Origin of the sequence: Dactylosporangium cerinum (assembly GCF_042653625.1) — a bacterium.
Lineage (GTDB): Bacteria > Actinomycetota > Actinomycetes > Mycobacteriales > Micromonosporaceae > Dactylosporangium > Dactylosporangium cerinum.
Window position 1 is genome coordinate 1 of record NZ_JBHSIU010000021.1, and the last position, 98,101, is coordinate 98,101.

The following is a 98,101-nucleotide window of genomic DNA, read 5'->3' on the forward strand; positions in this document are numbered from 1 at the left end:
GACGCCGCCGGACAAATTTTCGCGATAGGCCCTCACTTCGGTGAGGGCCTATCGTCGTTTCGACTGCAAAAAAAGAGGGCCTCGAAAGGCCCGGAACAAAGCGGATCAGCGGTGCTCGACTGCGTCGCGCAGTTGGAGCATGGCGTTTGCGGCGTCGTTGACCGGCCGGCCGGGGAACAGGGCGACCGCCACCGAGCCGTTGTCGGCCCAGCCGCACACCGCGATCTCGCCCTCCTTGTCGACGGTCACGCCGCAGCGCATGATCCCGCCGAGGTCGCCCGCATCGACGTCGCGGAGGTCGCGGACCGCGCCGCTGTCGTCGGCGACCACCTTGAACGCGGCGGTCAGCGACTTCTCCGGCTTCCAGACGCGGGCGGTGCCGGCGACGAGGATGACGGTCTGCGCCTGGTCCTTGTAGATGGCGCCGACGCTCTTGTCGAGGTTCACCTCGGCGGCGATGGCGTCGCGGACGTATTCGGCGGTGTTCTTCGCGTCGTCCGAGGAGTCCATCGTGAACGCGCCGACCTGGGCCGGCGTGGAGACCGTGGTGCCCCGCTGCGACGTGACCCGGACGACCGTCGGGCCGTAGACGACCGCGGACCCGAGCAGGGCAACGCCGGCGAGGGCGCCGCAGACGATGGCGACCTTCTTCACGTTGATGGCGGAGCCGGGCCTGTCGTCAGGAGCGGGGTCATCGTCGAAGCCGTCGTCGGACATACCCGGAAGATCGACCATCGGCGCAGCGTAGCAAGGCCCGCCACGCGAAGTGGGGCCGGACCACGGCGGCCCGGCCCCACTCGTACACCTGCGAAAACGACGAATCAGCGGCTTTCGACGGCGGGTCGGATCTGCAGGAAGAGGTCCGCTGCCTCTTTGAGCTCGCGGCCGATGAAGATGGCGATGCCGACGCTGCCGTGGTCCGCCCAGGCGCAGAGGGTCATCGGCAGGTCGTCCTCGGTGCCGCTGCCACATTTCACCGTGCCGCCCAGGTCGCCGGCCGGGTAGCTGGTCTGGCCGCCGACGCCGCTGCCGGAGGTGGAGTTGAAGCCCTTGAACGCGTCCTCGATCTCGCTGTCGGGGAAGAACACCGTCGAGGTCGCGGCGACGAGCACGACCAGCTTCTGCGGGTCGCCGTCGCTGTAGATGCCCGCCGCGACCTGGTCGACGTCGCCGACGTCGTTGCGCAGGTCGGTCTCCATCTGGTCGACGATCTTCTGCATCTCGTCGGAGGTCTCCTTGTTGAGACCGCCGGGCAGCGTGGGTGGCGCGGTGACCGTGGTGCCGTTCGCGGAGATGACCGGATACAGGAACGCGCCGCAGCCGACCGCGCAGACCAGGAACAGGACGCCCAGGATGGCGAGGGTGATCTTCAGGCCCTTGCCCCGGCGCGGCGGTGGTGGCGGCGGGGTGAACGGCTGCTGGTAACCAGGCTGCTGATAGGGCTGCTGTTGGAACGGTGGCGCCGACGCCTGGTACGGGTCCTGGTAGGCCGGCTGCTGATACGGCGGCGGTGGCTGCTGTTGGTAGGACTGCGGAGGGCCGTATGGCCCGGGCTGCTGCTGGTAGGACCCGTCGCTCGGAGTCTGTTGCGTGCCGAACTCCGGCGCCAGGTCATACGACTGCGGCTGGAACGGCTGCGAACGGGGCTCGTCGTCGGACGGGCGAGGCGGGTAAGTCACCGTCGATCAGTCTCCTGAGTGAGGGGGCACTGGCGAGCGTAGACCCCGCATGCGAAGTTCTAGACTCGCTATGTGACGGAGACTCAACGGACGCCCGGCCCCGGTGACACGACGGCCGAGCCGACCGCCCCCACTGCCTCGGTGCTCTCGGCCCAGTATGCGCCTGGCGAGGTAGAACAGCGGCGGTATGAGCAATGGGTCGCCGACGGGCTGTTCACGGCGGACGCGGCCAGTGACAAGCCCGCGTTCGCCATCGTGCTGCCTCCGCCGAACGTGACGGGATCGCTGCACATCGGCCACGCCCTCGACCACACGGTCCAGGACGCCCTCATCCGCCGCAAGCGGATGGAGGGCTTCGAGGCGCTGTGGCTGCCCGGCATGGACCACGCCGGCATCGCCACCCAGAACGTCGTGGAGCGGCAGCTCGCCGCGTCCGGGCAGTCCCGGCACGACCTGGGCCGCGAGGCGTTCGTGGAGAAGGTCTGGCAGTGGAAGGCCGAGTCCGGCGGCAAGATTCTCGGGCAGATGACCCGGCTCGGTGACTCCGTGGACTGGAGCCGCGAGCGGTTCACCATGGACGAGGGCCTGTCCCGCGCCGTCCTCACCATCTTCAAGCGGCTCTTCGACGACGGCCTCATCTACCGGGCCGAACGCATCATCAACTGGTGCCCGCGGTGCCTGACCGCGCTGTCCGACATCGAGGTCGAGCACTCCGACGACGACGGGGAGCTCGTCTCCATCCGCTACGGTGACGGCGCCGACGCGATCGTGGTCGCCACCACCCGGGCCGAGACGATGCTCGGTGACACCGCGGTGGCGGTGCACCCGGACGACGAGCGCTACAAGCACCTGGTCGGCACCGAGGTGGAGCTGCCGCTCACCGGGCGGCGCATCCCGATCGTCGCCGACGCGCACGTCGACCCGGCGTTCGGCACCGGCGCGGTCAAGGTGACCCCGGCGCACGACCCCAACGACTTCGAGATCGGCCAGCGGCACGACCTGCCCAGCCTCACGATCATGGACGAGCACGGCGTCATCACCGTGCACGGGCCGTTCGTCGGGCTGGACCGGTTCGAGGCGCGCCCGGCCGTCGTCGCCGCGCTGCGCGCCGAGGGGCGCATCGTGGCCGAGAAGCGGCCGTATGTGCACGCCGTCGGGCACTGCCAGCGCTGCGGCACCACCGTCGAGCCGCGGCTGTCGCTGCAGTGGTTCGTGCGGACCGAGCCCCTCGCCCGGGCCGCCGGCGACGCCGTGCGGGACGGCCGGGTCCGGGTCGAGCCGCCCGAGCTGACCAAGCGCTACTTCGGCTGGGTCGACAACATGCACGACTGGTGCATCTCCCGGCAGCTGTGGTGGGGGCATCGGATCCCGGTCTGGTACGGGCCACAGGGCGAGGTCGTCTGCGTCGGCCCCGACGAGCAGCCCCCGGCCGGCGACGGCTGGACCCAGGACCAGGACGTCCTGGACACCTGGTTCTCCTCGGCGCTGTGGCCGTTCTCCACGCTCGGCTGGCCCGACGAGACCCCCGACCTGGCGAAGTTCTACCCGACGAGCGTTCTCGTCACCGGCTACGACATCCTGTTCTTCTGGGTCGCCCGGATGATGATGTTCGGCCTGTATGCGATGGACGGCCGGCAGCCGTTCGACGTCGTCATGCTCCACGGCATGGTCCGCGACCAGCACGGCAAGAAGATGTCGAAGTCGTTCGGCAACGTCGTGGACCCGCTGGACTGGATCGAGCGGTTCGGCGCCGACGCGACCCGCTTCACCCTCGCCCGCGGCGCCAACCCCGGCGCGGACGTCCCCGTCAGCGAGGAGTGGGTGCAGGGCGCCCGCAACTTCTGCAACAAGCTGTGGAATGCGACCAGGTTCGGCCTGTCCAACGGTGCGACCGTCGAGGGCGAGCTGCCGACCGGTGACCTGTCGACCGTCGACCGGTGGATCCTGTCGCGGTTGCAGCACGTCATCGCCGAGGTCGACGAGCAGTTCGAGGCGTACGAGCTGGCGAAGGTCTGCGACACGCTGTACCACTTCGCGTGGGACGACGTGTGTGACTGGTACCTGGAGCTGTCGAAGGGGGCCATGACCCCGGCGCGGCAGCGCGTGCTCGGCCACGTGCTGGACCAGCTGCTGCGGCTGCTGCACCCGATCACGCCGTTCGTGACCGAGGAGCTGTGGACGACGCTGACCGGCGCGCCGACCCTGGTGCGGGCGTCCTGGCCGGTCGCTGACCAGGCGTTGGTCAACGACGCGGCCGAGCGTGAGGTCGCCGACCTGCAGCGGGTCGTCACCGAGGTCCGCCGGTTCCGCGCCGACCAGGGCGTCAAGCCGGCCCAGAAGGTGGTCGCCCGCCTGGAGGGCCTCGACGCCGCCGGGCTGTCCGCCCACGAGGGTCTCATCCGGTCCCTGGCGCGCCTGGAGGCGCCGGGCGCGGAGTTCGCCGCGACGGCGAAGCTCAGCGTGGGCGTCGGCGTCACCGTCGAGCTCGACACCCGCGGCACGATCGACGTCGCCGCCGAGCGGGCCCGGCTCGGCAAGGACAAGGCCGCCGCGGAGAAGGAAGCCGCGCAGTGCCGGGCGAAGCTCGACAACCCGGCGTTCACCGACAAGGCACCCGAGCCGGTCGTGGAGAAGATCCGGCAGCGGCTCGCCGCGGCCGAGGCCGACCTGGCCCGCATCACCGGGCAGCTGGACGCGCTGTGAGCGGGCCCGGCCGTTTCACCGAGGTCGAGCAGGAGCTCAACGGGCGCGGCTTCACCCGGATGGTGTTCGACCTGGGGCGGATCGAAGGGCTGCTCGACCTCATGGGCAGCCCGCAGCGGGCGTACCCGGCGATCCACATCACCGGCACCAACGGCAAGACCTCGACGGCCCGGATGATCGACTCGCTGCTGCGCGCCCACGGGCTGCGGACCGGGCGGTACACCAGCCCGCACCTGCAGACCATCCGTGAGCGGATCAGCATCGAGGACGAGCCGATCAGCGAGGACCGGTTCGTCGAGATCTACGACGAGGTCCAGCCGCTCGCCGAGTACCTCGACGCGCGCAGCGACGCGCCGCTGACGTACTTCGACATGACGACCGCGATGGCGTTCGCCGCGTTCGCCGACGCGCCCGTCGACGTCGCCGTGATCGAGGTCGGCCTGGGCGGTGCCGACGACTCGACCAACGTGCTGCAGGCGCAGACGACCGTGATCACCCCGATCGGTCTCGACCACACCGAGTGGCTCGGCGACACCATCGAGGACATCGCCCTGGCCAAGGCCGGGATCGTCCACAAGGGATCCACGCTGATCTGCGCCGCGCAGCCGGAGGAGGCGATGCGCCCGATCCTGGAGCGCTGCGCCGAGGTCGGCGCGACCGTCGCCCGCGAAGGCCGGGAGTTCGGCGTCGTGCAGCGCGACCTCGCCGTCGGCGGGCAGGTCCTGACCCTGCGCGGGCTCTCCGGCACCTACGAGGGCATCTTCCTGCCGCTGCACGGCGAGCACCAGGCGCAGAACGCGGCGATCGCGCTCGCCGCCGTCGAGACGTTCCTCGGCGCCGGCAACGAACGCGCCCTGAACGCGGAGTCCGTCCGCGACGGGTTCGGCGGCGCGACCTCACCCGGACGCCTCGAACGGGTCCGCAACTCCCCGCCGATCCTCGTCGACGCCGCCCACAACGCGGCCGGCATGCAGGCGACCGTCCGCGCGCTCAACGAGGAGTTCGCGTTCAACGGCCTCGTCGCCGTCGTCGCGGCCCTCGCCGACAAGGACGTCGAGGGGATGCTGGAGCTGCTCGAGCCGATCACCGAGAGCATCGTCTGCACCCGCAACAGCTCGCCGCGGGCCATGTCGGCCACGCAGCTCGGCGCCATCGCCGAGGAGCTGTACGGCCCCGAACGGGTCCACGTCGTGCCGGACTTCCTCGACGCGATCGACACCGCCGTCGCCCTCGCCGAGTCCGACAACGCCGTCCCCGGCACCATCGGCATCCTCATCACCGGCTCGGTCGTCACCGTCGCCGACGCCCGCGGGCTGCTGAAGCGATGAGCGGTCCGGAGCGCAGCGGAGGAGCCGTTCATCATGAGCGCAGGGTTGGCTCGCGGCGGCGCCGGAGCGCAGCGGAGGTGACGCAATGAGCGGTCCGGAGCGCAGCGGAGGAGCCGTTCATCATGAGCGCAGGGTTGGCTCACGGCGGCGCCGGAGCGCAGCGGAGGTGACGCAATGAGCGGTCCGGAGCGCAGCGGAGGAGCCGTTCATCATGAGCGCAGGGTTGGCTCACGGCGGCGCCGGAGCGCAGCGGAGGTGACGCCGTGAGCACCGCCGGACTGAAGAACCCGGGGGGCGCGGTCCGCGGCGTCGGCGCGTCCGCGCTCGTCGTGTTCGGGCTGGTCCTGCTGCTGGCGCTGCTGCCCCTGGCGAAGCTCGGCCAGTCGACGGCGGCGATCTGGCTCTGCGCCGGGCTCGCCGGGTACAGCTTCGTCCTGTGCGGGCTGCTGAAGCACGACTGGGCCTGGTTCGCGGGGCTGGTCGTGCCGGTCGGCCTGCTCGCCGGGGGCGTCCTGCACTGGTCGCTGCTGGCCCTCGGCATCGTCTTCGGCCTCACCTGGGGATACGTGCTGTACGTCCGGCGGGCCGTCTACGCGAACAAACCCTGAGCCATGCGGGCGAGCCGGCTGCTGTCCACGCTCCTGCTGCTGCAGACCCGGGGCCGGCTCACCGCGCAGCAGATCGCCGGCGAGCTCGAAGTGTCGGTGCGCACGGTGTACCGCGACATCGAGGCGCTGTCGGCGTCAGGTGTCCCGGTGTACGCCGACCGCGGGCCCACCGGTGGCTACCAGCTCGTCGACGGCTACCGGACCACCCTGACCGGGCTCACCACCGACGAGGCCGCCGCCCTGTTCCTCGCCGGTAGCGGCGCCACCGCCGGGCACCTCGGTCTCGGGCCCACCCTCGACGCGGCGCAGCTCAAGCTCCTCGCCGCGATGCCGCTCGAGCAGCGCACGATGGCGGCCCGGATCCAGGAGCGCGTGCACGTCGACGCCCCCGGCTGGTTCCGTGACCCGGAGGCGCCGCCGCACCTCGACACGGTCGCCGGTGCCGTCTGGGACCAGCGGCCGCTGCGGGTGACGTACCGCAAGTGGGACGGCACCCAGGTCGAGCGGACCCTGGAGGCGTTCGGGCTGGTCCTGAAGGGCACCGCCTGGTACGTCGTCGCCCGCGGGCGGGAACGCGTCAACGCCTACCGGATCTCGCGCATCGACACCGCCGCCGTCCTCGACGGGCGATTCGACCGCCCCGCCGACTTCGACCTGCGCGGGTACTGGACCGAGTGGTCCGAGCGGCTCCAGCGCACCCTGTACCGCGGCGGCGACGCCACCGTCCTCGTCGGGCCTCGCGCGGCGAGCATGTGGTGGATGCTCGGCCCGGTCGCCGAACGGGCGCTGCGGGACACCGCCGGCCCGCCCGACGCCGACGGCTGGGTCCGGATCGTCATGCCGATCGAGTCGTTCGAACACGCCCGCGTCGACCTGGGCCGCTTCGGCCCGGACGTCGAGGTCGTGGCCCCGGCGGCGCTGCGCGACCTGATGCGCCGCACCGCCGAGGACACGCTGCGCCGGTATGCCTAGCGGCGCAGCTCCCACTTGGTCAGCGCGATCGCGTGGCCGTCGGGGTCGCGGAACGTCGCCGAGCACAGCTCCAGCTGCTCGCCCTGCGGGACGACCCGCGGCCGGTGGACGAAGTCGACGCCCTGCTCGCGGAGCCGCTCGTAGGCCTCGTAGACGTCGGGGACCTCGAGGTTGAGGTGGACGACGCGGCGGTCGACCGGCGGCATGTCCGCGACCCGGCGCAGCACGACCCTGGCGTCGCCGGTCGCGAGGACCGCCGCGGCCGGGCCGCTGTCGAGCTCGGTGAGGCCGAGCGTGTCGCGGTAGAACCGCCGGGAACGATCCAGGTCCGACACGATCAGCGTGATGCTCACACCGTTGACCCCGTCCAGCGGGGTCGTCGGCGGGCGCTGCTGGGTGGCCAGGAACTGGCCCACCGCGCCCTCCGACGGCGGCTGCTCCTCCAGCTGGTCCTCGGGGGAGTCGCTGACGTAGTGCTCCGTGGCGTACGGGTCAGGGGCGACCGGCTCGTCGTCGTCATCGGTGGTCGCGTGCTTCGGCCAGACCGGGGGAGCGCCGAACATGCCGGCGCCGAGCGGCGCCGCGTCGCGGGAGTGGCCGTTGCCCGACCACGCCGACGTCGTGCGCTCCGGCCGGCCGCCGGCGTCCACCGCGCCCCACGGCCGGGTGGTGCCCGAGCCGTTGCTGCCGGCGTCCACCACCGCCGGCTCGGCGGCCGCATCGGTGTCCGGCTCGGCAACGGCGGCGGACGCCTCGTTGGCGGACCGTAGCGGGGTCGGCGGGACCACCGCCGGTGCCGGGGGCTCCTCGGCGGGCGCCGGCAGCTCGGCGTCGACGACCGGGATCGGCTCGATCCGCGGGATCCTGGTCGGCAGCTGCTCCGTCTCGCGGTCGGGCCACCAGGTGATCCCGGACGCGAGCGCGGCGGTGCCGGAAGGGCGGTCGCCGGGCACCTCCGCGCCGCCCTCGACCGCCGTCTCCGTCTCGGGCCGCACCTCGACCACCGCGTCGTCGTCGGGGTCGGCCGAGGTGGCAGCGGGCTTGGTCATCGTCACGGCGGCGGGCGGCCCGGTGACCGGCTCCGCGGCGGCGAGGTCCGACTCCGGCAGGTCCGGCGGCGGGGTGAGCGCCGAACCGGCCTCCGGGATCGTGTACGTCGCCGGCGCCTCCTCCGCCACGACCGCCGGGGTCTCCTCCGGCGCCGGGGCGGCCGGCTGCGCGCCGCGGCCGGGGCCGCGGTCGTGGGTGCCGGGGCGGGGCCGAGGGCTCGGGCGGCGGCGGGCGCCGCCACGCACCGGGTTGGACGGGAGCCGGACCACCATCGGCGGCGTGTCCTCGGTGGCGACGCCGGTGTGCAGAGACCGGGCCGGGTCCTGCGCGGCGGCCTCGGCCGGCTCCTCGAGCCCGCCCGTGGCCGCCGGCGGGTCACCCGGCTCGGCGAACGCGACGGCGGCCGCCGTCGCACCGGTGCCGGAAGCGCCGAGGCCCGGCGTCGGACCGGGGGAGGTCGGTCGCTGGGCGGGCCTCGTCTGCCCGGTCCGGTCGGCGCGGCCGGACAGCCGGACCGGCTCGATGACCGGCGCCGCGATCGGAGGCAGGTCGGTGAGCGTCGGCCGGTCGTCGGGCGGCAGGTCGTCGCCCGGCCGCTCGAACGGCGGGCCGCCGGCGCGGTTGCGGGCGCGCCGGCGCTCGTAGTCGTCGGTCGGGGAGTCGGTGATGTCGAGCTCGTCGCCGTCCAGGGAGTAGCGGGGCGCGTTGCCACCGCCGGGCCGGCGCTCCGACGCCTGGGCGTCCTGGTGCGACTGGACCTTGTCCCAGACGACGGCGAGCTTGCGCGGGTTGCCCTTGAGGACCTGGACGGGCAGGGTGGCGCCGGCGTCCGGCCACTTGTCGAGCGGGATCGCCGGATCGACGGTGGAGACCGTGACGCCGTTGATGCCGGTCGCCTTGACGACGAGCTTGAGCCGCCCGCGGGCGGTCCGGCCGTCGGTCGTCGGGCGGGGCGAGATATCGGCGACTCTCGCTGTGCCATAGACGTATTGCCGCACCTTGTTGCGCGAGTTCAGGACAAGGATCAGCACCGGACCGGCCGCGGCCACGATGATGCCCAACGCGACCACCAAGGCGTTGGTCATACCCAGTCCGCAGAATGCCAGAAAACCGCCGACCACGATGAGCAGGGCGATCACGAGTTTTCTGCTGCCGGTGTCCTGTGCACGATTGCTGGACGGCAAGTCGACCTCCCCAGACGACTGACATCAGGCTATGCCTGATCATCGCCGGAACGGAAGTCTTCGGCACCCTGGCGGGTCGGCGACGGTGACGCTCGGTAGGCTCGGAGGCGGTACCGAACCCATCTTGGAGGCACGTCGTGGCCGAGCGTTCGCTCGTTTTGATCAAGCCTGATGCCGTGCGTCGTGGACTCGTCGGCGAGATCATCGGCCGGTTGGAGCGCAAGGGCCTCGCCATCGACGCGATGCGGCTGCGCACCATGGACCGGGCCCTCGCCGACCAGCACTACGCCGAGCACGTCGAGCGGGACTTCTACCCGCCGCTGCGCGACTTCATGACCAGCGGCAACCTGGTCGCGCTGGTCGTTTCGGGCGACGAGGCGATCGCCGTCATCCGCACCCTGATCGGCTCGACCGACGGCCGCAAGGCCGCGCCCGGCAGCATTCGCGGCGATTTCTCGCTGTCCAACCGGGAGAATCTCGTGCACGCGTCCGACTCCGTGGACAGTGCGAAGCGTGAGATTGCGCTGTGGTTCCCGGAGCTCGCGGAATAGAAATCACCCCGCCGGGGTGAGACCTGCATGGGCGAGGGGGACGGGTGCTGGGACACCCGTCCCCCTCACTGTGTTGGGGAAGAAAGCTGAATTTGGACGGACCCGCGGCCGGTGCCGATACCGGCCGCGGGGCCTTACCCGCCCCACCCCTGGGTCGGGAGAACCAGTACCTACGGCAGGGTCGCCAGGTGCGGCTTGACGGTCTTGGCGAAGTTGTTGCCGTTGGTGACGTCCCAGTTGATCGACCAGGTCATCGCCCCGCGGATGCCGGGGTAGGTGTGCGGCGGCTTGAACGTGCCGCAGCTGGTGCCGGTCGCCAGGCAGGACAGCGCCTGGTTGACCAGGGCCGGGGCGACCACGCCGCCGCCGGCCGCGCCGGGACCGGCGGGCAGGCCGAGGGCGACCTGGTCGGGCCGCAGCCCGTTCTCCAGCTGGATGCAGGCCAGGGCGGTCATGAAGTTGACGGTGCCCTGCGAGTACGCGGCCATCTGGTCGCAGCCGAGCATGCTGCCCGAGTTGTAGAACTGGGTGTAGACGACGGTCAGGATGTCCTTGATGGACAGTGCCAGGGCGAAGTAGCTGCCGCCGGTGGACTGCATGTCGATCGTCTGCGGCGCCATCGTGATGATGAGGTTCGCGCCGGCCTTGGCCCGCAGTGAGCGCAGCGCCTGCGCCATGTAGGTCGGGTTGAGGCCGTTCTCCAGGTCGATGTCGATGCCGTCGAAGCCGTACTGCTGCATCAGCGACCAGGCGCTGTTGGCGAAGTTCGTGGCGGCGGTCGAGTCGCCGACGCTGACCCGGCCGGCCTCGCCGCCGACGGACAGGATGACCTTCTTGCCGCGGGCGTGCAGGGTGGCGATGTCGGACTTGAACTCCGCGTCGGTGTAGCCGCCCAGCGCCGAGGCGAGCTGCGGGTCGACCGCGAACGTGAGCTGGCCCGGCTGCGAGCCGGTCTCGGCGAACGCGACGTCGATCAGGTCGTACTCGCTGGGCGTGTCCCGCAGCTTCAGCTTCGCCGCGCTGTTGACGAAGTCCTGCCAGTAGCCGGTCAGGAAGTGCTTCGGCAGCGGGCTCGGCGGCGTCGACGTGGACGGCGACGGTGAGGTCGACGGCGACTTCGACGGGGAGGCGGAGGGGGACGCGGACGGCGACGTCGAGCGCGACGGGGATGCCGAAGGCGTGGTCGGTTCGAGCGTGGTCGGTGGGGTACCACCGGGCCCGCTCAGCGAGAAGTCGTCCGCGGTGTACGCGGGCTGGCCGTACCAGCCGTGGACGTAGACGACCGCGGAGGTCTGCGCCGCGCCGGTGGTGAACGTGACCGACAGCTGCTGGTAGCCGCTGGTGCCGGGGGTCCAGGTGCTGGCGTCGACGCCGCCGGTGGCGCCGATGAAGACGTAGGAGCCGTTGACGTAGCCGGAGAACGTGTACTTCGTGTTCGGCTGGACCGACACCGTCTGCTGGCACCGGGCGGTGGCGCCGCCGGGCGTACCGGTGAGCTTCCAGTTGCCGGACCGGGCCGCGCCGGACGTGACGGCGGCGGACGGCTCGCAGCTCCAGCTGTTGGCGTTGCCGGTCTCGAAGCCGGGGTTGGTGAGCAGCTCCGCGGCCGAGGCGGGCAGCGCGATGACGACCCCGGCGAGGGTCAGCGCGGCCGCTCCGGTGCTCGCGAGCAAGGCGATCTTGCGTGGTCGCATCGTGGCTCCAGATGGGGGTGACGTCGATGGGCGTCGACGTTTGGTGTCACAGAACTCCAGCGCGGAATTAATGTCAAGGTTTCTTTACTATTCTTTATGGCAGCCGCGGAAACCTGGGTGACGGGAGCGGTATCCTGGACGCACAGGCGTCGACCCGGCCATCACCGGCGAGCCTCCGGAAGAAAAGACCAGCGGTCTGAGTAGAACCGGACGGGCACCGGCCCGTGACAGCCGGCCAACGAGCGGCCACCGAGAGGTGGCAAGCGGGGTGGTACCGCGGACCTGCGAGGGTTCGTCCCCGCGTGGAGTCGAGGAAACTGACACACGCGAGGAGCGCGACCACCGATGGCCTACCCGATGCACAACGCCGCGCAGGGCGTGCCGGCCAGCCCGAACCTGCCCGAGGTCGAGCGGGGTGTCCTGGACCACTGGGCCACCGACAAGACCTTCGAGGCCTCCGTCGACCAGCGCGACGCCGGCGCCGACGGCACGGGCGAGTTCGTGTTCTACGACGGCCCGCCGTTCGCCAACGGCCTGCCGCACTACGGCCACCTGCTGACCGGGTACGTGAAGGACGTCGTGCCCCGGTACAAGACGATGCGCGGCTTCCGGGTCGAGCGGCGGTTCGGGTGGGACTGTCACGGCCTGCCCGCCGAGGTGGAGGCGGAGAAGCAGCTCGGCATCACGACCAAGGCCGAGATCCTGCAGCTGGGCGTCGACAAGTTCAACGCGGCGACCAGGGAGTCGGTGCTGCGCTACACCAACGAGTGGGAGCGCTACGTCACCCGCCAGGCGCGCTGGGTCGACTTCGACAACGACTACAAGACGCTCGACCTGGACTACATGGAAAGCGTCATGTGGGCCTTCAAGACGCTGCACGAGAAGGGCCTCGTCTACGAGGGGTTCCGGGTCCTCGCGTACTGCTGGCGCTGCGAGACGCCGCTGTCCAACACCGAGCTGCGGATGGACGACGACGTCTACCGGGACCGGCAGGACCCGGCGCTGACCGTGGCGTTCCAGCTGGAGACCGGGGAGAAGATCCTGGCGTGGACGACCACGCCGTGGACGCTGCCGTCGAACCTGGCCCTGGCGGTCGGGCCGGACATCGAATACTCGGTGTTCGAAGCGGACGGCCAGCGGTTCATCCTGGCCTCGTCACGCGTCCCCGCCTACGAGAAGGAACTGGCGGGGGCGACGTTCCAGACAACGATCACCGGCGCCGAGCTCGTCGGTCGCCGGTACACGCCGCTGTTCGACTTCCTGGCCGAGACGCCGAACGCGTTCCAGGTCATCGGGGCGGACTTCGTCACCACCGAGGACGGCACCGGTGTCGTGCACATGGCGCCCGCCTTCGGCGAGGACGACCAGACCGCCTGCGCCTCCGTCGGCATCCCCACCGTCGTCACCGTCGACGAGCACACCCGGTTCACCTCGGTCGTCCCCACGTATCAGGGGCTGCAGGTCTTCGAGGCCAACAAGCCGGTCATCCGCGACCTGAAGGCCGCGGGCGTCGTCGTGCGCCACGACTCCTACACGCACTCCTACCCGCACTGTTGGCGCTGCGACACGCCGCTGGTCTACAAGGCGGTGTCCTCGTGGTTCGTGGCGGTGTCCACGTTCCGCGACCGGATGGTGCAGCTCAACCAGCAGATCACCTGGACGCCGGAGCACATCAAGGACGGTTCGTTCGGCAAGTGGCTGGCCAACGCCCGCGACTGGTCGATCAGCCGGAACCGGTTCTGGGGCTCGCCGATCCCGGTGTGGAAGTCCGACGACCCGCAGTATCCGCGCGTCGACGTGTACGGCTCGCTCGACGAACTCGAGCGCGACTTCGGGGTGCGCCCCGGCGACCTGCACCGCCCGGAGATCGACAGCCTGACCCGGCCCAACCCGGACGACCCGAGCGGGGAGTCGGTGATGCGCCGCGTCCCGGAGGTCCTGGACTGCTGGTTCGAGTCGGGATCGATGCCGTTCGCCCAGGTGCACTACCCGTTCGAGAACCGGGACTGGTTCGAGCACCACTACCCGGGCGACTTCATCGTCGAGTACATCGGCCAGACCCGCGGCTGGTTCTACACCATGCACGTCCTGGCCACGGCGTTGTTCGACCGGCCGGCGTTCACCAACTGCGTCAGCCACGGCATCCTGCTCGGCGAGGACGGCCGCAAGATGTCCAAGAGCCTGCGCAACTATCCCGACGTGTACCGGGTGTTCGACGAGTACGGCTCCGACGCGATGCGCTGGTTCCTGGTGTCCTCCCCGGTGCTGCGCGGCGGTGACATGCCGGTCACCGAGGTCGGCATCCGCGACGCGGTCCGGCAGGTGCTGCTGCCCCTGTGGAACGTGTGGTACTTCTTCTCGCTCTACGCCAACGCGGACGGGTACACCGCCCGGCACCGGGTCGACAGCGCGCACCTGCTCGACCGGTATGTCCTCGCGAAGACCGGCGAGCTGGTCGCGGGGGTGCAGCAGCAGCTGGACGCCTACGACCTGTCCGGCGCCTGCGCGACCGTCCGGTCCTTCCTCGACGCGCTGACCAACTGGTACGTGCGGCGCTCCCGCGACCGGTTCTGGTCCGGCGACCGTGACGCGTTCGACACGCTGTTCACCGTGCTGTCGACGCTCACGCAGGTCGTCGCGCCGCTGTTGCCGCTGACCGCGGAGGAGATCTACCGCGGCCTGACCGGCGAGCGGTCGGTGCACCTCACGGACTGGCCGTCGGCGGCGCAGTTCCCGTCCGACCACGCCCTGGTCGCGGACATGGACGCGGTCCGGGACGTGTGCTCGGCGGCGCTGTCGCTGCGCAAGGCCCGCGGCCTGCGCGTCCGGCTGCCGCTGTCGACGCTGACGGTGGCGACCCCGCGGGCGGAGGCGCTGCGTCCGTTCGCCGCGCTCGTCGCCGACGAGGTCAACGTCAAGGAGGTGGTGTTCACCGGCGACGTCGCCGCGCACTGCACGCCGGTGCTGACGCTGGTCCCGCGCGCCCTCGGCCCCCGCCTCGGCAAGGACGTGCAGCGGGTGATCAAGGCGGTCAAGGCCGGCGACTGGCGTTCCTCCGACGGCGAGGTGGTGGCCGGCGGGGTGGCGCTGCAGGACGGCGAGTACGACCTGAAGCTGGTCGCGGCGGACCCGACCCAGTCGGCGCCGCTGCCGGGCGGCGAGGGCGTGGTGGTGCTGGACAGCACGGTCACCCCCGAGCTGGCGGCGGAGGGGCTGGCCCGCGACCTGGTCCGGGTCGTGCAGCAGGCCCGCCGCGAGGCGGACCTGAACGTGTCGGACCGGATCGACCTGAGTGTGCAGGCGCCCGCCGAGGTGCTCGGCGCCGTCGAGCCGCACCGGGAGTTCATCGCCGGCGAGACCCTCGCGGACCGGCTGGCGACGGTCCCGGCGAGCGAGGCCAGCGGCCAGGGCTTCGCCGGTGAGGTCGGCGACGGCGTGCCGGTCCGGGTGATCGTGACGAAGATCTAGGACCTGTTTCATAACGGGGGTCGGAGCGAGGCCTGCCGCAGCCCGGCCATCCCTTATGAAACAGGTCCTAGAAGTTCAGGCGCGCCGGTCGCGTTCGCCCTGGGGCATCACGACCACCATCGTGAGGACCGCCTCCACGTCCGCCGCATTGCGGTAGGTGTGGGGGCGGTCAGCCCGGAAGTCGATCGTCTCGCCGGCGTGGACCGCGTGCTCGGCGCCGTCCACCGTTACCACGATCGATCCCTGCTGCAGGTGGATGAGCTCCCGCGTACCGCCGGCATGATCAGCGGAATCGTGGGACTCGCCGGGTGGCATGCGCCACTGCCAGACCTCGACGAACGCCGGGTCGTTGACGCCGCGCAGCAGCCGGCCGGTCCCGCCCGCGCCGCCGCGCCACAGCACCGGCGGCTCGTCGGCGCCGACGATCTTCACGACCGGCTCCGGCGCGGACTCCAGGAGCCGGCCGATGTTCACCCCGAACGACTCCGCGATCCGGCAGAGCGTCCCGACGCTCGGGTTGGTCTTCGCGCCCTCGATCTGCACGAGCATGCCCTTGCTGACCCCGGACCGGCTGGCCAACTCGTCGAGGGACCACCGCCGGCCCTGCCGCAGCGCCTTCACGTGCCTGGCGATCGCCGCCTGGGCGACCTGGGCCACATCGTCGGTCAAAATATTTTCCTTCACAGTCAATATCGTGATACGACATGGGGCATGTTCGCCATCGCCGATGAAGTGCTCGACCTGTGCCGGTCCGTGGGCCATGAGGCTACCGTCCTGGCCGTCCTCGCCGACGGGTTGCGCAACGGTCCGAGCGATGGCGCCGTGCTGCACCAGGCGATCCGCGACGCCGGCGAGCTCGGCCTCCCCCTGGAGGCGTGGCGCGACGTGTACCGGGCGTTCGGGGCGAAGCCGCAGCGCACCCCGTGCTCCGCGGAGGCGCTGCGCAAGCGGGCCGCCCGCGGCGACGTGCCCGTGGTCGACCGGCTCGTTGACGCGTACAACGCCGTGAGCATCCGCTTCGCCGTGCCGATCGGCGGTGAGGACCGCTTGCTGCTCACCGGCACCGAGCGCCTGGTCCGGGCCGTCGGCGACGAGCCCTTCGACACGGTGAAGGAGGGCGCCCCGGTCGTGGAGACCCCGGAGCCGGGCGAGGTGATCTGGCGCGACGACCTGGGCGTGACCTGCCGCCGCTGGAACTGGCGCCAGGGCCGCCGCACCGCCATCACCGCCGCGACGACGTCGGCGGTGTTCCTGCTCGAAGGCCTGGACACCGACCTGACCCCGGCCGCCACGATGCTCGCCGAGCTGCTCGACGCCGACACCGTGACGATCGAGCGGCTGGCATGATCGGGCTGCTGCTCGCCGCGCTGTCCGGGCTGGTCTGGGGCGTGGGCGACTTCGCCGGGGGCAAGGCGAGCCAGCGGGTCGACGCGGTCACCGTCGTGGTGCTCTCCAAGGCCGCCAGCATCCCGCTGCTGCTGGTGTATCTCGTGCTCATGCCCGCCTCGCCGTATCCCGGCGTGGTCGGGTGGGGCGCCGCGGCCGGGGTGTTCGGGGTCCTCGGCATGATGGTCTTCTACAAGGCGATGGCCGGCGGAGCGATGACGATCGTGGCCCCCGTCAGCGCCGTCACCACCGCGCTGCTGCCGCTCGCCGCCGGCCTGCTGCAGGGCGAGCGCCCGGGCGTGCTCGCGCTGACCGGCGCCGGCTGCGCGATCGCGGCCATCGGCCTGGTGAGCCTCGCGCCCAGCGACGACAGCGTCAGGGTCTCCGGTGGGCTCATCGGCCTCGCCCTCGCCGCGGGCATCGCGTTCGGCCTGTTCTTCATCTGCCTGTCGGCCGCCGGTGACGCGGCCGATGCCGCCGGCGGGGACGCCGGCATGTGGCCGATCCTCGGCGCGCAGCTGGCCGCCGTCGGGCTCGGCGCGCCGCTGCTGCTGCGCCGCCGGGGCGCGCCGCGACCGTCCGGGGCGCCGCTGCGCTGGCTGCTCGGCGCCGGGATGCTCGACATGACCGCCAACGCGCTCTACATCCTCGCGGTCCAGCGCGGCGATCTGAGCATCATCGCGCCGGTCGCCTCGCTGTACCCGGTGACCACGGTGCTGCTGGCGATGTTCGTCGACCGGGAGCGGCTGCGCCCCGTGCAACTGGCCGGCCTGGGGCTGGCCGCGACCGCCCTCGTGCTCGTTGCCTCCTGAACGATCGGTAGGGGCAGCGGGTGGTGTTGCCCACGGTGTGAGCTCTCCGGCTGACCGGACGACCCTTGCCGTCTACAGTGGGCGGCATCGTCTGTTGAGCCTGGTGGAGGGCATTTGTCCGCGCTGTATGCGGTCGGCAAGTTCGCGATCTCGCCCCTGTCCCGCCTGCTCTGGCGGCCCAAGGTCAGCGGACTGGACAACGTGCCGACCAGCGGCCCGGCGATTCTCGCCAGCAACCACCAGTCCGTCATCGACTCGGTGCTGATGGGTGCGCTCATGCCGCGCAACGTCTACTTCCTCGCCAAGGACGAATACTTCGTCGGCCCCGGCGTCAAGGGCGCGGTCATGCGCAACGTCATGTACGGGCTGAACCAGATCCCCGTCGACCGCTCCGGTGGCCGGGCCAGCCTGATGGCGCTCGACGCCGCGCTGCCGGTCCTGCGCGACGGCCACGTCCTGGGCATCTTCCCCGAGGGCACCCGCTCACCCGACGGCCGGCTCTACCGGGGCCGTCCCGGTGTGGCGAAGCTCGCCCTCGACGCGCCCGCCCCGATCATCCCGATCGGCATCCTCAACACCGAGAAGATCCAGCCGATCGGCGCCTCCGTGCCCCGGCTGGGCCCGACCGTCGAGGTCCGCGTCGGTGAGCCCCTGGACCTGAGCCAGTGGCAGGGCGGCGAGATCGACAGCCGCGGCCTGCGCGAGCTGACGCTCAAGCTGATGAACGCGATCCAGCAGCTCACCGGGCAGGAGTACGTCACCCGGTACGCGCCGAAACGCCCCGACCAGCTCGCCGCCACCAACGGCAGCGAGCCCGGAAAGGACTGACCGCAGTTCAGTCGCGGCGGACGATGGAGCCGCGGATGTTGTGGGTCAGGGTGCCGGCCTGCTCCAGGGACCTGCCGGGGAAGACGGCCAGGGCGATGACGCCGTGGTCGGCCCAGCCGCAGACGGTGGCCGAGCGGTTGTCATAGCGGGCCGCGGCGCAGCGCTGCTCGCCGCCGAACGGGCCGGGGTCGATGTCGCGCACGTCGCCGACCTGCATCGCGGCGGGGAGTTTGCGGATGCTCGCCTCCAGGTCCCGGGCCGGGTCGGTGATGAACCTGGTCGCGCCGGCGACGAGGACCCGCAGCTGCTTGTTGGAGGCGTCGGTGTAGGTCACCGTGAAGCCCGACTCGTCGAGATGGTCCGAGGTCAGCGCCTTCTGGACGTCGGTGGCCGCCTTCTTGGCGTTGGTGTCGTTGGTGCGGGTGAGCCCTGGAACGGTCGCCTCCACCTGGACCGACGCCGGGTACTGCACCCAGTAGGGGCGGGCCCACGCGTAGGAGCCGCCGCAGCAGCCGGCACACAGGGTGAACAGCAGCAGCAACACCCATGGCCAGCGCCGCTTGCGCCGCCGGTACTGCGGTGGCGGCGGGGCGTAGCCGGGCGGCGGTGGGCGGTATCCGTGCGGCGGCGGGCCGTACTGGGGGACCGGCACGTAGCGGATCTCCGGCGGTGGCGGCGGCAGCGGGACCGTCCGGGGCGCCGCGGGCAGGTCGAGGGTGTCCTCCCATTGCCGGCGCCGGCGTGACCCGCCCGGCGGCACCGACGCCGAACCCACCCACGTCGGCGTGGCGGGCTGTCGTTCGGTCGGCGATTCATCCGGAAGTGTCACACCCCGAAGGCTAGCCACCCCGTGCACGAACCGCCGTTCACCGGCGGCAGGTTTGATGGATACCCGGCGCGGATACCGTTGCGGTGTGCTCGGGCTACCGGAACGTGTGACCGCCTGCCTGTTCGACCTCGACGGGGTGCTCACCCCGACCGCCGTCATCCACAACAAGGCCTGGACCGCGACGTTCGACGACTTCCTCGAACGGCGCGAGGGGCAGCGGCCGTTCGACCCGGTCGCCGACTACAACGACTACGTCGACGGCAAGCCGCGCGAGGCGGGGGTCCGTGACTTCCTCGCCTCCCGCGGCATCACCCTGCCGGAGGGGACCCCGGACGATCCGCCGGACGCGCAGACCGTCAACGGCCTCGGCAACCGCAAGAACCAGCTGCTGCTGACCCTCATCAAGGAAGGGCTGGAGCCGTACGAGGGCAGCGTGCGCTACCTGAAGGCGGCGACCGCGGCCGGGCTGCGCCGGGCGGTGGTCAGCTCCAGCGCCAACACCCTGCAGGTCATCACGTCGACCGGGATCGACCGCTACCTCGAGGCGCGCGTCGACGGCGGCACCATCCGGGACCGCGGGCTGCGCGGCAAGCCGGCCCCCGACACGTTTCTGGCGGCGGCGCAGGAGCTCGGCGTCGCGCCGGAGCAGGCGGCGGTGTTCGAGGACGCCCTGGCCGGGGTCGCGGCCGGGAAGGCCGGTGGATTCGGCTTCGTCGTCGGGGTCGACCGGATCGGCGGCGAGCACGCCCAGGATCTCCGCGACGCCGGCGCCGACGTGGTCGTGACCGATCTCGACGCACTGCTGGAGGCCCGGGAACTGCCGGTGGAAGGGAGCAACCGGGAGCTGCCGGAAGGGCGTGACATGAACATGCGACCGGAGGGAAGCAACTGAATGGCGATGTTTCCGGTCGAGCCGTGGGTGATCCGCGAGACCCGGCTCGACCTCGACGACCTGGGGCAGACGGAGTCGCTGTTCGCCCTGTCCAACGGGCACCTGGGGCTGCGCGGCAACCTCGACGAGGGCGAACCGTACGGCCTGCCGGGCACCTACCTCAACTCGTTCTACGAGGAGCGCCCGCTGCCCTACGCGGAGGCCGGCTACGGCTTCCCGGAGGAGGGCCAGTCGATCCTCAACGTCACCAACGGCAAGGTGTTCCGCCTGCTGGTCGACGACGAGCCGTTCGACGTGCGGTACGGCAACCTGATCAGTCACGAGCGCGTCCTGGACCTGCGGGCCGGCACCCTCACCCGGGACGTCGAGTGGGTCTCGCCGGCGGAGCAGCGGATCAAGGTCCGCACGACCCGTCTGGTGTCGCTCGAGCAGCGGTCGATCGCGGCGTTCCTCTACGAGGTCGAGCCGGTCGAAGGCCCGGCCCGGGTGATCGTGCAGTCGGAGCTGGTCGCCAACGAGGACACGCCGGATCCGAGCAAGGACCCCCGGGTCGCCGCCGTGCTCGGCCACGCCCTCCAACCCGAGGAGCACTCGGGCCACGGGCTCAACGCCCAGCTGCTGCACCGCACGCAGGCCAGCTGGCTGCGGCTCGGCGCGGAGATGGACCACGAGGTCGAGGCGCCGGTGCCGGTGCGCTCGCACACCGAGGCGACGGAGGACTGGGCCAGGACCACGTTCGCCTGTGAACTGCAGCCCGGCCAGCGGCTGCGGATCGTCAAGTATCTCGCCTACGGCTGGTCGAGCCAGCGCTCCCGCCAGGCGATCCGGGACCAGGTGCACGGCGCGATCGCCGGGGCCCGGCTGGGCGGCTGGGACGGGCTCATCGCCGCGCAGCGGCGCTTCCTCGACGGCTTCTGGGCGCAGGCGGACGTCGAGGTCGACGGCGACGCGGAGATCCAGCAGGCGGTGCGCTTCGCGCTGTTCCACCTGATGCAGGCCGGCGCGCGGGCCGAGGCCCGGCCGATCGCGGCGAAGGGCCTGACCGGCCGCGGCTACGACGGGCACGTCTTCTGGGACACCGAGAGTTTCGTGCTGCCGGTGCTGACCTACACCCACCCGCAGGCGGCCCGCGACGGGCTGCGGTGGCGCCACGACACGCTGCAGCTGGCCCGGGACCGCGCCGCGCAGCTGAACCTCGCCGGGGCGGCGTTCCCGTGGCGGACGATCCGCGGGCAGGAGTGCTCCGCGTACTGGCCGGCCGGCACCGCCGGGTTCCACGTCAACGCCGACATCGCCGCGGCCGTCGAACGGTACGTGCGGGCCACCGGCGACACCGCGTTCGAGCTGGAGTTCGGCCTGGAGCTGCTGGTCGAGACGGCCCGGCTGTGGCGGTCCCTGGGCCACCACGACCGGCACGGCGTCTTCCACATCGACGGCGTGACCGGGCCGGACGAGTACAGCGCGATCGCCGACGACAACATCTACACGAACCTCATGGCCCAGCAGAACCTGCTCGCCGCGGCGGGCGCCGCCGAACGGCACCCGGACGCGGCGCACGAGCTCGGCGTCGACGACGAGGAGATCGCGTCGTGGCGGGACGCGGCCGCCCGGGTCGACCTGCCCTACAACGCCGAACTGCGGGTGCACGAGCAGTCCGCCGGCTTCACCCGGCACCAGGACTGGGATTTCGCCCGGACACCGGAGGAGCAGTACCCCCTGCTGCTGCACTACCCGTACTTCGACCTGTACCGCAAGCAGGTCGTGAAGCAGGCCGACCTGGTCCTCGCCATGCACTGGCGGGGGGACGCCTTCACCGCGGAGGAGAAGGCCCGTAACTTCGCCTACTACGAAGAGCGCACGGTCCGTGACTCCTCGCTGTCGGCGTGCACGCAGGCGGTCATGGCGGCCGAGGTCGGGCACACCGAGCTGGCGTACGACTACCTCGGCGAGGCGGCGTTCGTCGACCTGTACAACCTTCAGCACAATGCCAGTGACGGGTTGCACATGGCCTCCCTCGCCGGGACCTGGCTGGCGCTGGTCGCGGGCCTGGGCGGCATGCGTGACCACGGTGGGCGGCTGGCGTTCATGCCGCGGCTGCCGGACCGGCTGGACCGGCTGTCGTTCGCGATCACCTGCCACGGCAGCATCCTGCGGGTGGACGTGAACCACCAGGAGGCGACGTACACGCTGGACTCCTCGGAAATGGTGCTGCACCACCACGGCGAGCGGTTCACCGTCAGCAAGGACAAGCCCGTCACGAAGCGCATCCCACCGCCGCGACCGACGACTCCGGCGCCGCACCAGCCCGCCGGGCGGGAGCCGCGGCGGCGCCACCGGGAGCCGTGACGGGCGAGCGCGTACCCTGGTAGCTCGTGAGCGTCACAAGCGTCTTCCCGCAACTCGAGCGTCTGCTGCCCCGGATCAGCAAGCCGATCCAATACGTGGGCGGTGAGCTCGGTGCGGTCGTCAAGGACTGGGACTCCGTCACCGTGCGGTGGGCCCTGTCCTACCCCGACGCCTACGAGGTCGGGCTGCCCAACCAGGGCGTCCAGATCCTCTACGAGGTGCTCAACGAGCAGCCCGACGTGCTCGCCGAGCGCACCTACGCGGTGTGGCCCGACCTGGAGGCGCTGATGCGCGCCGAGGGTGTGTCGCAGTTCACCGTGGAGGCGCACCGCCCGGTGAGCGCCTTCGACCTGTTCGGCATCTCCTTCGCCACCGAGCTCGGCTACACCAACATGCTCACGATGCTCGACCTGGCCGGCATCCCGCTGGAGTCCCGCGACCGGGACGACCGGCACCCGATCGTCGTGGCCGGCGGGCACGCCGCGTTCAACCCCGAGCCGATCGCCGACTTCATCGACGCCGCCGTCCTCGGCGACGGCGAGGAGGCGGTGCTCGAGATCACCGCGATCGTGCGCGAGTGGAAGGCCGAGGGTTCACCCGGCGGCCGCGACGAGCTGCTGCTGCGCCTGGCGCGGACCGAGTCGGTCTACGTGCCGCGCTTCTACGACGTCGACTATCTGCCCGACGGGCGCATCCAGCGGGTCGTGCCGAACCGTGCGGACGTGCCGTTCCGGGTGCACAAGCGCACCACGATGGACCTGGACGCGTGGCCGTATCCGAAGCGCCCGCTGGTGCCCCTCGCCGAGACGGTGCACGAGCGCTACGCCGTGGAGATCTTCCGTGGCTGCACGCGCGGCTGCCGCTTCTGCCAGGCCGGGATGATCACCCGCCCGGTGCGGGAGCGCTCGATCACCACGGTCGGGCAGATGGTCAAGGAAGGGCTCGAGTTCTCCGGCTTCCACGAGGTCGGCCTGCTCTCGCTGTCCTCCGCGGACCACTCCGAGATCGGGGACATGTGCTCCGGGCTCGCCCAGCAGTACGAGGGGACCAACGTCTCCCTGTCGCTGCCGTCGACCCGGGTCGACGCGTTCAACGTGACGCTCGCCCAGGAGCTGTCCCGCAACGGGCGGCGCACGGGCCTGACGTTCGCGCCGGAGGGCGGCTCGGAGCGGATCCGCAAGGTGATCAACAAGATGGTCACCGAGGAGGACCTGATCCGCACGGTCGTCACGGCGTACAGCAACGGCTGGCGGGCGGTGAAGCTGTACTTCATGTGCGGGCTGCCGACCGAGACCGACGATGACGTGCTGCAGATCGCCAAGCTGGCGCACGAGGTCATCCGGGCCGGCCGCGAGGCCACCGGCTCGCGCGACATCCGCTGCACGGTGTCGATCGGCGGGTTCGTCCCGAAGCCGCACACGCCGTTCCAGTGGGCGAAGATGGAGACCCCGGAGGTCATCGACCACCGCCTCCGGGCGCTGAAGAACGCGATCAACAGCGACCGTAACCTCGGCAAGGCGATCGGCTACCGCTATCACGACGGCCAGCCCTCGCTGATCGAGGGCCTGCTCAGCCGGGGTGACCGGCGGGTCGGCGCGGTCATCCGGCGGGTCTGGGAGCAGGGCGGCCGCTTCGACGGCTGGTCCGAGCACTTCTCCTACCAGCGCTGGGTCGACGCCGCCGCGGCGGTGCTGCCGGGCTACGGCGTGGACCTGGACTGGTTCACCGTCCGCGAGCGCGACCAGAACGAGGTCCTGCCGTGGGACCACCTCGACTCCGGCCTGGACAAGGACTGGCTCTGGCAGGACTGGCAGGACTCGGTCACCGGGTTCGAGCAGGACGACTGCCGGTGGACGCCGTGCTTCGACTGCGGCGTGTGCCCGAGCCAGGACACCGAGATCCAGATCGGGCCGACGGGCAAGAAGCTGCTCCCGCTGACCCCGGTCGGCACAGGACTGCGGGTGCCCGGCCATGGCTAAGCGACAGCCCGAGGGTGGGCAGGACCCCGTCGTGCAGCGGATCCGGCTGCGGTATGCCAAGCGGGGCCCGATGCGCTTCACCTCGCACCGCGACTTCGCCCGGGCGTTCGAGCGGGCGCTGCTGCGCGCCAACGTGCCGATCGCCTACTCGCAGGGCTTCACCCCGCACCCCAAGGTCTCCTACGCCTCGGCGGCGCCGACCGGTGTCGCCAGCGAGGCGGAGTACCTGGAGATCGGCCTGCGGGCCGTCGTGGACCCGGACGACCTGCGGGCCGCCCTCGACGCGGCGCTGTCACCCGGCCTCGACGTGATCGAGGCCGTCCAGTCGCCGCTCAACGGCGGCGGCAGCCTGGCCGACCGGATCGACGCGTCGGCCTGGCACATCGAGCTGCCCGGCATCACCCCGGAATCGGCGGAGGCGGCCGTCCGGGCCTTCCTGGACGCCGGCGAGGTGCTGGTGGAGCGGCTCACCAAGCAGGGCAAGCGGGTCTTCGACACCCGTGCCGCCGTCGTCAGGCTGGAGCTGCTGGAGGCCTCTTCGGGCCCCGGTGACGTACCTTCCGGGGTCACCGAGGCACCGTGTGCGATACTCGACCTTGTCGTGCGGCAGGGAACCCCGACCGTTCGACCCGATGATGTGCTGTCCGGTCTGCGTGTAGTAGCCGACCTGGAGCCTCCGGTCCCGCCTCGTGCGACCCGACTGGCTCAGGGAGTGCTGACCGCGCAGGGGGAGTTCGTCGATCCGCTCGCTGCGGATCGGCCGGCGGCTGTCGTCGGGGCTTCGTCACTGGTGTAGTCGGCGAGGTTGGCAGACTTTCGGCGGATCGTCCGTGCGAGCGGATACCTCCGCCGGCACAACATATAGGTGCCCCCGTGTGGCTGCGTTTGTACGCGCCCGGGAGCGCCAGAACTGGAGAACGTCCGCATGTTCGACAACGAGTCGGCAAGCGGCGAGGCTACCGGCGATGAGCCGGTGGCAGACGCCGCAACCACCGAAGAGACCACTCCCGTCCGCCGTACGCGGCGCCGGGCCACCAAGGCGACCGCCGCGCCGGTAGAGCCGGAGCCGGCGGCCGCGGACGACGCGGCGCCCGCCGCGGCCGAGGCGGATGCCGAGCCGGCACCCGTTCGCCGGACCCGCCGCAGGGCGGTGAAGGCGACAGCAAGCGACGAAACGGGCGAATTGGGAGAGTCCGGGCAGCAGGCGCTGCCACTGGACACCGAGGAGCCCGCTGTCGCGCCGGTCAAGGCCACCAGGACCCGCCGCCGGGCCGTGAAGGCCGCGCCGGTGGAGGAGCCCGAGCCGCTGCCGGTCGCAGCCGCCGAACCCGAACCCGAACCTGAGCCCGACGCCGTCGTCGACGAAGAGGTCGAGGCCGTCGAAGAGGTCGTCGAGGTCGTCGAGGAGCCCCCGGCCCGCCGGGGTCGCCGGGCCGCGCCGATCCAGGTCCTGTTCATGCCGCCGAGCGAGGAGATCGAGCCGGTCCGCCCGGCGACCGTGGTCTCCGGTGCCGCGTCGGGCATCGACCCGTTCGCCGCACCCGCGCCGGCCGTCGACGCCGCGGATGACTACGACGACCTGGGTGAGGACGTCGCCGAGGAGCCCGTCGGCCGCAGCCGCCGGCGCCGGGGCCGGCGCTCCGCCGAGGAGGCCCCCGCCGTCTCGGCGCACGCCGAGGCGCCGGTGGAGACCGATGAGGTCGACGCCGAGGCCGAGGAGGACGAGGACGACGACGAGTTCGAGCCCGGCACCCGCCGCCGCCGGCGGCGCGGCCGCCGAGGCCGGGGCCGTGGCCGGGGCACGCTTGGCGAGGACGTCGACGACATCGACGGCGAGGGTGACGGCGAGTCCGAGGCCGAGGGCGAGGAGGCCGCGGCCGACGAGGACGCCGAGGCCGGCGACGACGGCGACGAGGACGGCGAGGGCCTGACCCGCCGCCGGCGCCGCCGCCGGCGCAAGGGCTCGGCCGACACCGAGCCCGCCGACGACCCGCACGTGGTCGTGAAGATCCGTGAGCCCCGCCCGGCCGCCCGTGAGCGCGACCGCGACGAGGTCCAGGGCATCTCCGGCTCGACCCGCCTGGAGGCCAAGCGCCAGCGCCGCCGGGACGGTCGCGAGCAGCGCCGCACCCGCCCGCCGATCCTGTCGGAGTCGGAGTTCCTGGCCCGCCGCGAGGCGGTCGACCGCACGATGGTGATCCGCCAGAAGAACGACCGCACCCAGATCGCGGTCCTGGAGGACAAGGTGCTCGTCGAGCACTACGTCACCCGGGCCTCGTCCAGCTCGATGGTGGGCAACGTCTACCTCGGCCGGGTGCAGAACGTGCTGCCCAGCATGGAGGCGGCGTTCGTCGACATCGGCCGGGGCCGCAACGCGGTGCTCTATGCCGGCGAGGTCAACTGGGACGCGACCGGCCTGGAGGGCCGCACCCGCTCCATCGAGCAGGCCCTCAAGTCGGGCGACTCGGTGCTGGTGCAGGTGACCAAGGACCCGATCGGCACCAAGGGCGCCCGGCTGACCAGCCACATCGCGCTGTCCGGCCGGCACCTCGTCTACGTGCCGCACGGCAACGCGTCCGGCATCAGCCGCAAGCTCTCCGACATCGAGCGCAAGCGCCTCCGCGACGTGCTGAAGAACCTGGTGCCCGACGGCGCCGGGGTCATCGTGCGCACCGCGGCCGAGGGCGCCAGCGAGGACGACCTGGCCCGCGACGTGAAGCGGCTGCAGGCGCAGTGGGAGGCGATCCAGGAGAAGTCCGGCAGCAGCAGCGCGCCGGCCCTGCTCTACGAGGAGCCCGAGCTGGTCGTGCGGGTCGTCCGGGACCTGTTCAACGAGGACTTCCACGAGCTGGTCATCCAGGGCAACGACGCCTACGAGTCGGTCGAGCCCTACCTGTCGCACGTGTCGCCGGACCTGGTCGACCGGGTGCGCCGCTACACCGGCGTCAACGACGTCTTCGCCGACCTGCGCATCGACGAGCAGCTGATCAAGGCCCTCGACCGGCGGGTGTTCCTGCCCTCCGGCGGCAGCCTCGTCATCGACCGCACCGAGGCGATGACCGTCATCGACGTCAACACCGGCAAGTACACCGGTGCCGGCGGCAACCTCGAGGAGACGGTCACCCGCAACAACCTCGAGGCGGCCGAGGAGATCGTCCACCAGCTGCGGCTGCGTGACCTGGGCGGCATCATCGTCATCGACTTCATCGACATGGTCCTGGAGTCCAACCGTGACCTGGTGCTGCGCCGGCTGACCGAATGCCTGGGCCGGGACCGGACCAAGCACCAGGTCACCGAGATCACCTCGCTGGGCCTGGTCCAGATGACCCGCAAGCGGGTCGGTCAGGGCCTTCTGGAGGCGTTCAGCGAGACCTGTGAGGTGTGCAAGGGCCGCGGCCTGATCATCCACACCGAGCCGATCCCGGAGAAGCGCGGTGGCGGCGGGGGCGGCAGCAACGCCGGCAGCAACGGGCACAGCGCGCCCGCGAAGGCCGCGGCGACCGTCACCAGCGGCGTGGACGAGTCCGACGTGCAGCCCGCGCGCAGCAGCCGGCGGCGGGGCCGCCGGGGTGGCGCGGCAGTCGTCGAGGAGGAGACCACCTCCGAGGTCGAGACCGACACCGTGGACGTGCCGCACACCGTGGAGGACGTCGAGGAGGAGTCGGAGTTCACCCCGATCGCCTCCGAGGACGACCCCGACAACGTCGATGAGGACGAGGACGAGTCGGCCGGCAACGGCGCCCGCCGCCGGACCCGCCGGGGTGGTCTGCGCAGGCGGACCCGCCCCTGATTTGGGGGGTGCGCCACCGATGGCGTACCCTCTTAAAGGCGCACCTTCGTGCGTCGGGTCTTTGTGTGCTCTTCACAGCAGCGACGCAGATGACCAACCGCCAGTAGCTACGACAGGAGTCCGCGTCCGATGTACGCGATCGTCAAGACCGGCGGCAAGCAGTACAAGGTCGCCGAGGGCGATGTGATCGAGGTCGAGAAGCTCGCGGGCCAGCCTGGCGACTCCCTGTCGCTTGTCGCTCTGCTGCTTGTCGACGGCGAAGATCTCATCACCGACGCGGCGAAGCTTGCCAGTGCCGCGGTGACCGCTGAGGTTGTCGCGCACACCAAGGGTCCGAAGATCCGGATCCACAAGTTCAAGAACAAGACCGGCTACCACAAGCGCCAGGGTCATCGCCAGCCGCTGACCCAGGTGAAGGTCACCGGCATCTCCACCGGGAAGTAGGGGCAGCGCGATGGCACATAAAAAAGGTGCGTCCAGCTCGCGGAACGGGCGCGACTCCGCTGCCCAGCGGCTCGGCGTGAAGCGGTTCGGCGGCCAGCTGGTCAACGCCGGCGAGATCATCATCCGGCAGCGCGGCACCAAGTTCCACCCGGGTGACCTGGTGGGTCGCGGTGGCGACGACACGCTGTTCGCGCTCGCCGCGGGCCACGTGCTCTTCGGCACCAAGCGTGGCCGCAAGACGGTCAGCATCACCCCAGCCGCAGGCTGAAGTTTCTTTCCGGACGGCGGGCCGGGGGCATATACGCTCCCTGCCCGCCGTTCGTGTGTTTGTGGGTTCGTGTTCGTAGTGAGGGGATCGGGTCGTGACCACGTTCGTTGACCGGGCCGTGCTGCACGTGAGGGCCGGCGACGGTGGCCATGGCTGCGTGTCCATCCACCGTGAGAAGTTCAAGCCGTTCGGCGGGCCCGACGGCGGTGACGGCGGCCACGGCGGCAGCGTCAAGCTCGTCGTCGACCCGGGCGTGCACACGCTGCTGGACTTCCACTTCCACCCGCACCAGAAGGGTGGCAACGGCGCCGGCGGCGCGGGCAACGACCGCGACGGCGCCAACGGCAGCACGCTGACCCTGCGGGTGCCGGACGGCACCGTGGTGCACAGCATGGACGGGGAGGTCATCGCCGACCTGATCGGCGAGGGCACGGAGTTCGAACTGGCCCGCGGCGGCCGGGGCGGGCGCGGCAACGCGGCCCTCGCCAACACCCGCCGCAAGGCGCCCGGCTTCGCGGAGCTCGGCGAGCCCGGCGAAGAGATCGACGTCGTCCTGGAGCTCAAGAGCGTCGCCGACGTGGGCCTGGTCGGCTTCCCGTCGGCCGGCAAGTCGTCGCTGATCTCGGTCATCTCGGCGGCCCGGCCGAAGATCGCCGACTACCCGTTCACCACCCTGGTGCCCAACCTCGGCGTCGTGCAGGCCGGCGACAACACCTTCACCGTCGCCGACGTGCCCGGACTCATCCCGGGCGCGGCCACCGGCAAGGGCCTGGGCATGCAGTTCCTGCGCCACATCGAGCGCACCGCGGTGCTGGTCCACGTGGTCGACACCGCCGCGCTGGAGACCGAGCGCGACCCCGTGTCCGACATCGACGCGATCGAGGCCGAGCTGTCCGCGTACGGCGGCCTCGAGGACCGGCCGCGCATCGTCGCGCTCAACAAGATCGACGTGCCCGACGGCCGTGACCTCGCCGACATCATGCGTGCCGAGCTGGAGGAGCGCGGCTATGCGGTCTACGCGGTGAGCGCGGCCACCCACGAGGGGCTGCGCGAGCTGATCTTCGCCATGTCCGAGCTGGTGCTGCAGCAGCGCAAGCTGGCGCCGCCGCCGGAGCGCACCCGCATCGTCATCCGCCCGGTCGCCGTCGACGACAGCGGCTTCAGGATCGAGCAGGACGCCGAAGGCGTCTTCGTGGTCAGTGGCGGCGCGCCCGAGCGGTGGGTGCGGCAGACCAACTTCGACAACGACGAGGCCGTCGGCTATCTTGCCGACCGGCTCGCCCGGCTCGGCGTCGAGGAAGCGCTCAAGAAGGCCGGCGCGGTGTCCGGATCGCCGGTTCGTATTGGCGCCCGTGAATTCGATTGGCAGCCCAACACCTACACCGCGGACGACTACGTGCCCGGTAACCGGGGCACTGACCACCGCATCGAGGAGCCCAACAAGCGCGTCCGGGCCTCGGAGCGCAAGGCCATGCGCGGGGCCCGCCGCCAGCCGTACGAGACGCTGGAACTTTCACCCGCGGACGACGACGACGCGGAGGACTTTTAACCCGGCGCGCAACGAAATTCGCTGGTCAGGTGAAACATCCGGGAAATCCGGGTTGCGTACCGTCGATCCATGTTGATCGAGCAACGTCCATCGGACGACTCGGAAGTGATCGCGCTTGTGGTCGATCAGCAGGTCGAACTGCGGGCGCGGGACGGTGGCCGCGACGGCCATGTCTACGCGGTCGACCCGGCGGCGAGGTATCTCGTCGCGGTCATGGGTGGTGACGCGGTCGCCTGCGGTGCCCTGCTGGCCATCGACATGGACGCCGCCGAGGTCACCCGGCTCTATGTACGCCCGGCGTACCGCGGCCGGGGTCTGGCCCGGCGGATGCTCGCCGCGCTGGAGGACTTCGCCGCCTCGCGGGGGCACCGCGTGCTGCGGCTGGAGACCGACGTGACCTCATCCGACGCCATCGCCCTGTTCCTCGCCTCGGGCTACCGGCCGATCCCGCGGTTCGGGCCGTACGTGCGATACGAGGGCAGCCGCTGCTTCGAGAAGCGGTTCGACGACGCCGACCGCGAGGTGCGGGTGACGCGCCGCGCCGCCGGCGACCCCACCGTGGTGGAGCTGCTCGCCGCCGCCGCCGACGAGATGGCCCATCGCTACAGCGGACCCGACGCGCGCCGCTTCCCGATCAACCCGGCGGCCCGCTTCGTGATCGCCACGGTCGACGGGGTCGGCGCCGGCTGCGGCGCGATCCAGCCGATCGACGACCAGACCGTGGAGCTCAAGCGGATGTATGTGCGCCCCGCGCACCGCGGCACCGGCATCGCCAGGCGGGTCCTCGCCGCCCTCGAAGACCTCGCGGTCGGTTCGCACTACCCGCTGATCCGGCTGGAGACGGGTTCCCGACAGCCGGAAGCGATCCGTTTGTACGAATCGGCCGGTTACCGACCGATACCACCCTATGGGCCGTACGTACACAGTCCGCTCAGCCTGTGCTACGAAAAACTCGTTATTGCCACGGAGGCCATCGCGTCCGAGCTCGCGTGAGGCTAATGTTCGGTCGGTGGGCATCCTCGAACGGCTGACCCGACCGGCACGTTCTCCTCGTGAGCGTTTCGCCGACCAGGTGCTGACAGAGTTGCGCAGACTCGGGGTCCGGGACGCCGAGTTCCGGCCGACCCAGTTCGCGATCGTGTGTGAGTGCGGCCAGGACGCGTACAGCTGGCTGTTCCTGGCCAAGGCATTCAGCCAGTACCAACGCCGGCCCGGCGACCGCAAGCGGTTCGTGCGCGACTTCGTCGCCAGCAGCCTGGCGCCGCCGGCCCAGCCGGAGACGTTCGCCGAGGCGCTGCCCAAGCTCCGCCTCGCGCTGCGGCACGCCGCCCGCGGCACCCGCACTCTGCGCCGCCCGGCGCTGCCGCACCTCGACGAGGTGGTGCTGGTCGAGGACGTCCCGGTCGACCTGGACAGCCCGGGCCGCTGGGGCGTCAGCGTCGAGGAGATCTTCACGGCCGCGCACGACCACACCCTCGCCCGCGCCGAGCTGCCGGCCAGCGCCGCGCTCTTCGGCCCGTCGGTGCTGCACGTGCCCGACTACTCCGGCGAGCACCTGGTCTCGTGGGTGCTGCTGGAGGGCTGGCTCGCCGAGCTCGACGAGCAGGTCGGCGGGCGGGCCGTCGCGTTCCTGCCGAGCACCCTCATGCTGCTGGTCTGCGCCGACGAGCCGCGCCTGGTGGAGCAGCTGTTCGACCTGGCCGCCGACGAGTACGCGCGCACCCCCAGGCCGTTGTCGCCGATGGCGTACACCACCGACGACGACGGGCACGTCGTGCCCTTCGACCCGGAGCCGGGTCACCCAGCGTTCCACGCCGCGGCCAAGGCCCGCCGCCGGCTCGCCACCGACGTGGCCGAGCACCAGCGGCGGACCCTCGCCGATCCCCGGCTCGTGGACTGCACCCTGACCGCCCGGCCGGACGGCTCCACGTTCACCGCCGCCATCTGGGCCGTCGGCTCGCCGGCGCTGCTGCCGGTCGTCGACTTCGTCGGGGTGTCGCTGCCAGGGGAGCGGGTCTTCTACGTGCCGTGGGCCCTGATGGTCGAGGCCGACCTGCTGATCGAGGAGATCGACTTCCGGCCGGCCCGCTTCAGTGCGGTCGACCGGCCGTCGCCGGCGTCGCTGGGCTACCTGCGGGAGCGCGCCGTTCACCTGTGAGGCCGCCGCTTTGCTGGCCGCTCTCTTGGGCGCTCCTGTGGGTGCTCTTCTGGGCGCCCAGGCCCAGTGCTGCCCTGGCCCGGCGCACGGTCTGGTCCGCGTGCTGGGCGGCCCGCTCGGCGCCGGCTGCCAGCACCGACTCGATGTCCTCGTCGGTCAGTGCCTGATAGCGGCGCCGGATCGGCTCGAGCGTGTCGATCACGGCGTCCGCTACCGCCTGCTTGAGCTGCCCGTATCGGGTGAACTCGCCGGCGACGGTGCGCGGGTCCCGGTCCGTCAGCGCGCCCAGGATGTCGAGGAGGTTCGCCACCCCAGGGCGTCGGTCGGGGTCGTGCACCACGTCCGTGCCGGCGTCGGTCACCGCCCGCATCACCTTGCGCCGCAGGACGTCCGGCGGGTCGAGCAGGAACAGCACACCGGCGGTCGACGCGTTGGTCTTGCCCATCTTGCGGGTCGGCTCGGCCAGGTCCGCGATCCGCGCGGCGACGGCCGGGTGGACCGCGCGGGGCACGGTGAACGTCGGGCCGTAGCGCTCGTTGAACCGCTCCGCGAGGTCGCGGGTCAGCTCGACGTGCTGGCGCTGGTCATGGCCCACCGGCACCTCCTCGATGTCGTGCAGCAGGATGTCGGCGGCCATCAGCACCGGATAGGTCAGCAGGGACAGCCGCGAACCACCACCGCCGCCCTTCTCCTTGAACTGGATCATGCGGTGCGCCTCGCCGTAGCTCGCCACGCATTCGAGCAGGTAGTGCAGTTCCAGGTGGGCGGCGACGTCCGACTGCCGGTACAGCACGGTCGTCCCGGGGTCGACGCCGGCGGCCAGCAGGAGGCCGGCCACCTCGCGGGAGCGCGCCTGGACGAGGGCCGGGTCGTGCTGCACGGTCAGGGCGTGCAGGTCGGCGATGAACGCGACGGTGGGCTGCTCGAACTGGCCGCGGACGACGGGTCTGATCGCGCCGACATAGTTGCCGAGCTGGAGCGGGCCGGTGGGCTTGAAACCGGAGATGCGACGGGACATTTCGGATTCCTCCGTGCTTTTTGCCCGCCCGGGTTCCGCAAAAAGGCCGCCCGGAGCGGGCGGCCTGAAAGGGGATGTGTCTGCGTGTAGGAAGTGGCCGCCCCTAGAGGGCGCGCCAGCTCAGCAGTCGTTGCAGCACGTATTCACCTTAGCAGGGTTCTTAGGCGCTCTTCAGGGTCGTAATGTCCTCAATGTCGGGTCGGTGAGTGGCCCCCTCTCTGGCCCCTCCCAAACGGCGGATCCAGGTGTTGGCTGGACCTGGAGATCCGATCGGGGAGGGCATGGCATGGACGAGATGGTGGGGGCCGGCGTCGACGTGGAGGGGGACCGGCACTGGCTACGCCTGAGCTGCCCGGGCTGCCGGGGCTGGCTGGGCGTGCCGGGCGAGGTGCCGCCCGGGCCGGCGGCGCAGCTGGTCGCGCGGCGGATCGACGCGTTCGTGCAGCGGCACGTGGGCTGCGGGCGGTGACGATGCTGCGCCAATTCCGCCTGATCGTCGCCGGTCCGCTGGACGACGAGCGGGCCGACCTGTTGTTCGACCGGGCCGACGATCTGAGCGTGGAGCTGGTGCCCGCCGAGGGGGTGGCCTGGGTGGCGTTCGACCGGGTCGCGCCGACGCTGGTCGACGCGGTGGTGTCCGGGGTGCGTGACCTGGACGCGGCGGGCGTCGGCATCGACCGGGCCGTCGACGACGACCCCCTGGTCACCCTTGAGGTGATCGCGGCGCGGATCGGGCGGCCGGTGGAGGTCGTGCGCGGATGGGCCGGGCTTCCCGCGCCGGTCAGGGACCATCCACGGCGGCCGGTCTACCACTGGCCGGACGTGTCGGCGTGGCTCGACCGGCACCGTTCACCCGTGCCGCCGGCCGGCGGTGGCGCCGCCGCCCTGGAGGCGGTCACGCTCGCGCTGCGGTTGCGCGCATTGGCACCCCGGCTCGAGCGGATGCCGCCGATCCGGTCGTTGCTGTATCCGTGAGTTGTCGGGCTTGCGGTGTGGTCGCCGCCCTCGGGTGGCGGCCACACCCCGCTCACACGTCGAATTCGCCGTCCTTGGCGCCGGCGACGAAGGCGTCCCACTCGTCCTGGGTGAAGACGAGCACCGGACTGTGCGGGTCGGCGCCGTTGCGCAGCCCGATCAGGTCGTCGACGAACGCCACCTCGACCCGGCTGCCGTGGCTCTCACCGGGCGCTGATCGCCATACGGCGCGGGAGCTGTCAAAGGCACCCTTTGGGTGCGCAAACGTCATGAACCCTGAGGCTACACGTAGGGCCTCAGGGGGTGGCAGCGGAGGCACCCGTCCGAGGGACGTTCTGATCATTACGATGCCAGGATGCGCGTCGGCATCATGGGCGGGACGTTCGACCCGATCCACCACGGTCACCTGGTCGCCGCGAGCGAGGTGGCCGACCGGTTCGGGCTCGACCAGGTGGTGTTCGTGCCCACCGGCGACCCGTGGCAGAAGACCGGGTCGGCGGTCAGCTCACCGGAGGACCGCTACCTGATGACGGTCATCGCGACCGCGTCGAACCCACGGTTCATGGTCAGCCGCGTCGACGTCGACCGCGACGGCCCGACCTACACGGTCGACACGCTGCGTGACCTGCGCGACATGTACGGGGCGTCGGCGGAGCTGTTCTTCATCACCGGCGCCGACGCGCTCAACAAGATCCTGTCCTGGAAGGACGCCCAGGACCTCTTCGACCTCGCGCATTTCGTCGGCGTCACCCGGCCGGGATTCGAGCTCGACGCCTCCCACCTGCCCGAGGACTCCGTCAGCCTGGTGCAGGTGCCGGCCATGGCGATCTCCTCCACCGACTGCCGGCGGCGGGTCGAGGACGGCAAGCCGGTCTGGTACCTCGTCCCCGACGGAGTGGTGCAATACATCGCTAAGCGGGGTTTGTACCGAAAAGTCGACAACATCTGAGAGGCAGACTGTCGTACGGGCGTGAGAGGCTAGAACCAGCCCGGCACAGCAGGCCGGGGCAGACCGACGAAGGGAGCCCGGTGCCCGCGACTGAGCGTGCCATCGAGCTGGCGCTCACCGCTGCGCAGGCGGCCGCCGACAAGAAGGCTGAAGACATCGTCATCCTGGACGTCGCCGACCAACTGGTCATCACCGACGCGTTCCTGGTCTCCTCGGCGCCCAACGAGCGGCAGGTCCTGTCGATTGTCGACGCCATCGAGGAGCGGCTGTCGCAGCTGCCCGAGAAGGCCAAGCCGGTGCGCCGCGAGGGCGAGCGGGGTGGACGCTGGGTCCTCCTGGACTACGTCGACATCGTCGTGCACGTCTTCCACACCGAGGAGCGCGAGTTCTACTCGCTCGACCGGCTCTGGAAGGACTGCCCGGTCATCGAGTTCGTCGACCGCGACCTGCCCGCGCCCGCGTGACGGGTCCGGAGCGCAGCGGAGGGCCGGGCGCGGGTCGGCGCCGCGTCTTCGCGGAGGCGGCGGCGTGACGCGCCTGTTGCTCTGGCGGCACGGGCAGACGGCCTGGAATGCCGGTGGGCGGGTGCAGGGACAGATCGACACGCCGCTGTCGGAGACCGGGCTGGCGCAGGCCGCCGCCGCGGCGCCGCGGCTGGCCGCCCTGGAGCCGGACGTCCTCGTCGCCAGTGACCTGCGCCGCGCCAGCGCCACGATGGCCGCGCTCGCCGCGCTGGTCGACGTCCCGGTCACCTATGACCCGCGGCTGCGGGAGCGCAGCTTCGGCGAGTGGGAGGGTCTGACGCACCCCGAGATCCTCGCCACCTGGCCCGAGGCGTTCGAGCGCTGGCGGCACGGCGAGCCGGTCGACGACGCCGACGTCGAGGCGGTCGACGCGCTGAGCAAGCGCATGACCGACGCGCTGGAGGAGATCGTGTCCACGGCACCGCCCGGCGCGACGATCGTCGTCGCGACCCACGGCGCCGCCGCCCGGCACGCCACCTGCGCACTGCTCGGCTGGCCGCAGTCGCTCGCCTCGACCCTCGGCGCGCTGCTCAACTGCCACTCCACCGACCTGCGGTTCGATGAGACCCGCGGCTGGCAGCTGGCCGGGCACAACCTGCCATGAGCATCGGGAACCGGGCGTTTGGCGGTACCGTCGAAAAGGTCATGGCACTTCGCTCCTTCCTGGTCCTGGCCGTCGTCGCCTCGGCGCTCGGCGGCTGTGCGGCGGCCTCCGACGAGTCGGCGGGCGCTCCTTCGGTCGCGCCGTCGTCGTCGCCGTCGTTGCAGGCGACGCTCGCTCCTTCCCGGCCGGCGGCGGCGCCGAGCGGCCCGGGCATCTCCGGCACGAGCATCTCCGGCGAGATCGTCGAAGGGGTCGAGGCCGGCTGCCTGCTGCTGCAGACCCCCGGCACGCTGTATCTGCTCATCGGCGGTGACCGGGCCGCACTGCAGGTCGGCAAGCGGGTCACCGTCGTCGGCACCCCGCAGCCCGGCCTGATGAGCACCTGTCAGCAGGGCACCCCGTTCCAGGTGGTATCGGTCCGGAGCGGCTGATCGGCTACGGTGCCGTCATGACCGGCCCACACCCCGCCGTCGCCGTAGTCACCGACTCGACCGCCTGCCTGCCGGCCGACCTGGCCAACGACCCGGTCCGGCGGCTCACCGTCGTGCCGCTCGCCGTCGTCGTCAACGGGGTCCCCGGCCTCGAGACCATCGACGTCGACTCCGCCACCGTCGCGGAGGCCCTCAACGCCCGCCGCGTCGCCGTCACCACCTCCAGGCCGTCCCCTGAGGCCTTCACCGAGGTGTACCGGCGGCTGCTCGCCGCGGGCGCGTCCGCCGTCCTGTCGGTGCACCTGTCGGCGAAGCTGTCCGGCACGTACGACGCGGCCACCCTCGCCGCCGCGGAGTTCGACGGTGCCGTCTCCGTCGTCGACACCCAGTCCACCGGCATGGGGCTCGGTTTTCCCGCGCTCGCCGGCGCGGCCGCCGCCGCCTCCGGTGCCGCGCTCCCGCAGGTGCGGCAGGCGGCGCTGGACGCCGTCGACCGGACCTCGACGCTCTTCTACGTCGACACCCTCGAGTTCCTGCGCCGCGGCGGGCGGATCGGCGCGGCCGCGGCGCTGCTCGGCACCGCCCTGTCGGTGAAGCCGATCCTGCACACCACCGACCAGGGTGTCGTCGTGCGGGAGAAGGTCCGCACCGCGAGCCGGGCCCTTGCCCGTCTGGTCGACATGGCCGACGAGGCGGCGGGCTCGTCGGTGGTGGACGTCGCCGTGCACCACCTGGCGGCGCCGGAGCGCGCGGACGCGCTGCTCACGACGTTGAAGGAGCGGCTCGGGGAGCGGCTGCGGGGGGCGTATCAGACGGAGGTCGGCGCGGTCGTCGGCGCCCACGTCGGGCCGGGGATGGTGGCCGTGGTGGTGCACCGGACGTAGGGGTTTTCCACAAGCGCCCCGTTGTCCACAGGTTGGCGTCTGTGGGTGGGTGGGTGCCTCCAGCCCGGTCCTAGCGTGACCCGGCATGAGGCGCAGCGCTGCAGACAGTGAGACCGAGCCGGCGGGGCGGCTGGCCAGGGTGGTCGGCCTGCCCCCTTCCCCTGACTCGTATCCGTGGGACGAGTCGTTTCGTTCCGATTCCACTGGTGGCGCCGATTCCTCTCATGAGGGTCGTGAGCGGCCGTGGCTGGCGGCGGTCGATCCCGGGCGGCGGGGTGTCAGGGTCCTGGCGGTCGTCGCCGCGCTCGTGGTCTGCGTCGCGGCGTTCCTCGCGTGGCGGGCCAGGCCGCAGGTCAGCTCGGCGCCGCCCACCACCGCGGTCTCCGCCGCCGCCGTCTCTGCCGCGGCGCCGAGCAGCGCCGCCGCCAGGCTCGTCGTCTCGGTCAACGGCAAGGTCCACCGGCCGGGCCTGGTCGAGCTGCCGGCCGGCGCCCGGGTCGCCGACGCGATCACGGCGGCCGGCGGTGCGCTGCCCGGCGCCGACCTGACCGGCCTCAACCTGGCCCGCAAGGTCGTCGACGGCGAGATGATCTCGGTCGGTGTCTCGGCGCCGCCGGGTGGCGCACCGGCCGTCCCCGGCGGTGGCGTCGGCGGCGGACCGGTCAACCTCAACACCGCCACGGTCACGGAGCTCCAGACGCTGCCGGGCATCGGCGAGGTCCTCGCGCAGCGCATCGTCGAATACCGCGACCGGCACGGCGGCTTCCGCGCCGTCACCGACCTGCGCCAGGTCGAAGGCATCGGTGACGCCAAGTTTCAGCAGCTCAAGGACAAGGTGACGGTGTGAGCACCGACCTGCGCCTGGCCGGGGCCGCGACCGGCTGCTGGCTGACCGCGCTGGCGTGCCTGTTCTGCCCCGCCGGGGCCGGCTGGGCGGTCGGCCTCGGCGCGCTCGTCCTCGCCGCGGGCTGGGCCCGGCTTCCCCTGCGGGCCCTGCGACCGACCCGGTGGGTGGTCGTCGCGGCGCTGATCGGCGTCGCCTGCGGCGCGGTCGCGACGGCCGCCCGGGTCGGTGAGCGGGACAGCGAACCCCTCGCCGGTCTGGCCGCCGCGCACAAGACGGTGCGCCTCGGCCTGCAGATCGCCGACGACCCGCGGCTGGGCCGCCCGACGGCCGGGCGGTCCCCGACGATCATCGTGCCGGCCCGGCTGACCTGGCTGCACACACCCGACGGCACCCGGGTCGAGCTGGGCGCACGGGTGCTGATCCTCGCGAGTGACCGCGGATGGCTGGGCCTGCTGCCCGGGCAGCGGGTCGAGACGACCGGCCGGCTGTCCCCGCCCGACGGCGGCGACCTGCGCGCCGCGATCGTCTCCGTCACCGACGCACCCGCCCGGGTGAGCGCGGCGCCGCTGGTGCAGCGGGCGGCCGGGACGCTGCGGGCCGGCCTCCAGCGCGCCTGCCGGCCGCTGCCCGCCGAGGCGGGCGGGCTGCTGCCGGGCCTCGTCGTCGGCGACACCAGCCGGCTCGACCAGCAGCTCGCCGACGACTTCCGCGCCACCGGCCTCACGCACCTCACCGCCGTTTCCGGCGCGAACCTGGCGATCGTGATCGGGCTGGTCCTGGTGCTCGCCCGCTGGTGCCGGGCCACGCCGAAGGTCGCCGCGCTCATCTGCGTGCTGGCGCTCATCGGGTTCGTGATCCTGGTCCGCCCTTCGCCGAGCGTGCTGCGGGCCGCCGCCATGGGTGGGCTCGCCCTCGTCGCGCTCGCCCTCGGCCGCCCCCGGGCCGTGCTGCCCTCGCTCGCCACCGGGGTGCTCGTCCTCGTCGTCACCGACCCTGAGCTGGCGGTCGACGCCGGGTTCGCGCTCTCCGTGCTCGCCACCGGCGGCCTGGTCCTGTTGGCGCCGCGCTGGTCCGAGGCGCTGCAGGCGCGGGGCTGGCCGGCGTTCGCGGCGGAGGCCGTCTGCGTGCCCGCCGCGGCGCAGGCCGCCTGCGCGCCGGTGATCGCCGCCATCTCCGGTGGCGTCAGCCTCACCACCGTGCCCGCCAACCTGCTCGCCGGCCCGGCCGTCGCCCCCGCCACCGTCCTGGGCATCCTCGCCGCGGTGCTGTCGCCGCTGCTGCCCGGCGTCGCCGAGTTCACCGCCTGGGTGGCGGCGTGGCCGGCCCGATGGCTGGTCACGATCGCCCACCACGGCGCCGCCGTCCCCGACGGCGTCCTGCCGTGGCCGGGCGGCACGTTCGGCGGGCTGCTCCTCGGCGGGCTCCTCGCGGTGCTGGTCGTCGCGTTCCGGCGGCCGGTCGTGCGCCGGTTCGTCCTCGTCGGCGCCGTCGCCGGCGTGCTCGGCGCCGTCCCCGTCCGGCTGTTCACCGGCGGCTGGCCGCCACCTGGGTGGATCGTGGTGGCCTGCGACGTCGGGCAGGGCGACGCGCTCGTCGTGGCCGCCGGCGGGCACGACGCCGTGGTCGTCGACACCGGGCCGCAGGCCGACCCCGTCGACCGCTGCCTGCGGGACCTCGGCGTGCGGCGGGTGCCGCTGCTGATCATCAGCCACTTCCACGTCGATCACATCGGTGGCCTCGACGGCGTCCTGCGCCGTCGGCGCGTCGACCGGCTGCTCGCACCGCCGTTCGCCGAGCCGGCCGGCGGCCGCAGGGCCGTCCTCGACCGGGGGATCGCCACCCTCGACGCGCCGGCCGGGACGGCGCTGACCGTCGGCGCGGTCGGGTTGACCGTCCTCGGCCCGGCCAGGGCGGTGACCGGCACCCGGTCCGACGTCAACAACAACTCGCTGGTCGTCGCGGTCACCGTCGCCGGGGTCCGGCTACTGCTCACCGGCGACGCCGAGACCGAGGAGCAGGAGAGCCTGCTCACCGCGCCCCTGCGCGCCGACGTGCTCAAGGTCGCCCACCACGGCTCCGCCTACCAGGATCCGGCGTTCCTGGACGCGGTCGCGCCGAGGATCGCCCTGGTCAGCGTCGGTGCTGGCAACGACTACGGTCATCCCAGCCCGGTCGTGCTGGCCCGCCTCGCCCGCGGCGGCGCACGGGTCGTGCGCACCGACGAGCAGGGCGACGTCGCCGTCGTCCGGGACACCGCCGGGCGCCTCGCGGTGGTGGCCGCACGATGAGTTCCTGGCAGAGTTTTGTCAGAGGGTCGTGACACGATGGCTCGTGTGTCTGGTTCTGGTCTGCCCCGCCTCCGTCTGGTGATCGGTGACGAGGAGCTGCTCGTCTCCCGCGCCGTCACCGACACCATCGCCGCCGCCCGCGCCGACGACCCCGACACCGAGGTGCACCGCCGCCCCGGTGGTGAGCTGCTCGCCGGTGAGCTCGCGGAGCTGCTGAGCCCTTCGCTGTTCGGCGGCCGGCGGGTGCTGGTCGTCGACAGCGGCCAGGACGCGAAGAAGGACATCAGCGCCGCGCTGCTCGCCTATGCCGCCGACCCCGAGGACGACGTCGTGCTCGTCGTCACCCACGCCGGCGGCGCCAAGGGCAAGGCCCTCGCCGACGGGCTCAAGGCCGCCGGCGCCGACGTCGTGCCCGCCGCGAAGATCAGCAAGCACCGCGAGCGGGTCGACTTCGTGCGCAACGAGATCCGCCGCCAGGGCGGCAAGATCGGCGAGGACGCCGCCGAGGCCCTGCTCGGCGCGGTCGGCAACGACCTGCGTGAGCTGGTCGCCGCCTGCTCGCAGCTCGTCGCCGACACGGGCGGCCGGATCGACGTGGGCACCGTCGCGCAGTATTACCGCGGCCGGGCCGAGGTCTCCGGGTTCACCGTCGCCGACGCCGTCATGGTCGGCGACACGGCCGCCGCGCTGGAGGCCCTGCGGTGGGCGATGCACGTCGGAGTGGACCCCGTGCCGATCGCCGACGCCATCGCCGACGGCGTCCGGACCGTTGCCCGGGTGGCCGCCGCGGGCAAGGGCAGCGCATATCAACTCGCCGGAAATTTGGGAATGCCTCCGTGGAAGGTCGAACGCGCGCAGCGCCAAGCCCGTGGCTGGACGGCCGAGGCGCTCGTTGATGCCATGCGAGTGGCGGCAGAGTGCAATGCCGCCGTCAAGGGTGGCTCGGACGACCGCGGCTATGCGCTCGAGCGGGCTGTGTTCGCAGTGGTCGCGGCGCGCGCTGGAGGAATAGGACGATGACGACGAGCAACGGGTTCGCCCCACAGGCGCCGCTGTATGTGCGTGCGCTGCGGCTTCGCCACCTGCACATCGGCGGATTCGTCAGTTTCATGCTGTTTGAGTGCATGATCGCGGCCGGCGTGCTGCTTGCACTCGCCGAGTTGGTCAGCTGGTGGGCGGTTCCCGTCCTCCCAGCGGTCGTCGCGGTCATGGTCAAGGTCAACGACATGGCCATCGGCGGTTCGAAGCGGGTCCGCGCCCATGCGCGTTCCGCCGTCCGTGGTTCATCCGAACGGGCGTCATCCACCCGGGTGGATTCCCCCGACCATGACAACGACCCGGCCTCCGCCACCCGGCGGACCACGACCGCACTGGACCGGGCGGAGATGGCCCGAGGCTCGGGCACCTCCACCGGGACCGGCGCCGCGGCCCGTGCCGCCGGTGGCCGCGACTCGGCCGGGACCGGGATCTCGGTCGCCGGCTCGGGCCGCGCGGGCGTGGGCAGCGTCGCCAGGTCGGGCTTCGCGGGCGCCGCCGGGTCCGGCGGGCCCTCAGGCTCGTCCAGCGGCGACGGCTCCTTCGGCGGCGCCGGCTCGTCGGGTGATGGTCGTTCGTCCGGGGGCGCGGGCTCGTCCGGCGGCTCTGGTGACTCGGCTGCTGCGGGCGGCGCCGGTGGCGGCGTCGGGGTGCGGCAGGGCGCCGGCAGTGGCACCGGGGCGGGGGCCACGCGCACGGCGACGCGGCAGGCGGCCAGCGAGCCGCCCGCGCAGCGCAAGAAGGTCGGCGTCATCCGGATCTCGGTCCCGGCCCGCGACGGCGGCCCCCGTGGCACCCGTCCGGCGGAGGCACCCCCGAGCAACGATTACGGGATCTCGCCAGCCGGCGACGTCCCACCCGCCCAGCCCACCGCGGACTCCGTGAGCCGCCGCGCCGTCCGCGAGGGCGACACCGGCTCCGGCCGCGCCGTCCGCGACGGCGACACCGGCGCGCACGCGGCGTTCCCCGACGCCGAGACCGCTCCCGGCCGCGCCTTCCGTGAGGGTGACACGGGCTCTGGCCGGGCGTTCCGTGACGGCGACACGGGCTCGGGTCGGGCGTTCCGTGATGGTGACTCAGGTCAGCAGCCTGTGTTCCGTGACGGGGACACCGGGGTGCACCCGGCGTTCCGTGCGGGCGAGGTCGGCACGCAGCCGGCGTTCCACGACGGCGGCGACGCCCACCGGTCGGACGGCTACGACGGGGACACCGGCGTCCACCCTGGATACGGTGACACGGACACCACCCGCGGGACCCACTTCCGCGACCACGGGACCGGCACCGACGGCCGGCACGGCCGGACCGGCGAGCACGAGGGCTGGGACCAGGCGGCCGGCGGCGGCACCTGGCCGACCCGTTCGGGCTGGGACGAGTCGAGCCGGTCCGCGCAGGCGGGGCAGCACTGGGATCACTCCGGCGAGATCAGCGAGGACCGCGATCAGTCGACGCAGGCCGGCCAGCGCCGCGACCTGGACCAGGCCACGCAGGCGTGGGACCGCGACGGCCAGGCCGCAGGCGGCTGGGACCGTGACGCCCGACCCGTGCAGGGGTGGAACCAGGACGGTCCGCCGGTGCACGGCTGGGACGAACATGGTCAGCCGGTGCACGGCTGGGACGAAGATGGTCAGCCGGTGCACGGTTGGGACCAGGACGGTCAGCCCGTGCACGGTTGGGGTCAGGACGGTCGGGCGGCTCAGCGCTGGGATCAGGACGTTCCGGGCCGGCAGGATGGCTTCGCCGGTCAGGGGGCTCAGGGTGGCGGCGATGGTCAGGCCTGGCGCCAGGAGAACGACGGGCAGAGCTGGGATCGTGCCATGCCGGCGGGCTGGGAGCAGGGCGCCGGACAGGAGCCGGGTGCCGGGTACGCGCCGGGTGCCGGCAGGGGTGACAACGTGCCGGACGGGCACGGTCGCAACCCCGAGGAGGCCACCGACGGTCGTGGGCGGGGCATCCGCCAGAACGACGGATCGTGGAGCGGTCATCCGGCGCGGGTCGAGCACGGGTCGGCCGGTGAGGGCCGGCAGGCGTGGGGCGAGGACACCGCAGCCGGCTGGGGCAACGAGGCCGCTTGGGCCGGTCCGGGCAGCACCGGCGACGGCCAGGCCAACTGGGGCGACGAGACCGTCTGGGGTGACCGCGCCGCATGGACCGGTCGCGGGAGCGGTCGGGCCGACGCGACGTCCACCGGCCAGCCGGGCGGCTACCCCGCTTCGGACGGGCCGGCCGGCCAGCGTGGCTCCGCCGGCGATGAGCGGGGCGTCCAGCGCGGCTACGTCGGCGAGGGGCAGACCGGCCAGCGTGGCTACCCCGGCGATGAGCGGGGCGTCCAGCGCGGCTACGTCGGCGAGGGACAGGTCGGCCAGCGTGGCTACGCCGGCGAGGGGCAAGGCGTTCAGCGTGGGTACGCCGGTGATGAGCAGGCCGGGTACGGCACGGGGCACGGGCAGGCGCCGCACGGCGAGCCGGTCGACCCGTGGGCGGACTGGGACGACGAGACCGGTTGGGCGGACCAGGCGCAGTGGGGCGCGACGCCGAATCGGGGCGGCCAGACCGGCTGGGCTGCCGGGCAGGCGGCATGGAGCGGGTACGACGCCGCCGACGAACCCGACTCCAACGAGCCGACCCGGCCGGTCGACAACGGTCGCGCGGGCAACCGGGACGCCAGCGGCGGCCGGCACGCGCAGCGCCAGCCGGGTGGGCGGCGCAGGGCCGACGACACCGGGCACTTCTCGTCGGGGCAGTTCCAGTCGGGCCGGCACGCCGAGCGGCCGTGGCGCACCGACGAGGACCTGACCCGGCAGCGGACTGGCGGGTTCAACCAGGGCCGGTTCGCCTGACGGGAGCGGCGTGACGACCTCGGTGCCGGCCGCCGAGGTTCCGGCAAGCGTCTGATTCCGCAGCGCCGATCCCGGGCGCATGCCTCGCGCCGCTGCTTGATCGAAGGGCGGATCCGGTCACCCGCGCGACCGGACCTGTCCTTCGATCAACAATCTGGCGGGCGTGGCGAGGGGCTCTTGGGGGACGTCGTCACCGGTTTCGACCCGGCCGCAGTCGCTGGACAACGTCACCGGTCTGGTCACGGCCGGATCGTCTCCGGGGTCAGGGTCCGATGCCGTGGGTGACGTTCCGGACTGTCGTCAAGACGTCGACACCTGGGGCGCGGATCGAAATCTTGGGGCCGCGCCGCCGGTCGGGATGCCGCTGCGGCTCCGTTTCGCCGTCTTTGCCGGATCTGTTCCTGCGTGAACGCGGTCTTGTCGTTGCTCGAAGGCACGTCCTGGTTGTGTGGTGGCCGGTGGGCGACTTCGATCACCAGGAAGATCCACTCCGGGAGCGGGGCAAGCACACAAAGAGGACTGTCCGGACATGGGTGAACGCCGGATCGGACGATCCCAGCACGTTTACGGCGCGACGAGCTGGCCCGGAACCGTGCGAAGAACGGCAGCGGCTGCTTCGCCGGCGACCCCGACCCCGACCCCGACCCCGACCCCGGCATTGTGGTGCGCGGGGTGCCCGACCATCTCATCGACCTGACGGCTGACGGGCACAAGCAGGCGGAGCAGGCCGCCACGCGATCTGGAGGCGGTTCGGGGTCCTTCGGTGACCGCAGGCCGCCCGCAGCATCGACCGGAACAGCCACCCGGAACCGCCGCCTACACCGCCGTCCGGAACAGGCGCCCAGAACAGGCGTCCGACCGCCCGAACGGCCGCCCGGAAACCGTCGCCGAGGGCGATGGCGGAGGGTGGCCGGAGCCGTGCGTGGGGCGTCATCTGGCCCGGGCGGGCGAAGCGGGTCAGGTGTCGGCAAACCTGGAAGCACAGCGAAAGCGCCGCCCTTCAGGGCGGCGCTTTCCGCGGAGTGCAGTGCTGGTGGACCGCTCAGGCGGCCAGCGAGCCCAGCTTCTTGGTGATCGCCGACTTGCGGTTGGCGGCCTGGTTCTTGTGGATGACGCCCTTGCTGGCAGCCTGGTCCAGCTTGCGCGTGGCGGCACGGAGCAGCGTCGCGGCCGCCTCGTTGTCGCCCGCGGCGGTCGCCTCGTGGAACTTGCGGATCGCCGTCTTCAGCGAAGACTTGACCGACTTGTTGCGCAGGCGGCGCTTCTCGTTCTGCCGGTTGCGCTTGATCTGGGACTTGATGTTCGCCACGCGACAGACCTCGTCTTGTTAGCTCGGGTTGGAAACGTTGAGGCGCAAGCAACATGGACGCGTCACCGTGCGCGATGAATCAGGTTACCAGGTCCCCACCCGGCCAGCCAAAACGGCCAGCCGCGTCAGAGGGCGCTGCCCTTCTGGTATTCCTCCCAGGACAGCTCCCAGTCGGTCCAGCCGTCGCCGTACTTCACGCGCTCCTCGGTGCCCTTCACGATGACGGGGTCGCCGATGTGGGTCACGCCGTAGAGCCACTTCGCCAGGTCCAGGGAGATGTTGACGCAGCCGTGGGAGACGTTGCGTTTGCCCTGGTCCTTGACCGACCAGGGGGCGGCGTGGATGTACTGGCCGCTCCAGGTGATCCGCTGCGGGTACTCGACCTTGGTGCGGTAGCCGTCGGGGGAGTCGACCGGGACGCCGTAGGTGGAGGAGTCGAACCACTCCCACTCGTTCTTCACCATGACGATGAAGTTGCCGCTGTCGGAGGGGTTGCTGGGCTTGCCCAGGGAGACGGGCATCGTCTTCAGGACGGCGCCGTCCTCGGTGACGGTCATCTGCTTGGTGGCGTTGTCGACCTCCATGATGAGCCTCTTGCCCACGGTGGCGTCGACGGTGATGTCCTTCTCACCGTATGACTTCCCGCCGAAGGAGACTCCGCCGACCGCGGCGCGCAGGGAGAGCTTGGTGCCGGCCTGCCAGTACTCCTTGGGGCGGTAGTGGATCTCCTTGGAGGTGTACCAGTTCCAGCTGCCCACCTGCGGCGGGTCGGAGGTCATGAAGAGGCGCTTCTCGATGCCGGCGCGCTTGTCCTTCGGGATCTCGGTGCCGAAGGACAGGATCATCATCATGCCGACGCCGACGACCTGGCCGTCGCCGATCTGGCTGCTGGTGCGGATGAGGCTGGACGGCTTCGCCATGGTGGTGAACTTCACGGTGGACTTGGCCTTGCCCGACGTGACCGTCGCCGTGTACTCGGTGGCGTACTTCAGCTGCTTGGCGGGCATCCACTCGACGCCACCAGGAGCGGGCGAGGCAGACGACGACGGCGGCACCACGGCGCCCTCGACGGGGGCACCGGACGCGTCCTGGAGCGAAACGGAGGCGTCGGACGATGCCGCGAAGGTGATGGACGTGGCCGTCGACACGTCAGCGGCACCGTCCGCGGGCGTGGTCACCTTGACGGTGTCCGTGGCGGCGCTGGAGCCACCCCCGGGGTCCTTCCAGGACGGGGCGGCGTCGCCACAGCCGGCGAGCACCAGGGCGCTCGCCACGAACAGCAGGGTCAATCGTCGTAGTTGCATCAGCAACCATTGTGCCTCGGTCCCCACGGACGGCAACCGCACGAGGGTCTACACGGACGGCAACCGCACGAGGTCTACAGGGACGGCAGCCGCACGAGGAAGGTCGTGCCGGGTTTCTCGCCGTGGTCGTTGACCGTGATCGTGCCGCCGTGGCGTTCGATGACGGTGCGGCTGATGGCCAGGCCGAGGCCGGTGCCGGGCAGGCCGAGGCTGCGGATGTTGGAGCCGCGGAAGAAGCGTTCGAACAGCCGGGAGCGTTCCTCCTCGGGGATGCCGACGCCGGTGTCGGTGACGCGCAGGTCGACCCCGGCCGCGTCGCGGAGCAGTTCGATCTCGACCCGGCCGCCGGCGGGGGTGAACTTCACCGCGTTGGTGACGAGGTGGTCGACGACCTTGCGCAGACGTGGCTGGTCGCCGGCGACGGGAGCCGGCCCGTCCGGCAGCGTGACCCGGAAGTCGATGTCCTTCTCCTCAGCGGCGCGGGTGCCCGCAAGCGCGGAGGCGTCGACCACGGCGGCGAAGTCGAGGGGCCGTTCGACGAGGGAGACGTAGCCGCTCTCCAGGCCGGCGAGGTCCAGCAGGTCGTCGATGATCGCCCGGAGGTTCTCGGCGTTGCGGGCGATGACGGCCAGGAACTGGGACCGGGTCGTCTCGTCGTCGTTGTCGTGCAGGAGCAGTTCGGTGTACGACGAGATCGACGTCAGCGGCGTGCGCAGCTCGTGGCCGACGAGTGAGATGAACTCGTCCTTCGTGCGGGCCAGCTGCCGGGCCAGGTCCTCGGCGCGGCGGCGCTCCAGGAACTGCCCGACGTGCGCGGCGATCCCGGACAGCAGCGCGATGAGGGACTGCTCGGGCTCCTCCGCGGCGTCGCCGAAGAAGCTCAGCGTGCCGGTGACCCCGCCGCCGTCGCGGATCGGCACGGCGAGACCGACCCGCAGGCCGTGCCGGGCCAGCGACGGCACGTTGAGCCGGCTCGCGACCGCGGAGATGTCGGGGATCCAGGTGGGCTGGCCGGTTTCCCAGGCGACGCCGGACACGCCGACGCCGGGGGCGAGCGGGCCGGGTTCGGGGATGACGTAGCCGGGTTCGGTCCACATCGCCGCGTTGCGCAGGACGTTGCCGACCTTGTCGACCAGCCACAGTTCGCTGTGCGGCCACTGCAGCGTGCGGGCGACCGCGCCGAGCAGCTCCGGGCCGCCCTCCTCGATGGTGGGCGCGTTCTCCAGGATGCGGGCGACCGCGAGCTCGCACTCGATGAGCCGCTCCGCCCGGCGCCGGTCGGTGACCTCGTGCAGGGCGGCGACGGCGCCGAGCCGGTTGCCGTCGGTGTCACGGATCGGCTGTGCGTTGGCGGTGAAGCTGCGGCGGGGGCGCTCGGGCCGGTGGATGACGACCTCGGCCTCGCGGACGTGCTGGCCGTGGAACGCCCGGACGAGGGGCAGCTCCTCGGAGGAGGTGCCCTGCGCGCGGAGGTGTTCGACCCAGGCCTCGGCGGTCGTGTGGTCGGCGTCGCCGGCGATCTCCCGCATGGCACGGTTGAACAGGATCAGCTTGCCCCGCTCGTCGCAGGCGACCACGCCGGCGTCGAGGTTGTCGAGCAGGGCGCTGAGGAAGTGGCGCTCCCGGGCCAGCTGCCGTTCGGCGGCGACGCGTTCGCTGATGTCGTAGACGAAGGCGTGCGCGTGCCGGCCGGTCGGGCCCTCCACGACGTTGAGGGTGAGCTCGACCGGGAACTCGTCGCCGGCCCGGTTGATGGCGTAGAGCTGGAGCCGTTGTCCGATGAGCTTCGGCACGCCGCCGCGCGCCATCCGCGTCAGCCCGGCCCGGTGCGCGGCCCGGAAGCGTTCCGGGATGATCAGCTCGTCGACCTGCTTGCCGAGCGCGTCCTGCGCGGACCAGCCGAAGGTGCGTTCGGCGGCCCGGTTCCAGCGGGTGATCTCCCCGGTGAGCTCGATGCCGACGAAGGCCTCGAGCGCGGTCTCCAGCACCGCGTCGGTCTCGGCCGCGGCGATCGCGATGTCCTGACGGCTGGTCTCCGCGCCCAGCATGACCTCCAGCATCGCGGCGCACTCCGCCACCGCCGCGACGTCGTCGTCGGTCCAGTGCCGGGGCACGGAGTCGGTGACGCAGACCGCGCCCAGGGTGTAGCCGTGCAGGTCGTGGATGGGCTGGCCGAGGTACGCCGTGACCCCCTGGTCCTGCACCGCGCCGAGGTCCCGCAGCATCGGGTGGTCCCGGGCGTCGCTGACGACGAGCGGCGCGTTCTCGGTCACCACGTACTGGCAGAAGGAGCTGGTCGCCGGCAGGGCGTCGACGCGGTCGAGCTCCGGCGGCAGGCCGTGCCGGCCGACGATGTGCATCCGCTCGTCGTCGACGAGGGTCAGCAGGCCGACCGGCGCGACGACGGACCGGGCCGCGAGCCGCACCAGGCCGTCGACGGGCGCCGACGACGACGCGAGCAGTGTCCGGGCGCGCTGGAGTGCGGCGAGCCGTTCCGGCTGCGCGAGCACGCCAAGATCGAGTTGCGGCATGTCACACCCCCAACCCGCAAGCACGTCGCGTTGATCGTACCTGCGCAAAGGGGTTAAATCAGACTAAAGCCGTAGCTGCGTGGCGCGTGCGAGCGTCGAGGAGGGGTCCTCGCCGTCGGTCAGGTCGATGTCGTCGGTGAGCCGGCCGTCGGTCAGCCGGATCAGCCGGTCGCACCTGGCCGCGATGTGCTGCTCGTGGGTGGCGAGCAGCACCGTCATCCCGTGCTCCTCGCGCAGGTCGAGCAGCAGGTCCAGGATCTGCGTGCCGTTGGCGGAGTCGAGGTTGCCGGTCGGCTCGTCGGCGAGCAGCAGCTTCGGCGACCCGATCAGCGCCCGGGCGATCGCGACCCGCTGCTGCTGGCCGCCGGACAGTTGCGCCGGCAGCGCCCGCTCCCGGCCGCCGAGGCCGACCGCCTCCAGGAGCCCGCGGGCGCGCTCGGCCTTGTCGAAGCCGACCCGGAACGGCAGCACCGGCGCGATCACGTTGTCCAGTGCGGTCAGGGCGGGCAGCAGGTGGTACCGCTGGAACACGAAGCCGACCGTGCGCCGGTATTCGCTGAGCCGGCGCCGCCGCAGGGCGGTGACCTCGACGCCGTCGACCACGATCGTGCCGGCGTCGGCGGACTCGATCGCGCCGATCAGGTGCAGCAGCGTCGACTTGCCCGAGCCGCTCGGGCCGGTGACCGCGGTGAAGCTGCCCGCGCCGACCTGCAGGGTCAGCTCGTCGGCGGCGACGATGTCCTGTTCACCGGTGTGGAAGCGTTTGGTGAGGCCCGCAACGGACAGCGCGGCCCCCGTGGACGTGGCGGTCATGCCGTCACCTCCGCTGCGCTCCGGCGCCGGCCTGACCCAACACTGAGCCGCCGATGACCGGCTCCTCTGCTGCGCTCCGGACCGTTCATGTCCCTACTCTGTCGCAATGCATTGCGACAATGCAAGAGGCGGGTAGTCTCTGGACATGCCGATCCATCACGCGGTGCTGTCGCTGCTGTCGCATGGACCCAGTTACGGGTACGAGCTGAAGGGCGCCTTCGAGACCGCGGTCGGCCCGCAGTGGGGCCCGCTGAACATCGGCCACCTGTATCAGATCCTGGACCGGCTCTCCCGCGACGGCATGGTCAGCTCCGAGCGGCACGCCCAGGCGGTGAAGCCCGACCGGGTGGTCTACGAGATCACCGACGCCGGCCGCGGCGAGCTGCGGCGCTGGCTGGCCGAGGCGAGCCCGCGCAGCGGCGGTTTCCGCGACGACTTCTTCCTCAAGGTGACGGCCGCGGCCCGCTCCGGCGACCCGGAGGTGGTGCGGACCGTGCTCGGCCAGCAGCGCACGTACCTGATGCGCGAGCTGCGCAACCTCGATGGCCTGCGACGCAAGGCGGCCGACCCGGTCGTCGGGCTGCTGCTGTCGGCGGCGACCAGGCACGTCGAGGCCGATCTGGCGTTCGTCGACGACGCGGAGCAGGCGCTGCTGCGCGACCCGGCGACGATCGCCGGCCTGGCCGGCGTCCAGCACTCCGCTCCGCAGCCGGAAGGCCTGCAACGACCGGCCTGAACACGCCTCAGGTGCGCGGGTGCAGGGCTCCCCGCCGCAGGCCCGGGATCTCGAACGGCTCGCCGAGCAGCTCCGCCGCGCCCAGCCGGGCGAGGGCCGGCGCGGTCTGGATGCCGAAGCCGCCCTGCCCCGCGAACCAGTAGAAGCCGTCCTGCGCCGGGTCGGGTCCGACGACCGGGTTGCGGTCCGGCGCGAACGTGCGCAGCCCCGCCCAGCTGGTGCGGACCCGGCGCAGTTCGAGGGTCGTCGCGGCGGCGACCCGCTCCACCGCCAGGGCCACGTCCTCGGGTGCGGCCACCGCGTCGACCGGCGGCGACGGCGTCTCGTCGCAGGGCGACACCAGCAGACCGCCGCTCTCCGGCCGGAAGTAGAACTCGTCGCCCACGTCGAGCACGAGGGGCCAGTTCGGCGCCACACCGTCGATGGACACGATCGCCACGGTCCGGCGCATCGGCGTGAGCCGCGCCGCCGGAACCCCGAGCCGCCCGGCCACGGCGTCCGCCCACGCGCCGGCCGCGTTGACGACCCGGCCCGCCTCGAGCTCGCCGCGGTCCGTGGTGAGCCGCCAGCCGCTGCCGGTCCACTCGCCCGCCTCCAGGCCGATCGCGGTGCGCAGCACCACCCCCGCCGTGGCGGCGCGCTTGCGGTACAGCTGATGCAGCGCGTCCACGTCGATGTCCTGTGCGGTCCGCTCGATCGCCGCCCGCGCGATCGCCGACGGGCGCAACGCCGGGCACAGCGTCTGCGCGCCCTCGACGTCCGTGCCCCGCAGCGACGGGTTGGCGGTGAGGAGCGCGTTCATCGCCGGCAGCTGGTCCTCGCGGGCCACCCAGACGAGCGGCCGGGCCCGCAGCAGGGGCGTGCCCGACTCGGCGCCGAGCGCGTCGAGGATCGTCCGCGACGCGCGGGTCAGCGCGCGCACCTCGGGCGAGCCGTAGCTCTCCAGGAACGCGGCCACGGACCGTCCGGTCGTGTGATACCCGAACTGGTTCTCGCGTTCGAGCACCACGATCCGCAACGGCTCACGGTGGCCGCCAGCGGCCTCCGCCCGTTCGACCAGCCGGCCATCAAGCTCGGCGAGCTCGGCGGCGAGGGACAGGCCGGCCATGCCCCCACCGATCATCGCCACGTCTGCGCGTTCGATCCTGTGATTGTCGCAGGCGATGTTGCGAAGTCGCAGAATGTTCCCTCTCCAGCCGGGTACCCACGGCGCGTGAAATTCGCCGAGCTCGCCACCCGCTGGCAGGACCGTCCCGTGCTCGTCGTCGGAGACGCCGTGCTCGACTGCTGGTTGAGCGGCACCCCGACCCGGATGAGCCGGGAGGCCCCCGTCCCCGTCATCACGCTCGACGCGACCCGCGAGGTCGGCGGTGGCGCCGCCGCCCTCGCCGCCGCCTTCACCGCGCTGGGCGCCCGGACCACCGTCGTCGGCGCGACCGGTGACGACGACGCGGGTGCCACGCTGCGGTCCAAGGTCTGGGACGACGGCGCCACGGACCGCATGGTCGTCGCGGTCGGCCGGCGCACGCTCACGAAGCGCCGAGTCGTCGCCGCCGGCCAGGTCGTGGCGCGGTTCGACGACGGCGACACCGCACCCCTCGGCGGGGCGGCCGCCGACACGCTGCTGCAGCGGCTGGCCGAGTCCCTCGCCGAGTCCCCGGCCGCGGTCGTCGTGTGCGACCTGGGCGCCGGCACGCTCGGGCGGGCCGTGCGCTCGCTGCTCGCCGCCCGCCGGCTCGACGTGCCGCTGCTGACCGTCGACGCCCTGGACGTCGCCCCGTGGGCGCACCTGGGCCCTGACCTGATCACCGTCACCCTCGACACGGTGAGCGGCGTGGTCGAAGGCACCAACGCCGCAGCCGTCGCCGCGGCCCGCGGCATGCTGCTGCGCTCGACCGCGGCTGCGGTCGTGTCCGTCACGCTCGACGCGGAGGGGACGGTCGTGCTCAGCCAGGACGCCGACACCGTCCACACGTCCGCCGCGCCGGGGCCGCGCAACCAGCCCGCCTACGTCGCCGGCTTCGTCCTCGCCCAGCTCGCCGGCGCCACCGTCGCCGAGGCCGCGGCCACGGCGCAACGCTGCGCCGCCGCCCGCCCCCGCGACCTCGCCCCGGCCGTCACGAAAATTGGTGGCCTGGAGGCGACCCCGGCCTGATCCTGGTATGCATGCCTCCCGTCGATCCCACCGCCGTGCTGCCGGTCGCGGCCGCCGTGGACGACGCGGACAGCGTCATCGACGTCCTCGACCTCCTGGCCCTCTCGGCGTTCGTCGCCGGCAGTCAGCCGTTCGCCCGCACCCGGCACCTGTCGAACCTGCGCCGCGAGGCGACCCTGCTCCCCGAGGGCGCCACCGTCCTGCGTGAGGCGCGCGACGACGACGACGTCTGCACCCTCGCCGCCGGCGACGGCTGGACCCTGCGTGCCACCCGCTGGAAGCAGGGCCGCCGGGCCAACGTCACGGTCACCGCCGTCTCCGCGGACCTCGCCGACAGCGTCCTCGCCGGCGCCGTCGACGGGGCCACCGAGCCGCCGCCGCCCGCCGACGAGTCGGTGTCGATCGGCTTCTGGCACAGCGGCAAGCACGGCCCGCAGCGCACCCCGCGCCGGATCACCGCCGAACCGTGGGCGGACATCCGCACCAACTACGCCACGAAGACCGCCGAGGCGCTGGACCGTCTGATGGCCACGACCGCCGAGCAGGTCAGCGGCCGGATGATCCTGCTGCACGGGCCGCCCGGGACCGGCAAGACCACCCTGCTGCGCACGCTGGCCAAGCAGTGGCGCGACTGGTGCCAGGTCGACTGCGTGCTCGACCCCGAGCGGCTCTTCGCCGACCCCGCGTACCTCATGGACACCGCCCTCGGCGAGGACGACGGTGGCACGCCGAAGTGGCGGCTGCTGCTGCTCGAGGACTGCGACGAGCTGATCCGCGGCGAGGCCAAGCAGGCCACCGGGCAGGCCCTGTCCCGCCTGCTCAACCTCACCGACGGCCTGCTCGGCCAGGGCCGCGACGTGCTGGTCGCGATCACCACCAACGAGGACGTCGCGCTCCTGCACCCCGCCGTGGTGCGCCCGGGCCGCTGCCTGGCCCAGCTGCACGTGGCGCCGCTGCCGTTCGCCGAGGCCGCGACGTGGCTCGGCACCCCGGCCGGGATCGGCCCGGACGGCGCCACCCTCGCCGAGCTGTACGCCCTGCGCGACGGCGCCCCACGCCTGACCGTCACCGACGACCCGCCCCGCGTCGGTCTCTACCTCTGAGCTGTCCCGGTCCCGACCCGGCGGCGGTCAGCCCAGGGTGACCTCGGCCTCCGGGGTGTGGCCGGTGCAGCGGATCACGACGCGGACCTCCCGGCCGTCGGTCTTGAAAGTCACCCGGTACTCCTTGCCCGGGCCCTGCTGGGCGTTCTCGACGCGGAAGCCGAGCGCGGGGCTCAGCGCGTCGGCCCAGGTGAGGCCCGCGTCACAGCGGGCGACGATGTTGCCGCCGGGGGTGCGCAGGACCTTCGGCGAGGGCGACGGTGACGGTGACGCGGCGGGGGCGGCCGAGGGCGTGACCGGGGTCGTCGCGGTCAGCAGCGCCGATCGGACCGCCTCGACCCGGCCGACGCCGAACGCGCTGATCGCCGCCGTGCACATGGTCCAGGCCCCGATCGCGAAAACCCACCGTCCACCTCGCATGCCGGGCGCCCTGCCCGGAGCGTGGGAAAGCACACCGGGCCGCGGGGGAGGGCGCGGACGAGATCGCGGGCGAGCCGGGTTTGGGACGGCGACGACCTTGTTGGTGACTTCCTCGCCCGTCTGTCCGTATCATGCCCGAGACGCGCCACCCCCCTTGTCGACGCGACCCACGAGGATCACATGAAGTCCCGCACGTGGAGAATCCGCACGTGGTCGATCCGCGCCAAGATCGTCACCCTGCTGCTGCCGCCGTTGTTGTCGCTCGTCGTGCTGTGGGTCTTCGCGACCAGCCTGACGTCGGGTGCGGTGGTCGAGCTGTTCGACGCCCAGACCTACTACACGCTCGCGGCTGAGCCGGCCGAGTCGGTGATCGTCGAGCTGCAGCGCGAGCGGAAGCTGTCCCAGGTGTACCTCGGCGCCGGCCGGGCCGAGGGGAAGCCGGAGGCGGCGCTGCTGGCCGAGCAGCGGCGCAAGTCCGACGCGGCGATCGGCAACTTCCGTACCCTCGCCTCGAAGGACGACCTCAAGGAGGCGATGCCGGCCGGGGCCACCGGCCGGCTCGGCGAGATCATGGTGGCGCTCGACGGAATCGTGTCGGGGCGCTCGGGGATCTCGCTCGGGCAGGTCGACCGGTCCGGCGCGATGGAGATCTACAACGGCCCGATCGACACGATCTACCGCTGGTACAACGCGCTGCCCGGCGTCGGTGACGCGCAGCTGGGCAAGGACGCCCGGACGAACATCGCGATGAGCCGGGCCCGGGAGCTGCTCGCGCGGGAGGACGCGCTGGTCAACGGCGCCGCCGCGGCGGGCAAGTTCATCCGCACCGAGAGCGCCGACCTGGTCGCGATGATCGGCGCGAAGCGCAACGCCTACGCGGAGCAGTCGGCGGAGCTGCCTGCGGCAGAGCTGCAGACGTACCGGAACATCCAGGCGGGCGAAGCGCACAAGAAGCTCACCGATTTCGAGAACAAGATCATCGCTGAGGCCAAGCCGAACGCCGCGATCCCGGTCGACATCACCGTGTGGCGGGACGCGTACGACAAGCTCGCCGAGCAGCTGCGCCAGCTGGACCTGCAGTACGGCGACACGATCCTCGTGCGGGCCGAGCCGGTCGCCGTCGACATCGTGGTGCGGCTGGTGCTCGCCGCGGTGCTGGGGCTGCTCGCGATCGCGATCTCGGTCGTGCTGTCGATCCGGATCGGCCGGTCGCTGATCAACCGGCTGACGGGCCTGCGGCAGGACGCGCAGTCCCTCGCCGACCAGCGGCTGCCGGAGCTCGTCGGCCGGCTGCGGCGCGGCGAGGAGCTCGACCTGGCCGAGGCGGCGCCACCACTGGAGTACGGCACCGACGAGATCGGCAAGGTGGGCAACGCGTTCAGCGCCGTGCAGCGCACCGCGATCGAGTCCGCGGCGCACGAGGCGCAGCTGCGGCGCGGGCTCAACGAGGTCTTCCTCAACATCGCCCGGCGCAGCCAGACGCTGCTGCACCGCCAGCTGGCGCTGCTGGACCGGATGGAGCGGCGCACCGGCGACCCCGAGGAGCTGGAGGACCTGTTCCGGGTCGACCACCTCGCGACCCGCATGCGCCGCCACGCCGAGGACCTGGTCATCCTGGCCGGCGCGACGCCCGGCCGGGGCTGGCGCAACCCGGTGCCGATGGTCGACGTGGTCCGCGGCGCGGTGTCCGAGGTCGAGGACTACGCCCGGGTGGGCTTCCTGACGCTGCCGGAGGCGGCGCTGGTCGGCCGGGCCGTCGCCGACGTCATCCACCTGCTCGCCGAGGTGATCGAGAACGCCACGTCCTACTCGCCGCCGCACACCCGGGTGCAGATCAGCGGGCAGCTGGTGCCGAACGGGTTCGCGGTCGAGATCGAGGACCGCGGCCTGGGCATGGCGCCGGAGGCGATCGAGGAGGCCAACCAGCGCCTGCTGCACCCGCCGGACTTCGACCCCGCCAACAGCGCCCGGCTGGGCCTGTTCGTGGTCGCGCTGCTCGCCGCCCGCCACGGGGTGCGGGTCACGCTGCGGTCCTCGCCGTACGGCGGCGTGACCGCGGTCGTGCTGATCCCGCCGCACCTGATCAGCGGCGCGCCCCCGGAGCTGACCGCCTCGACCGCCGCCGAGCTGGCCGCGGAGCCGGCCGGGCCGGTCACCGAACTGATCACCGAGCCGGCGCCGGACCTGACGACCGTCCCGGCGTCGGCGAAGGTCCCCACCGCGGGGTTCTCCGCGTGGGCCCCCGAGCCGCCCGCCGGGCAGCCCGGATCCCACGCCGACGGGCTGCCGGTGCGGCCGGCGGAGCTGGCCCGGCCGTCGTTGGTCGAGCTCGTCCCGCAGGCCGCCCGCCGCACGCACGACGTCGACGCCGAGGTGCTGCCGGAGCGCCCGGAGGTGCCACGGGCGGAAGCTCCACCCGTGCCGATGCGGCAGCCGGAAACGGACCAGGTCATCGACCTGACCGACGACGGGCTGCCGAAGCGGCGCAGGCAGGCCAGCCTCGCTCCCCAGCTGCGGGAGCGACCCGACGACGAGCACACGGTGGACGGGATCCCGGCGTCGCAGTTCGCGGCCGCTGCGGCCAGCCGGTCACCGGAGCAGACCCGCGCGATGATGACGTCGCTGCAGGCAGGGTTCACCCGGGGGCGCCGGGAGGCGGCGCTCACCGACGATCAGCCCACATCGGAAAGGGACGCATAGGTGGCACAATCGACGAGTCGCACCGGCAAGCTCGACTGGCTCCTCGACGATCTCGTCGAACGGGTCGAGTCGGCGCAGCACGCCGTGGTGCTCTCCGCCGACGGGCTGCTCATGGGGGCGTCCCAGGGGCTCGGGCGCGACGACGCGGAGCATCTGTCGGCGGTGGCGTCCGGGTTTCAGAGCCTGGCCCGCAGCGCCGGCCGGCAATTCAACGGCGGTGGCGTCCGCCAGACGATCGTGGAGATGGACGACGCGTTCCTGTTCGTCACCGCCGCTGGACAGGGCGCCTGCCTGGCCGTGCTGAGCGCCGCGGACTCCGACATCGGCGTGATCGCCTACGAGATGGCGATGCTGGTGACCCGGGTCGGGCAGTACCTCACCGCACCGTCACGAACGGGCGCCCCGTCCGATGCCGCCGGGTGATCACGACTGGCTCGACTCCGACGCCGGGCCGGTGGTGCGCCCCTACGCGGTGACCGGTGGACGGGCCAGACCCGTCGTCGGTGGGTTCGACCTGGTGGCGTTTGTCGTGAACGCGGCCGACGGGAAGGGCCCCCGGCACCTGCAGCCGGAGCACTATGCGATCCTGGCCCGCACCCGCGAGCCGGTCACGGTCGCGGAGCTAGCCTCACACCTCGATCTCGCGCTCGGCGTGGTGCGCGTCCTGCTGGGCGACCTGCTCCAGCAGGGACTGATCGAGATGCACGAACCGGTGTACGACCAATCCGTCGGGCCGCAGCGGCCCGACGATCGCATCCTCAAGGCGGTTGTCAATGGTCTCCGATCGCTCTGACGGGCACATCCCGCTGGCGGTGAAGATCCTCATCGCCGGAGGATTCGGCGTCGGCAAGACCACGCTGGTCAGCGCGGTCAGTGAGATCCGTCCCCTGCAGACGGAGGAGGTGCTCACCAACGCTGGTGTCGGCATCGACGACGTCAACGGGGTCGAGGGCAAGACCACCACGACGGTGGCGATGGACTTCGGCCGGATCAGCATCAACGACGACATCGTGCTGTACCTCTTCGGCACACCCGGACAGGACCGGTTCTGGTTCCTGTGGGACGAGCTCGCGCTGGGTGCGCTGGGCGCGGTCGTGCTCGCCGACACCCGGCGGCTCACCGACTGCTTCCCGTCGGTGGACTACTTCGAGCAGCGCAACACGCCGTTCCTGGTCGCGGTCAACTGCTTCGACGGGGTGCAGAAGTACAGCGCCGAGGCGGTCCGCAAGGCCCTGGACCTCGACCCGGACGTGCCGGTGGTGCTCTGCGACGCCCGGGACCGGCGCTCGATCAAGGACGTGCTCATCGCCCTCGTCGAGCACGTGATGACGATCAAGCAGCCACCGGCACTCGAGCCAGCGCGGCGGCCTGGGTTCTGATCTCCGGCACGGCCGTCGTCTCCCACCAGGCACCCCGCCGGGTCGGCCCGATCGCGACGATGCGGTCGGACGCCCCGCCGTCCCGGTCGACCAGGCGGCCGTGCCCGTCGACGTCGAGGCCGGTCCCGGTCGGGTCGCGGCGGGCCAGGCCGTCGTCGAGCAGTGCCCGGCCGAGGGTGCTGGTGGCCGCGCCGCCGGGGCCGGTGCAGTTGACGATCGCGCCGACCGGCCAGCTCTCGTAGCTGCTCTTGTCGTCCTTGCCTTTGAACCGCAGCGTGACCACGAAGCCCCGCTCGCCGCGGCGGATCGAGTGGATCGCCGCCGCGTGCGTGCAGAGCGCGCCGCTGTCGCGCAGCGCGGCGATTCTCGCGGAGACCGTCGGCGCCATCCGGTGCCGGTGGACCTCCCAGTAGGCCGCGACGTGCTGCAGGAACCGGCGCCGCGCGTCGACGGACAGCTGCCACCACAGCTGGTCGAGCTGGGGCCGCAGGGTGTCGACGGCGCAGCGCCAGTCGGGCTCGGTCGCCGCGTAGCGCCGGACCGCCCGCAGCAGGCCGCCCGCGTCGGTGCCGTCGTGGGCGAAGCTCCCGGTCGCCTTCGGCTGGATCTCCAGATGCGACTGGGGGAGCAGCCCGCGCCGGGACACCGCATGCAGCGGCGCCCGCCGGCCCCGGTTGCTCAGCGACATCGCCACGTCCAGCGCGGTGAGCCCGGTGCCGATCAACAGGACCGGCACGTCCCCCGGCACCCGGTCCAGCGCGCCCGGCGTCCACGGGTTTCCCACATAGTAGGGGTGGGTCCGCACGGCCGAGGTGATCGACAGGGGGCCGGCCGGGGCGCCGTGGCCGAGGGCGAGCACGACCCGGTCGCCGGAGACGGTCTGGCCACCGCGGAGGATCACGTTTCGCCGCTCCGGCCGCTCCTCCAGGCGGATGGCGACACCACGGACATGCTCGAACTCGACCTGTGACAGCCGGTCGTGCAGGTAGTCGCCGAACACGGCGCGCGGCGCGAAGTCGGCCGGCCCGATGGGGAGTCCCTGGTCCCGGCACCAGTCGACGAAGTCGGTGGGCGCGTCGGCGAGGGCGCTCATCGCCACGGCCCGCGAGTTGAGCAGGTGCGTCGGGTCGGTGGTCCGGTATGCCGCGCCCCGGCCGAGCGCGTCCGGCGCGGCCGGGTCGACGAGCACGATCCGCTCGCCGGCCTTGCTGAGGTGGATCGCCGTCAAGGCGCCGCTACAGCCTCCACCTACTACCACTGTGGTATTCATGCCCGCACCTAATTTCTATCTAACCGGTAGGTTTTAATGGTACTAGGTACGGCCGGTCGGGTGTAGAACCCAGATCCTCCGGGCATGTCGGGTTTGAACCCCTGGAGGTGCACCGATGTCGATCTTTCGGACCAAATCGATCGAACAGTCCCTGCGGGACACGGACGAACCGGGCAGAGGGCTGCGCAAGAACCTGTCGGCGTTCCACCTGACGGTCTTCGGCGTGGGTGTGATCATCGGCACGGGCATCTTCGTGCTGACCGGCCAGCAGGCCGCCCGCAACGCGGGACCGGCGATCGTGCTGTCCTTCGCCCTGGCCGGCGTCGTGTGCGCCCTCGCCGCCCTCTGCTATGCCGAGTTCGCGTCCAGCGTGCCGGTCGCGGGATCCGCGTACACCTTCTCCTACGCCACCCTCGGGCAGTTCGTCGCCTGGGTCATCGGCTGGGACCTGTGCCTGGAGCTCGCCCTCGGCGCCGCCGTGGTGTCCCGCGGCTGGTCGGCCTACCTGCAGGAACTGCTCAACCTGCCCACCTGGCTGGCCGGCGACAAGGCGATCCCCGACTTCGGGGCCGCGTTCATCGTCGCCGCCCTGACCGTCGTGGCCGTGATGGGCGCGAAACTGTCCGGACGGGTCACCGGCGTGCTGGTCATCGTCAAGGTCGCCGTCGTCATGTTCGTCATCGGCCTCGGCCTGTTCTTCATCAAGGCCGCCAACTACACGCCGTTCATCCCCGCGGCCACCCCGTCGTCGAAGGCCAGCGGCGGTGACGCGCCACTGCTGCAGGTCCTCGCCGGGATCACGCCGCAACACTTCGGCTGGTTCGGCATCGTCGCGGCCGCCTCCATCGTGTTCTTCGCCTACATCGGCTTCGACGTCGTCGCCACCACCGCCGAGGAGACCCGCAACCCGCAGCGGGACGTCCCGTGGGGCATCATCGGCTCGCTCGTCATCTGCGGTGTGCTGTACATGGCGACCGCCTTCGTGGTCACCGGCATGGTCCCCTTCGACCAGCTCGACACCGCCGCACCCCTCGCCAAGGCCTTCGACCTCGTCGGGCAGGGCTGGGCGGCCGACCTCATCTCCCTCGGCGCCGTGTGCGGCATCACGTCCGTGATCCTCGTGCTGCTGCTCGGGCAGGCCCGGGTCACGTTCGCGATGGCCCGCGACGGCCTGCTGCCGCCGGTGCTGGCGCGCGTCCACCCGCGGTACGGCACACCGTGGGTCATGTCGACGATCACCGGCGTCGTGGTCGCGGTCCTCGCCGCGTTCGTGCCGCTGTCGGAGCTGTCCGAACTGACCAGCATCGGCACGCTGTTCGCGTTCGTGGTCGTGTCGCTCGGCGTGGTCGTCCTGCGCCGCACCCGGCCCGACCTGCCCCGGGCCTTCCGGGTGCCGTGGGTGCCGTGGCTGCCGGCGCTGAGCGTCCTGGCCAGCCTGTACCTGATGCTCAACCTGCCGGTCATCACCTGGGCGCGGTTCCTGATCTGGATGGCCGTGGGTCTCGTGCTGTTCTTCGTGTACGGGATGCGGCGCGCCGACGCGGCCATCTCCTCCGGCGCCGTCACCGGGGACGGCGGGCGATCGGACAGCCGGTCAGGGCCGGCAGACCGGACCTAGTGGGCAGGTCGCCTTGCCTGCCGCTCCGGTCGGGCAGGGCTTCCGGAGTGGGCGCTTTCTCATACCCCGGGGCACGTGTCCCGGGTGGCGCCGGGTTCGCCGGTGCTGGAAAGGTGACAGGCATGACTGACTTCGGCCTGCAGTCCGACGGGTTCGACTTCGATCCGGATGTGTTCGACCCGGACGACTTCGCCGATCCGCATGCCGTGTTCGGCACCGAAGAGGGCCACGGTGTGTCGGCCGGGCTGAGCCCCGCCGCTGCCGCTGAGACCGCTGATCCTTCCACCGGCGCCGCCACCGACGGGCAGCCGCCGTCGACCGACGGGCTGCAGACCGTCGGCTACGACAGCGACGGCGACGGCACCGTCGACGTCCTGCTCGCCGACGAGAACCAGGACGGCGTCACCGACATCGCGATGTGGGACACCAACCACGACGGCCTCATCGACCAGGTCGCCTACGACCAGGACCACGACGGCAAGATCGACCTGATCTACCACGACGACAACTTCGACGGCACCACCGACCGCGTCGAGACCGCCGACGGCACCCAGGAGATCCCGGGCTACACCAGCAACTAGGACCGGGGTACCGGCCGCCAGCAGCTGGGACCGGAGGTGCCGGCGTCGAAACGGCGCGGGTTCTGCTGGCGTACCGATTCAGGGATTTTTGTCCTGTTTGTCGGAAGCAGTCGATCTGCAGCAGGCTCCCTGACGGGTTGTCATGGAATCAGGGTGCCGCGGACCTTGCGCATCTGCTTCGCGTACTGGCGGCGGCCGATCGTGTGCCACAGCAGCCGGGCCGGCACGGGCAGATTGGCCAGGAACCGGGCGGACTCCTGCGGGGTGGCCTCCTCCAGCAGCGCGCCGAGCATGAAGAGCAGCTTGTCCTTCGGCGTGTGCGAGCGGGCCACCTCGCCGAGTTCGTCCCACTCCGCGACGGTGATGTGCTCCGAGATCAGCGGCAGCACCGAGCGTTCCTCCTCGTCGAGATGCACGAGCAGGTCGCGGCGGTGCTGGTCCATCGCCTCGGCGAGGCTGTCCCGGGCGGCGGCCGAGGCGTCCCGCTCCCAGGTGGCGAGGCGGCCCATCATCACGTGCAGGCCCTCGGCGACGACCTCGTGCTGCTGCTCCATCCGCAGGACCAGGTCGGCGTCGAGGTCGACCCGGGCGAGGAGTTTCGGCCACAGCAGGGCATCCTCGGACGTGTGGTGTGAGTGCAGGCCCTTGTCGTACTCGCGGACCATCTCGGCCAGCGCGCGGGCGCGGTCGACGTCGCCGGGGCGCACGCCGCGGACCAGCTCGGCCATCAGCCGTGACTCGCGCCGGAACACGCGGTGCACGACGACCATCTCCTGGACCCACGGGCGTTCGACGGTGGTGGTCATATCGGTCTCCTCATACAGTTCGGTCTGGTCCCATCAAGGTGCGAGGACTGTCTTGTAGCGGTCTTGGAGACCGCTTGTGGGCGGCTACGATGGCGCGCGTCATGCTGATGCGGGTGCTCGGACCGTTCACGGTCGACGTCGATGGCGGTGCGGCCGACCTGGGCGGCCCCCGCCAGCGAGCCGTGCTCGCGTTGCTGCTGTCCGCCGGCGGCGAGGTCGTCTCCGTCGACCGGATGATCGACGACCTGTGGCGCGGCGAGGCGCCGCCGCGGGCGATCGCGTCCCTGCAGGCGTACGTGTCCAACCTGCGCCGCACCCTCGAACCCGGCCGGGAACGCCGCGCGCCGGCCCGCCTCCTGGTCAGCGCCCCACCCGGCTACGCGATCCGGCTCGCACCCGACGCCGTCGACGCGTGGCGCTTCGAGTCGCTGCTCGCCGACGCCCGCGCGGTCCACACGGCCGAGCCGGGACGGGCGCGCCTGCTGTTGCGCGCCGCCCTGGAGCTGTGGCACGGCGGCGCGTACGCCGAGTTCGCCGGGGAGTCCTGGGCGCAGCCGGAGGCCGCCCGGCTCGAAGAGCTCCGCCTGGTCGCCCGGGAGCTGCTGCTGGACGTCGCGCTGCGCACCGGCGGCGCCGCGGAGGCGGTCCCGGAGGCCGAACTGCTGACCCGGCACGCCCCGCTGCGGGAGGAGGGGTGGCGGCTGCTCGCCCTCGCCCTGTGGAGCACCGGCCGGCAGGCCGACGCGCTCGCCGCACTGCGCCGGGCCCGCGGCATCCTCGCCGACGAGCTGGGCCTGGACCCGGGACCGGTGCTGGTCGAGCTGGAGGCCGCGATCTTCGGGCAGCGGGTCGAGATCCTCGATCGCCTGCGCCGGCCCGCCGGAGGCGAACTCGTCAACACCTTGCGCCAGCCAGCGGATCTCAACGACCCGCGTCAGCCGGTGGGCCACGACAGCCTGCGTCAGCCAGCGGATCTCGACGACCCGCGCCGGTCGGTGGGCTTCGACAGCCTGCGTCAGCCAGCGGATCTCGACGACCCGCGTCAGCCGGTGGGCCACGATTCGCGCCGACCAGTGGGTCACGACTCGCGTCGGCTGGTGGGTCACGACGGCCAGCGTCAGCGGGCGGGCTTCGACGACGGGCGTCAGCCGGCTGAGCTCGATGGTCGGCGCCAGCCGGCCGGGGGCGAGGTTTTCCCCGACGATCTGCGACGACCGGCCGGCGTCCACGGACACGCGGGCGGGCCACTCGACGACCGGGGCGGGCCAGACGCCGGGCGCGGCGCCGAACTCCTCGACGACCGGCGCCGACCAGACGATCAGGACCGGCCAGGCAACCAGGACCGGCCAGGCAACCAGGACCGGCCAGGCAACCAGGACCGGCCAGGCAACCAGGACCGGCCAGGCAACCAGGACCGGCCAGGCAACCAGGACCGGCCAGGCAACCAGGACCGGCCCGACGACCGAGGCAGGCCGGTCGACGGGCACGCCGGCGCGCTCCTCGACAACCCAGGCGACAGCCCAGGCCAGGACGAGCGCGCGGGCGAGCCCCTCGACAACCCGGGCCAGCCGGTCGGCAAACGAAGGGCCGAACCGAGTGAACGGCCGACGAATCCGTCGGCAGCGGACAGTCCTACCACGACGCTAGCATCGCCAACGAAATTGATCTCCGACGCCGTCGCTCTCCGTAGTGTACGCAGCCCGACCAGGTCGGCAGCACACCCGGAACGGCCGGACGAGCTGTTCGTCGGGCGTCGGCAGGAGCTTGCCGCGCTCAGCGCCGTCGCCGCCGAGGCCGTCGCCTCCGGGCCGCGGATCGTGCTGCTCAGCGGCGAGGCGGGCGTCGGCAAGACCAGTGTGCTTGCCCGCTTCCGGCAGGAGCTGCTCGACGGCGGCTGGCTCGTCGCCGTCGGCCGGTGCCCCGAGGTCGACGGTGCCCCGCCGGCGTGGGCATGGGTCGAGGCGCTGCGCCAGCTCGCCGGCGTGGTGGCCCCCGGCGACCTCGCGCCCGCCCTCGCGCCGCTGCTCGAGGACACCGAGGCGGCCGGCGACGGCACCGACGTCGCCGCCGGGCGGTTCCGGCTGCATCGGGCCGTGCGGGGCTGGCTGCGCCGGGCCGCCGGCACCCGGCCCGTCGCGATCGTCCTCGACGACCTGCACGCCGCCGACGCCGAGACGCTGCTGCTGCTCGCCAGCGCCGCGGAGCTTGCCGACGCGCCGGTGCTGCTCGTCGCCGCGTACCGGCCCGCGGACAACCCGGAGCGGCTCGCCGAGACCCTGGCCGCGCTCGCCCGCCGGTCGCCGGTGAGGGTCCACCTCGAGGGGCTCGCCAACGAGGATGTGCAGCGGCTCGTCGGCGCGTTCGCCCGGGCCGACGTCGACGCCGCCACGGTCGCGGCGCTCGCCGAGCGCACCGGCGGCAACCCGTTCTACCTGCGCGAGTCCGCGCAGCTCCTGGCGTCGGAGGGGGCGCTGGTGGCGACGTCGGAAGTGCCGGAAGGGGTCCGTGACGTGCTCCGCCGCCGGTTGTCCCGGCTGCCCCAGCCGGCCGTCGCGGTGCTGCGGCTCGCCGCGGTGGTGGGCCGGGAGGCCGACGTGGAGACCCTCGTCGAGGCCGCCGACACCGACGAGGGAGCCGTCCTCGACGCGCTGGAGGCGGGGCTGATCGCGGGGCTGCTGACGGAGCCGGCGCCCGGGCGGGTCAGGTTCGTGCACGGCCTGGTGCGCGACACGATGTACACGGACCTGTCGCAGCTGCGCCGCACCCGGATGCACGCCAGGGTCGCCGCGTGCACGCGCCGCCTGCGCCCCGACGACCTCCCGGCCCTCGCGCACCACTACGCGCGGGCCGCGTCGTCGGACACGGCCGCGCTCGCCGTCGACTACGCGGTGCGGGCGGCCGAGCTGGCGGAGCGGCGATACGCGTACGACGCCGCGATCGAGCTGCTCACCGGTGCCGTGCAGACGGCGGAGACGGTGTCCGGGGACCGGGACCAGCTGCGCGTCGAGCTGCTCGGCCGGCTGCTGCGGGCGCAGGCGAGGGCGGGTGCGACGGCGACGGCGCGGGTCACCCGCGACCGGGCCCTGGACGTCGCCGTCGCCGCCGGGCGGGAGGAGCTGCTCGTCGCCGCGTTCACCGCCTGGAACGTGCCGACCCCGTGGCAGATCCGCACGTACGGGGTGATCGACCACCGGGTCGTCGACCTGCTCACAAGACTTCTGCGCATGCCGCACCTCGACGCCGGGACCAGGGTGCGGCTGCTCGACGCGCTCACCAACGAGCTCGACGGCGAGGACGACCCGCGCGGCCCGGCGGCGGGCATCGAGGCCTACGAGCTGTCCCGGACCGTGCCGGACCCGGCCGTGCGGGCGCTCGGACTGGTCGCCAGGGCCAGGACGATGCGCTTCGACCTGGAGGCCGACGCGCGCGCCGCGGTCGCTGTGCAACTGCGCGATCTCGCCCGTACGCACGGCATGGTCGCCTACGAGTGGGTCGCCGAGCAGATGCTCACCAACTGCGCCGCCGTGCGCAACGACGCCACCGAGGTCCGGACCCGCACCGCGCGGCAGGGGTTGCTGGCCACCGCGTACCAGTTGCCCGAGCCCCAGGCGATCAACCTCTGCGGCCGCGCGACCCTCGCGCACGTCGCCGGCGAGTACGCCGAGGCGCAGCGGCTCTACGACGAGGCCCTCGTCGTCATGCGCCGCCAGGGTTCGCTGCACGCGGACGGGTTCCACTTCCTGGCCAGCGCGAGCCTGCTGATCAGCCAGGACCGTTTCGGCGAGCTCCTGCCGCAGACCCGGGCCATCCAGGCGGCCCTCGGCCCGCTCGCCGACGACGCCCTCGCCCTCGCCCTGGTGTCGGCGCGGCGGCCCGACGAGGCGCGGACGGTCCCGGTCGGCGTCCACCCGCTGCTCCCCGACTACCTGCAGTCGGCGTTCCTGGCCGTGCGGGGACTCGCCGTGGTGGCCGTCGGCCGGGCCGACCTCGCGCCGGCCGTCATCGACGCGCTGCTGCCGGTCCGTGGCCAGATCGCCGGGATGAGCAGCACCTCGATCGCGATGCAGCCGGTCGCGTACATCCTGGGCCGCCTCTACGCGCTGCTGGGCGACCGGGACCGGGCGGTGGAGCACTTCGAGCTCGCCCGCACGGTGGCCGCCGCCTGGGGCGCCGCTCACTGGGTGGCAGACGCCGAAGCCGCGGCCGTCGAAGCCGCAGCCGGGCGCTGACCCACCCGCCGGCACCACACCAGGAGCGCGACCGCGACCGCGGCGAACCCCGCGTTGCCCCACCACCGCACCGGATCGCCGGGCTCCATCAGCCCGGTCAGCACGAACCCGAGCCACGCGTACGTCATCAGCACCCCACCGCACAAGGCGACCTGCTGCCGTTGCGTCCACTGTGGACGGCGGGCGAGCGCGGCCACGGCGGCCGCCGCGAGCGGCAGCAGCGCCACCCCGAACCAGAACCCGGCCCAGCTCCCCGGCCGTGCCACGAACACACTGGACACCACGAACCCGCCGGCCGCGACCAGCCACGGCCGCGGCACCCACCCGGCCGCCGACCGCGCGGCACCGGGGCGGCGGGTCAGGAACGCGGCCGCCACCAGCAGCGCCGCGACCACCGCCGCGCCGGTCAGCTGCGCCGGGGTGGCCAGGAAACCCTCGCTGTCCTGCAACTCCCGGAAGACGATCCAGAGCCCCCAGGTGTACGCCAGTGCCGTCACCGCCAGACCGATGGGCCCGAGCCAGGCAGTGGTACGCCGCGCCGGCGTCAGGTGTTCGACCAGCGCGATCGGCACGCCGATGCTCCACACGGCGTGCCCGGCCACGAACGACAGCGAGTTCTCCGCGCTGATCCCCAGCGCCGGGATCGGGGTCACCGCCTGGAAGTCGTGGCCCTCGAACGCCGGGTTGAACAGCGACTGGTCCGCCAGGCCCGCCTCGATCACCCCGTACGCGGCGCCGAGCAGCAGGATCGCGGGCCAGCCGAAGCCGGTGCGCCGCACCACCTCCCGGATGAGCAGCGCGCCCCCGCCGTACATCGGCACCAGGAACAGCAGCGCGGGCAGGATCCGCACCGACAGGTTGCCCAGCAGGAATTCCCCGACGAACGGCGCCAGGACCAGCAGCCCGGCCACCGGCGCGGCCTTGCGGATGAAAGCTCCCATGCGTTCCAGTGCAGCCGTCCCTCGCCGCCTGTCCTAGCGCCGGAAGTCGTTCACTACAGTCACCTTTCGTGTACGGACGCGCGGCGCTGGCCGGCCTGGTGCTCGGGGTCCTCGCCTTCGCCGCCGACCGCTGCCACGGCCTGCTCGCCGTCGTGATGGTGCTGGTGTCCAGCAGCGGCCTCGCCTGGGGCGCCGCCGCGCTGGTCCTCGCCTTCGCCGCGGCGAACGAGCGGACCGGCGTCGGGGGCCGGCGGGCCGCGGCCGGCGCCGCGGTCACCGTGCTCGCCGTCGCCACCCTGGTCTACTACGGCGTGATCGTCGTCGACGGCGACCGCTGGCAGGGCGGCGTCCTGGAGGACGGCAGCTCCGCCGACGCGATGGCGCTGCGGTCGATCGCGACGGCGACCGTGTTCTGGCTCGCCGCGTCCGCTGCCGGCGGGGTGGTCCTCGGCCTGCTCGGCCACGCGGTCCGCCGGTCCCGGCCACGCGTCGCGGCGGTCGCCGCCGGTGCCGCGGGCGCGCTGCTCGCCGGGCAGGCCGCGCTGCGCCTCATCCAGGTGAGCGGCTACGACCCGCGATACCTGACGCAGATCGCGCCGTGGGTGGCCGAGACGGCCGCCGAGGTCGCGCTCGCCGCCGCGCTGAGCGTCGCGCTTCTGCGCCGCGGCGCCCACCGGCCGCAATGGGGCTGGTACGCGGCGGCGACGGTCACCCTGCTCGCGGTCGCCCTCGCCGGCTGGAGCGCGGTCGAGGCGGTCCGGATGACCGGATTCTGATTAGTGGGTTCCAAGTCGGCTGAAAGTGCCGCCGGGGATGGTGTGGCTGCATACATCTGACCTGGAGGCGCACATGTCCCGCTTGCTCGGCCGGCTCGGAGGAGCGGCCGCCGCCCACCCGTGGCGCACGATCGGCGCCTGGCTGATCGTGCTCGTCGCGTTCACCACACTGTCGGCCGGCTTCGGTGGCACCCCGCACGACGACTACAACGTGCCCGGCACCGAGTCGCAGGCCGGCACCGAGTTCCTGCGCGCGCACCTGCCCGCGATGTCCGGCGCCGACGCCCGCGTCGTCGTGCACGGCAAGGGTGCCGTGGACCCGGCGACCCTGGAGGGGCTGCGGGGGCGGCTGGCCGCGATGCCGAGCGCCGGTGACGTGTCGCAGCCGCGCATGTCGGCCGACGGTGACACGGCGCTGATCGCGGTGCGGTACACGATCCCGGTCACCGACTTCGAGGGCACCGCCGGCATGGACGCCCTGCGGGCCGCGGCCGAGCCGCTCGTCCGCGAGGGCCTGCAGGTCGAGTTCGGCGGTCAGGTCGCCGAGAACATCTCCGCGCCGTCCGGCACCGCCGAGGCGGTCGGCATCGTCGCGGCGCTGCTGATCCTGGTGTTCGCGCTCGGGTCCGTCGTCGCGGCCGGGCTGCCGCTGATCGTCGCGATCGCCGGGCTCGGCGTCGCGACCGCCGTCATCGCCCTGCTCGAGACCGTCACCGACATCAGCGGCACCGCCCCGACGATCGCCACCATGGTCGGGCTCGGCGTCGGCATCGACTACGCGCTGCTGCTCGTCGCCCGGCACGTCGAAGGACTGCGGGCCGGGCTGGCGCCGCGCGAGGCGGCCGCGGCGGCCAACGCGACCGCGGGCTCGTCCGTCATCGTCGCCGGGCTGACCGTGCTCGTGTCGCTGTTCGGGTTGAAGCTGTCGACGCTGCCGGTGTACTCGTCGTTCGGCTACGCGACGTTCGCCGCGGTCGGCGCGGTCATGGTCGCCGCCGTCACCCTGGTGCCGGCGCTGTGCGGGCTGGCCGGCCGGCGCGTCCTGCCCCGCGCGGTCCGCAAGGGCACCGCCGCGGCGGTGACCGCGGTCGCGCGGCCCGGGTGGACGGCGCGGTGGGCGGCGCTCGTCGGGCGGCGGCCGGTCGTGGCGGCCCTCGGCTCGCTGCTGGTCCTCGCCGCGCTGTCGGCGCCGGTCCTGGGCATGCGGACCTGGCCGCAGGACGCCGGCAGCCAGCCGACGTCGAACACCACCCGGCTCGCGTACGACCTGACGTCCGCCGAGTTCGGTGCCGGCGCCAACGGGCCGCTCGTCATCGCCGTCGACACGGTCAAGGTGCCCGACGTCGACGGTCTCGTCGCCGCGCTGCGCGCCCAGCCCGGGGTGGCGCTCGTCGCGCCGGCCGCGCGTACCGGCGACGCCGCCGTCATCATCGTCGAACCGGCGACGGGCCCGCAGGACGAGCGGACCACCGCCCTGCTGGACCACCTCCGCGCCGACGTCCTGCCCGACGGCGCGCTCGTGACCGGGCTCGTCGCGGTCTTCGCCGACATCTCCGACCGGCTCGCGGACCGGCTGTGGGTGGTCGTCGCGTTCGTCGTCGCGCTGTCGCTGCTGCTGCTCACCGTGTTGTTCCGGGCGCCGGTCGTGGCGGTCAAGGCCGCCGTGATGAACCTGCTGTCCGTCGCCGCCGCGTACGGCGTGATGACCGCCGTCTTCCAGACCGACGCGGGCGCGCGGGCGGTCGGCCTGCCGCACGCCGTGCCGGTGTCGAGCTGGGTGCCGATCCTGCTCTTCACCGTCCTGTTCGGACTGTCGATGGACTACGAGGTGTTCCTGCTGTCGCGGGTCCGCGAGGACTGGCTGCTGACCGGCGACGCGCAGGGCAGCGTGGTCCGCGGCCTGTCCGCGACCGGCCGGGTCATCAGCGGCGCGGCGGCCATCATGGTCGCGGTGTTCGTCGGCTTCGCTCTCGACCCCGACGTCACCGTCAAGATGACCGGTGTCGGCATGGCGGCGGCGGTGCTGATCGACGCGACCCTGGTCCGGCTGGTCCTCGTCCCGGCGACGATGTCGCTGCTCGGCCGGGCGAACTGGTGGCTGCCGGGCTGGCTGGACCGCCTCCTGCCGCACGTGAAGCCCGAGGCCTCACAGCCGGAACTCGCGCCGGTGGCCTGACGCGGGAAGCGCGGGAAGCGCAGGAACTGCGGGAAGCTGAGGGTGGCCGTGGCCCGGTCACCCTCAGCGCAGGCCGAGGGTGGCCAGGACGCGGCCGACGGTGTGCCCGACCGGCCGGAGCACCGAGTCCCGGATCCACCGGCCGGTCGGCGCGACGACCGACTGCCAGGTCCACCGGACGGGCGCCACGACGAGGTACCGCCACAGCAGGACCACGGAGTGGTTCCAGGCCCAGGCGATCGCGTGCCCGATCGGCACCAGGACGTGCCGCCAGAACCAGGCGATGAGCAGCCCCGCCGGCCGCAGGCCGTAGTAGCCGATGACGCCGACCACGAACGCGACGGCGAGGCCGATGGGTCGCAGGACGTACCGCCAGATTGCGACCGCGAGCCAGGCGACGGCGAGACCGAGGGGACGCACGCCGTAGCGGTACCCGGTCTCGACCAGCCACGCGACGGCGAGGCCGATGGGTCGCAGGACATAGCGGTACACCGCGATCGCCGTCCACCGGATCGCCTGCGCCAGGGCCCAGAGGACGTAGAGGATGCCCTTGCCGAGGGCGATCCAGAACACGCGGGTGCGCTTCGCCAGCCAGACGGTCGCGTCCCACAGCGCCTGCAGCACCGGGGCGATCACGTGCTCGACGAGCCACGCGAGCGGCGTGACCACGAGGTTGCGCAGCACCCAGACCAGCGGCACCCAGATCAGGTAGCGCAGCACCCACATGAGCGGCCGCAGGATGACGTAGTCGATCGCGATGCCGATCGGGCGCAGAATGTACCGGTAGAGCAGCCGCGGGATCGGCTCCAGGACGTACCGCCAGAACGCGACCAGCAGCTCCCACAGGAGTTTGACCGGCACGACCACGGCGACGGCGACCACCCGGACCGGCCACGCGAGCCAGCCCGGCAGGGGTTCCGGGCGCTCCTGCCGCTGCTTCTCCAGCGACGTCATGCCGACGCCAGGGTCGTGCGGGCCCGCATGAGGGCGAACCCGAGCAGGTTCAGGCCGCGCCAGAGGGCCGGCTCGTCGGCGGACGCGTCCTGCGCGCTCAGGCCGATGCCCCAGATGCGGTCCAGGGGGCTCGCCTCGACCAGGATCCGGTCGCCGGTGCCGACGAGGAACTCGCGCAGGTCGTCGCGCTGGCCGAACTTCGCCTCGCTGCCGGCCACGACGATGCCGAAGCGTTCCCGCTTCCAGATGGTCTCGTCGAACCCACGGACCTCACGGCCGAGGGCCTTCACCTCGCCGGGGTGCCCGGCCGCGAGGATCTTGGCCGCGGTGGCGGTGTCGCCGAACAGTTCGGCCTTCGACCACATCATGTAGTGCTCGGCCGTCGCGAACCGCACCCCGTCGACGGCGAACCCGATCGGCGCCCACTGGCTCAGGCTGCCCCGCCCGACCGGCCCGCCGGGCTCGGTGTCGTGTTTCCAGAAGTGCAGGAACCTGACCCGGGCGCCGGACGCCATGAGTTCGATGAGCGCGGCCGTGTCGGCCGGTGGATCGGTCAGCGCTGGCATGCTCCGAGTCTGCCGGACGGCGGCAAGCGCTTATGTCGGGAATCCGCCGTGATGCGGGGGTGCGGTGGGCAGGATCACCGTGACGACCAGGCCGCCGCCGTCGCGGGGTTCCGCGTGGACGTGCCCGCCGTGGGCGCGGGCGACGGCCCGCACGATCGACAGGCCGAGCCCGGCACCGGGGACGCCGGCCGCCACCCGTTCGGCCCCGAACCGCCGGAACGGCTCGAACAGCCGCGGCACCTCGTAGCGCGGCACGACCGGACCGGTGTTGCTCACCGTCACCCCGACGGTGCCGTCGGGGCGGGTGCCGCAGCTGACGTGGACCCAGCCGCCGTCGGGCAGGTTGTGCCGGACCCCGTTCTCGACCAGGTTGTGCACGAGCCGTTCGAGCAGGACCGCGTTGCCCGTCGTCGGCGCCTCCTGCGGCGCGCAGTCCACGGCCGCCTTCCCCGGCGGCAGCTGGGCCGTGACGTGCTCGACGATGTCGGCCAGGTCCACGAACGAGCGGTCCGTCACCTGCCGCTCCGACCGGGCGAGCAGCAGCAGCCCGTCGATGAGCTGCTCGTGCCGGGCGTTGACGGCGAGCAGGGTCCGGCCCAGCTGCCGCAGCTCCGGCGTGGCCTCCTCGGGGTCGATCGCGACCTCCAGCAGCGTCCGGTTCAGCGTCAGCGGGGTCCGCAGCTCGTGGGAGGCGTTGGCGATGAACCGCCGCTGCCCGTCGAACGCCTGGTCGAGCCGGGCCAGCATGACGTCGAACGTGTCGGCGAGCTCCTTCACCTCGTCGTGCGGGCCGGCCAGGGCGATCCGTTCGTGCAGCCCGCGGTCCGGGGCGTCGGCGATCCGGCGGGCGGTCGCGGTGACCTGGTGCAGCGGCTGGAGCAGCCGCCCGGCGATCAGCCAGCCGAACGCGGTCGCGGCGAGCGCGATGACGCCGAGCGCGATCCCACCCTGGGTGAGCAGCACCTGCCGGGTGTCGGTGGTGACGTTCTCCCTGAGCTGTTTGACGAAGACCGCACCGTCCGGCGGCGGCTCCATGCCGGGCGGCGCGGTGGTCCCGGCGATGAGCGTGTTGCCGTTGAGCCGCTGGTACACCAGCACGTAGCAGACGCCGAGCAGCAGCAGGCCGGCCAGCAGGAACAGCCCGCCGTAGACGAGCGTGAGCCGGGCCCGGATCGTCAGTCTGTTCATGCTCAGACCACCCGGTAGCCGACGCCGGGTTCGGTCAGCACGACCTGCGGGTCGCCGAGCTTGCGCCGCAGCTTGAGGATCGTCATGCGCACCGTGTGGGTGAACGGGTCGGCGTGCTCGTCCCATGCCTTCTCCAGCAGCTGCTCGGCGGAGACCGCGGCGCCGTCGGCCCGCAGCAGTTCGGTGAGGACGGCGAACTCCTTGCGGGACAGCGGCACGTACCGGCCGTCCCGGAAGACCTCCCGGCGGTGCGGGTCGAGGCGGATGCCGGCGCGTTCGAGGACCGGCGGGGTCGCCGCCCGCGCCCGCCGGCCGAGCGCCGCCACCCGCGCCGACAGCTCGCGGAACGCGAACGGCTTCGGCAGGTAGTCGTCGGCGCCGAGGGCGAGGCCCGCGACCCGGTCGTCGATGTCGGCGGCGGCGGTCAGCATCAGCACCCTGGCGGTCGAGTCGCGGGCGGCCAGGGACCGGCACACGTCGTCGCCGTGCACCACCGGCAGGTCCCGGTCGAGGACGACCACGTCGTAGTCGTTGACGTCGAGGTGTTCCAGGGCGGCGCCGCCGTCGTGGACGACGTCGACCGCGTGCGCGTCGCGCCGCAGCCCCTGCGCGACCGTCTCGGCGAGCAACGGCTCGTCCTCCACCACTAGAATCCGCATACCCCCATGGTGACTCGTGGTGATGTCACCGCGGCGTCAACGTTTCCGGTTACGGCCGGGTGACGCGCTCCCGGCTTGACTTCGGCGAAGTGGCCGGCGAATGCCCGGCCCGCCAGGAGGAACACACCATGATGCGCGTCAGGACAGCCGTGGTGCTCGGCCTGCTGCTCGTCCTCGGTCCCACCGTCACCGGGTGCGGCAAGCCCAGCGGGGGCAACGAGGTGGCCAGCGCGGGCCGCACGCCGACCGCGAGCGCCAGCGCCAACGCCGGCAAGGGCGGCAAGCCGGACCCGGTCAAGGACCAGGAGAACATGCTCAAGTACGCCCAGTGCATGCGGGACAAGGGCGTCGACATGCCGGACCCGCAGTTCGAGGGCGGCGGGATCTCGATGATGATCCCGGAGGGCACCGACAAGGCCAAGGTCGAGGCGGCCCACGAGCAGTGCAAGCAGTTCATGCCCAACGGTGGCGAGCCGCTGAAGGCCGACCCGGAGATGCAGGAGCGGATGCGCAAGTTCTCGCAGTGCATGCGGGAGAACGGCGTGCCGGAGTTCCCGGACCCGAGCGAGGACGGCGGCATCCGCATCGACGGCAGCAAGGGCGGCGGCCTCGACCCGAACAGCGAGGCGTTCAAGAAGGCCGAGGCGGCGTGCAAGGAGTTCCAGCCGAAGCGCCCGGGCGACGACGAGGGCGGCTCGACGAGCCAGCACACCGAGACGGGCGGGACGGCGTGAGCGGGCCGGAGCGCAGCGGAGGAGCCGCGAACCAGGGGCGCAGGGTTGGCTCAGGCCGGCGCCGGAGCGCAGCGGAGGTGACGGCATGAGCGGGCCGGAGCGCAGCGGAGGAGCCGCGAACCAGGGGCGCAGGGTTGGCTCAGGCCGGCGCCGGAGCGCAGCGGAGGTGACGGCGTGAGCGCGAGTCGCCGGCGGAGGGGTAGAGCGGGACGGGTCGTGGTCACGGTGGCGGTGGTCGCCGCCGTGGGTGCCGCCGCGGCGGCCGGGCTCGGCCTGCCGGACCGGGGCAGCGAGGCGGGCACCGGTGCGGCGGCGGCGGCGCCGAAGACCACGAAGGTGACCCGGCAGACCCTGGTCGACACGAAGACCGAGGACGGCGAGCTCGGCCACGGAACCACGGCCACCGTGTCGGGGCGGGTCCAGGGCACCGTCACCGAGCTGCCGGCCGTCGGCAGCACCGTCCAGCGTGGACAATCGGTGTACCGGGTCGACAACACGCCGGTGGTGCTGCTCTACGGCGGCCTGCCGGCGTACCGGAACCTGGCCCCGGGCATCGAGGGCGCCGACGTGCGGCAGTTCGAGGAGAACCTCGCCGCGCTCGGCTACAAGGGGTTCACCGTCGACGACGAGTACACCGCGTCGACGGCGACCGCGGTCAAGGCCTGGCAGGGCAAGCTCGGGCTGACCAAGACCGGCGTGGTCGAGCTCGGCCGGGTCGTCTACGCGGCCGGCCCGGTCCGGGTCGACGAGCACAAGGCCGCCGTCGGTGACCAGGCCAACGGGGCGCTGCTCACCTGCACCGGCACCGGCCCGGTGGTCACCGTCACCCTGGAGGTCTCCGAGCAGCGCCTCGCGCCGGTGGGCGCGGCGGTCACCGTGAAACTGCCCACCGGCAAGAGCGTGCCGGGCAAGGTCGTCAAGGTGGTCACGGTCATCACGCCGGCCGAGGGCAACAACCCGGCCGAGACGAATCTCGAGGTCACCGTCACGCCCGACGAGGGGTCGGCGTTCATCGACCTGGACCAGATCACCGTCGAGGTCGGGTTCACCGCCTCCCGGAAGGAGAACGTGCTCACCGTGCCGGTGTCGGCGCTGCTCGCGCTCAGCGAGGGCGGCTACGGGCTGCAGGTCGTCGAGGGCGGCACCAGCCGGGTCGTCGCCGTCGAGCTCGGCATGTTCGCCGCCGGCCGGGTCGAGGTCAGCGGCAGCGGGATCACCGACGGCACGCTCGTCGGGGTGCCGTCATGACCGGCCAGCGGAGCGTCTCGGGCCGGTCATCAGGGGTTCAGTGTCAGTCAGGGCGGCGCCGGAGCGAAGCGGAGGTGCCGCCAGGACAGCGGAGCGTCTCGGGCCGGTCATCGGGGGTTCAGTGTCGGTCAGGGCGGCGCCGGAGCGAAGCGGAGGTGCCGTCATGACGGCCATGATCGATCTGACGGACGGTCCGGTGGAGGCCGGGCCGGCCGAGGTGGTCGCGCTGGAAGGGGTCAGCAAGTCCTACCCCGGCGGGGTCACCGCGGTCCGGGACGTGTCGCTCAGGATCGAATCGGGGGAGATGGTCGCGATCGTGGGCCCGTCAGGCTCCGGCAAGTCGACCATGCTGCACCTGATCGGCACGCTCGACCGGCCGTCGGCGGGCACCGTGCGCATCGACGGGCACGACGTCGCGGCGCTCACCGACCGGCAGCTGTCCGCGTTGCGGGCCCAGCGGATCGGGTTCGTCTTCCAGCAGTTCCACCTCGCGCAGGGCCAGAGCGCCCTCGACAACGTCGCCGACGGTCTGCTCTACGCGGGACCGTCCCTGGCGCAGCGGCGGGCCCGCGCGGAGGCGGCCCTCGTGCGGGTCGGGCTCGCGGACCGGCTCGACCACCTGCCGAACGAGCTGTCCGGCGGGGAACGGCAACGGGTCGCGATCGCCCGGGCCGTCGTCGGCGACCCGGCGCTGCTGCTCGCCGACGAGCCGACCGGCAACCTCGACTCGGTGGCCGGGGCCGGCGTGGTCGAGCTGCTGCGGGAGCTGCACGCCGGCGGCACCACCGTCCTGGTCATCACCCACGACCAGGCGATCGCGGCGGCCCTGCCCCGGCAGGTCGTCATGCGCGACGGCGAGGTCCTGGCATGAGCGGCATGACGGCACCGCTGCGGCCGGTGCGGCTGTACCTCAGCGACGTGCTGCGGGTCGGCAGCGCCGGGCTGCGGACCCGGCCGATGCGGGTGTTCCTGTCCGCGCTCGGCATCGCGATCGGCATCGCCGCGATGACCGCCGTCGTCGGCATCTCCTCGTCCAGCCGGGCGGAGCTGGACCGGCAGCTCGACGCGCTCGGCACGAACCTGCTCACCGTCGCCCCCGGCAGCGACATGTTCGGCGGCGACGCGACGCTGCCCGACGAGTCGATCGGGATGATCGCGCGGATCGGCCCGGTGACCGAGGTCGCCGCGACCGGCAAGGTGTCCGGGGTGCACGTGTATCGCAGCGACCACATCCCGGCGGCGCAGACCGGCGCGATCAGCGTGCAGGCCGCGCACCTGGACCTGCCACGCACCGTCGGCGCGTCCCTGGCGGACGGGATCTGGCTCAACGACGCCACGGCCCGCTACCCGGCGGTCGTGCTCGGCGCGGCGGCGGCCCGGCGGCTCGGCGTCGACACGGCCGACCTCGACACCCAGGGCTCCCCGGGCATCCAGGTGTACCTGGACCGCCGCTGGTTCACGGTCGTGGGGGTGCTGCAGCCGGTGCCCCTCGCCCCGGAGCTCGACGCGGCCGCCCTCGTCGGCTGGGCGGCCGCCGAGACGTACCTCGGTTTCGACGGGCACCCGACGACCGTGTACACCCGCTCCCGGGACGAGCAGGTCGAGGCGGTCCGATCGGTCCTCGCCGCGACCGCGAACCCGCAGAACCCCAACGAGGTCAAGGTGTCCCGGCCGTCCGACGCGCTCGCCGCCCGGCAGGCCACCGACAAGACCTTCACCGGGCTGCTGCTCGGCCTCGGCGCGGTCGCGCTGCTCGTCGGCGGGGTCGGCGTGGCCAACACGATGGTCATCTCGGTCCTCGAACGGCGGGCCGAGATCGGTCTGCGCCGGGCGCTCGGCGCGACCCGCGGGCAGATCCTGCTGCAGTTCCTCGCCGAGTCGCTGCTGCTGTCGGCGCTCGGCGGGATCGGCGGGGTGTTCCTGGGGGTCTCGGTGACGTCGGTCTACGCGCTGACCCGCGACTGGCCGGCGATCGTGCCGCCGTGGGCGACCGGCGGCGGGGTCGTCGCGACCCTCGTCATCGGCGCGGTCGCCGGGCTCTACCCGGCGGTGCGGGCGGCCCGGCTCGCCCCGACGGAGGCCCTGGCGACACCCTGAGCCGCCTGGTACACCCGCAACAGGTGGTCGAGGTAGTGCTGGGTCGAGTACGCCTCGGCGGCGGCCCGGCCGGCCTCGGCCACCTCGCGGTGCAGCGAGGGATCCGTCAGGACCCGTCCGATCGCGGCGGCGAACGAGTCCGCGTCCGGCGCGGTGCTCAGCCGGTGTGTGCCGGCGAGCGCCGCGTCGGCGAGGACCACGGGCAGCCCCTGCGCCTCCGCCTCGACCATGACGAGGCCCTGCGTGTCGGTGGTCGACGCGAAGGCGAGGACGTCGGCCATCCGGTAGTACGCGGCCATGCGCGCGTGCGGCACCGGCCGGATCAGCCGCAGCGCGTGCCCCACCCCGGCCTGCCGGGCCAGCCGCAGGACCGCCTGGCGGCGCTGCCGCACCCCGAGCATGACCAGTCGCGCGTCCGGCAGCTGCCGCAGGAGCCGCGCGAACGCGGCGAGCAGCAGCGCCGGGTCCTTCTCCTTCGTGGCCCGCCCGACCGCGAGGACCACCGGGGCGTCGACCGGCAGGCGCAGCGACCGCCGCAGGTCGTCGCGGCCCAGCGGGCAGTCGGGCAGCGCGACCGACGTCGGGATCGTCCACACCGGAGGGACCCGCTCGAACTCGGCGAAGCTGGCCGCCGTCTTCGCCGACGGGGCGATGATGATCGCGGTGCGGTCCAGGAACTCCTGCCCGACCCGCAGCAGCTGGGCCCGCCGCTCGGTGCCGGGCCGGGCCAGTTTCAGGTAGTCCCGGGCGGTCCAGCCGACCTGCAGGCGCTGCGCGGCGTGCGCGGCGCCGAGCTGGATCTCCATGAAGTGCGCCGAATACGCGAGCAGGTCCGTGTGCCAGGTCATGACGACCGGGATGTCGTGGGCCCGCGCATACCGCAGCCCGCCGACGCCGACCGGCCCCTGGGTGTGGACGTGCACGACGTCCGGCACCCGCCGCATCCCGTGGAAGCGGGGCACGCCGATGCGGACGTTGCGCAACGGCACGGGGACCGACCGCACCCCGCACGGCTCTGCCCGGCCGCGCAGCAGCGGTGCCGGCTGGTACACCTGCACCTCGTGCCCGGCATCGCGCAGCAGGGTCACGGTCGTCGCGACCGAGATCGCCACACCGTCGGAGCGGCCGGCATGGCTGTCGCAGAAGTGCGCAACTCTCACGCCGGACATGGTGCGGCACGCCCGGCGGGTTCCGGGATGGCCCGCGCGAGGTGTACGCCGTCTGGAAACACGATGTTCACTGATCCAGTGAGACCGCCAGCGCCGCGTCCCGGACCTCCGCGACGGGGTGGCGGCGCAGGGTCTCGACGACCGCCCGCCACGGTCCCGGCCAGCCGAGTTCCCTGCCCCTGGTGGTGTACGCGAGCGCGAACAGTCCCTCGGCGAGCCCTGGGCCGGCGGCGAGCCCGAGGGCGATCCGCAGCGGCACGTCCGGGTCGGCGACGAGGCGCTGCAGCCGCTGCCCGAGCCGGTCGGCGAGGCGGGCCGCCAGCACCGGCCGGTCCGCGGCCAGGTTGCGCAGCCCGGTCAGGCCGGTGGGGTCGGTGAGGTCGGCGGCCTCCAGCAGCAGGGTCGCCGCCGCCGGCACCAGGGCATCCACTGCGGACAGCACGCGTCCCGCGGCGCCGATCGCGTGCCGTCCGGGCGCGTCCACGGCGGCCCGGCCGGACCAGGCGGTGAGCTGCCCGACCAGCGACTCCAGCCGCCGCCGGGCGGGCCGGTCGAGGTCCGTGCCGGTGGGTTCGGCACCGTCGAGCCCGGCGAGGGTGCGCACGGCCGCGACCAGCGTCGCCTCGGCGGCCCCGGCGGCGACCAGGCTCACCAGGGCCCGCACCACCGAGGGCCAGACGGTCCGGTCGTCGAGGTCGGCCAGCCGCGCGGTCACCGCGTCGGAGACGTCCGCCAGCCACGGCGCCCAGACCGGCAGGACCGCCCAGGCCCGCGTCGTCACCTGCCGGTCAGGGCCGGCCCCGGCGGCGACGACGAGTGCGGCGTAGTCCGCGCGCAGGCCCGCCGGCACCAGCCACGGGTCGGCCGCGAGCAGCGCCAGGACGGCGTCGCGGTCGCCGCCCGCGCCGGCCGCGCGCAGCACCCGCCACATGCCGGGCTCGCCGGCGCGCTGCCGGGCCGTCGACACGATCGCGACCCGCACGTCGCGGTGCAGCTCCGGGTCCTGCCACAGCCGCCACAGCGCGTCTGCGGCGCCCGGCACCGACCGGGCGGCGAGCAGCCGGACCGCCTCCTTGCGGAAGGTCACCTTGCCCTGCTCCGGGTCGAGGAGCTCCAGCAGCACCCGCGGCGGCACGATCCGGCTGGCCCGGCCGACCGCGCCGACGTCGATCCGGGGCCGGTCCGCGCCGGCGTGGGCGAGCAGCACCGTCACGGCGTCGCCGGCCTGGTCGGTCCAGGCGTACGCGGCGAGGGCGGCGTCGGCGAGGACGTCGCCGCCGCCGGTGAAGCCGCCCAGCAGCACCAGCCGCCGCCCGGCCTCGGGCACCGGTGCCGCGTTGCGCAGCGCCGCCGCCCGGGTGTGCGGGGTCGCGCCGGGGTCCCGCACGACCTCCGCCTGCCGCTCGACGTACGCCTCCTGGTGGTGGGGGAGCCAGCGCTGCGGGTGCAGGGCGCGGGGCGGGACCCAGCGGACCCCGGCGGGGATGAACCGGCCGGCCGGCGGCGGCCCGGTCAGCGCCGCGCCGAGCAGGTCGTCGCGGCGGGCGCAGACGGCCCGCCACACCGCGGGCAGCGCGATCGCCGACGGGTCCTCGCGCAGGACCGCCTCGACCCGGTCGTCGCGGTGCCGGGGGTCGGCGAGCCACAGGTCGACGGCGGTGCGGGAGACACCGGCGAGGTTGCCGCGGCGGGTTGCCCGCGCCAGCATCGACTGCAGGTCCGGCAGGCGCCAGGCCCGCTCGCCGAGCGCCCGGGCGACCGCGAACAGCGGCTCGAACCTGGCCCGCTCGACGCCGAGCTGCACCCAGCTTCGGACCGCCTCGAAGGCCTGCACCTCCTGACCGCGCCGCAGCCGCCGGTCGAGGCTGCCCAGGTGCGGCACCCGGTCGTCGCCGAGCAGCCGCTGGAACGTGTGCAACGCCCAGCGGACCAGGACCGGCGAGTCGAACCGCTCCCGCAGCACCAGCACGGCGAGCTCGCTGAGCCGGGTCAGGGTGAGCGGCGAGCTGTCCCGCGCCTGCACGGCGTCGGTGACGACCTGCTCGAGCGGCTCGACCAGCTCCGGCCGCAGCAGCGCCGGGCGGACCTCGGTGAGGTTGCGGACCGCGTTGCCACGCACCGGGTCCTGCTCGTTGCGCAACCGCAGCAGGTGATGGGTCGCGCTCAGCACGGCGGCCGGGTCGTTGCTGCGGGCCGCGCACAGGATCAGCAGCTGCCAGCCGGCGATGCGCTCGGCGACGCCGGCCTGCCGGGTCGCGGCCAGCAGCGGCTCCTCGGCCTCGGCCCACGGCAGGTGCGCCGTGAACCGCAACGTCGCCGGTTCGCTCTGCCGCACCGCGTCGAGCGTGAGCGCCCGGCGGGCCTCCGCGACCCGCAGCCCGGCCGGCAGCACCTCCAGCACCTCCGGGTCGGGCAGCGACCGGGACCGGTCCACATCGGACATCGCGCGGGTGAACAGCTCCTCCCGGTCCCGCGGCGGCACCGCGTCCAGCAGCCGGGCGAACGCGGCGCCGCGTCCCCGCAGCCGCCGGGCCAGCCCGACCAGCCCCGCCACCGGCAGCCGGCTCAGCCGCGACAGCACCGCGACCGGCAGTGTCACGCCCTCCAGCCAGGCCGCCCGGGACGGCGCGGTCAGCAGCTCCAGGACCCGCAGCGGGTCGGCGGCGACGAGCACCCCGTAGGCGCGCAGCGGCGCCGGCAACGACTCCGCCGGTGCGTGCCGCTCCAGCAGGTCCAGCACGCGGTGCGGCAGCGCGGGCGCGGCCTGCAGCACCCCCACCGCGTGCCGCGCCCACCAGGCGTCGCGGGCGGCGGCGGGCAGCGCCGCCAGCTCCGCCTCCGCCTGGTCGAGGCAGACCCCCGGGAAGCGCCGGGTCAGGGCGCTGCGGTCGCCGAGCACGTGCGTCAGCTGCGGCAGCAGCCGGGCGGCCGTCGCCGCGCCGCACGCCGGGAGCAGCACGGCCGCCTCGGCGTCGCCGAACCGGGCCCGGACCGGGTCGATGAGCGCCTCGGCCAGATCGGCGCGCCGGCGGACCCGGATCCGCCGGTACAGCCGCATCCGGGTGTCGGCGGGCGCGTCGGCGACGAACTGCGCCACCGGCTGCGGCTCCGTCTCGCCCGTGCCGATCCACGCCAGCCTCGCGCTGAGCTGGAGGCGCGGGTCCGCGTCGGTGAGCGTGGCCAGCAGCGTCGGGCGGTCCCGCCCGACGAGCGCCATGAACAGGGCCACATCGCGGCTGTGCCGGTCGCCGTCCCGCAGTCGCGTCAGTGTCGCGGGCAGCGTGCCGTCCGCCGCCCCGGCCAGAGCCTGGGCCGCGGACCGCCGCCGCCGCGCCGGGTAGGGCAGATGGTCACCGTCCATGCCCCATATCTTGCTAGACCCTCATGACTGGTGGCGGCCGATATTCGCCCCGCAGGACCGGCGGGCCCGGCTGGTACATCCGCAGCACCGGCCGGAACCCGCCCTCGGGCGCCGGCAGCCAGTTGGTGTCCTCGTCGGGCCGCTCGTGCTGGATCTGGATCGTCAGCGAGCCGTCCGGGTCGCGCCGCAGCCCGGGCGTGCCATCGCCGATCGCGCGCCGGTCGAGCTGGTTCGGCACCGGGCGCGAGCCGGGCGCGTCGTACATGGACAGCGACCACCCGGCGTCGGCCGGTGGCGGCTCGGGGAAGCGGACCTCGTAGCGGTGCGCCCCGCTCAGCCGGTCGCCGTCGCGGTCCTTGTGCACGGTCGGCGCGACCGCTTCGTAGGCGTGGTTGCCCCACAGCCCGGTCCGCGCCGCGACGGCCCGCATCAGGTGCGCCTCGTCCCGGTCGCCCATCGTCCACTCCGGCGTGTCGAGGGTGCCGACCTCGAAGTAGTCGAGGTTGAAGTCGAACAGGTGCAGGTCGTTCGTCCAGCCGTTGACGAGCCCGGCGTGCCGGGTCGTCGCCTCCTCCTCCAGTTGCTCCCGGGCCGCGGCGAGCCCGTCGCGCAGCGTCTCGCGGAACTCGCGCGGCGCGCCGGCGTACGGCGACGCGCCGGGCTCCAGCAGCCCGATCGGCGCGAACCGGCGCTGGTAGCGCCGCTCCGCCGGGGACGGCGGGAACGCGGCCAGGGACCGCCGCAGCGACTCGAAGAACAGCAGGTCATCGGAGACCCCGGCCTGCGGGTGCGGCAGCCCGTCGAGCGGGACCTGCGGGTACATCGGCTCGATCCGCAACGCGTCCTGCAGCGTGTGCACCTCGGCCGCGTCCTGCGGGCCGCAGGCGAACCGCCCGATCAGCGTCGTCACCATCGTCGGGATCCTGATGACCTGGGCGCCCGGCGCCTCCCGGCCGGCCCAGCCGGGCGGCACGAGCAGGAACTCGCGCTCCCCGCTGCCGGTGGAGCGCCGGCCCACGTAGGCGAAGTTGTCCGTCCACGCGTCGACGAACTGCAGCACGTGATACCGGTCGCCGGTGTCGGGGATGCGGAGCCACAGCGGCCCGCCGGACAGGTCGAGCCGGGCGGTCGAGTACAGCAGGTCCGGGTTCGCGTTGCGCTGGTCGCCGAAGCGCCGCTGGTGCGTGAACGCGTTGTACGTGCCGCCGTCGCGTTCGACCGCGGCGAGGCTGGTCAGCAGCGGGTAGCCGTACTGGAACGCCTCCGCCGCCAGCGTGGTCAGGTCCATCGCCCTCAGGTCCATGCGTCCCTCCCGGGGTCGGATCGCCTCCTCCTGGACTCCAGCCTGCGCGCCGGCCGGGGCCCGGGTGGGTGAGGCGCCGGGGTGGCTTCAGCGCCGTGGGTTCGTCTTTTTCGTCGGTGCCGCCGTCGCCGGGTCCTCCGGCCACGGGTGCCGTGGGTACCGGCCCCGCAGCTCCGCGCGGACCTGCGGATATCCGGTGCGCCAGAACGACGCGAGGTCGCGGGTGACGGCGACCGGCCGGCCGGCGGGGGACAGCAGGTGCAGGAGGACCGCCACCCGGCCGTCGCCGACGCGCGGGGTCTCCAGCCAGCCGAACGCCTCCTGGACCTTCACCGCGAGCACCGGCGCCCCGGGGTCGCTGTAGTCGAGTTTGATCAGGGACCCGCTCGGCACCGGCAGCCGCTCCGGCGCGAGGTCGTCGAGTCGCTGCGCGGCGGGCCACGGCAGCATCGCCCGCAACGTCCGTTCGGAGTCCACTGTGGACAGCCTGGTGGCGGTGCTCAGGTCGGTGTGCGCGATGACGTTCGCGTCGCTCACGTCCGGCCACGGCGGGCCCAGGACCCGGTGGCAGAAGTCCATCCGCAGGCGCAGCTGCGTCGCCTCCTTCGACCAGCGCAGTCCCTGCTTGCCGAGCGCCTCCCGCAACGCCCGCTCGACCAGCTCCCGCGGCGGGTTCCTGAGCTCCCGCCGGCGCAGCGTGATCGCGCCCAGCTGGTCCCGGCGCTCCGCGCCCTCCGCCGTCACCTCGTCCACTGTGGACAGCAGGGCCGCGCCGGCCTCGCGGGCGGTGCCCTCGTCGATCGCGGCGGCGAGCCGGACCCGCGCGGCGGCGTTGCCCGGCTGCCGGTCCGCGACCGCGATCGCCAGCCAGGGATGCCCGGTCAGCGGCGAACCCGGCGGCAACACGGCCTCCGTCCCACCGGCCATCAGGTATCCGTTGTTGCGGAGCCGGGCGAGGCGCTCCGGGTACGCCAGCCCCACCAGGAGCCCGGCCACCAGGTCGTCGGGCAGTCCGGTCGGCGCCCCGGTGAGTCCCTTGTGGAGCCGTTCGGTCTCCGCGCGCCAGCGGCCGTCCCTGCTGTCGCGCAGGTGCCGCCACGCCGCGGCCAGGTCGTCACCCGTGGCGAGGGAGTCGTCGGCGAGGATCGCGACCACCTCGGCGGCCTTGCGCGCGCCCACCTTCGGTGCGCCGTCCAGCAGCGCCCGGGCCAGCCGCGGGTGCGCGCCGACCCGGGACATCCGGTGTCCGCGCGGCGTCGCGCGCCCCGCACCGTCCACGGCGCCGAGCGCCTGCAGCGTCGCCGCCGCGACCCGCATCGCCGCGTCCGGCGGCGGGTCCGGCAGCGCCAGCCCCGTCCCGCCCGGATGGCCCCAGCAGGCCAGGGCGAGGGCGAACCCGGTCAGTTCGGCGACCGCGACCTCGGGCTCGGGCTGCGCCGGCAGCCGCTCGTCGTCGGCCGGCGACCAGCAGCGGTACACGACCCCCGGCGCCTCCCGCCCGGCCCGCCCGGCGCGTTGGACGGTGGCCGCCTTCGCCGCCCGGACCGTGGCGAGCGACCCCAGACCGCGCGCATGATCGGTCCGCGGCACCCGGGCCAGACCCGCGTCGACCACGACCCGCACCCCCGGCACGGTCAGGCTGCTCTCGGCGACGGCGGTCGCCAGCACCACCCGGCGCTGGTCGCCCGGCCGGATCGCGGTGTCCTGGGCCGCCGCGGGCAGCCGGCCGTGCAGCACGTCCGTCGGCAGGTCCGCCAGCCGCCGCCGCACCGCGGCGATCTCTCCCGCACCCGGCAGGAACACCAGCAGGTCCCCGTCCGTCTCCCGCCATGCCCGCCGCACCACGGCCGCGACGTGGTCGAGGAACGCCGGGTCGACCTGCAACCCGTGCGGCGGCCGGACCGGCCGCTCCGGCGGGCACCACACCACCGCGACGTCGTGCAGCGCCCCCTCGGCCGTGACGATCCGCGCGTCGAGCAGCTCCGCGAACCGTTGCGCGTCCGCGGTCGCCGACGTGGCGAGCAGCCGCAGGTCCGGCCGCAGCGCCTGCCGGCTCTCCACCAGGAACCCGAGCGCCAGGTCCGTGTCCAGGTGTCGCTCGTGACACTCGTCGATCATGACGGTGCCGACGCCGGCCAGCTCCGGGTCGGCGAGCAGCCGCTGCACGAGCAGCCCGGTCGTGACGACCTCGACCCGGGTGCGCGGCCCGACGTTGCGGTCGCCGCGGACGCTGTAGCCGACGCTCTCCCCGACCCGCTCACCCCGCAGCTCGGCCATCCGCCGCGCCGCCGCCCGCGCCGCGATCCGCCGCGGCTCCGCCACCACCACCGTGCCCTCGAACGCACCGGCGAGCGCCAGCGGCACCAGCGTCGTCTTCCCCGTCCCCGGCGGCGCCACCAGCACCGCCCCGCCCTCCGCGACGGCCTCGACCACGTCCCCGAGCACCCTGCGGACCGGCAACTCCTCCATGCAGCCGCAGCGTAGTCCGGCGCTGATGATCTACTGGGGCCGTGACGGATCTCCGGGAACTCAGCACCTGCTGGCACCGCGGCTGGAGCGCGTCCCGTGCCCTCCCCGCCGCGCTCGATCTCGGTCCGGGCCTGCGGGTGCGCTGCCAGCAGCTGGGCCGCGACGTCGAGTACCTGGCGGTCGACACCGACCCCGCGTCGCTGCGCCTCCTCGCCGACCGGGTGGCCGCCGAGGACGAGGTCACCTGGCTGACCGTGCCCACCATCGACCCGGACCCCACGGCCGCCGTGCTGGAGGCCGCCGGCCTGGTGGTGCTGCGCCGGTCGGAGCTGATGATGACGATCGACCTGCGCTCGCACCCGCGGTTCCCGCCGGCTGCCGGGTACCGGCTCTCGACGGTGGAGGACGACGAGGTGCGCACGGCGGCCGTCCTCGACGATGCGTCCGGGGACGTCGGCGCTCGTGGCTGGATGGGCCTGGCCGGCTCGTCCGCGGTCGCCGACCGGATCTCGACGTTTCCGGGCCACCGCCGCCGGGGCCTGGCCAGCACGGTGATGGGCGCCCTGGCGGCGGCCGCGCTCGACGCGGGCGCCGAGCGCGGCATCCTCATCGCCAGCGACGAGGGCCAGCACCTCTACGCGAAACTCGGCTGGCGGGGCGTCGCCACGGTGCTCATCACCGCCGTCCCGGGCACCGTGTACCCGTCCTGACCGGTCCGGCGCGGCTCGACTGCGGCTGCTGTGGCATTGCCGTGATTGTCTGCCGGTGGCGCCCGGCAATCTGCGGGCGTCGCTCCGGGTGAATCAGTTCAACGACAGTTCAATTCACCGCAATTGCCGCCGTTATTGTCGATGATGGATCGACGTCCCGGCCTCGCATTGTTATTATCCGCGGTTGTCGCCCGGACGGCCGACCGTTGTGGGACTGTCACCGCCCGTGGCTTCTCGATCATGGACGGCGGTCCGACCCATAGGGCATAGTCAAGGAACTGGTCGTGCGTGACGATACGAGGTGCCCTGATGAGGAGTCTGTGGTTGCGTGGTTCTGATCGGGCGCGACGTTGAACCGTCTTCCCACATGATCACCCTGGGCGACGGTCAGGGCTCCGGCGGGTGGATGTCGCTGGTGATGTCGCTGGAGCGGGTGGCCGCACTGGCGAGTCTCAGTGACCGGCGGACTTGCATCGAACTTGTCGAGAGCGAGCTGGGACTATCACTCGCCATTCCCGAAGAGCAGGTCCGCAAACATCATCTGATCCAGATCGTAAAGGGTTGCCACCAGCATGCCGGTGGCCTTGCCGCGCTGATGCGGACGCTGGAGTTCCTGGAGGAGGACTCGTACGCCGTGCGCGCCGTACGCGCGCAGTTGCGGGCGATGCGAGCGTTGCCGCTGTTCTCCGCCGCCGACCGGAACCGGCTGTTCGCGCTGCTCGCCGACGTGCCGGTGGACCAGGCGTTCGACGCATACCGCGCGTTGGCGGTGCGCTCGGCCGGTCTGCCTGACCGTTGCGCGACCGCCGTCGAGGGATTCGAGTTTCTGGAGGCCGCGAGCGCGGGTGCCGACGGCATCCCGCCGTGTCTGCTCTACGTGGAGCGGCTCGCCGTGCAGCTGAGAGACCGCCCGGGGCTCGTCGAAGGTCTGAAGGTGTGGAACGACGAGCAGGCGGTGCGGTGGGGGCTGGTCCGGGAGCTGACCGCGGATCGCTCCGACTTGCGACCCCCCGCCGCAACGAGCTGGGCGTACCTGGTGTTCCAGCTCGAACCCGACCCGCTGGAGCGCGACCGGTACGTGTTGACGCATTGGCGGCAGCTCGACGAGCGTGGTTGGTATCCACGCCAGCACGACGAACGGATCGTCAGCCTCGGCGACGTGGAACGGCACGTCGAGGACCTGATCCTTGCGGCGGAAGCCGAATGGGCAGACTTCACTGGTCCGATCGGTATCGAGTTCATCCTTCCCAGGGCGCTGCTCTCGCTGCCGATCGACCGTTGGGTGAAAGAGTCGGACTCGACCTGGCCGAGCCAGCTTGCGCTCGACTACCCGATTACCGTCCGGAGCTTGGAGCGGATGCGGAACACGCATTGGCACCGCATGTGGCGTCGCCGCTGGAAGGCCTTGATCGAATGCGATGACAATGATTCCGGCGCGCTCTGGGTGGAGGGCGGTGACGAAAAGAATCTGATTCGCCTCGAGGCGTCCCTGAAAGGCGATGACCGGTTCTGGTCGTTAGTTCTGCCGACGCAGCCGGAGGCCCGGACAATGGGAGAGGTCGATGAGGTCGAGATTGCGCTCCGGGCTGGCCTGCCGGTCCTCATCTGGCCACGGGAGCGAGCCATGGGAGACGGTTTCAAGACGGCGGTCCGGGACATGTTGAACGGCGGAGATCCGGTTGAACTGCCGTCCCGGACCCAGAAACTTCGAAATCTGGCGACCCAGTCAGATCCAATGACGGTCGACGGTCACGTCGGTCACTTCATCACGGTGCTGTGGGACGACCCATCACGTCTGGTGGTATCCGGCGGTCCCGTTGTCGCGCCACGTCTTTGAGGAGTTGTCACTGATGAGCGGCGAGGACAGCAATCTGCAGGGTCCGTCTGCGGCCGAGCCCCACGTGACGGCGTCGCGGCCACGCTGGTGGATATACCACGGCACCGGCCGCTCGGTGATCGACCTCGCGGCCGCGCTGCCGAAACCGCCGCCGTGGCGGACGTTCACCGGAGGTCCGGTGCAGCCCGCTCCGCCGAGCGACGAGTCGGAAGGCGCCCGCCGGCTGGGCGCCGAACAGGTGACCCGTGGCATCGCGGATTCGCACGTGATCGACATGGTCAACGCCGCGCTCTATCTGCGGAGGCCGCTGCTGGTCACGGGCCGACCGGGCACCGGGAAGTCCTCTATCGCATACCAGGTGAGTCGGGAATTGAGGCTCGGCCGCGTATTGCGGTGGCCGATCACCAGCCGATCGACGTTCAAGAGCGGCCTGTACGAGTACGACGCCATCGGACGGGCCCAGGCGGTATCCGCCAAGCTTGACACGGAAGCTGCGGACATCGGCAACTACCTACGCCTTGGCCCGGTGGGCACCGCGTTGCTGCCGTGGAAACTCCCGCGGGTGCTGCTCATCGATGAACTGGACAAGAGCGACATCGATCTGCCAAGCGATCTGCTCAACGCCTTCGAGGAGGGGGAGTTCCTCATACCGGAGCTCGTGCGGATGAGCAAGCGGCAGCCGGAGGTCGTCGTGCAGACCGACGATCCGGGGAGAGCCGCCACAATCACCGCCGGCCGGGTCCAATGCCACGCGTTTCCTTTTGTGGTGATCACCAGCAACGGCGAACGGGACTTTCCGCCGGCATTCCTGCGACGCTGCCTCCGACTGGAACTGCCGGCGCCGACCGAGGAACAACTCGCGGACATGGTGGTGGCACATTTCGGTGCGGCGGTCGGCGAGGACCAACGCGTCCTGATCCGCGAGTTCCTCAGCCGCAGCCGGCGCGGCGGCGGTCTCGCTGCCGACCAGTTGCTGAACTCGCTCTTCCTGGTGTCCACTGAGGCGAACCGCGATGAGGAGTCGTGGAACCTGCTGCTCGACGCGATCTGGCAACGGCTGTCGCCGGTGGGTCCGGGATGAGTCCGCCGCCAAGAGCCCGTCCCGTCCTGCCCGGCGTCGGCCTGCCGGCCGACGAGATCGCTGACGGCCTGTGGCTCGCCGCGCAGCGGTCGCTTCGTGAGGTCACGCGGGCCGAGCCGCCCGAGGTGGCCGGCACCGTGCCGGACACCCCGCCCCAGGACGGTCCCGAGCCCGACGATGATCTCGACAGCGACTCCAGACCTTCGCCTCCGCGCGAGAGACCGATGGTGCCGCCCGAGCCGGTTGGCGGTGGCCCGGTCGAGCCGGAGGTGGAGGTCCGGCGGCCGCAGCGCGGCGCCACCGTTGAATCCGACTGGCCAGTCGTGGACCCGCTGCCGGGTGCGGCGGCGATCGCGCGGGCACTGCGTCCCCTGAGCCGGCCGGCACTGTCGTTGCACGACGTCGAGCTGGACGAGGAACGAACCGCGGAGCGGGCGGTCCAGGACGGGCTGTGGCTCCCCGAATTCCGGCCCGCCCCGGTGCGATGGCTGCACCTGGCGCTGGTGGTCGATGTCGGACGTTCGATGGTCGTCTGGCGGCGGACGGCATCCGCATTCGCGACCCTGTTGCAACGGCAGGGGGCCTTCGGCGACGTCCGTATGTACACCATGGACACGGACAGCGATGAGCTGACGTTGCGCGCCGGCGGATCGGTCAGCGGACGGACGATCAGTCCCGCCAGCATCCTCGATCCGACCGGGCGGAAGGTGGTGCTGGTCCTGACCGACGGGGTGGGACCGGCCTGGCGCGGCAGCGCGTTGCGGGCGCTGTGGCGATGGGCCTGCGCGGGACCTACCTCCGTGGTCAATGTCCTGCCCCCGCGGCGCTGGAACGGCACGACACTGCGCCCGCAGCGTTGCCTGCTCAACACGCCGGGCCCGGCGGCACCCAATCGTCTGATGGACGCCGAGATGCTCGAGGCGCCCGCGATCGAGCGACCCGCGGCGGTGCCGGTGCCGGTGGTGGCGCTGGACGTGCGCTGGCTGGGCTGGTGGGCGAGGTTCGTTGCCGGTCTCGTGGTCGGACCCGCGCCGGCAATGGTCGTCATGGCCAGCGAAGAGGGAACGCCGCCATGGCCCGTCGCCGATCCGATCGAGGATCTCGTCGACCCGCCACCGTCGCCGCTGGAGCGGGTGCTGCATTTCCGCTCCACGGCTACCGGAACGGCGTTTCAATTGGCGGGGTATCTGGCCGCGGCGCCGCTCAACGTGCCGATGATGGAACTTGTGCAGGGAGCCATGCTGCCCGGCTCCGGACCGTCCGACCTTTCGGAGGTCCTCACCAGCGGCATGCTGCATACGGTGAACAGCGGTCATGAGTTCCGTCCCGACCGGCCGGCATTTGATTTCGAGCCCGGTGTGCGAGAAGAACTCCTGGCCACCGCACTGCGTGCGGATACGGCCCGGGTGCTGCGTCTGGTGTCAGACGCGCTCGGGTCCCGCGTTCCGGCGTTGCAGAATCTGCGCGCCGCGCTGGAGGCACCGGATGCCGCGCACTACCCGCAGCTCACCGCGGAAAGCGAACCGTATGTGCGGCTGCAACACGTCACCCTGAGAGCACTATCCGGGCCCTACCTCGCCCGAGCTGGACGGCTGGGGCATATTGCCGGGGTTACGGGCCTCAGCAGCTGGGAAGCACGGCAAGATTCTTTCGAGAAGCCGAGCAGGAATCATATGGACGGTGAGACGATGCCCGAGACGGCAGGGACAGCGAGTCAGATGACCCCGACACTGGAGTCCACACAGACGGAACCGAGAGGCAGTGAACTGGACCCGGTCGCGTCCCGCCGATCGCCCGTTTCATTTGCCGAAGCCGCACAGATTGCCCTGGCCAGTGTCCGGTCCCTTCCCGAGGAGGTCGACCCGGCGCTCGAGCGGCCGTCTGTTTTCGGGAACGTGCCGCAACGAAACGCGAGTTTTACCGGCCGGGGCCGGCTCCTTGACGATCTCCACGCCCGGCTGGCCGTAGGAACGACGGCGGTGCTTCCGCAGGCCATCTATGGCATGGGTGGCGTGGGTAAGTCGCAACTCGCAGCGGAATATGTCTACCGGCACGCAAATGACTACCAGGTCGTGTGGTGGATCTCTGCCGAGCAGCCCGAACTCATCCGGCAGGCCCTGGTAGCGCTGGCCCTGCAATTGAAGCTTCCAGTTCGTGGCGAGGCCAACATCGCCGTTCCGGCGGTTTTGGAGGCGTTGCGGGTCGGTCGTCCTTTCCGGAACTGGTTGCTTGTCTTCGACAACGCCGAGAACGTGGAGGCAGCCCGGCCGTTCTTTCCTGTGGACGGGCCCGGCCGGATTCTCGTCACGTCCCGGAACTTCCAGTGGGCGGCATCGACTCGAACGCTCGAGGTCGATGTGTTCGAGCGGGCCGAGAGCGTGGAATTGTTGCGTAGGCGCGGTTCTGAGATCACCGACACCGAAGCGGACATGCTGGCTGACGCGCTGGGTGACCTGCCGCTGGCAATCGACCAGGCGGCGGTGTGGCGGGCGGAAACCGGCATGCCTGTCGCGGAGTACCTGCGACTGCTCGCGGAGAAGACCAACGAGATTCTGGAGTCGTCTCCTCCGCCGGATTACCAGGTTCCTGTTGCCGCCGCCTGGAACATCTCTCTCGACGCACTGCGCACGCGGAATCTCGGCGCGCTCGAACTCCTGAACGTCTGCTCGTTCTTTGCCCCTGAACCGATTTCCCGCAACCTGCTCGCGGCGGTGCGCAACGCACCCCTGCCGATGGATCTCGATGCCACCCTCCGTGATGCCATCCGGCTCAGCCGTGCTGTCCGCGACATCAACAGGTATGCGCTCGCTCGTATCGATCACCGGAACAACACCATTCAACTCCACCGTCTGGTGCAGACGGTGCTCATGGGTCGGATGGGCGCTCGCCAGCTGAGTGAGATGCGCCATGCGGCGCATGTCCTGCTGGCCGGTGGTGACCCGAACGACCCGGTCAAGTCCGACAACTGGGCGCGCTACAACGAGCTGCTGCCCCATCTTCGGGTGTCCGGTGCGGTGCATTGCGACGACTCGTTCGTGCGCCAGCTGATCATCAACGAAATCGTGTTCCTGTATCAGTGGGGGGATCATCAGGGCGCCTACGAACTGGCTGAGGAAGCTGTCCGCGTATGGCGGGAGAAGCTCGGCGATGAGGATCCCCAGACGCTCGCCGCGGCGATCCAGCTCGGCCACGCGCTGCGCATCCTCGGCCGATACTCCGAGGCCCGGAGCATCGACGAGCACACCCTCGCGGTGCTGAAGCGCACGGTCGGCGACGCGCATGAGGACACGTTGACCGTGACCAATTCCGTCGCCGCCGACCTTCGTGCCGCCGGCGACTTCGTTGCCGCCCGGCGCCTGGACGAGCAGGTCGTCGAGCAGAGCCGGCGCAGCTACGGCGAGGACGATCCGGCCACGTTGATCGCCGCCCACAACCTCGGCGTGAGTCTCCGTCTGACGGGCGATTTCGCCGCGGCTCAGAAGCTGGACAAAGACACCCTGCTCCGCAAGGCGCAGGTGCTCGGCGAGGACAGCCGTTCCACGCTCACCACGCAGACCGGCCTGGTCCTGGACGAGCTGGAACTGGGCAACTACCGATACGCGTTGGCGGCCCAGGAAAACGTGCTGGCGAAGTGCCGGCGCCTGTTCGGTGACGACAATCCGGCGACGCTGTGGGCGATGAAGAATCTCTCCGTCGCGTTCCGGAAGTCGGGCGACCACCCCGCGGCCCGCAAGCTCTCGGAAGAGGCGATCAACCGCTTCCAGCGTCGGTACGGCGACAACGACCCGGCCACGATTGCCGTGGCGGTCAACCATTCGGTCGATCTGCGGCAGACCGGCGACCTCACCGGCTCCCGTGATCTCGGCCGGGAGACGTTGGAGCGGTATCGCTCCAACCTCGGCGCCGAGCACCCACATGCCCTGTCGGCGGCCACCAACCTCGCGGTGACGCTGCGACTGCTGGGAGAAATTGAGGCCGCCCGCGAGCTCAACAGTGCCGCACTCGATCATTTCCGGAGCATCCTCGGCCCGGATCACCCCGCGACGCTGATCTGCGCGAGCAACTATGCCAGCGATCTCGCGGCCGCCGGAAAGGTGGACAAGGCGTTGGAGCTGGACACCGACACCGTCGAACGCGCGCGCCGGGTGCTCGGTGAGAACCATCCGTCGACCTTGGCGGCGGCGTTGAATTACGCGATCGATCTGCGCCTCTTGAACCGGGAGACCGAGGCGGAAGCGGCCTTCCAGGACACCCTTGCCCGATTCCGGCAGATCCTGCGCGAGGACCACCCGGCCACGGTGGCGGCGATGCACAGCATGCGGGCCAACTTCGACGTCGATCCGATGCCGCTGTAACCACTTCCGTCAGGGCGCCGTGCGGGCGTTCGCAAGCCAGGCGGCAACATCGTCGGGCGGCGGCGCCGGCACGGTCCGCGCGGCGAGTCGATGCCAGACGGCGTACACCCATTCGGGCTGGCTCAGCAGTGCCGCCGCCGCCTCAGGACGGATCCGTCGCAGCGCCAGCCCGAGACCGGTCCAGCGGCTCAGCCAGGTCGGGCATTTCGTGATCTCCGCTCGATAGTGGTCGGCGGCCGTTGCGTCGTCGCCGGCGATCAGCGCCACGTCCGCCGCTGTCGTGTCGTCGAAGCCTTCGAGATCATCGTGCGCGTCGCGGAGCCGGGTCAGCGCCGCCGGATCGACGATGCGCAGCCGGCTCAGCGATGTCCGCGGTCCCAGCCCGCGCACCTGGGGACCGTCTGTGACGGTGACTGCCGGCGGCGGCAGCCACGCTGGTTGCCCGGCCGCCCATGCCGCAGACAGCCGGTCGGCCTCGCTGCTGTCCGGCGCGAGGTGCCGCAGCCGCCAGCCCGCGCGGTGATCTGTCGCCGACATGCGGGCGGCGGCTGCGGCACCGGCATCCACAGGCACGTCGCGGAGCCTCGCCAACTGCGCACCCACCCGGTCCGACCAGCGTTGCCCCAGGGCGGTCAGCGCCGGACTTCCGCGCAACGCCGCATGCGCATCCCAGGTCTGCTCCCGCCAGTGCGCGAACTCCAGATCCGCCAACTCGGCGGCGGCGCCGGAGAGCCCGGCTTCGCGACGGCGCTGCCAGAACCGGGTCACCCCGAGAAAGGCGTACACGCCCTGGACGAGGCCGGTGACAGGGCGGGGGTCGCCCCTCCAGGGTGCGTAGTACGTCGCGGTGTCCAGCGTGGGTATCGCCAGCTGGACGAGGTGCAGTAACCCACCGAGCTTGATGTGCTGATACTCGTGCTCCAGCGTGACGGCAAGTGTCGTTGCGTCCTCCGGCAGCGAAATCATGACACTGCCGAACGCCTCGGCCGAGGTGGCGCTGAAGGTTTGAAACCGCCGGGAGGCCGGCAGCGGCACCACCGAGGTGACCGTGGCAGCGAGCAGTTCGGCCCCGTCCGGGTCGTCGGCAACGAGAATCTCCCACGCCCCCGTCAGGAGCCGGTGCCAGTCAAGCACTTCCTCCGGCGGCAACCGTGCCGGTGGTTGCGGGTCGCGGAAGTCCCGGTACGGATCCAGGTCGTCCAGCGTCACCGTGAGCGACCTGCCGGCTGCCGTAGCCGTCAAACGGCGGATCGGGTGCCAGCGGTGATCGGTCGACGTGACTTCGTCCGGCACCGCGGCCGGGACGGCAACGTGCACCGCCGGTCCGGACAGGTGCAGCACGCCGTGGTCGATCTCCACGGCAACGGTCTCGTGGTCGCCGACGTGTGCGGCGCCGAACCCTGGCAGCACGGCATACCCGCCGTGCACGGGGATCCGCCCGGAGTACCTGATCCCGGACCGCGCCGCGGCGGATGCGGCGATGGCATGCAGGTGTCCGACTTCCAGCCAGAGCGGAGGATCGGCGGGATGGTCCGGTCCCGTGTTTATCGTGCGGAGCCGCAGCAGCGTGCGGGCCGCCCAGGTGCCGAACTGCGGATGCATGAGGATGTCGTCGCATGCCGCCGGATCGCGGTGCTCGGCCTCCTCCAGCACGTGCCATGCGGCCTGCGCGGGCGGGAACGCGTCAGCGCCCTCGATCGGCGTGGCGGTTGCCATGTCGACGATGGTCCGCAGCAGCAACCGCCGGCGGCTGCGCTGGCCGGCGCGCAGCGCATCGATCGTCGTAGCGTCAGCTCCCCCGGAAGCCAGAAGGTCGAACTGGTCGAACGACAGGCGGTGCCGTGGCACCGCCTCGGTGTCTCCGCCGGGCCCGGATGGCGGAGGCCTGTCATGACTCATGGCCGCCGACGTTGCCCTGTGGATCATCGATTTCATCGACCAGACGGCGGGCTGCCTGGTCAACTGCCGGGTTGCGCATGGTCCGCAGGCGGCTCAGCGGTACGTCGGTCACGTCGACGAGGTCGGTCTCGATCTCGGGCGTGTCTGCCATCTGTGTATGAATCCCTTCCACGTGGCAGAGAGGGCCCCTGCCTCGGCAACGCAGGTGACTGTCGTGACCATGTGGTCCGCGACAGCGCCGAACGCAGCCGTGGGTCTCGATAGTGCTTGCGGCAAACCATGCATCGACCCAACAGCATGTGATCGTCTGGTCAGCGGACTGCTACGCCCACCCTAATAGTGACGGAAACATCTTCTTGATGGAAGACCATCACTATCTCTGGGTGTGTCGAGATTGCGAGGTGTGCGACAAGTCCCAGGCGGCGCGAGCGGTGGACCGGCTCGACGGGAGGCGGGTGCGACCCGTCGAGCCGGGCCGCACTCGAGGGGCGCCACGGGCGTTGCGGTCGCGCCGCGCGCCCAGGTTTATAAATCGAAAGTTGTCATTTTATGGGGCCGCGGCGTTGCCTTCAGTGCGCTTTGTCGCCGTTCAGGCTTTGCTCGATCGCCGCGTCTGAACGGCGTTGCTGGATGCCTTCACCGTCATACCCGGACCCCCTTGTTGGTGATGCCCCACATGTCCGCGACCGGGATGTCGGTCTGCAGGTCACGGTA

76 protein-coding genes and 1 pseudogene are annotated in these 98,101 nt (G+C 72.3%); 50 read left to right on the forward strand and 27 right to left on the reverse strand.

All coding sequences use genetic code 11. The features are described 5' to 3' along the window. Positions 1-105: 105 nt before the first annotated feature. Both ACFPIJ_RS21285 and ACFPIJ_RS21290 read right to left on the reverse strand, forming a co-directional pair. Positions 106-735 (reverse strand): hypothetical protein, encoded by a 630-nt coding sequence (locus ACFPIJ_RS21285; protein WP_380116923.1) that lies wholly within the window; start codon positions 733-735, stop codon positions 106-108. Between the two features lie 86 nt (positions 736-821). Then, a complete protein-coding gene (locus ACFPIJ_RS21290) occupies positions 822-1,679 on the reverse strand; it encodes a hypothetical protein (protein ID WP_380116924.1) in 858 nt (285 codons plus the stop codon). A 141-nt stretch (positions 1,680-1,820) separates the two neighbouring features. Here ACFPIJ_RS21290 and ACFPIJ_RS21295 point away from each other — a divergent pair, with 141 nt between their 5' ends. The 4 genes from ACFPIJ_RS21295 (at position 1,821) to ACFPIJ_RS21310 (ending at position 7,290) form a co-directional block, all read left to right on the forward strand. Beyond that, on the forward strand, positions 1,821-4,382 hold the full coding sequence (locus tag ACFPIJ_RS21295; RefSeq protein ID WP_380116989.1) for a valine--tRNA ligase: 2,562 nt from the start codon (positions 1,821-1,823) through the stop codon (positions 4,380-4,382). Between the two features lie 59 nt (positions 4,383-4,441). Further along, on the forward strand, positions 4,442-5,710 hold the full coding sequence (locus ACFPIJ_RS21300; protein WP_380116990.1) for a bifunctional folylpolyglutamate synthase/dihydrofolate synthase: 1,269 nt from the start codon (positions 4,442-4,444) through the stop codon (positions 5,708-5,710). Positions 5,711-5,973: 263 nt separating this feature from the next. Further along, positions 5,974-6,318: a DUF4233 domain-containing protein gene (locus tag ACFPIJ_RS21305; RefSeq protein ID WP_380116925.1), complete on the forward strand. Its 345-nt coding sequence runs from the start codon at positions 5,974-5,976 to the stop codon at positions 6,316-6,318. Between the two features lie 3 nt (positions 6,319-6,321). After that, the gene (locus ACFPIJ_RS21310; protein ID WP_380116926.1) at positions 6,322-7,290 is read left to right on the forward strand and encodes a helix-turn-helix transcriptional regulator; all 969 of its coding nucleotides are present in this window, start codon (positions 6,322-6,324) and stop codon (positions 7,288-7,290) included. Here ACFPIJ_RS21310 and ACFPIJ_RS21315 read toward each other — a convergent pair. Beyond that, positions 7,287-9,425, reverse strand: coding sequence for a VOC family protein (locus ACFPIJ_RS21315; protein ID WP_380116927.1), 2,139 nt, complete (start codon positions 9,423-9,425; stop codon positions 7,287-7,289). The two genes, ACFPIJ_RS21310 and ACFPIJ_RS21315, sit on opposite strands and share 4 nt — an antisense overlap. Positions 9,426-9,661: 236 nt before the next feature. Between ACFPIJ_RS21315 and ndk the strand changes: the two genes are divergently transcribed. Continuing rightward, positions 9,662-10,075, forward strand: coding sequence for a nucleoside-diphosphate kinase (gene ndk / locus ACFPIJ_RS21320; protein WP_380116928.1), 414 nt, complete (start codon positions 9,662-9,664; stop codon positions 10,073-10,075). A 170-nt stretch (positions 10,076-10,245) separates the two neighbouring features. Here ndk and ACFPIJ_RS21325 read toward each other — a convergent pair whose 3' ends face one another. Then, a complete protein-coding gene (locus ACFPIJ_RS21325; RefSeq protein WP_380116929.1) occupies positions 10,246-11,769 on the reverse strand; it encodes a chitinase in 1,524 nt (507 codons plus the stop codon). Positions 11,770-12,114: 345 nt separating this feature from the next. Here ACFPIJ_RS21325 and ileS point away from each other — a divergent pair, with 345 nt between their 5' ends. Next, a complete protein-coding gene (ileS, locus tag ACFPIJ_RS21330) occupies positions 12,115-15,237 on the forward strand; it encodes an isoleucine--tRNA ligase (protein ID WP_380116930.1) in 3,123 nt (1,040 codons plus the stop codon). Positions 15,238-15,312: 75 nt separating this feature from the next. On the opposite strand, the gene ACFPIJ_RS21335 is transcribed toward ileS, so the two are convergent. Further along, positions 15,313-15,906 (reverse strand): helix-turn-helix domain-containing protein, encoded by a 594-nt coding sequence (locus ACFPIJ_RS21335; protein WP_380116931.1) that lies wholly within the window; start codon positions 15,904-15,906, stop codon positions 15,313-15,315. Between the two features lie 42 nt (positions 15,907-15,948). On the opposite strand from ACFPIJ_RS21335, the gene ACFPIJ_RS21340 reads away from it, so the two are divergent. From ACFPIJ_RS21340 to ACFPIJ_RS21350, 3 genes are all read left to right on the forward strand, one after another. Then, positions 15,949-16,584, forward strand: a complete 636-nt coding sequence (locus ACFPIJ_RS21340; protein ID WP_380116932.1) for a B3/B4 domain-containing protein — start codon at positions 15,949-15,951, stop codon at positions 16,582-16,584. After that, on the forward strand, positions 16,581-17,435 hold the full coding sequence (locus ACFPIJ_RS21345) for an EamA family transporter (RefSeq protein WP_380116933.1): 855 nt from the start codon (positions 16,581-16,583) through the stop codon (positions 17,433-17,435). The genes ACFPIJ_RS21340 and ACFPIJ_RS21345 overlap by 4 nt, the downstream gene beginning before the upstream one ends. Positions 17,436-17,549: 114 nt before the next feature. Continuing rightward, complete coding sequence (locus tag ACFPIJ_RS21350) at positions 17,550-18,263, forward strand: lysophospholipid acyltransferase family protein (protein WP_380116934.1); 714 nt, start codon at positions 17,550-17,552, stop codon at positions 18,261-18,263. Between the two features lie 7 nt (positions 18,264-18,270). Here the strand turns inward: ACFPIJ_RS21350 and ACFPIJ_RS21355 are convergent, their stop codons facing one another. Beyond that, a complete protein-coding gene (locus ACFPIJ_RS21355) occupies positions 18,271-19,092 on the reverse strand; it encodes a hypothetical protein (protein ID WP_380116935.1) in 822 nt (273 codons plus the stop codon). 85 nt (positions 19,093-19,177) lie between these two features. Here ACFPIJ_RS21355 and ACFPIJ_RS21360 point away from each other — a divergent pair, with 85 nt between their 5' ends. From ACFPIJ_RS21360 to ACFPIJ_RS21405, 10 genes are all read left to right on the forward strand, one after another. Further along, on the forward strand, positions 19,178-19,984 hold the full coding sequence (locus ACFPIJ_RS21360) for a beta-phosphoglucomutase family hydrolase (RefSeq protein WP_380116936.1): 807 nt from the start codon (positions 19,178-19,180) through the stop codon (positions 19,982-19,984). Then, positions 19,985-22,330, forward strand: coding sequence for a glycoside hydrolase family 65 protein (locus ACFPIJ_RS21365; protein WP_380116937.1), 2,346 nt, complete (start codon positions 19,985-19,987; stop codon positions 22,328-22,330). It begins immediately after the preceding gene. Between the two features lie 26 nt (positions 22,331-22,356). Beyond that, positions 22,357-24,309 carry a TIGR03960 family B12-binding radical SAM protein gene (locus tag ACFPIJ_RS21370; protein WP_380116938.1) on the forward strand — a complete coding sequence of 651 codons (1,953 nt, stop codon included), beginning with the start codon at positions 22,357-22,359 and terminating at the stop codon, positions 24,307-24,309. Beyond that, a complete protein-coding gene (locus tag ACFPIJ_RS21375) occupies positions 24,302-25,105 on the forward strand; it encodes a TIGR03936 family radical SAM-associated protein (protein ID WP_380116939.1) in 804 nt (267 codons plus the stop codon). The genes ACFPIJ_RS21370 and ACFPIJ_RS21375 overlap by 8 nt, the downstream gene beginning before the upstream one ends. Before the next feature lie 129 nt (positions 25,106-25,234). Next, positions 25,235-28,099 (forward strand): Rne/Rng family ribonuclease, encoded by a 2,865-nt coding sequence (locus ACFPIJ_RS21380; RefSeq protein WP_380116940.1) that lies wholly within the window; start codon positions 25,235-25,237, stop codon positions 28,097-28,099. 129 nt (positions 28,100-28,228) lie between these two features. Next, positions 28,229-28,543, forward strand: coding sequence for a 50S ribosomal protein L21 (rplU, locus tag ACFPIJ_RS21385; RefSeq protein WP_203853353.1), 315 nt, complete (start codon positions 28,229-28,231; stop codon positions 28,541-28,543). A 10-nt stretch (positions 28,544-28,553) separates the two neighbouring features. Next, complete coding sequence (gene rpmA / locus ACFPIJ_RS21390) at positions 28,554-28,811, forward strand: 50S ribosomal protein L27 (RefSeq protein ID WP_033365480.1); 258 nt, start codon at positions 28,554-28,556, stop codon at positions 28,809-28,811. Positions 28,812-28,905: 94 nt separating this feature from the next. Continuing rightward, on the forward strand, positions 28,906-30,360 hold the full coding sequence (obgE, locus tag ACFPIJ_RS21395; RefSeq protein WP_380116941.1) for a GTPase ObgE: 1,455 nt from the start codon (positions 28,906-28,908) through the stop codon (positions 30,358-30,360). 69 nt (positions 30,361-30,429) lie between these two features. Continuing rightward, positions 30,430-31,353, forward strand: a complete 924-nt coding sequence (locus ACFPIJ_RS21400; protein WP_380116942.1) for a GNAT family N-acetyltransferase — start codon at positions 30,430-30,432, stop codon at positions 31,351-31,353. Between the two features lie 16 nt (positions 31,354-31,369). Continuing rightward, entirely contained in the window at positions 31,370-32,518 is a 1,149-nt protein-coding gene (locus tag ACFPIJ_RS21405) for a hypothetical protein (protein WP_380116943.1), read from the forward strand. Here the strand turns inward: ACFPIJ_RS21405 and trpS are convergent. After that, the gene (gene trpS / locus ACFPIJ_RS21410) at positions 32,451-33,536 is read right to left on the reverse strand and encodes a tryptophan--tRNA ligase (RefSeq protein WP_380116944.1); all 1,086 of its coding nucleotides are present in this window, start codon (positions 33,534-33,536) and stop codon (positions 32,451-32,453) included. The two genes, ACFPIJ_RS21405 and trpS, sit on opposite strands and share 68 nt — an antisense overlap. A gap of 286 nt (positions 33,537-33,822) precedes the next feature. Here trpS and ACFPIJ_RS21415 point away from each other — a divergent pair, with 286 nt between their 5' ends. Both ACFPIJ_RS21415 and ACFPIJ_RS21420 read left to right on the forward strand, forming a co-directional pair. After that, complete coding sequence (locus ACFPIJ_RS21415) at positions 33,823-34,005, forward strand: hypothetical protein (RefSeq protein WP_380116945.1); 183 nt, start codon at positions 33,823-33,825, stop codon at positions 34,003-34,005. Next, positions 34,002-34,511, forward strand: coding sequence for a hypothetical protein (locus tag ACFPIJ_RS21420; RefSeq protein WP_380116946.1), 510 nt, complete (start codon positions 34,002-34,004; stop codon positions 34,509-34,511). The genes ACFPIJ_RS21415 and ACFPIJ_RS21420 overlap by 4 nt, the downstream gene beginning before the upstream one ends. 52 nt (positions 34,512-34,563) lie before the next feature. Here ACFPIJ_RS21420 and ACFPIJ_RS21425 read toward each other — a convergent pair whose 3' ends face one another. Continuing rightward, a complete protein-coding gene (locus tag ACFPIJ_RS21425; RefSeq protein WP_203853346.1) occupies positions 34,564-34,782 on the reverse strand; it encodes a DUF397 domain-containing protein in 219 nt (72 codons plus the stop codon). An 84-nt stretch (positions 34,783-34,866) separates the two neighbouring features. Here ACFPIJ_RS21425 and nadD point away from each other — a divergent pair, with 84 nt between their 5' ends. The 9 genes and pseudogenes from nadD to ACFPIJ_RS21470 all read left to right on the forward strand — a co-directional run. After that, a complete protein-coding gene (nadD, locus tag ACFPIJ_RS21430) occupies positions 34,867-35,460 on the forward strand; it encodes a nicotinate-nucleotide adenylyltransferase (protein ID WP_203853345.1) in 594 nt (197 codons plus the stop codon). 80 nt (positions 35,461-35,540) lie between these two features. Then, positions 35,541-35,924 (forward strand): ribosome silencing factor, encoded by a 384-nt coding sequence (gene rsfS, locus ACFPIJ_RS21435; protein ID WP_203853344.1) that lies wholly within the window; start codon positions 35,541-35,543, stop codon positions 35,922-35,924. 64 nt (positions 35,925-35,988) lie between these two features. Continuing rightward, entirely contained in the window at positions 35,989-36,588 is a 600-nt protein-coding gene (locus ACFPIJ_RS21440) for a histidine phosphatase family protein (protein WP_380116947.1), read from the forward strand. Positions 36,589-36,629: 41 nt separating this feature from the next. Then, the gene (locus tag ACFPIJ_RS21445; protein WP_380116948.1) at positions 36,630-37,019 is read left to right on the forward strand and encodes a hypothetical protein; all 390 of its coding nucleotides are present in this window, start codon (positions 36,630-36,632) and stop codon (positions 37,017-37,019) included. Positions 37,020-37,036: 17 nt separating this feature from the next. After that, on the forward strand, positions 37,037-37,903 hold the full coding sequence (locus ACFPIJ_RS21450; protein WP_380116949.1) for a DegV family protein: 867 nt from the start codon (positions 37,037-37,039) through the stop codon (positions 37,901-37,903). Positions 37,904-37,988: 85 nt separating this feature from the next. Then, complete coding sequence (locus ACFPIJ_RS21455) at positions 37,989-38,750, forward strand: ComEA family DNA-binding protein (protein ID WP_380116950.1); 762 nt, start codon at positions 37,989-37,991, stop codon at positions 38,748-38,750. Continuing rightward, on the forward strand, positions 38,747-41,038 hold the full coding sequence (locus ACFPIJ_RS21460) for a ComEC/Rec2 family competence protein (protein WP_380116951.1): 2,292 nt from the start codon (positions 38,747-38,749) through the stop codon (positions 41,036-41,038). The genes ACFPIJ_RS21455 and ACFPIJ_RS21460 overlap by 4 nt, the downstream gene beginning before the upstream one ends. Before the next feature lie 36 nt (positions 41,039-41,074). Beyond that, on the forward strand, positions 41,075-42,058 hold the full coding sequence (gene holA / locus ACFPIJ_RS21465; protein ID WP_380116952.1) for a DNA polymerase III subunit delta: 984 nt from the start codon (positions 41,075-41,077) through the stop codon (positions 42,056-42,058). Beyond that, positions 42,055-42,267, forward strand: a pseudogene (locus ACFPIJ_RS21470) (hypothetical protein); the annotation flags it as partial. The gene holA and the pseudogene ACFPIJ_RS21470, both read left to right, overlap by 4 nt. Positions 42,268-45,952: 3,685 nt before the next feature. On the opposite strand, the gene rpsT reads toward ACFPIJ_RS21470, so the two are convergent. The 4 genes from rpsT to ACFPIJ_RS21490 form a co-directional block, all read right to left on the reverse strand. Further along, entirely contained in the window at positions 45,953-46,219 is a 267-nt protein-coding gene (gene rpsT, locus ACFPIJ_RS21475; RefSeq protein WP_380116953.1) for a 30S ribosomal protein S20, read from the reverse strand. Positions 46,220-46,344: 125 nt separating this feature from the next. Next, entirely contained in the window at positions 46,345-47,523 is a 1,179-nt protein-coding gene (locus ACFPIJ_RS21480; RefSeq protein WP_380116954.1) for a L,D-transpeptidase, read from the reverse strand. A 74-nt stretch (positions 47,524-47,597) separates the two neighbouring features. Continuing rightward, positions 47,598-50,054: a sensor histidine kinase gene (locus ACFPIJ_RS21485; RefSeq protein ID WP_380116955.1), complete on the reverse strand. Its 2,457-nt coding sequence runs from the start codon at positions 50,052-50,054 to the stop codon at positions 47,598-47,600. A 63-nt stretch (positions 50,055-50,117) separates the two neighbouring features. Beyond that, on the reverse strand, positions 50,118-50,867 hold the full coding sequence (locus tag ACFPIJ_RS21490) for an ABC transporter ATP-binding protein (RefSeq protein WP_380116956.1): 750 nt from the start codon (positions 50,865-50,867) through the stop codon (positions 50,118-50,120). 145 nt (positions 50,868-51,012) lie between these two features. On the opposite strand from ACFPIJ_RS21490, the gene ACFPIJ_RS21495 reads away from it, so the two are divergent. Beyond that, on the forward strand, positions 51,013-51,603 hold the full coding sequence (locus tag ACFPIJ_RS21495) for a PadR family transcriptional regulator (RefSeq protein ID WP_380116957.1): 591 nt from the start codon (positions 51,013-51,015) through the stop codon (positions 51,601-51,603). A 7-nt stretch (positions 51,604-51,610) separates the two neighbouring features. On the opposite strand, the gene ACFPIJ_RS21500 is transcribed toward ACFPIJ_RS21495, so the two are convergent. Further along, positions 51,611-52,726: an NAD(P)/FAD-dependent oxidoreductase gene (locus tag ACFPIJ_RS21500; protein ID WP_380116991.1), complete on the reverse strand. Its 1,116-nt coding sequence runs from the start codon at positions 52,724-52,726 to the stop codon at positions 51,611-51,613. Positions 52,727-52,816: 90 nt separating this feature from the next. Here ACFPIJ_RS21500 and ACFPIJ_RS21505 point away from each other — a divergent pair, with 90 nt between their 5' ends. Together ACFPIJ_RS21505 and ACFPIJ_RS21510 are read left to right on the forward strand one after the other, a co-directional pair. Then, positions 52,817-53,758, forward strand: coding sequence for a PfkB family carbohydrate kinase (locus tag ACFPIJ_RS21505; protein ID WP_380116958.1), 942 nt, complete (start codon positions 52,817-52,819; stop codon positions 53,756-53,758). A gap of 11 nt (positions 53,759-53,769) precedes the next feature. Beyond that, positions 53,770-54,861, forward strand: a complete 1,092-nt coding sequence (locus ACFPIJ_RS21510) for a DUF5925 domain-containing protein (RefSeq protein ID WP_380116959.1) — start codon at positions 53,770-53,772, stop codon at positions 54,859-54,861. Positions 54,862-54,888: 27 nt separating this feature from the next. On the opposite strand, the gene ACFPIJ_RS21515 is transcribed toward ACFPIJ_RS21510, so the two are convergent. Further along, entirely contained in the window at positions 54,889-55,281 is a 393-nt protein-coding gene (locus ACFPIJ_RS21515) for a hypothetical protein (RefSeq protein ID WP_380116960.1), read from the reverse strand. 180 nt (positions 55,282-55,461) lie between these two features. On the opposite strand from ACFPIJ_RS21515, the gene ACFPIJ_RS21520 reads away from it, so the two are divergent. From ACFPIJ_RS21520 to ACFPIJ_RS21535, 4 genes are read left to right on the forward strand one after another with little or no spacing between them, the layout of a single operon-like run. After that, positions 55,462-57,981, forward strand: coding sequence for a sensor histidine kinase (locus ACFPIJ_RS21520; protein WP_380116961.1), 2,520 nt, complete (start codon positions 55,462-55,464; stop codon positions 57,979-57,981). Continuing rightward, positions 57,982-58,404, forward strand: a complete 423-nt coding sequence (locus ACFPIJ_RS21525) for a roadblock/LC7 domain-containing protein (protein WP_380116962.1) — start codon at positions 57,982-57,984, stop codon at positions 58,402-58,404. Next, the gene (locus tag ACFPIJ_RS21530; protein ID WP_380116963.1) at positions 58,391-58,774 is read left to right on the forward strand and encodes a DUF742 domain-containing protein; all 384 of its coding nucleotides are present in this window, start codon (positions 58,391-58,393) and stop codon (positions 58,772-58,774) included. Before ACFPIJ_RS21525 ends, ACFPIJ_RS21530 begins: the two co-directional genes overlap by 14 nt. Beyond that, the gene (locus ACFPIJ_RS21535) at positions 58,755-59,360 is read left to right on the forward strand and encodes a GTP-binding protein (protein ID WP_380116964.1); all 606 of its coding nucleotides are present in this window, start codon (positions 58,755-58,757) and stop codon (positions 59,358-59,360) included. Before ACFPIJ_RS21530 ends, ACFPIJ_RS21535 begins: the two co-directional genes overlap by 20 nt. Here the strand turns inward: ACFPIJ_RS21535 and ACFPIJ_RS21540 are convergent. Then, positions 59,314-60,630 (reverse strand): FAD/NAD(P)-binding protein, encoded by a 1,317-nt coding sequence (locus ACFPIJ_RS21540; RefSeq protein WP_380116965.1) that lies wholly within the window; start codon positions 60,628-60,630, stop codon positions 59,314-59,316. The two genes, ACFPIJ_RS21535 and ACFPIJ_RS21540, sit on opposite strands and share 47 nt — an antisense overlap. A 115-nt stretch (positions 60,631-60,745) precedes the next feature. Here ACFPIJ_RS21540 and ACFPIJ_RS21545 point away from each other — a divergent pair, with 115 nt between their 5' ends. Together ACFPIJ_RS21545 and ACFPIJ_RS21550 are read left to right on the forward strand one after the other, a co-directional pair. Beyond that, a complete protein-coding gene (locus ACFPIJ_RS21545) occupies positions 60,746-62,248 on the forward strand; it encodes an amino acid permease (RefSeq protein WP_380116966.1) in 1,503 nt (500 codons plus the stop codon). 122 nt (positions 62,249-62,370) lie between these two features. Further along, the gene (locus tag ACFPIJ_RS21550; RefSeq protein WP_380116967.1) at positions 62,371-62,829 is read left to right on the forward strand and encodes a hypothetical protein; all 459 of its coding nucleotides are present in this window, start codon (positions 62,371-62,373) and stop codon (positions 62,827-62,829) included. A gap of 140 nt (positions 62,830-62,969) precedes the next feature. Here ACFPIJ_RS21550 and ACFPIJ_RS21555 read toward each other — a convergent pair whose 3' ends face one another. Then, on the reverse strand, positions 62,970-63,635 hold the full coding sequence (locus ACFPIJ_RS21555) for a hemerythrin domain-containing protein (protein ID WP_380116968.1): 666 nt from the start codon (positions 63,633-63,635) through the stop codon (positions 62,970-62,972). A 101-nt stretch (positions 63,636-63,736) separates the two neighbouring features. Here ACFPIJ_RS21555 and ACFPIJ_RS21560 point away from each other — a divergent pair, with 101 nt between their 5' ends. After that, positions 63,737-67,864: a BTAD domain-containing putative transcriptional regulator gene (locus ACFPIJ_RS21560; RefSeq protein ID WP_380116969.1), complete on the forward strand. Its 4,128-nt coding sequence runs from the start codon at positions 63,737-63,739 to the stop codon at positions 67,862-67,864. Here the strand turns inward: ACFPIJ_RS21560 and ACFPIJ_RS21565 are convergent. Next, positions 67,810-68,805 carry a hypothetical protein gene (locus ACFPIJ_RS21565; protein WP_380116970.1) on the reverse strand — a complete coding sequence of 332 codons (996 nt, stop codon included), beginning with the start codon at positions 68,803-68,805 and terminating at the stop codon, positions 67,810-67,812. The two genes, ACFPIJ_RS21560 and ACFPIJ_RS21565, sit on opposite strands and share 55 nt — an antisense overlap. Before the next feature lie 68 nt (positions 68,806-68,873). On the opposite strand from ACFPIJ_RS21565, the gene ACFPIJ_RS21570 reads away from it, so the two are divergent. Beyond that, the gene (locus ACFPIJ_RS21570; RefSeq protein ID WP_380116971.1) at positions 68,874-69,581 is read left to right on the forward strand and encodes a DUF6518 family protein; all 708 of its coding nucleotides are present in this window, start codon (positions 68,874-68,876) and stop codon (positions 69,579-69,581) included. 73 nt (positions 69,582-69,654) lie between these two features. Then, entirely contained in the window at positions 69,655-71,757 is a 2,103-nt protein-coding gene (locus ACFPIJ_RS21575) for an MMPL family transporter (RefSeq protein WP_380116972.1), read from the forward strand. A 63-nt stretch (positions 71,758-71,820) separates the two neighbouring features. On the opposite strand, the gene ACFPIJ_RS21580 is transcribed toward ACFPIJ_RS21575, so the two are convergent. From ACFPIJ_RS21580 to ACFPIJ_RS21595, 4 genes are read right to left on the reverse strand one after another with little or no spacing between them, the layout of a single operon-like run. Continuing rightward, a complete protein-coding gene (locus tag ACFPIJ_RS21580) occupies positions 71,821-72,711 on the reverse strand; it encodes a hypothetical protein (protein ID WP_380116973.1) in 891 nt (296 codons plus the stop codon). Then, positions 72,708-73,277 (reverse strand): NADAR family protein, encoded by a 570-nt coding sequence (locus tag ACFPIJ_RS21585; RefSeq protein ID WP_380116974.1) that lies wholly within the window; start codon positions 73,275-73,277, stop codon positions 72,708-72,710. The genes ACFPIJ_RS21580 and ACFPIJ_RS21585 overlap by 4 nt, the downstream gene beginning before the upstream one ends. Before the next feature lie 30 nt (positions 73,278-73,307). Then, positions 73,308-74,465 (reverse strand): sensor histidine kinase, encoded by a 1,158-nt coding sequence (locus ACFPIJ_RS21590; RefSeq protein ID WP_380116975.1) that lies wholly within the window; start codon positions 74,463-74,465, stop codon positions 73,308-73,310. Positions 74,466-74,467: 2 nt separating this feature from the next. Then, entirely contained in the window at positions 74,468-75,124 is a 657-nt protein-coding gene (locus ACFPIJ_RS21595) for a response regulator transcription factor (RefSeq protein ID WP_380116976.1), read from the reverse strand. A gap of 128 nt (positions 75,125-75,252) precedes the next feature. On the opposite strand from ACFPIJ_RS21595, the gene ACFPIJ_RS21600 reads away from it, so the two are divergent. The 4 genes from ACFPIJ_RS21600 to ACFPIJ_RS21615 all read left to right on the forward strand — a co-directional run bounded on the left by ACFPIJ_RS21600 (position 75,253) and on the right by ACFPIJ_RS21615 (position 79,203). Continuing rightward, positions 75,253-75,858 carry a hypothetical protein gene (locus ACFPIJ_RS21600; RefSeq protein ID WP_380116977.1) on the forward strand — a complete coding sequence of 202 codons (606 nt, stop codon included), beginning with the start codon at positions 75,253-75,255 and terminating at the stop codon, positions 75,856-75,858. A 174-nt stretch (positions 75,859-76,032) separates the two neighbouring features. Further along, positions 76,033-77,106, forward strand: a complete 1,074-nt coding sequence (locus ACFPIJ_RS21605; RefSeq protein ID WP_380116978.1) for a peptidoglycan-binding protein — start codon at positions 76,033-76,035, stop codon at positions 77,104-77,106. Between the two features lie 172 nt (positions 77,107-77,278). Continuing rightward, positions 77,279-77,977 carry an ABC transporter ATP-binding protein gene (locus ACFPIJ_RS21610; protein WP_380116992.1) on the forward strand — a complete coding sequence of 233 codons (699 nt, stop codon included), beginning with the start codon at positions 77,279-77,281 and terminating at the stop codon, positions 77,975-77,977. Positions 77,978-77,982: 5 nt separating this feature from the next. Then, positions 77,983-79,203, forward strand: coding sequence for an ABC transporter permease (locus ACFPIJ_RS21615; protein ID WP_380116993.1), 1,221 nt, complete (start codon positions 77,983-77,985; stop codon positions 79,201-79,203). Here the strand turns inward: ACFPIJ_RS21615 and ACFPIJ_RS21620 are convergent. The 4 genes from ACFPIJ_RS21620 to hrpB form a co-directional block, all read right to left on the reverse strand. Continuing rightward, positions 79,146-80,363, reverse strand: a complete 1,218-nt coding sequence (locus ACFPIJ_RS21620; RefSeq protein ID WP_380116979.1) for a glycosyltransferase — start codon at positions 80,361-80,363, stop codon at positions 79,146-79,148. The two genes, ACFPIJ_RS21615 and ACFPIJ_RS21620, sit on opposite strands and share 58 nt — an antisense overlap. 76 nt (positions 80,364-80,439) lie before the next feature. Continuing rightward, positions 80,440-83,733 carry a hypothetical protein gene (locus ACFPIJ_RS21625; RefSeq protein WP_380116980.1) on the reverse strand — a complete coding sequence of 1,098 codons (3,294 nt, stop codon included), beginning with the start codon at positions 83,731-83,733 and terminating at the stop codon, positions 80,440-80,442. 13 nt (positions 83,734-83,746) lie between these two features. Further along, the gene (locus ACFPIJ_RS21630) at positions 83,747-85,036 is read right to left on the reverse strand and encodes a DUF1254 domain-containing protein (protein ID WP_380116981.1); all 1,290 of its coding nucleotides are present in this window, start codon (positions 85,034-85,036) and stop codon (positions 83,747-83,749) included. A gap of 87 nt (positions 85,037-85,123) precedes the next feature. Then, complete coding sequence (gene hrpB, locus ACFPIJ_RS21635) at positions 85,124-87,505, reverse strand: ATP-dependent helicase HrpB (protein WP_380116982.1); 2,382 nt, start codon at positions 87,503-87,505, stop codon at positions 85,124-85,126. Positions 87,506-87,546: 41 nt separating this feature from the next. On the opposite strand from hrpB, the gene ACFPIJ_RS21640 reads away from it, so the two are divergent. The 4 genes from ACFPIJ_RS21640 (at position 87,547) to fxsT (ending at position 95,488) form a co-directional block, all read left to right on the forward strand. Next, positions 87,547-88,215: a GNAT family N-acetyltransferase gene (locus tag ACFPIJ_RS21640; RefSeq protein ID WP_380116983.1), complete on the forward strand. Its 669-nt coding sequence runs from the start codon at positions 87,547-87,549 to the stop codon at positions 88,213-88,215. Positions 88,216-88,582: 367 nt separating this feature from the next. Further along, positions 88,583-90,052 carry a VMAP-C domain-containing protein gene (locus ACFPIJ_RS21645; RefSeq protein ID WP_380116984.1) on the forward strand — a complete coding sequence of 490 codons (1,470 nt, stop codon included), beginning with the start codon at positions 88,583-88,585 and terminating at the stop codon, positions 90,050-90,052. Between the two features lie 13 nt (positions 90,053-90,065). Then, positions 90,066-91,133, forward strand: a complete 1,068-nt coding sequence (locus tag ACFPIJ_RS21650; RefSeq protein WP_380116985.1) for an AAA family ATPase — start codon at positions 90,066-90,068, stop codon at positions 91,131-91,133. Then, positions 91,130-95,488: an FxSxx-COOH system tetratricopeptide repeat protein gene (fxsT, locus tag ACFPIJ_RS21655; protein WP_380116986.1), complete on the forward strand. Its 4,359-nt coding sequence runs from the start codon at positions 91,130-91,132 to the stop codon at positions 95,486-95,488. Before ACFPIJ_RS21650 ends, fxsT begins: the two co-directional genes overlap by 4 nt. A 9-nt stretch (positions 95,489-95,497) precedes the next feature. Here the strand turns inward: fxsT and ACFPIJ_RS21660 are convergent, their stop codons facing one another. Together ACFPIJ_RS21660 and ACFPIJ_RS21665 are read right to left on the reverse strand one after the other, a co-directional pair. After that, positions 95,498-97,336, reverse strand: a complete 1,839-nt coding sequence (locus ACFPIJ_RS21660) for an HEXXH motif domain-containing protein (RefSeq protein WP_380116987.1) — start codon at positions 97,334-97,336, stop codon at positions 95,498-95,500. A 40-nt stretch (positions 97,337-97,376) separates the two neighbouring features. Next, positions 97,377-97,538 carry a hypothetical protein gene (locus ACFPIJ_RS21665; RefSeq protein WP_380116988.1) on the reverse strand — a complete coding sequence of 54 codons (162 nt, stop codon included), beginning with the start codon at positions 97,536-97,538 and terminating at the stop codon, positions 97,377-97,379. Positions 97,539-98,101 lie beyond the last annotated feature (563 nt).

Bases quoted from the DNA above. Each gene is read 5' to 3' on its own strand.
- ACFPIJ_RS21530 (WP_380116963.1), top strand. From the start codon at position 58,391: ATGCCGCCGGGTGATCACGACTGGCTCGACTCCGACGCCGGGCCGGTG.
- ACFPIJ_RS21580 (WP_380116973.1), bottom strand. From the start codon at position 72,711: ATGACGTCGCTGGAGAAGCAGCGGCAGGAGCGCCCGGAACCCCTGCCG.
- ACFPIJ_RS21515 (WP_380116960.1), bottom strand. From the start codon at position 55,281: ATGCGAGGTGGACGGTGGGTTTTCGCGATCGGGGCCTGGACCATGTGC.
- ACFPIJ_RS21615 (WP_380116993.1), top strand. From the start codon at position 77,983: ATGACGGCACCGCTGCGGCCGGTGCGGCTGTACCTCAGCGACGTGCTG.
- ACFPIJ_RS21400 (WP_380116942.1), top strand. From the start codon at position 30,430: ATGTTGATCGAGCAACGTCCATCGGACGACTCGGAAGTGATCGCGCTT.
- ACFPIJ_RS21485 (WP_380116955.1), bottom strand. From the start codon at position 50,054: ATGCCGCAACTCGATCTTGGCGTGCTCGCGCAGCCGGAACGGCTCGCC.
- ACFPIJ_RS21595 (WP_380116976.1), bottom strand. From the start codon at position 75,124: ATGCGGATTCTAGTGGTGGAGGACGAGCCGTTGCTCGCCGAGACGGTC.
- ACFPIJ_RS21380 (WP_380116940.1), top strand. From the start codon at position 25,235: ATGTTCGACAACGAGTCGGCAAGCGGCGAGGCTACCGGCGATGAGCCG.
- ACFPIJ_RS21340 (WP_380116932.1), top strand. From the start codon at position 15,949: ATGTTCGCCATCGCCGATGAAGTGCTCGACCTGTGCCGGTCCGTGGGC.
- ACFPIJ_RS21590 (WP_380116975.1), bottom strand. From the start codon at position 74,465: ATGAACAGACTGACGATCCGGGCCCGGCTCACGCTCGTCTACGGCGGG.
- ACFPIJ_RS21490 (WP_380116956.1), bottom strand. From the start codon at position 50,867: ATGACCGCCACGTCCACGGGGGCCGCGCTGTCCGTTGCGGGCCTCACC.
- ACFPIJ_RS21310 (WP_380116926.1), top strand. From the start codon at position 6,322: ATGCGGGCGAGCCGGCTGCTGTCCACGCTCCTGCTGCTGCAGACCCGG.
- ACFPIJ_RS21555 (WP_380116968.1), bottom strand. From the start codon at position 63,635: ATGACCACCACCGTCGAACGCCCGTGGGTCCAGGAGATGGTCGTCGTG.
- ACFPIJ_RS21625 (WP_380116980.1), bottom strand. From the start codon at position 83,733: ATGGACGGTGACCATCTGCCCTACCCGGCGCGGCGGCGGCGGTCCGCG.
- ACFPIJ_RS21510 (WP_380116959.1), top strand. From the start codon at position 53,770: ATGCCTCCCGTCGATCCCACCGCCGTGCTGCCGGTCGCGGCCGCCGTG.
- ACFPIJ_RS21645 (WP_380116984.1), top strand. From the start codon at position 88,583: ATGATCACCCTGGGCGACGGTCAGGGCTCCGGCGGGTGGATGTCGCTG.
- ACFPIJ_RS21545 (WP_380116966.1), top strand. From the start codon at position 60,746: ATGTCGATCTTTCGGACCAAATCGATCGAACAGTCCCTGCGGGACACG.
- ACFPIJ_RS21495 (WP_380116957.1), top strand. From the start codon at position 51,013: ATGCCGATCCATCACGCGGTGCTGTCGCTGCTGTCGCATGGACCCAGT.
- ACFPIJ_RS21445 (WP_380116948.1), top strand. From the start codon at position 36,630: ATGGCACTTCGCTCCTTCCTGGTCCTGGCCGTCGTCGCCTCGGCGCTC.
- ACFPIJ_RS21630 (WP_380116981.1), bottom strand. From the start codon at position 85,036: ATGGACCTGAGGGCGATGGACCTGACCACGCTGGCGGCGGAGGCGTTC.
- hrpB (WP_380116982.1), bottom strand. From the start codon at position 87,505: ATGGAGGAGTTGCCGGTCCGCAGGGTGCTCGGGGACGTGGTCGAGGCC.
- ACFPIJ_RS21560 (WP_380116969.1), top strand. From the start codon at position 63,737: ATGCTGATGCGGGTGCTCGGACCGTTCACGGTCGACGTCGATGGCGGT.
- ACFPIJ_RS21520 (WP_380116961.1), top strand. From the start codon at position 55,462: ATGAAGTCCCGCACGTGGAGAATCCGCACGTGGTCGATCCGCGCCAAG.
- ACFPIJ_RS21375 (WP_380116939.1), top strand. From the start codon at position 24,302: ATGGCTAAGCGACAGCCCGAGGGTGGGCAGGACCCCGTCGTGCAGCGG.
- ACFPIJ_RS21285 (WP_380116923.1), bottom strand. From the start codon at position 735: ATGGTCGATCTTCCGGGTATGTCCGACGACGGCTTCGACGATGACCCC.
- ACFPIJ_RS21565 (WP_380116970.1), bottom strand. From the start codon at position 68,805: ATGGGAGCTTTCATCCGCAAGGCCGCGCCGGTGGCCGGGCTGCTGGTC.
- nadD (WP_203853345.1), top strand. From the start codon at position 34,867: ATGCGCGTCGGCATCATGGGCGGGACGTTCGACCCGATCCACCACGGT.
- holA (WP_380116952.1), top strand. From the start codon at position 41,075: ATGGCTCGTGTGTCTGGTTCTGGTCTGCCCCGCCTCCGTCTGGTGATC.
- fxsT (WP_380116986.1), top strand. From the start codon at position 91,130: ATGAGTCCGCCGCCAAGAGCCCGTCCCGTCCTGCCCGGCGTCGGCCTG.
- ACFPIJ_RS21325 (WP_380116929.1), bottom strand. From the start codon at position 11,769: ATGCGACCACGCAAGATCGCCTTGCTCGCGAGCACCGGAGCGGCCGCG.
- ACFPIJ_RS21575 (WP_380116972.1), top strand. From the start codon at position 69,655: ATGTCCCGCTTGCTCGGCCGGCTCGGAGGAGCGGCCGCCGCCCACCCG.
- ACFPIJ_RS21610 (WP_380116992.1), top strand. From the start codon at position 77,279: ATGATCGATCTGACGGACGGTCCGGTGGAGGCCGGGCCGGCCGAGGTG.
- ileS (WP_380116930.1), top strand. From the start codon at position 12,115: ATGGCCTACCCGATGCACAACGCCGCGCAGGGCGTGCCGGCCAGCCCG.
- ACFPIJ_RS21550 (WP_380116967.1), top strand. From the start codon at position 62,371: ATGACTGACTTCGGCCTGCAGTCCGACGGGTTCGACTTCGATCCGGAT.
- ACFPIJ_RS21455 (WP_380116950.1), top strand. From the start codon at position 37,989: ATGAGGCGCAGCGCTGCAGACAGTGAGACCGAGCCGGCGGGGCGGCTG.
- ACFPIJ_RS21665 (WP_380116988.1), bottom strand. From the start codon at position 97,538: ATGGCAGACACGCCCGAGATCGAGACCGACCTCGTCGACGTGACCGAC.
- rplU (WP_203853353.1), top strand. From the start codon at position 28,229: ATGTACGCGATCGTCAAGACCGGCGGCAAGCAGTACAAGGTCGCCGAG.
- ACFPIJ_RS21415 (WP_380116945.1), top strand. From the start codon at position 33,823: ATGGACGAGATGGTGGGGGCCGGCGTCGACGTGGAGGGGGACCGGCAC.
- ACFPIJ_RS21425 (WP_203853346.1), bottom strand. From the start codon at position 34,782: ATGACGTTTGCGCACCCAAAGGGTGCCTTTGACAGCTCCCGCGCCGTA.
- rpmA (WP_033365480.1), top strand. From the start codon at position 28,554: ATGGCACATAAAAAAGGTGCGTCCAGCTCGCGGAACGGGCGCGACTCC.
- ACFPIJ_RS21315 (WP_380116927.1), bottom strand. From the start codon at position 9,425: ATGACCAACGCCTTGGTGGTCGCGTTGGGCATCATCGTGGCCGCGGCC.
- ACFPIJ_RS21600 (WP_380116977.1), top strand. From the start codon at position 75,253: ATGATGCGCGTCAGGACAGCCGTGGTGCTCGGCCTGCTGCTCGTCCTC.
- ACFPIJ_RS21345 (WP_380116933.1), top strand. From the start codon at position 16,581: ATGATCGGGCTGCTGCTCGCCGCGCTGTCCGGGCTGGTCTGGGGCGTG.
- ACFPIJ_RS21300 (WP_380116990.1), top strand. From the start codon at position 4,442: ATGGTGTTCGACCTGGGGCGGATCGAAGGGCTGCTCGACCTCATGGGC.
- trpS (WP_380116944.1), bottom strand. From the start codon at position 33,536: ATGTCCCGTCGCATCTCCGGTTTCAAGCCCACCGGCCCGCTCCAGCTC.
- ACFPIJ_RS21650 (WP_380116985.1), top strand. From the start codon at position 90,066: ATGAGCGGCGAGGACAGCAATCTGCAGGGTCCGTCTGCGGCCGAGCCC.
- ACFPIJ_RS21450 (WP_380116949.1), top strand. From the start codon at position 37,037: ATGACCGGCCCACACCCCGCCGTCGCCGTAGTCACCGACTCGACCGCC.
- ACFPIJ_RS21500 (WP_380116991.1), bottom strand. From the start codon at position 52,726: ATGATCGGTGGGGGCATGGCCGGCCTGTCCCTCGCCGCCGAGCTCGCC.
- ACFPIJ_RS21540 (WP_380116965.1), bottom strand. From the start codon at position 60,630: ATGAATACCACAGTGGTAGTAGGTGGAGGCTGTAGCGGCGCCTTGACG.
- ACFPIJ_RS21480 (WP_380116954.1), bottom strand. From the start codon at position 47,523: ATGCAACTACGACGATTGACCCTGCTGTTCGTGGCGAGCGCCCTGGTG.
- ACFPIJ_RS21585 (WP_380116974.1), bottom strand. From the start codon at position 73,277: ATGCCAGCGCTGACCGATCCACCGGCCGACACGGCCGCGCTCATCGAA.
- ACFPIJ_RS21365 (WP_380116937.1), top strand. From the start codon at position 19,985: ATGGCGATGTTTCCGGTCGAGCCGTGGGTGATCCGCGAGACCCGGCTC.
- ACFPIJ_RS21535 (WP_380116964.1), top strand. From the start codon at position 58,755: ATGGTCTCCGATCGCTCTGACGGGCACATCCCGCTGGCGGTGAAGATC.